This window comes from Kitasatospora sp. NPDC085879, assembly GCF_040686255.1.
Taxonomy (GTDB): Bacteria; Actinomycetota; Actinomycetes; order Streptomycetales; family Streptomycetaceae; genus Kitasatospora.
This window is the reverse complement of sequence record NZ_JBFBJZ010000031.1, coordinates 1-106328: the sequence shown is the minus strand read 5'-3', so window position 1 is coordinate 106328 and position 106328 is coordinate 1. Positions and strand designations below refer to the sequence as shown.

Sequence of the window (106328 nt, the reverse complement as noted above, 5' to 3'; positions counted from 1 at the left end):
GGTGGCCGGCGGTGTCTGTGTTCTCTACCGCCCCGTTGTTGCTGGGGCCCCCTCGCTCCCGGACTTCTCGGCCGGGGCTCCTTGGGGGGCCGGCGGGGGCGCCCCCCCCCCCCCCGCTCCACCCCCTCCAGGAGGAACCGATGAGACGAGCCTTCGCCGGCGCAGCGGTCGCCGCGCTCGCGCTCTGCGGTGCACTCGCGGCGGTCGCCGGGCCGTCCGAGCGGCCCCCCGTGGCGGCCTCCACTACGGCCTCCAATGCGGCCTCTGCTCCGGCACCGTCCGCGGCGCCGTTCAACCCGACCGACGCGGCCTGGCTGCAACTGCTGGCCCCGATGACCGAACAGAACATCCGGCTGGCCGAGCTGACCGCGAACCGGGCCACCGCCCCCGACCTGCGGGCGCTGGCCGCGGAGATCGCCGGCAGCCACCGCGGCGAACTCGCCCGCCTGCACGAGCTGACCCGGCTCGGCGGCGTCACCGGCGACAATCCGCACACCGGCCACGACATGCCCGGTTTCACCACCGCCACCGAGTACGCCGAGGCCGAACGGGCCGGCGGAACGGACTTCGACCGCCTCGCCGTCCAGCACCTGCGCGAGTACCTCGACCAGTCCGTCCGCCTCGCCGACTCCGAGTCCGCCGCCGGCAGCGCACCCGCGGCCCGTCGGCTCGCCGCCGACCTGCGTCGCGCCCGCGCCGCCGAACTGGCCCGCCTCGGCCCGTGACCGGGCCGGGCGGGCCGGCGGTCAGCCGGTCACCGAGTCCTCCTCGGGCGGGGTGCGGCGGGCCAGCAGATAGCCGCGCCGGGTCGGCGCCTCCTGCGGGTGGCTCGTCCGCTCCACCTGCGCCTCGACGGTGAAGCCGGCCTCCCGCAGGGCCTCGACGACCGTCCCCACGGCGTAGAAGTGGAAGTCGACGTCGACCTCGTGGCCCCACCACTCGGTCAGGTGCCGGACCTCCTCGCCGAGGTGGAAAGCGACGAGAAGCTGCCCGGACGGCCTCAGCACACGCCGCATCTCCTCGAACGCGCCGCGTAGTTCGGACGGTTCCAGGTGGATGACCGAGTAGAGCGCCACGGCCGCGGCGAACTCCCCGTCCGCGGCCGGAAGGTGCCGCAGGTCGCCCTCGCGGAACTCCGACCGGGGATGCTCCCGCCGGGCGGCGGCGACCATGCCGGGGGAGAGGTCGATGCCGACCGCGGCGACGCCCCGGCCCGCCAGCCAGGCCGTCACATGGCCCGGGCCGCACCCCAGGTCGGCGACCGGCGCGCCGGCACCGACCTCCTCCACCAGCGCGGCGAGCAGCGCCCGGTCCAGCGGCTTGTACGCCAGCTCGCCCCCGATCCGCCTGCGGTACTCCTCGGCGACGGTGTCGTAGCTGCGCCGCACCCGGTCCCCGTCCCGGCCTCGGTCCTCCGCCCCGGTCGAAGCGCCCGGATCCGTGCCGAGTTCGGCCATCAGCCGGCGCGTCAGCGGCACCTCGATGCCGTGCCGCTCGGCCGCGCGCAGCACCGCGCCGCCGATGGCGTCCAGCTCCAACGGGCGACCCGCCTCCGCGTCGCGCTGCATGGACGACCTGCTGTCGGCCGGGAAGGCGTCGTAGCGGCCGAGGACCTCGTCGACCTCCGCCCGCCCGCCGCAGGCCCGGCCGACCGCCACCGTCTCCGCGACGAGGGCGGTCAACTCCTCGAGCCGCTCGGACCGGACGGCGCCGACGGGCAGCCGGTGGCGGGTGGTGAGCAGCGCGAAGGGGGCGAGGAAGGCCAACTTGCCCCACAGCACGGCGTTCTCGTCCGGCAGGACACGGGTGGCCACGCCGGCGCCGCCGAGCAGCTCGGCGAGCGGAGCGAGCCGCTCCTCGGGGCCCGCCAGGTCGATCTCGGTGAACGGGCTGCCGTGCTCGACGGTGCCCGGCGCAGTCCGGGTCGACTCGACCCGGACCACGGCCGGGACCACGCGGTCCCGCCCGTAGCGCGCCCGCAGCGTCTCCGTGTGCTCGACACCGTTGAGCAGCGGCAGCACGGCTCCGTGGCCGAGCGCCGCCGCCGGGACGCGGTCGAGGGCGGCGTCGAGCGCGGTGCTCTTGACCGCGACCACGCACAGGTCGACCGGCTCGCGCAGTTCGGTGTCGGCCTCGACCGCCGCCGTGAAGGAGCCGAACTGCCTGCTGCGGACCCGGATTCCGTCCCGGCGCAGCGCTCCCGCCGTCTCCTCGCGGGCGATGCAGACGACGCGGTGCCCCGCGCGGGAGAGCAGCGCGGCGAGCAGGCCGCCGACCCCTCCCGCGCCGAGCACGGCGACGGTCGAACGGGACGGGATCGATCCGACGGCGAACTGTCCGGATGTGGACATGGGTGTGGGTTCCTCTCAGCTTGCGGGTCGGCACCCGGCACGGGTTGCCGCCCTGGGCCCGGCGCGATCATCCGCTCAGGCGGAGGCCGCGTCAATCCTCGCGAGGGCGTCGATCTCGACGCGGAACGACGGGTGGACAAGTCCGGCCACCTGCACCAGCGAACAGGCCGGCGGGCGCTCGGGGTCCAGGTACTCGTCGCGGATCCGCCGGAAGTCGGCGAGGTCGGCCAGATCCGTCAGAAAGACCGTCAGCTTCGCCACGTCGGACAGCCCGGCCCCGGCCGCGCGGAGGGCGGTCGCCAGGTTCTCGAACACCTGCCGGATCTGCGCGGCGGGATCGGACGCGCCGACGACACGCCCCTCCGCATCCACCGGAACCTGCCCCGACACCGCCACCATCGCCCCGCCGAACACCACCGCGTGGCTGTAGCCGTTGACGGGCGGGCTGCCCTCGGGACGGACGAAGTGCTCCATGCGATCTCCCTGTTCCACATCAGTGTGCGCGGTCGTCATCATCGTTCGCCGCACCCGCCGGTGCCGCGGTTTTCTGCGGCAGACCTTCGTGGCCGCGTCCGTGCGGCGGCTCGGACGGGCCGTCACCGGTCCGGGGCGCCGAGTGCCCGCATCTCCCGGGCGGTGAGGCGGAGGGCGCCGGCGGCGATGTTCTGCTCCAGGTGGTCGGGGTCGCCGGTGCCGGGGATCGCCAGGACGTGCGGGCCCTGCTGGAGGGTCCACGCCAGCCGGACCTGGGCCGGGGACGCGTCGTGCGCCCGGGCGACGGCCAGGAGCCGCTCGCTCTGCGGTCCGGCCGCGGCGGCGCCCTGCTCCCGCCCGGCCCCGGCGATCGCGAAGTAGGGCACGAAGGCGATGCCCTGCTCGGCGCAGAGCCCGAGGAGGTCGTCGTGCGGCCGCCCGTCGACGTCGAACCGGTTCTGCACGGCCACCACCGGAGCGATGGCCTGCGCCTCGGCCAGGTGCGCGGCGGTGGCGTTGGAGATGCCCAGCTGCCGGATCAGACCGGCCTCGCGGAGCTCGGCCAGGGCGCCGAAGTGCTCGGCGACCGACTCCTCGCGCATCCTGCGCAGGTACACCAGGTCGAGGTGGTCGCGGCCGAGTTGGCGCAGGTTCTCCTCCACCTGGCCGCGCAGTTGATCGGGGGTGGCGGCATACCAGGTGCCGGAGGCGTCGCGGCCCGGACCGACCTTGGTGGCGACGACCAGGTGGTCGGGGTAGGGCGACAGGGCGGTGGCGATCAGCTCGTTGGCGGAGCGCAGCCGGGAGAAGTAGAAGGATGCGGTGTCGATGTGGTCGACGCCGAGCTCGACGGCGCGCCGCAGGACCCGGATCGACCTGCCGCGCTCGCTCGGTGTGCCCTCGTCGAAGGCGGCGCTGCCGGTGAGCCGCATCGCGCCGAGGCCGACCCGGTTGACCGTCAGGTCGCCGAGTCTCCAGGTGCCTGCCGCTGCCGCGTCGACCGTCGTGGCACGGTTGTTCACGTACTGCCCCTCTTCTCCGCGCTGACGGACCGCCAAGTCTCCGGAGGTCCGATCGTTCCTGTGCGGAGAGCATCATGCGGGGTCGGTCCGTGCGGTGGAAAGGGCGGCGGGCCTGGGGAAATGTCACAGCCGGACCGGGAACGCGGCGCGGCCCGCGGCCGTTGGACGAGGTGCCGGACGACGCTGCCGATCAGGCCAACGCGAAGCTGTCCGCGAGGAGTTCGGTCTGCGCGGTGAGCAGGGTCTCGCCGGTGTGGCCCATGCCGGTGTAGTGGCCGGAGATCTCCAGGCCGATGGTGCCGTGCAGGGTGCTCCAGGCGAGCACGGTGCCGGTCAGGGCGGTGGCGGCGGCCTCGGGGCCGGCGGGGGCGCCCGCGTGCACCCAGGCGGCGACTGCCTCGTCCCGGGCCAGCCAGGCCCGTATCTGGGCGACCACGGGCGCGGTCGCGGGGGCCGGGGTGCCGGTGGCGAAGACCGGCAGGAACGGGGCGAGCACGGCCCGGGCGCTGGCCAGGGTCTCCGGCGGGGCCGTGTAGCCGGGGGTGGGCGTGCCCTGGACGAGCTGGTAGCGGTGCGGTTCGCCGACGGCCCAGTCGCGGTAGGCGGTGGCCAGGGCGTGCAGGCGGGCGCGCGGCCCGGTGCCCGGGTCGGGGGCTGCGGCGACGGCTGCGGCGGCGTCCGCGTAGGCGTCGTCGATGAGGGCGCCGAGCAGGTCGTCCCGGCTGGCGAAGTAGCGGTAGAGCGCGGGGCCGGACATGCCCAGCTCCTTGGCGATCTTCACCAGGGCGAGTGCGGCGGTGCCGCCCTCGGCGAGCTGCCGCAGTGCGGCGTCCTTGATCTCGGCGCGGGTCTGCTCGCGGTAGCGGGCGCGCGGTCCGGTGGTGCGGGCCTCTGCCATGTCGGCCGCCTCCTCTGCTCATCCGGTTACGGATCGTCACTGTAGCAACAGGTCATCACGCCGGTCGTCGTCCAGCGCTTGCTACTGCCACTCGCAACAGTTACAGTCTCTAACGGAAGCGAGAGCAACTCGCATCGGAAGCGGTCCGCAACGGCGGGCCGAGGAGAGGGGACGTCATGAACGCTCAGGACCAGCAGCTGCACGTGGTGCTCGGCGCCGGCCCGGCCGGTACGGCTCTCGCGGCCGAGCTCGCCGCCCGCGGCCACGCCGTCCGGCTGGTGGACCGCGCGGGGCAGGGCCCGGCGCCGGCGGGCGTCGAGCGCCGCGCCGGGGACGTCTCCACCGCGGCGGGCGCGCTGGCCGCGATCGAGGGCGCCGCCGTCGTCCACCACTGCGTCAACGTCGGCTACCACCTGCAGGTCGAGCTGATGCCGCTGATCCAGCAGGCCGTGCTCGGCGCGGTCGAGACGACCGGTGCCCGCCTGGTGGTGCTGGACACCCTGTACCCGTACGGCCCGACCGGCGGCGCCCCGATGACCGAGCGCACGCCGTGGAACGCCGTCAGCCGCAAGGGCCGGATGCGGGCCGCCCTCGACGAGGCCTACCTGACCGCGCACCGCGAGGGCCGGGCCCGGGTGGTGCTCGGCCGGTCGGCGGACTTCGTCGGCCCCGGCGTGCTCAACTCCACCCTCGGCGGCGCGGTCTTCGTGGCCGCGCTCACCGGCGGCGAGGCGCTGGCCCTGGGCGACATCGACCTGCCGCACAGCCACACCGACATCCGGGACGTCGCCGCCGGCCTCGCCACCCTCGGCGAGCACGCGGACGCCGACGGCCGGGTCTGGCACCTGCCGACCCCGCAGGCCCGGACGCCCCGCGAGATCCACGCCATGATCGAGGAACGGACCGGCCGCCCGCTGGACGTCGTCGTGCTCGACACCCCGCGGCCCTTCGGCCCCTTCGACGAGGTCTTCATGGCGGAGTACGCCGAGATGTTCTACCAGCACACCGAGGCCCAGGTGATGGACTCCGGGGACTTCCAGCGGGCCTTCGGGGTCACCCCGGTCCCGCTGGAGCGGACCCTCGACGAGACCCTCGACTGGTACCGCGGGCTGCTCGCCGGCTCCGCCCCGCGCCCCTGAGCGGCCGGTGCCGCTCCGCCCCGCCTACGGCCGCAAGGACGGTTCGTCCAGATCCGGTCCGGAGGGCCCGCCGGACACCCCCGGTGGGCCCCGGCCGCGCGGCCCGATCGTGATCTCCCGGCGGCACGGACAGTCCGTCCCGCCCCCTACGATGACGGGCATGAACACTGGGGGGCCGGAGACGCGGCTCATCGACGGCCGCTTCGAACTGATGCAACGCCTCGGCGGCGGAGGCATGGGCCTGGTCTGGCGCGCCCGCGACAACGCCCTGCATCGGGAGGTCGCGCTCAAGGAGGTCCGCCCGCCGGACCCGGCGATGGCCGCCGCCGACCCCGTCGCCGCCCAGGAGCTGCGCGAGCGCGTGCTGCGCGAGGCCCGCGCCCTCGCCCGCCTCCAGCACCCCAACGTGGTGATCATCCACCACATCGTCGACACCCCGGACCAGCCGCACCCCTGGCTGGTGATGGAGCTGGTCAGCGGCGGCAGCCTCGCCGACCGGCTCGCCCAGGGCCCGCTCACCGTGCCCGAGGCGGCCAGGCTCGGCCGCGGCGTCCTCGCCGCCCTGCGCGCCGCGCACGCCGCCGGCATCCAGCACCGCGACGTCAAGCCCGGCAACGTGCTGCTGCGCGGCGACGGCACCCCCGTCCTCACCGACTTCGGCATCGCCGCCATGCAGGACGCGACCGCGCTCACCGCCACCGGCTCGCTGATCGGCTCGCCCGAGTACATCGCCCCCGAGCGGATCCGCGGCGGCAGCGGCGACGCCTCCTCCGACCTCTGGTCGCTCGGCATGATGCTGTACGTCGCGATCGAGGGTCACCACCCGCTGCGCCGCACCACCACCCTGGCGACCCTGGCCGCCGTGCTCGACGAGCCGCTGCCGCCGCCGGTGCGCGGCGCCCAGCTCGGCCCGCTGCTCGGCGCCCTGCTCTCCCGTGACCCGGCCCTGCGGCCGGACGCGGAGATGCTCGACCGCCTGCTGGCCGCGGCCGAGCAGGGCGAGCCGGCCGCCGGGCCCACGGCCTGGGCGCCGACGGTCAAGGAGACCTTCAAGCAGCCCGGCCCGCCGGAGTCCCCGTCCGGCCCGAACGCGCAGCCCGGCCCGTACGGCGCCCCGGCGGGCTACGGCGGCGTCCCGGTCACCCCGGGGGCCTTCGGCGCGCCGCCCGCCGGGTACGGGTACCCCCAGCCCCCGACCGGGCCGACCGGAGGCTACGGCCACCCCCAGCAGCCCGTCGGCGGGTACGGCTTCCCGCAGTCGCAGACCGGCCCGAACGGCGGCTACGGCCTGCCGCAGGCACAGACCGGCCCGAACGGCGGCTACGGCCTGCCGCAGGCACAGACCGGGCCGATCGGCGGCTACGGTCAGACGCCGTCCTCGACCGGCCCGACCGGCGCCTGGACGCCGCAGACCGGCCACCCGGGCACCCCGGTCCGCCCCGGCGGGCGGAGCCGTGCCGTGTTGCTCAGCGTGTCCGTGGCCGGTGCCGCGCTGGCCGGCGCGCTGGCCTGGAACGCCCTGCCGGACGGCAAGGACGGCGGCACGGGCACCAACGCGGTCAGCACCGGAGGCAGCACCACCGGCTCGACCGCCACCGGGGCCACCGGCACCGGCTCCCCGGCGGCCACCGCCAGCAAGGCCGGCGGCAAGACCGCCGCGGCGCCCAAGGACCTGCTCACCGCGGACGGCGTCAAGGCCGTGGCCGAGGCGGTCAAGTCGGCGGCCGGCACGACCCAGATCAACGAACTCGTGGTCTACCCCGAGTACGCGGTCGCCGAGACCCCGAAGTCGGACAACCCCAAGCTCTACGACCGGATCGACTACCGGAACGGCCGGACGAGCAAGGCGGCGGGCGGCACCGTCATCGGCGACGACAAGCCGGTCGACCTCAACGTCTTCAACTGGGACGTCATCCCGGGCCTGCTGCAGAAGGCGCAGCAGACCCTGAACGTGTCCAACCCCAAGAGCCGCTACCTGATCATCGGTCCGGACATGTTCGACGGGTCGCCGACCATCCGGGTCTACCTCTCCGACGACTACGGCAGCGGCTACCTCTCCGCCGACACCAAGGGCGAGGTCATCAAGTCCTACCCGCACGAGTAGTCCGCCGCGGCAACGCAGCGACCCCGAGGAGAGGCATGGACACCCCGCACCCGGTCGACAGCCCCGATGCGTTCTGGCTCAACCCGCCCGCGTCGGCCGTCCCCGACGGCGACGCCCTGGTCGTCACCACCCGCGAGCGCAGCGACTTCTGGCGCACCACCGGGTACGGCTTCGTCCGGGACGACGGCCACGCCCTGCTCGCCCCGCTGCCGGAGGGGACCGCGGTGGAGGTCACCTTCCTCGCCGCCTTCGACGCCCTGTACGACCAGGCGGGAGTCATGGTCCGGGTCGACGAGGCCACCTGGACGAAGGCCGGCATCGAGATGTCGGACGGCGTCGCCCACCTCGGCGCCGTGGTCACCCGCGGCGTCTCCGACTGGTCGCTGGCGCCCGTCCCGGACTGGCACGGCCGGCACGTCACCGTCCGGGCCAGCCGCAGCGGCGACGCCCTGACCGTCCGGGCCCGCTGCGAGGACGGCCCCTGGCGCCTCGTCCGCTACGCGCCGCTCGCCCCGGACGCGCCCGCCCGCGCCGGGCTGTACTGCTGCTCCCCGGAGCGCGCGGGCCTGCAGGTCCGCTTCACCGGCTTCGCCTTCGGCCCCGCCGACACCGCCCTGCACCTCTGACGGCTCCGGCCCGACCGGCGGCCCGACCGGCGGCCCGATGGCGGCCCGGGGGCCGTCCGCGGTCGGGTCGCCCCGGCGGCGGAGCGGTGGTTCGATGCACGGGCGGGGGTGGAGTGGAGCCGTCCGAGGTGAAGGCGGTGACGGCCGTGGACGAGGCCGGGTTCGGCCGGGTGATCGGCGTGTTTCTGGAGGCGTCGCACGACCTGGGGCCGCGCGACATCGCCGGCCTGGTCGACGACACCGCCCGCGCGCTGGGGCTGACCGGCGCCGCGGTGTTCCTCGCCGACGTCCAGCAGGTGCGGCTGATGCCGCTGCCGGACGACCGGCCGCACGGCGCCGGCACCGACGAGGAGGGCATCGCCGTCGAGGGCACCCTGGCGGGCTGGGCGTACCGGACGATGTCGCCGCGGGAGTCGTCCGCCGACGGTCGGGTGGAGCTGTGGCTGCCGCTGGTCGACGGGGTGGAGCGGATCGGTGTGCTGCGGGTGGGTGCGAAGGCGTCCGGCCCGGCCGTGCTGGAGCGCAGCCGCACCCTGGCCTCGCTGACCGCGCTGGTGGTGGTCTCGAAGTCGGCGTTCAGTGACGTCATGGCCGAGGCCGTCCGGAGCCGGCCGATGACCCTGCAGGCCGAGCTGGCCTGGGCGTTCATGCCGCCGCGGACGCTGGGCACCCGCAACGTCACCTCCGCCGCCGCACTGGAGCCGGCCTACGAGGTCGGCGGTGACGCCTTCGACCACAGCCTGCTCCGGGACCGGCTGCACCTGACGGTGGTCGACGCGATGGGGCACGACCTGGCGGCGGGCGGTGCGTCAGCGGTGGCGGTGGCGGGCTGCCGAGCCACCCGCAGGGCCGGCGGCGGGCTGGCGGAGATCGCCGAGACGGTGGACGAGGCCCTGGCCCGCTGGATCCCGGACCGGCTGCTCACCGCGGTCTTCGCCGAGCTGGACACCGCCACCGGCCGGCTCAGCTGGGTGAACCTCGGCCACCCGCCGCCGCTGCTGATCCGCCGCGGGCACGTGGTGCCCGGGGCGCTGGAACGCCCCGCGCAGCTCCCGCTGGGCCTCGGCGAGGGCTATCCGCGCCGGCCGGTCACCGTGCACCAGGAACAGCTGGAGCCGGGAGACCGCGTCCTCGTGCACACCGACGGGGTCACCGAGGCGCGGTCGGCGGACGGCGACCTGTTCGGCGAGGAGCGGCTGGTCGACCTGGTGGTCCGCTCCACCGCGGCCGGCGAGCCCTCGCCGGAGGCGCTGCGGCGGCTGGTCCTCGCCCTCCTCGACCACCAGGACCACCGGCTGCAGGACGACGCCACCATCATGCTGGCCGAGTGGCATCCGCGCTCCTGACCGGAACGGCGGCGCCGGCGGCCGGCGAACGTACGCAACGGCCGAAGCATCGCACACGCAGGATGCCTTTTCTGGAACACTGAGTGATGCGGCGGGCACGCGCGGTGCGGCTCCGGGGGCTTCGCCGTGCCGTGCGCAGGCCGCCGAGGGGGCGTGATGGACACCGTGATCGTGCAGCTGCCGGACACCGGCGGCGGCCCGGCCGAGCCGCGGCTGCTGCGGATGGGCCCGGACGACAGCGCGGACTTCGGCCGCGGCGCGCCGGGCCGCCCGGTCGCGATCCCGCTGCCCGACCAGGGTGTCTCCCGGCGCGCCGGCGAGCTCACCGCCGCGTCCGACTACTGGCGGCTGTCGAACTTCAGCCGCTCGGCGACCTACGTGGTGGAGAACCTGGAGGGCGCGGGGGAGCACCTCAAGGTGGCGCCGGGGCGGCTCGGGGCGCCGGTGCCGTTCGAGTTCTCCCGGGTGGTGCTGCCCTCGCTCGGCGGCGGCTGCCACTTCAAGGTGTTCGCACCCCAGCACGCCTACCTGGACCGGGCGGTGGGCGGGCCGCCCGGCGAGCACACCGTCAGCCCCTTCGCGCTGGACGCGACCGCGAAGTACTTCCTCGTCCTGGTGGCGCTCTGCGAGCCGCGGCTGCGCGGCACCTCCGCGGCCGTGCCGGGGGTCGGCGACGTGGTGGAGCGGCTGCGCACCGGGCCGGGCGATCCCGGGCCGACCCGGTCCGCCGTCAACTACCACATCGACTACCTGGCGGAGACCAAGCTCCGGCTGCGGACGGACGGCCGCGACGGCGGGCCGGCCGGTCCGGGCGCCGGGGCGGGCCCGCTGCGCAAACGCGAGGAACTGGTCGGTCTGGCGCTCCGCTTCGACCTGGTGCGCGAGGAGCACCTGGCCCTGCTGCCGCCGCGCCGGGCACGGCGCCCGGCGGGCACCGGGTGAGCGGGCGGTGAGCACCGGATTCCCGGCGGACCTGCCGCCCGAGGTGCCGCCGGGCTACCGGGTGGCCGGCCACCGGATCACCGGGCCGATCGGGGCGGGCGGTTGGGGCGCGGTCTACGCGGCGGAGCGGCGGCGGGACGGGGCGCCGGCCGCGGTGAAGGTCCTGCCGGCCGCCCGACTGGCGCCGGGCCAGCGCCGGCAGGCCGCCGAACTGGCCCGGCGGGAGGCCGAGTTCAGCACCCGCGCGGAACACCCGCGGCTGATCCGGACGTTCGCCGCCGCGGTGCTGCGCGATCCGGTCCGGCCGGGTCTGGACGGTGCCGTGGTGCTGGTGATGGAACGGGCGGAGCGGAGCCTGGCCGACCTGTTGGCGGACGGTCCCGGGCCGGCGGCGCCCGCGGCGGCGCGGCTGCTCGCCGAGGTGTCCGAGGGGCTGGCGCACATGCACGCGCACGGCTGGGTGCACGGCGACCTCAAGCCCGCGAACGTCCTGCTGATGGCGGACGGTTCGGTGCGGCTGGCGGACTTCGGCCTCACCGCCGAACTGGAGGGCACCCACGCCTACGTGCCGCCGCTCGGCTCGCTCGACCACGTGCCGCCGGAGTGGTGGTCCGAGCGGAGCGGAGTGCGCGGCGTGGCGCTGCGGCCGAGCTCGGACGTCTGGGCGTTCGGCGTGCTGGCGCACCAGCTGTTCGCCGCCGGCGCGCACCCCTTCCCCGGGGCGACCGCGCGGGCCAGGGCGCTGGCGGCGCAGTCGTACACCCGCGGCCGGGAGCGGTTGCGGCTGGACGAGCGGGTGCCGGGGGAGTGGCGGACGCTGATCGCGGACTGCCTGGCCGCCGACCGGGCGGAGCGCCCGGCGGACGGCTCGGCCCTGGCCGCCCGGTTGCCGCGGGCGGTGCCGGTGGGGCCGCGCCGCCGCCGGGCCGTGCTGACGGCCGTCGCCGCAGTGGTGCTCGCGGCCGGTGCGGCGGCGGTCGCCGTGCTGCCCGGAGCGCCGGGCGGCACGGCCGCGCCCGACCGCCCCCGTGCCGCCCCGGTGAGCAGCCCGGCCGGGTCGCTGCCCGGCGCGATCCCGCCGGACGCCGATGTGCCCGCGGCACTGCGCGAGCCGATCGCCCGGGCCGCCCGGCGCTGCCCGGAGCCCGAGGTGACCCCGGTGCTGCTCGCCGCGATGCTGAAGGCGGAGAGCGGGTTCGACCCGGCCGCCGCCAGGCCGGACACCGGGGAGTACGGCATCGCGATGTGGACGCCGGCGGTGTTCAACGCCTGGGCGCAGGACGGCGACATGGACGGCCGCAAGGACTACATGTCGCCGCCGGACGCGATCATCTCGATGGGGTCGTACGTCTGCTGGCTGGCCCAGCAGTTCAAGCGCCGCGGGCTGACGGACGACCTGCCGGGGCTGCTGGCGGCGGGCTACCGCACCAGCGACAAGACGGTCGCGGAGGCCCGCGGCGTGCCCGAGCGGGTCCGGCCGCACGTGGCGAAGGTCGAGCGGTACCTCGCCGAGTACAGCCGGTGAACCCGCCCGGGCCGCCGGGGTGACGGAGGGTCAGCAGTTGGGCAGGCCGGGCACCGGCTGGTCGTTGTCACCGCCGGACAGGTAGACGACGTTCACCCAGACGCCCTTGTTGCCGCTGTCGTCGTCGGTCTTGGCCCACCAGTGGTTGCGGTACGGGCCGTCGACGACCTCGCTGCCGACGGCCTGGCAGTAGAAGTAGTTGGTGCCCGCGTTGAGGGTGCCGGCGCGGACGTTGCCGGCGAAGTAGGACGGCGCGGTCTTCCACACGTTGCAGTTGTACTTGCCGCCGCCGATGCCGTAGCAGCCGCTCGCGGCCTCGGCGGAGACCGGGACGAGGCCCGTCAGGGCGAGGCCGACGGCGGCCGCGGCTCCGGCGAGGGCGAGCTTGCGCACAGCGAACATGGAACGCTCCTTGCGTCAGGGGAGAGGGACTCGACCGGTGCGGCGGCCCGGTGGCCGCCGCCCGTCTGACTCCAGGAAACCCGAGCCCCGGCCTGCCCGGTACCTGACATCTGTCAGGGCGTCAGGGCTGCCCGGAATCTCCTTCTCGTCGTATTGACGACAATCACCCGTCCGGGTTATCGTCATATCGACGAAAACAATCCGAGGGGGACAACCGCCATGGCCGACATCACCAGGCGCTTCGGCTTCCGCCACCTGCGCGCCGCGCCCACCGCCCACATCCGCCACCTGCGCGGCGGCAGGACCGTCCACGACGGCACCGGCCTCGCCTTCTGGTTCCGCCCGCTCACCGCGGCCATCTCCGAAGTGCCCGCCGACGACCGCGAACTGGCCATGCTCTTCCACACCAGGACGGCCGACTTCCAGGACCTCACCGTCCAGGCCACCGTCACCTACCGCATCACCGACCCCGCCCTCGCCGCAGCCCGCCTCGACTTCGGCATCGACCCGGACACCGGCGCCTGGCGCGCCGAACCGCTCGAACAACTCGGCACCCTGCTCACCGAGACCGCCCAGCAGCACGCTCTCGAACTCGTCGCCCGCACCCCGCTCTCCGCCGCCCTCGCCGACGGCGTCACCGCCGTCCGCCGCCGCATCGCCGACGGCCTCGCCGGCGAGGCCCGGCTCGCCGAGATCGGCCTCGCCGTGATCGCCGTCCGCGTCACCGCGCTGCGCCCGGAGGCCGAGACCGAGCGCGCCCTGCGCACCCCCGCCCGCGAGCAGGTCCAGCAGGAGGCCGACCGGGCCACCTTCGAGCGGCGCGCCCTCGCCGTCGAACGCGAAAGCGCCATCGCCGAGAACGAGATGGCCAACCGGATCGAACTCGCCCGCCGCGAGGAGGAACTGGTCGCCCAGGAGGGCGCCAACGCCCGCCGCCGCGCCGAGCAGGACGCCGAGGCGGACGCCGTCCGCGCCGAGTCCGAATCGGTCCGCCGCACCCGGCTCGCCGCCGCCGAGGCCGAGGCCGACCGCCTCACCGCCGCCGCCAGGGCCGAGGGCGAACGCGCACTCGGCGAGGCCAAGGCCGCCACCGAGCAGGCCTGGCTCGCCGCCCACCAGCAGGCCGGCCCCGAGGTGCTGCGCGCCCTCGCGGTGATCCGCCTCGCCGAGCACCTTCCGCGGATCGACAGCGTCACGCTGACCCCGGACGTCCTCACCGGCCTGCTCAGCCGCCTCGGAGCGGGCGACGGCGGTGCCCGATGACCCTGGCCCCACGCGTCGTCCTCGTCCACCGCCGCACCGAGTACGAGGAACTGCTCGCCCGGCACGGCTCCCGCGGCCAGGCCGCGTTCTTCCTCGGCACCCGCGGCCGCTCCCTCGACGAGGCCCAGGAGCGCCACGACCGCACCCACACGGCACTCGCCGCCGTCGCCGGCGCCATCCCCGGCGACTGGCGGCGCACCCGGGTCGAACGCGCCGACCTCGACCGCTTCCTGTTCTCCCCGGAGGACCTGGTGGTCGTCGTCGGCCAGGACGGCCTGGTCGCCAACGCCGCCAAGTACCTGGCCGGGCAGCCCGTCGTCGGCATCGACACCGACCCCGGCCGCAACCCCGGCGTCCTCGTCCGGCACCGGCCCGCCGACGCCGCCCGCCTGCTCCGCGCCGCCGCCGGCCCGGGCGCCGACGCGCTCCTGGAGGAGCGCACCATGGTCGAGGCGGTCGCCGACGACACCCAGCGCCTGCTCGCCCTGAACGAGGTCTACCTCGGCCAGAGCGGCCACCAGACCGCCCGCTACCGGCTCACCGCCCCGCACGGCGAGGCCGAGGCCCAGGCCTCCTCCGGCATCCTGGTCGGCACCGGCACCGGCGCCACCGGCTGGTGCCGCTCCGCCTGGCTCGAGCGCCGCTCCACGCTGCGCCTGCCCGAGCCGACCGGCCCGGCCGTCGCCTGGTTCGTCCGCGAGGCCTGGCCCTCCCCGGCCACCGGCACCGACCACGTCCAGGGCCTGCTCGCCGCCGGCCAGCGGCTGGAGATCGTCGTCGAGTCCGACCGCCTGGTCGTCTTCGGCGACGGCGTCGAGTCCGACGCCCTCCACCTCGGCTGGGGCCAGCGCCTGACGGTCGGCGTCGCCGCCGAACGCCTCCGCCTGTTCGCCTGACACACGGGCGCCGGGTACCCCTCCGGGGGGACGGGCGTGCGGCAGACCTGCGGTGCGCTCCCGCGAGCCCCCGGGCTACTCCGCGCGACGGGCCGCGCCCGGCGCGTCCCGGTGCACCGCTCTGCCACAGTGGCGGGGGCTCGCTCGGCAGCCCGCCCTCGAACGGGAAGGCGGTACTCCATGGCACGTCGCTGGCTGGTCACCGGATGCTCCTCGGGCCTCGGCCTGGCCCTCGCCACGGCCGTGGCCGAGGCGGGCGACCTCGTCCTGGCCACCGCCCGCAAGCCGGACACCCTCGCCGGGCTCGCCGCCCGCCACCCCGACCGGGTGCTCACCGCGGCGCTCGACATCCGCGACCCCGGCCAGTGCGAATCCGCCGTCGCCACCGCCGTCGACCGCTTCGGCGGCCTGGACGTCCTCGTCAACAACGCCGGCAGCGGACTGTTCGGCACCGTCGAGGAGGCCTCCGACGAGGAACTCCGCGACCAGCTGGAACTCCTCGTCGTCGCCCCCTGGCGACTGGCCCGGCTCGCCCTCCCGGTGATGCGCGCCCAGCGCGCCGGCCACATCGTCAACGTGTCCTCGCTGGCCGGCCGGATGGCCTTCCCCGGCCTCGCCGCCTACGTCGCCGGCAAGTACGCCCTCGAAGGGATGACCCAGGCCCTCGCCGCCGAGGCCGGACCACTCGGCATCCGGGTCACCGCCGTCGAACCCGGCGGCTTCGCCACCGGCTACGGCGACGCGATCACGCGGACCGCCACCCGCCTGCCCGCCTACGCCGCGACCACCGACCCGATGCGTGACGGCATGCACGCCATGCGCGACAACCCGGAACTCGGCCGCCCCGAGGACTTCGCCTGGCAGGTCCTGCGGCTGGTCGCCGCCGAGTCCACCCCGCTGCGCCTGCCGGTGGGCGTCGACGCCTTCGCCCACCTCGCCGCCGTCGAGGAGGCGGGCCGAGCCGAACTCGCGGCCGCCCGCGCCTTCGTCCTCGGCGAGTAGCCCACCGACCGGGCCTCCGCACACGTCCGGCGGCCGCCCCCCGGGTGACCGGGAGGCGGCCGCCGACGGCCGGAGCGGGACTACCGCTGCTCGGGTGGCTGCTCGCCGAGGTGCTCGTTGAGCTTCTGCTGTGCTGCGTCCACCTGGCCCTGGTACTTGCCCTGAGTCTTGGCGTCGACGGCGTCACCGGCCTTCTCGACACCCTTCTGGGCTGTGGACTCGTGCCCCTTCATCATGTTCTTGAGCTTGTCCAGCATCGACATCTGGCTTCCTCCTTCGGAGCTGCCGGTCCTCCCACCATCGCCGACCCGGGCGAGATCCACATCTCCAGCGCCGGCCCGGCAACGCGCGGGCCCCGCTCACGATGGCGCGGCGGCCTCCCAGTACCCGGGCACGGCATCGGTACGGCGCCGCAGATCCGTCCGCACCCGGCCCGCGAGCCGCCGGGTGTCCCGCCGGTTCAGCACCGCTCCCAACCCCGCCCCCACCAGCAGCGGGAACAGCGACGGCAGCTTGCGCAGCGTGCTCCGGGTCAGCCGCTTGCGGACCTTGCGCCGCACCTCGGTGCCCACCGCCAGCCCCGTCACCGCCGCCACCCCCACCGGGTGCGACGGCGCCACCGCGGCGAGAGCGCGCCGGTCGGCCCAGGCGTTCACATAGGCCGCCGTCCGCTGCGCCGGGTTGCCGGCGGCCGGCACCCCGTACACCTGGTGCAGCTCGGCGATCAGCTTGATCTCCACCGCCGCCACCACCAGCGTCTCCGCCGCCACCTCGGCTGCCATCGCCGCCGGCACCGGCAGCATCGCCGCCGCCCCCACCCCCGCCCCGACCGAGGCCGACGCCCGGACCGCCCCCGCCACCAGCAGATCCGCCAGCGCCTCCGCGTCCAGGGCCTTCGGATGCTGGGCCCGCAGCGTCGCCAGGTCCCGCACCGGGATCCGCGGCGCCGTCTGCAGCAGCCGCTCGGTCAGCGCCCGGCCGCCCACCCAGGTCACCCGGGCCGTCGCGGCACCGCCGCGGACCAGCAGCCGGACCGTCGACGCCACCAGCGCGCCCGCCCGGCCGGCCGCCCGCCGGCGCTCCGCCTGCGAGCCCTCCTCCATCTCCCGCGACAGCGACGCCAGCGCGTCCGCCGCCGCCTCCGGCGTCATCTCCGCCCCCGCCGCCCCCTCGCCCGGCTCACCCGGCTCACCCGGCTCACCCGGCGGCACCGGCCGTCGCCTCCGCAGCAGTCCCATGCCACCCCGTGTACCCGCCCCCCAGACCCGATACGCCGCACACCCCCCACCCGGCCCCACACAAGGCCGAGTCGAGCCACCCCAGGGGCGCGTAGGGGCACCTCCCGGCCGAAGGCCGGGGGAGAAACTGCGCAGCCCTGGTACGTGTCCCCCTGTGACCCCCGTCACCGCACCCATCCTCGGCGGTGCGCCGCACCGAACCCGGCTCCGGCGCGAGAATGATCGGGTGTCCGCCCCTTCAGAGCTGCCGCGCTACTCCGGCCAGACGTCCTGCGGTGCCGACATGCGCACCCCGCTACGGGACTTCCTCCGCACCGAGACCGGCAGCGCCGCCTTCCTCCTCGCCGCCACCGTCGCCGCCCTGGTCTGGGCGAACGTGGCCCCCGGGACGTACGACTCCTTCTGGGAGACCGTCCTCGCCGTGCGCCTCGGCGACACCGGGATCTCCCTCGACCTGCGCGAATGGGTGAACAGCGGCCTGATGACGCTGTTCTTCTTCGTCGTCGGGCTGGAGGCCCGCCGCGAGTTCGACATGGGCGAGCTGCGCGAGCGCCGCCGGATCGCGATGCCGCTGATCGCCGGGGTGTGCGGCATGGCCGTCCCCGTCGCGATCTACCTCGCCGTCAACGCCGGGGACGGCGAACCGGGCGGCTGGGGCACCGCGATGTCCACCGACACCGCCTTCGCCCTCGGCATGCTCGCCCTGTTCGGCAGCCGGCTGCCGGACGCGCTGCGCACCTTCATCCTGACCGTCGCCGTCGTCGACGACTTCGTCGCCCTGGGCGTCATCGCCGTCGCCTACAGCGGCAGCATCGACGTGCCCGCACTGCTGGCCGGTCTCGGCATCCTGGCGGTCATCCTGCTGGCTCGGGCCGCTCGCGTGCGTCGCGGGGGCGTGTACGGGCTGCTCGCGGTGGCGCTGTGGGTGGCTCTGCTGGAGTCGGGCGTCGATCCGGTCGTCACCGGCCTGGCGATGGGCCTGCTCACCTACGCCTACCCGGCGTCGCGCGGCGACCTGGAGCGCGCCAGCGACCTGTTCCGGCTGTTCCGCGAGCAGCCGACCCCGGAGCTGGAGCGCACCCTGCGGGCCGGCCTGGCCACCGCGATCTCCCCGAACGAGCGGCTCCAGCGGGTCTACCACCCGTGGACGAGCTATGTGATCGTGCCGCTGTTCGCCCTCGCGAACGCCGGCATCACGCTCGACGGCCAGCAGCTGACCCGGGCCCTGCACTCGCCGGTCACGCTCGGCATCGTGCTCGGCTACGTGCTGGGCAAGCCGGTCGGCATCGTCGGCGCGACGCTGCTGACCACCGCGTTCAGCCGGGGCCGGCTGCGGCCCCCGGTGGGCTGGGGCGCGGTGTCGGCGGGCGGCGCGATCGCCGGTGTCGGGTTCACGGTGTCGCTGCTGATCGCCACCCTGGCCTTCGACGGGCCGACGCTGGACGACGCCAAGGTCGGCATCCTGGCCGCCGTGGTCTGCGCCTCAGCCGTCACCTGGCTGATCACCCGGCTGATCGCGCTGATGCCGCGCACCGGCCGGATGCGCGCCCTGCTCGGCACCGCCGAGTCGATCATCGATCTGGCCGCCTCGGTCGACTCCGAGCGCGACCACGTCCGCGGCCCGGTCGACGCCCTGGTGACGGTCGTCGAGTACGGCGACTTCGAGTGCCCGTACTGCGGGCAGGCCGAGCCGGTCGTCCGGGAGTTGCTGGCCGGCGCCGGGGACATCCGCTACGTATGGCGCCACCTGCCGCTGAACGACGTCCACCCGCACGCCCAGGTGGCGGCGGAGGCCGCCGAGGCCGCCGGGCACCAGGGCGCGTACTGGGAGATGCACGACCTGCTGCTCGCCCACCAGGGCGCGCTGAAGATCCCGGACCTACTGAAGTACGCCGCGGCCGTCGGTGTGGACGGCGAGCGCTTCGAGCGCGACCTGCGGGCGCGGGTCGGCGCCACCCGGGTCGCCGAGGACGTGGAGTCGGCCGATCTCAGCGGCGTCTCCGGGACCCCGACCTTCTTCGTCAACGGGCGCCGGCACTACGGCGCCTATGACATCGCCGGGCTCAAGGAGGCCGTCCGGGCCGCCCGGGAACGGGCAGCCCTGGTCCGCTGACCAGGGTGCACCCGCCCGTTCGGGTGCACCCTGGTCGAAGGGGCGGAGCCGGTCCGCGGCGCACGCCGGACCCCGTGCCTCCGCCGCCGCAGCCGGAAGGAGGCCGCCCTTGGCCGGCGCAGGCCCCGGCACCGGGGGCCCGCAGCCCGACGCCCGGACGGGCCCCGCCGCCGGGCCCGCCGAGCCCGTGCCGCAGCGCTGGCGCGCCCTGGTGGTCTGCCTGATCGCCGGCTTCATGACGCTGCTCGACGTCAGCATCGTCAACGTCGCCCTGCCGACGATCCGCACCGGCCTGCACATGAGCCAGAGCGGCCTGCAGTGGGTGCTCAGCGGCTACGCGCTGGCCTTCGGCCTCGCCCTGGTGCCCGCCGGGCGGCTCGGCGACGCCCGCGACCGCCGCGCGGTGTTCCTCACCGGGCTGGCCCTGTTCACCGCGGCCAGCGCCCTCGCCGGCGCCGCGCAGAACGAGGCCTGGCTGATCACCGCCCGGCTGGTGCAGGGCCTGGCCGGCGGCATCATCGTGCCGCAGGTGTCCGGCTTCATCCAGACCTCCTTCCCCGGCCCCGAACGCGGCCGCGCCTTCGGCATGCTCGGCGCCGTCATCGGCATCTCCACCGCCGTCGGCCCGCTGCTCGGCGGACTGCTGATCGAACTCGCCGGCCCGCAGGACGGCTGGCGCTGGGTCTTCCTGGTCAACGTCCCGATCGGCCTGGCCGCACTGCCGCTCGCCCGCCGCCTGCTGCCGGACCCGCCGCCCCGGGCGGCCGGCCGCAGCGACCTCGACCCGGTGGGCGTGCTGCTGCTCGGCGTCGGCACCACCGCCCTGCTGCTGCCCTTCGTCCAGGAGCAGTGGCACCACCCCGCCCGCTGGCTGCTGCTGCCGCTGGCCGTCCTGCTGCTCGCCGGCTTCGCCGTCTGGGAGCGCCGGTACGGGCGCCGCCGCGAACCGCTGGTCAGCATGGACCTCTTCGACCGCCGCTCGTACGCCGCCGGCACCCTGCTCTCGCTGGTCTACTTCGCCGGGTTCACCTCGGTCTTCTTCGTGTTCACCCTCTACCTGCAGGCCGGCCTGCACTACAGTGCGCTGGCCGCGGGCCTCGCGATCACTCCGTTCGCGGTGGGCTCCGCGGTGGCCGCCGCGGTCGGCGGGCGGCTGGTCGCGCGGCGGGGGCGGCGGCTGGTGGCGGTCGGCCTCGCCACCGTCCTGGTCGGCCTGGGCGGTGCCTCCCTCGCCGCCCACCTCACCTCCGGCGACACCACCGGCTGGGCCACCGCGGGCCCGCTGCTGCTCGCCGGCGCCGGCAGCGGCCTGGTCATCGCCCCCAACCAGACCGTCACCCTGCAGGAGGTACCGGTGGCCCGAGCGGGCAGCGCCGGCGGCGTCCTGCAGACCGCCCAGCGGATCGGCTCCGCGGTCGGCATCGCCGTGGTCGGCTCGGTCTTCCTCGGGCACGCCGGCGGCGGCCCCGACGCCTGGACGGGCGCCTTCCAGCTCGGCACCGCGGTCTCCGCCGGCTTCGTCCTGGTCGCGCTGGTGGTCGCCCTCGCCGACATCCGCGGCCACCGCCCGGTGCCCCCGAGCGGCAGCCGCTGACCGGCCACTCGCCCCGGCCCGCCCGTCGCACCCGTGCGGCATGCTGTGCGGAGCGGTGCGCACCGGGGTGCCGCCGGGCGGGAGACCCGGTGGCCGTCGACTCCAGGGGGATCTCATGATGTTCGGCGCGTCGGACGAGTGGTGGGTCCTGCTGTTCTACCCGGTGGTCCTCTGGGTCCCGTTCGGGCCCTTCATCATGGGCGGGCTGGGGGTCTGGTGCGCCCGCAGGCCCGGGCTGTGGCCGCCGCGGCTGTGGTCGGTGCTGCTGCCGCTGGAGCCGGTGGTGACCCTGGGCGTCGTCGCCTGCCGGCCGGGGCGGCTGCCCGGCGACTACCTGCTCTACTTCGGTGTGTACGTGCTGGGCATCACCGTGCTGCCCTGGCTGCTCGGCTACGGCATCACCCGGACGGTCGGCGCCGTCCGCGCCCGCCGCGGCCGGCTCCGGGAGCCGGGCCCGGAGAGCGCCTGACCCCGCCCGGAGGTCGAACCCGCCCGACGGTCGGCCACGCCCGGACGGTTGGATCGGCTGCCGGCGGACAGACGTGCGGGCGTGGACGGACTTCGCAGACACACCCTCGGCCGCCGGCGGACCACCGCCCGGCCCGGCCCCGACGCCCGGGTGCGCCGACGCGCCCCGGACCGACCGACCCGGCTGCGCCGGCGCGGCTGGACGGACGCGCTGCGCCGCACCGGCAAGGAAGTCATCGCCGACGAGCTCTCCGACCGGGCCGCGACGCTCACCTACTACGGCGTCCTCGCGATCTTCCCGACGCTGCTGCTGATCGTGTCGCTGATCGGCCTGGTCGGCCGGTCCGCGACCGAACAGCTCCTCGACAACCTGCGCACCTGGACCCCGGGCCCGGCCCGGGACATCCTGCGCGGCGGCGTCGAGGAACTGCAGCGCGGCCACGGCACCAGCGGCGTCCTCGCCGTCCTCGGCCTGGCCGGTGCGCTGTGGTCCGCCTCCGGCTACATCGCGGCGTTCATCCGTGCCGCCAACCAGGTGTACGACATCCGGGAGGGCCGCCCGGTGTGGAAGCTGACGCCGCTGCGGCTGGGCCTGACGGTGGTGCTGATGCTGCTGCTCGCCGGCAGCGCGGTGATCGTGGTGTTCACCGGCCCGGTCGCGCGCCGGGCGGGTGAGGCGCTGGGGGTCGGCGACGCCGGTGTGCAGGTCTGGTCGATCGCCAAGTGGCCGGTCCTGCTGGTGCTGGTCGTGCTGATGATCGCGCTGCTCTACTGGGCCGCGCCGAACGTCCGCGGCCGCGGCTTCCGCTGGGTGTCGCCCGGGAGCCTGCTGGCAGTGGCGCTCTGGCTGGGCCTGTCCGGCGGCTTCGCCGCCTTCGTGGCGAACTTCGCCTCGTACAACCGGACGTACGGCGCGCTGGCCGGGGTGATCGTCTTCCTGGTGTGGCTGTGGCTCTCGAACCTGGCGATCCTGTTGGGGTTGGAGTTCGACGCCGAGCTGTCACGAGCCCGGGCCGTCCAGGGCGGTCTGCCGCCGGGGCAGGAGCCCTACGTCGAGCCGCGCTCCACGCAGACCTGGGACGACGCCGGGAGCGGCGGCGGCCCCTGAGCGGAGGGGAGGAGCCCGATGACCGGCGGCCGGCACCTGCTGCCGGGCTCGGGCCGACCAGAGCCCGGCGGCCTGCGGGCACGGCTGGCGGAGGTCGCCCGGGAGGTGTGGCGGCGGGCCCGCGAGATCGAACTGCTGCACCGCTCGATGGCCTTCGCCGCGCTCTGCTTCGTCACCGTGGTGCCGCTGCTGGTGGTCATCGCGGCGGCCTCGCCGACCAACGGCAGCGGGATCGCCGACTGGATGATCGACGGCCTCGGGCTGTCCGGCCGCTCCGCCGTCGCGGTGGACGAGCTGTTCGCCCCCCGCGGCGAGGTCGTCTCGACCACGACGGGCCTCAGCCTCGCCGCCCTCGCGGTCTTCGGCGTCTCGCTGATGGCGGCGGTGCAGAACGCCTACGAGCGGATCTGGCAGGTGCCGCCGGGAGCCTGGCACGCGGTGTGGCGCCAGGTGCTGGGCCTGGTCGGGCTGATCGGCTTCGTCCTGGTGGCGGCGTGGAGCGGCGTGCCGTGGCACGGCACCGGCGTCCAGCCGGCGCTGCGGGTCGCGGCCACCCTGCTCGGCGGGGTGCTCTTCTTCTGGTGGCTGCAGCGGCTGCTGCTGGGCGCCCGGGTGCCCTGGCGCGTGCTGCTCCCGGGGGCCTGTACGACGGTCGTCGCGCTGGTCGGGCTGCGGGTGTTCTCCCGGTTCGCCTTCGCCCCGATGATCGTCTCCAACGCGGTGTCGTACGGGGCGATCGGCACGGTGCTGGTGGTGCAGTCCTGGCTGATCGGGGTCGGCTACTGCGTGTACGCGGGCGCGCTCACCGGCGAGGCGCTCCACCGCCGGCCCACCCCGCGCCGCCGCGGCCCGCGCTGACGGCCCCGGGCCGATCGGCGGCGCGTCGACGTCGCGGACGGTATCGATCACGCCACAAGGAGGTAACGCGCGGCCCCTACGTTCGAACGGGTGATCGTTTGACCCCATACTTGATCTCCGCCGCGGACGCTTCGGCGGGGCGGCGTCCTGCCACTTCACCCGCAAGGAAGATCCATGCTCTCCACCCGCCTTGTCCGTACCGCCGCCGTCTGCGCGGTCCTCGCCGCCGGTGCCACCGCCTGCGGCAGTGAGGGCAAGCCCGCGGCCAAGGCCCCCGCGGCCCCGGCGCCGGCCCCGGCCTCCGCCAGCCCGGTCCAGACGCTCGACACCGAGAAGCTGACCGCCGAGGAGCTCTCGAAGCAGGCGCACGCCGCCATGTCGGCGCTGACCGCCCTGAAGGTGGACGGCAGCCTGACCTCCGAGGGCCAGAAGATCACCCTGCACCTGGCCGCCGACAAGCAGGGCAACTGCAAGGGCACCGTCTCCGTCGGCGACGGCCAGGTCGAGGTGGTGCACAACGGCACCGGCACCTGGATCAAGCCGGACGCCGCCTTCTGGAAGAAGATCGGCAGCGAGAAGGGCAACCCCAAGGCGGGTGCCATGGCCGCGGAGCTCTTCAAGGGCCGCTACCTCACCGGCGGCCAGAGCGACAGCAGGATCCAGGAGGTCGCGAGCATGTGCGACCTGATCAAGGGCATCACCCAGGACAACGACGAGGGCCCGCTGACCAAGGGCGCCGCCGGCACCGTCAACGGCGTGAAGACCTTCACCCTGCTCGGCACCGACCCGGAGGACGGCGCGAAGACCACCCTCCACATCGCCACCGAGGGCAAGCCGTACCTGATCCGCATGGAGGCGGCCGGCAAGGAGCCCGGCCAGATGGACTTCAGCGACTTCGACAAGCCGGTCACCGTCCAGGCCCCGCCGGCCGACGAGGTCATCGACTACTCGCTGTTCCAGCAGAAGCTGAAGACCGCCTGACGGTCCGTGCGCACCGCTGCCCCCGCCCGGTCGACCGGGCGGGGGCAGCGCTGCTGCCGGGGTCAGCCGGGCAGGCCGGGCAGCCGGTGGCGTTCGGTGCGGTCGGGGGTGTCGAGGGCGGGGTCGAAGGGCGCCGGGGTCGGTGCCGCCGCCGTCAGCCCCTGGCCGCCGGCCGGGGGGAGGCCGGCCCAGCGGAGCAGGGCGGCGGTCGCCGTGCCGCGGTCGGCCGGGTCGAGGGCGGCGATCGAGGCGCCGTGGTTGCCCTCGGCGACCGTCATCACATGGCTGTCGCGGGTGCGGCCGGAGACGCTGAACCGCTCGGCGCTCCACGGGTCGCGGCCGCCGTAGACGAAGAGGGTGTTGCGGGCGTTGCGGTGGATCCAGCGGTCGACGTCACGGGTGAGCCCGGGGTCGAAGCGCCGCTCGGCGACCTTGTCGGGGATGTAGTCCCACACCGAGAGCCGGTACTTCAGCAGCCCCTTGAGCTCCGGGTACGCCACCTCGGGGGCGCCCAGCTCGGTGGCCGCCTGGTAGTAGTACGGGGCGTAGTACGAGAGCGTCTGGTCGGTGTAGAAGGAGAAGCCCTCCACGCCGTCCAGCCAGTCCCACAGCTGCTGGTCGGTGGCGTCCTTGCCGGGTACGCCCGCGCAGTCGGCCTCGGTGCCGTACTGCCAGAACGCCCACGGCGTGTCGACGACCAGCGCCTCCAGGGCCTTGTCGGCGCTGCCCATGTACTCGGCCGAGAAGGTGTAGCCGTTGTCCTTGGCGTACTGCTCGTAGCGGGCGGCCAGCGCGGTGCGGCGGCGCAGCGCCTCGGCCTGGGCGTCGGCGAGGGCGGCCCGGCAGGCGGGGGTGCCGTTGCCGCGGATCACGTCCGCGTAGGCGCGGTCGCCGGAGCGGGCTGCGTCGTCCGGCGCGACGTAGGCGACGGTGCCGTCCATGTCGCCGGGGTGGAACCGCTCGTAGTGGGCGGCGTTCATGCCGCCCTTGCTTCCGCCGGTGGCGATCCAGCGGCCGGTGTAGAGCGACTTGAGGGCGGTGAAGACCGCGTGCTGGTCGGCGGTGGCCTGGCGGACGTTCAGGGTCGACCAGTCGCCGCCGGTGGCGGGCTCCGAGCCGTGGAAGAACCGGTACTCCAGGGAGACCTGGTTGGCGTCGAGCAGCCGGGTGGGCTCGGACCGGGACGGGCCCGGGTCGGCGGGCAGCCCGTACCCGCTCGCGGAGAAGACGGTCGGCCGGTCGAAGCCGCGGTGCAGCACGGTGAGCCGCTGCTGGAAGCGGCCGCGCCACGGGCGGTCGTGGTCGATCGGCTGGGTGTACGTCAGGACGAAGAAGCGGTACCCGGCGACGGGCTTCTCCTGGACGACGGCCATCCCCGGGATCGCCGCCAGCCGGTCCTTCAGGTCGGTGTCCTGGGCGGCGCTCGCGGCGGCCGGGGCCGCGGCGCGGGTGGGGACGGCCGCGGCGAACGCGGGGGAGGGGAGCAGGCAGGCGGACACGAGGCCTGCCGCGAGGGTGGTCCACAGGCGGCTGCGCAACAGGGGTCTCCCGGGGCGGCGAAGTCAAGCGACGGTGTAAGTACGTTTAACCCGCCGCACAACCTAGGGGCGGTGCGGCCGTGCCACAAGGCTTTTGACGAAATGTCATGTTCGCTTGTCCCGGGCCTCCCGAACCTCCAGGTCGTCCACCGGGGCGAGCGCGGCGCGGCGGCGCGAGGTCTCGCCCAGCGCGGCCAGGTCCTGTTCGCCGCGCCCGTGCGCCACCGCCTCCAGCAGCGCGTCGCGGAGCACTCCGGCGAAGGGCATGGGCACCCGGGCGGCGGCCGCGCCGTCCAGTGCCAGGCCGATGTCCTTGAGCCCCAGTTCGAGCCGGAAACCGGCCGGCTCGTACCGCCGTTCGGCGATCATCGCGCCGTACCCCGTGTACACCGGGCCGGGGAACACGGTGCCGGTCAGCACGTCCAGCAGGTCGGCGGCGGACAGCCCGCTCGCCTCGCCCAGCGCGGTCGCCTCGGACAGCGCCTCGATCGCCGAGACCAGCATGAAATTGGCGCAGATCTTGGCGGTGTTGGCGATCTCCGGCCGGTCGCCGAGCCGCCAGGTGCGCCGCCCCATCGCCTCGAACAGCGGCGCCACCTGGTCGAGCCGGGCCGCCGGACCGGCCGCCAGGATCGCCAGGTTCCCCGCGGCGGCGACCTCGCCGCGTCCGAGCACCGGGGCCGCCACGTAGTCCACCCCGTGCCGGGCGTGCAGCTCCGCCGCCCGGTGGGCCAGCGCGGGGGAGACGGTGGCCATGTTGACGTGCACCCCGGCCGTCGCCGAGGCCAGCACGCCCTCGTCCAGCAGCACCGACTCCACGGCGGCGTCGTCCGCGAGCATCGACACCACGGCCTCGCACCGCCAGACCCCGGCCGGGCCGTCCGCGGCCACGGCGCCGTCCGCGGCGAGCTCCCTCACCGGCTCCGGCGACCGGTTCCACACCGTCACCCGGTGCCCCGCGGCGAGCAGTTGACGGACCATCCCGCGCCCCATCGTGCCCAGACCGACGAATCCCACGTCCACCGCGCTGACTCCCTGCCCTCGACGGCCGCCCCGGCCCGAGCGGGCCCGGCGGGGGTGCACCAGTGATCGTAGACGCACGGCGCGGCTCGGACGGGCAGCCGCCGTCAGCCGGTGACGGCGAGCTCGGCGACCACCGCGCGGTGGTCGGTGCCGGGCAGCGCCTGCTCGGCGACGGTGACGGCGGCCAGCGCCTCGCCGTGCAGCACGTGGTCGAGCTGCAGCACGGGCGGCAGCACCGGACGGTCCGCCGGCCAGGTGCCGTCGAAGCCCCGCCCCAGCTCGGCATGGCTGTCGGTCAGCCCCGTGCCGAGCAGCCGCCGCATCGGCGTGTGGTCCAGGGTGGCGTTGAAGTCGCCGAGCAGGACGGAGTTCCGGGCCCGCCCGGCGGTGTCCGCACGGAGCGCGTCGAAGCCGTCGGCCCACTTCTGGGCGTCACCCAGCGGGTAGTAGGTGTGCACGGCGACGATCCGCACGGTGCGGCCCTCCACCGTCACCTCCGCCGACGTCGGCGCGGCCGAGAACGCGGCGTCCGCCACCCGGGTCGCGGACAGCGGCAGCCGGGAGTACAGCGCGGTGTCGGAGTACCGGCCCACCACCCGGTACGGCATCAGCTCCGGCATCCCGGCCCGCTCCAGCGCGGCCGCCAGGCCCGGGTTCGACTCCTCCACCGCGAGCACGTCGACCCGCTGCTCGCGGACCATCCGCACCAGCGCCGCCGGATCCACCTGCCCCAGGTAGGCGTTGCTGGTGGCGACCCGCAGCCGCGGCGCCGACGTCGGCACCCGGCCGCCGTCCCCGACGAACCGCGGCACCAGCCAGAACAGCTGCACCGCCGTCAGGCCGAGCGCCACCACGGCCAGCAGCCGGGCCCGCAGCAGCGCCGTCACGAACACCAGCAGCACGCTCAGCAGCGCCACGTAGGGCACACCGGCGACCGGCATGGCCATCACCGTGCCGTCGTCCAGCCCGCCGAGGCGCACCGCCACCAGCACGGCCGGCGCCACCAGCAGCAGCGCGCACACGGCCAGGACGAGCGCCCGCAGCGCCCGCAGCCACCGACGGCCCGGCCCGGCGGGCGCCGCAGCAGGAGCCTCGACCTCCGTCACAACACCGACCATCCGCCACCCTCGCCCTCCCCGCCCGCGCACCGGACGCCGCTCGCCCCGCCGCCGCCGGCGCAGGTGATCACCGACTGGAGACGCCCCGATCCGCGGGTGCGGTTCCCGCCGGGCGGCGGGCGGAGGGCCGGACCCGCCCACCGGACGCCGTCCGACCTGCTGAAACCGTCCCGGTCCCGGCTGCGCCGGGTGACCGTCGGACCTGCCGGCGGGCTGCCCGGTGCGACGGAGGGTCAGCCCGACGGTCGGTCAGGAGTTCGGACGGACCCGGTCGGCGTAGGGGGTACGGCGGACGGACCGGACACGCGGGCGACGAAATGCGGCGCGCACGGGCGGACCGTAGCTTCCCTGGCATGGACATCAACCGTCGTCTGGTACTGCGCCGCGCCCTGCAGGCCGTCGCCGCCGGGGCCGTCACCGCGCTGCCGGCCATGGCCCGCCCGCGCCGCTCGGTCGCCGCCGACGGCCCGTCCGCCGTCGTGCTCCCACCGTCCGCCCCGGCCCTGCCCGTCCCGGCGGCGCCGCCGATCGTGCTGCGCTCGACCTGGCAGTCCGAGGGATCGGTGCCGCAGGTGCAGTACGACCGGGCGGTGCGGGCGGTGCTCGTCCACCACACCGACGACTCGAACTCCTACGCCGCGGAGCAGGTCCCCGACATCCTGCGGGCGATCCGCCGCGACCACCTGGAGTTCCGCGGCTGGGACGACATCGGCTACAACTTCCTGGTCGACCGCTTCGGCCGGATCTGGGAGGGCCGGCTCGGCGGCGTCGACCGCCCGGTGGTCGGCGCCCACACCATGGGCTTCAACCGGGACACCGTCGGCATCGCCGCGATCGGCACGTACGACAGGGGCACGGAGGTCCCGCAGCCCGTCCTGGACGCGATCGCGCGCCTGGCGGCCTGGAAGCTCGGCCTGCACGGGGTGCGCGCGGACGGCCGCTCGGAGCTGACCTCCACCAACAGCGGCAGCCGCTTCCCGGTCGGGGCGACGCACACCTTCAACGCGGTCTCCGGCCACCGGGACGCCTTCTGCACGCTCTGCCCGGGCGAGTCCCTGTACACGGCCATCCCCGGCATCATCGACCGGGCCTGCCGGCTCCAGCAGGAGGCCGCGGCGGGAGCGACGGGAGCGGCGGGCGTCTGAGCCCGGCCGGCCCGCGGCCCCTCACACCGGCACACCGGTGCGGCCGCGCATCACACCGGCTTGGACGCGAAGAGCTCCAGGTGGCCGCAGGCCGGGCACCGGTAGGCGTCGATCTGCCACCGCTGCCTGCCCAGCCGCTTCGCCCCGCCGAAGACGCCGCGCTCCAGGGCGCCCGCGATCCACCGGGCGTAGCCGCGGGAACCCTCGCCGCTGTCCTCGACGAAACCCGGCTCCAGCCCGACGGTGCTGCACTGCGTGCACATCAGGTTCTCCACGCCACGGAGTGTAGGGGCCGTTCGGGCACTTGTGCGACCGTCTTCTCCCGGTCGGTAATTCCGTTGCCCGTCAAGGCCGTCGGCCCGACCATCGAGGGATGCCCGACACTCCGCCCGACGGCCGGGCCGGCATCGACGCCGCCCTGGTGACACGTCTGATCGCCGCCCAGTTCCCGCACTGGCGCGACCTGCCGGTGACCCCCGTGGAGGTCGACGGCTGGGACAACCGCACCTACCGCCTGGGCGCCGGGATGACGGTCCGTCTGCCCACCGCCGCCGGCTACGCGCCCGCGGTCGCCAAGGAGAACCGGTGGCTGCCCCGGCTCGCGCCCGCGCTGCCGGTCGCCGTGCCACCGGTCCTCGCCGTGGGGGAGCCCGGGGAGGGCTACCCGTACCCCTGGTCGGTCCGCGGCTGGCTGCCCGGCGGGACGGCCGACCGCGAGCCGATCCCCGACCTGCCGGCCTTCGCCGTCCAGGTCGCCGACTTCCTGCGCGCCCTGCAGGCGTGCGACCCGACCGGCGGCCCCGCCGCGGGTGCGCACAGCTGGTACCGCGGTGCCCCGCCCGCCCACTACGACGCCGAGACCCGCCGCTGCCTGGCCGCCCTCGACGGCGAGATCGACACCGCCCTGGCCGCCGAGGTCTGGGAGGCCGCCCTCGCCGCCGAGTGGGACGGCGACCCGGTCTGGTTCCACGGCGACATCGCCGCGGGCAACCTGCTGGTCGAGGCCGGCCGGCTGACCGCCGTGATCGACTTCGGCACCTCCGGCGTCGGCGACCCGGCCTGCGACCTGGTCATCGCCTGGACGCTGTTCTCCGGCGACAGCCGGGAGGCGTTCCGCCGGGCCGTCCGCCGACCCGACGCCGACTGGGCCCGCGCCCGCGGCTGGGCGCTGTGGAAGTCCCTCCTGATGACGGCGGAGCTGCGCGCCGAACCGAACCGCACCACCAGCCACCGCCGCGTCGCCGAGGCCGTCCTCGCCGACCACCTGCGCCACCGCCCGGCCCCCGGCCGGTAGCCCCGTCCGCCGCACCCCCGGGGCCGCGTCCCGACTCCGGTGGGGGCCACTCTGGCCGCCGCCGCGCGTTGGTGACACACCCCGGCCCGGCCACGCGGCAGACTCGTGCCACCAGCCGACGGATCGGGGACGAGTGGAGGTGGCCGGGTGGCCCGCGTGCCGCTGCTGTCGCTGCGCGGGATCTCCAAGCGGTACGGCACCCTGCAGGCCCTCAGCAACGTGGACCTGGAGGTCGCGCAGGGCGAGGTGGTCGCCCTGGTCGGCGACAACGGCGCCGGCAAGTCCACCCTGATCAAGACGATCGCCGGAGTCAGCGCCCCGGACACCGGCGTGATCGAGTGGGAGGGCCGGCCGGTCGAACTGCGTCGCCCCCGTGACGCCCAGCGCCTCGGCATCGCCACCGTCTACCAGGACCTCGCGCTCTGCGAGAGCCTCGACGTGGTCGCCAACCTCTACCTCGGTCGCGAGCTGCGCCGCTTCGGGCTGCTCCGCGAGATCGAGATGGAGAAGCGCTCGCGCGCCCTGCTGACCCGGCTGTCGGTGCGGCTGCCGAGCCTGCGCATCCCGGTGCTGGCGCTCTCCGGCGGCCAGCGCCAGGCGGTCGCCATCGCCCGGTCGCTGATCGGCCGCCCCAAACTGGTGATGCTCGACGAGCCGACCGCCGCCCTCGGCCTGGAGCAGAGCACGCAGACCCTGGACCTGATCCGCCGGCTGCGCGAGCACGGCCACGCCGTCATCGTGATCAGCCACAACCTCGACGACGTGCAGGCCGTCGCCGACCGGATCGCGGTGCTGCGGCTCGGCCGGAACAACGGCGTGTTCGAGGCGAAGTACACCACCCAGGAGCAGATCACCGCCGCCATCACCGGCAGTCACCCGATGGCCGTCACCCTGCAGCAGAGCCTGCTGCCGCGCGGCCTGCCCGAGCAGGACGCGGTCGACGCCGCCTACCGCTACCTGCCGGCGCACGCGGGCGTCGGCGGCGACTGGTTCGACGTCATCCCGCTCTCCGGAGCCCGGGTCGCCCTGGTCGTCGGCGACGTCGTCGGGCACGGCCTGCACGCCGCCGCCACCATGGGCCGGCTGCGCACCGCCGTGCACAACTTCTCGGCGCTCGACCTCGCCCCGGACGAGCTGCTCACCCACCTCGACGACGTGGTCAGCAGGATCGACCAGGAGGAGGCGGCCGGCGGCATGGAGGGCGCCATCATCGGCGCCACCTGCCTGTACGCGGTCTACGACCCGGTCTCCCGGCGGTGCAGGCTGGCCCGCGCCGGCCACCTGCCGGCCGTCCTCGTCCACCCGGACGGCACGGTGGAGATCCCCGACACCCCGGTCGGCCCGCCGCTCGGCCTGCGCGGGATGCCGTTCACCACGGCCGAGCTGGAGGTGCCCGAGGGCGCCCAACTGGTGCTGTACACGGACGGGCTGGTGGAGGCCAGGACCAGGGACATCGACATCGGGCTCGACCTGCTGCGCGCGGCGCTCTCGCACCCCGGCCGGAGCCCGGAGGAGACGTGCCGGGCGGTACTGGAGGCGATGCTGCCGCACCGGCCGGAGGACGACGTCGCCCTGCTGGTCGCCCGGACCAGAGCGCTGCCCGCAGACCGGATCGCCGAGTGGGAGGTGGCCGCCGACCCGGCGGCCGTCGCCGAGAGCCGGGCCCTCGCCACCGCCCAGCTGCAGCGCTGGAACCTGGAGCTGCTGGAGCCCGGCACCGAACTCGTGCTCAGCGAACTCGTCACCAACGCGATCCGGCACGCCGCCGGGCCGATCCGGGTACGGCTGCTCTACGACCGGTCGCTGATCTGCGAGGTCTCCGACGGGAGCAGCACCTCGCCCCGGCTGCGGCAGGCGTCCATCACCGACGAGGGCGGCCGGGGCCTGTTCCTCGTCGCACAGATCGCCGAACGCTGGGGGACGCGCTACACCGACACCGGCAAGGTCATCTGGGCGGAACAGAACGTGCCCTGACCGCCCCGACCCTCCTTCTCAGCGCTTGCGCACCCGGGCCGCGAGCACCGCGATGTCGTCCTCCGCCGCCTCCGGTGTCAGCGCGTGCAGGACGGAGTCGAGCAGGTCGTCCAGGTCGCCCGCGGCGGGCAGCCGCAGCGCGGCGAGCCGGGCCAGCGAGGCGTCGATGTCCTCGCCGCGCCGCTCCACCAGGCCGTCGGTGTAGAGCAGCAGCACCTGGTCGGGCAGGAGTTCGCGGGCCTGCTGCTCGTAGCCGCCGAATCCGGTGCCGAGCGGCGGCCCGGTGGGCACCGCGACCAGGTCGGTCGGCCGGTCCGCGAGGACGAGCGCCGGCGGCAGGTGGCCGGCGCTGGAGAACGTCCACCGGTTGCGGCCCGGGTCGGCCAGGGCGAGCAGGCAGGTCGCCGGGCGGGAGGACTCGTTCTCCGAGATCAGCGCGTCGAGCTGGCGCAGGATGCGGTGCGGCGGCAGGTCCATCCCGGCCACGTCGCGCAGCATCGAGCGGTAGGTGCTCATGTCGACGGCGGCCTCCACGCCGTGCCCCATGACGTCGCCCATCACCAGCAGGGTGCGGCCGAACGGCAGCCGGACGGTCTCGTACCAGTCGCCGCCGACCACCGAGCTGGTGCCCGACGGCAGGTAGCGGGAGGCGAGTTCGAGATTGGGGTGCGGGTTGCCGGGCTCGGCGAGCAGGGCCCGCTGCAGCTGCAGCGCGATGCCCTGGGAGCGGGTGTAGCGGCGGGCGTTGTCGATGCCGACCGCGGTCCGTCCGGCGAGGTCGCCGACGAGCACGGTGTCGTCCTCGGTGAAGTCCCGGGCGGACTCCCCGGCGCGGGCCAGCGACAGCACCCCGAGCGTGCGGCCCCGCGCGGTGAGCGGGACGACCAGGACGGAGTCGAGTCCGGCCGCCCGGTACGCGGCAGGTCCGGCCTCCTCCGCGGCACCGGGCCAGGCACCCTCCCGGACGGGGGCGGCGACCGGCGCGCCGGTGCGCAGGCTGCGGGCGACCGCCGAGCCCTCCGGGTGACGGACGGTCTCCCCGGCCCGGGCGAGCGGGGCGAGGAGCGGCCGCAGCGCGGGGGTGCAGACCAGGGCGGCGCGGTGCAGCCGCAGCGTGCCGGCCGGCACCCCGCGGTCGACCGCCTCCGGCGGCAGCAGCTCGACGGTCGCCAGGTCGGCCATCGCCGGCACGGCGAAGTCGGCGAGCTCCAGGCAGGTGGTGTCGACGTCCAGGGTGGTGCCGACCCGGCCGGCGGCGGCGTCCAGCACGGCCAGCCGGGTGCGGGCCTGCTCCAGCTCGTGCGGCAGGTCCGGCCCGGCCGCCGGCGGCGGCTCCTCCGCGGGGCCCAGGGCGGCCACCACCAGTCCGGCGGTCCGGCCGCCGATCACCAGCCGGCGGGCGCGCAGCCGCAGCCGGGGCACGGCGGGGTGCCCGGCGGCCGGCTCGCGCGGCCGGCCGTCGGACAGCACGGCGTCCAGGGCGGGCGCGGCGGCGGCCAGTGCGGTGCCGGCGACGGCCCGGCCGAGCAGCCGGTCCGGGCCGAGTGCGACCGTGCGGCAGAACGCCGGGTTGGCCCACCGCCAGCGCAGGTCGGGGCCGAGCAGGGCGAGGCCGACCGGGGCGTCGGTCAGGACGTGCCGGAGCAGCTCCTCGCCACCGGTCGCCAGGGCGGCCGCCGCCCGGTCGATCGAGGCCTGCGCGGCGATCGAGGCGTCGGCGGCGTCCCGGCCCGAAGCCTCCGCGTGCACCGCGCCTCCTCGGCCGTGTCGGCACCACACTGCCCAGGATCACGCGGGCCGGAGCCGGGCGCATCCACACCCCCGGCCCGGCCGGTGCGGGCGCCGCGTCGGCGTCGCGCGGCACGGCCGGGAAGCGCGGCAGCGCGCGCTCCCCGAGGTCGTCGATCGACACCTCGAAGACCCGGAACCCGTCGAGTCGATGCGTCAATTGGTTTGCCGCGGGCCGTCCCGTCGGATAGGAAACGTGCATGCTAAAGGGCAGCAAGATCGGGCTCAGGGCCCGACACGAGGAAGACATCCCGGTCCTGCGGGCCGAGCTCTACGACGACGTGGTCAACTCCTCGCGGGCCGAGGGCGGGCCGTGGCGCCCGATCACGCCCGGCTCGAAGGATCCGCGGCTCGTGGTCGACGACAAGGAGCAGGGCAGCGTCCAGTTCTCCGTAGTGGAACTGGAGGGCGGCACGCTGGTCGGCACCGCCGTGCTGTGGGGCATCGACAACCACAACCGGTCCGCGCACATCGGGCTGGGGCTGCTGCCGTCCTCTCGCGGCAAGGGCTACGGCACCGACGTGGTCGCGGTGCTGTGCCACTACGGATTCGTCGTGCGCGGCCTGCAGCGGCTGCAGATCGAGACGCTGTCGGACAACGCCGGGATGCTGGGCTCCGCCGAGCGCAACGGCTTCGTCCGCGAGGGCGTGCTGCGTTCGTCGGCCTGGGTGCTGGGCGAGTTCCTGGACGAGGTGCTGCTCGGTCTCCTTGCCGAGGACTGGAAGCCGGACCCGAAGTCCTAGGCCGCTGCCCGGGCCCGCCGCACGCGGCCGCCCGTCCGGGCCGGGGACGGGCGGACGGGCGGCGGTGGCGGGGTGTCAGGCGACGGCGCCCAGTTCGTGCGGGGTGTTGTTGAACCGCCGCCCGCCGTGCGGGGTGACGGTGACGATGTCCTCGATCCGGACGCCGAACCGGCCGGGCAGGTAGATCCCGGGCTCGATGGAGAAGCACATGCCGGGCACCAGCTCCTGCTTCTCGCCCTCGACCATGTACGGCGGCTCGTGCGTGGTGAGGCCGATGCCGTGGCCGGTGCGGTGGATGAAGTACTCGCCGAAGCCGGCTTCGGTGATGACGGCCCGGGCGGCTCGGTCGATCTCCTGGCACTGCATGCCCGGCCGGACGGCCTCGAACGCCGCCTGCTGGGCCCGCCGCACCACCTCGTGCACCTCCCGGACCTCGGCCGGCGCCTCGGCCCCGACGTGCACCGTCCGGGTGGTGTCGGAGCCGTACCCGTCCTTGAGGCCGCCGAAGTCGAGGACCACCGTGTCGCCCTCGCTGATGACCCGGTCGCCGGCCTCGTGGTGCGGGTTGGCGCCGTTCGGGCCGGAGCCGACCACGGTGAAGTCGACCTGGCTGTGGCCGTACTCGAGCAGCAGCGAGGCGAGGTCGGCGGCGACCTCGTTCTCGGTGCGGCCCGCGAACGGCACCTCCAGGATCCGCCGGTAGGTGGCGTCGGCGGCCCCGCCGGCGGCGGCGAGCCGCTCCAGCTCGTCGGCGTCCTTGACCGCCCGCAGCATCGGCAGGGACTGCGTCAGGGAGGTGTAGCGGCTGTCCGGCAGCGCCTCCTGGAGGGCGAGCAGGTGCAGCGCCCAGGAGGAGTCGGAGATGCCGTAGCACCCGGCCGGGTCGAGGGCGGGCGCCACGGCCTCGCGGTAGGGGTCGGTGCCGTCCGTCCAGTCGGTGAAGCGGACGGCGGCGGCGCCGGGGGCGGCCTCGGCGTCCGGACGCTCCAGCCGCGGCACCACCAGGACGGGCTCGCGGTCGGGTGTGAGCAGCAGTGCGGTCAGCCGCTCGGTGGTCGCGGTCGGCCGGTAGCCCGTCAGGTAGACGAGGTCGGGGCCGGGGGTGACGACCAGTCCGGAGAGTCCGGCCAGGGCGGCGGTCTCGACCGCCAGGGCCATCCGGCGGGAGAAGTCCTCGGTGGTGAACGGCGTGGGCATGGGTGCGGCCTCTCCGAAGGTGCGGTCAGGAACGGTCTGCGTAGTACCGCAGGAACAACGCCTCGACAAGGGCCATGTGTTCGATCTCGGACGGATCGACGCTCTCGTTCGGCGCGTGGATGAGGCAGCGCGGCTCCTCGACGCCCATCAGGATGATCTCCGCCTCGCGATAGGTGTCGGCGAGGACGTTGCACAGCGGGATCGAGCCGCCCTGGCCGAGGTAGGAGATCGGCGTGCCGTAGGCCCGCCGCATGGCGCGGTCGAGCGCCGCGTACGCCCGGCCGTCGGTGGCGGCGCGGAACGGCGAGCCGGTGCTCTCGGTCTCCACCTCGACCCGGGCGCCCCACGGCGCGGCCCCGGTCAGGTGGGCGGTGAGCGCGTCGCGGGCCGCCTGCGGGTCGGTGCCGGGCGGTACCCGCAGGCTGACCCGGGCCCGGGCGGTGGCCGGGACGGCGGCGGCCGAGCCGACCACCGGCGGGCAGTCGATGCCGAGGACGGTGACTGCGGGCCGGGCCCACAGCCGGTCGGCGACGGTGCCGGAGCCGGTCAGCGCCACCCCGTCGAGCACGCCCGCGTCGGCACGGAACTGCTGTTCGTCGTAGCCGACGCCCGGCCACATCCCGTCGCCGTCCAGGTCCTTGATCCGGGTGCCGCCGTCGGTGTCGCGCAGCGAGTCGAGGATGCGGATCAGCGCGGCCAGCGCGTCGGGGGCGGGCCCGCCGAACATCCCGGAGTGCAGGTCCCCGGCGAGGGTCCGCACGGTGACGACCACGTTGGCGAGGCCGCGCAGGCTGGTCGTGGCGGTGGGCACGTCGACCGCCGCGTTCCCGGTGTCGCAGATCAGCAGGGCGTCGGCGTGCAGCTCGTCGGTGTGCTGCCGCACGTACGCCTCCAGTCCGCCGGTGCCCTGCTCCTCCGAGCCCTCGGCGACGAACTTGATGCCGACCGGGACGTCCTCGCCGAGCGCCCGCAGCGCGGTGAGGTGCATGACGATGTTGCCCTTGCAGTCGGCGGCGCCGCGCCCGTACAGCCGGCCGTCGCGCTCGGTCAGCTGGAACGGCGGTGAGGCCCAGGCGGCGTCGTCCAGCGGCGGCTGCACGTCGTAGTGGCAGTACAGCAGCACGGTCGGGGCGCCGGGCGGGGGCGGGCGGTGGCCGATCACGGCGTGGCTGCCGTCGGGGGTCTCGGCGAGGTGGACGTCGTGCAGGCCGGCCTCGGTGAAGGCGGCCGCGACCCACTCCGCGGCCCGCCGGCAGTGCTCCGGCGGGTACTGGCGCGGGTCGGCCACCGAGGGGATGGCGACCAGTTCGGCGAGATCGGCCTTGGCACGGGGCATCAGGGCGGAGATCCGCCCGGCGAGGTCGTCGGCAGGATCGGACATGGCGGGCTCCCGGGGGCGCGGGCCGGCCGTGCCGCTGCGGCGGGCGGCACGGCCGGTCGGGTCAGGTGTTGACGGTCTTGCCGGTGTCGAGGTCGTCGAGCTAGTCGCGGGCGCCGGCGTCAGCCAGGTCATCCGGGGGCCGCCACCACCGTTGCGGCCGACGCCCCGGCGACCGGCCGGCCGCCCTCGTCGGCCGGGACGTCCATCGCGCTCATCGCACTCCCCTTCCGGCAGCAGAGGGCTGCCTCCTCACTCTTCGTGGCCGCGCCGGCCGGTGCACCCGCCCGGGCCCGTCCGTGTGACGACGCTCCCTCGGGCGGCCGAACACCGAGGGCGGCCGCGGTCCGGCCGGGGCAGCATGGGGGACGGGTTGTGCCCGGACGGCCGCCCCGGACACCGCACGGGGAGAGAGCGCCGGACGGGGCGGCGGGGCCGCCGAGCAGGGCGAGCGCACGGGCCGGGAGGCGTCCTCGGGGCGCCTACCGTTGACGCAGGGTCAGGTGTTCGACCGTACGTCATGTCCACGGCGTATTCGGTTCACTTCGTGCTCCTATCTTCACACCGCCCGGGGTGGTCCCCGGGTGCGCGCCGCGGCACCGACCTGCCGGGCGCGCCGATGTGTCGAGGAGACACCCTGATGCAGCGCAAGGCCTTGAAGGCCGCCACCGTGCTGGCACTCTCGGGCAGCCTGGTCGGCGGTGCGGCGGTCGCCGCACACTCCGAGCCGGCCGAGCACAGCGAGCGGCACGCGGAGATCCGCAACGTCATCTACCTGCTGGGCGACGGCATGGGCCGCACGCACGTCACCGCCGGCCGCGAGCGCTACTACGGCGCCGCCGGCCGTCTGAACATGGAGAAGCTGCCCTTCACCGGCGCCGTGGCGACCCACGCCGTCGAGAAGGACAGCACCCGCCCCGCCCTGGTCACCGACTCGGCCAGCTCCGCCACCGCCTGGTCCTCCGGTGTGAAGACCTACAACGCGGCGATCGGCGTCGACGCCTACGAGAAGAAGGTCGCCACCCTGATGGAGCAGGCCCACGCGGCCGGCTTCGCCACCGGCAACGTCTCCACCGCGGAGATCACCGACGCCACCCCGGCCGCCCAGTTCAGCCACGCCCTGCTGCGCGGCTGCCAGGGCCCGGTCTACTCCGACGCCGCCTGCCTGCCCAAGAAGGCCGACGGCACGTACGAGCCGGCGCCCGCCGACCACACCCTGATCACCCCGATCGCCGAGCAGATCGCCCGCAACGGCACCGCCGACGTCGTCCTCGGCGGCGGCCTCGCCCGCTTCGAGCCCGACGACCAGAAGGCCCTCCAGGCGCAGGGCTACCAGGTCCTCGGCAGCTTCGGCGACCCCGGGCTGCCCGCGCAGACCGCCGCCAGCCAGAAGGTCGCCACCAGGACCGACCTCGCCGCCGCCAAGGGCCGCAAGGTCGTCGGCCTGTTCAACCGCGGCAACCTGACGGTCGAGCAGGCCAAGGCCGGGCTGCCCGCCGACGCCCCGCAGCGCCAGGAGCCGACCCTCGCCGAGATGACCGACAAGGCCGTCTCGCTGCTCGCCAGGAACAACCGCAAGGGCTTCTTCCTGCAGATCGAGGGCGCGCAGATCGACAAGCGCTCGCACGCCAACGACGCCGCCCAGACCCTCGGCGAGGTCAAGGCCTTCGACGACGCGGTCGCCGCCGCCGTGGACTTCGCCAAGCGCGACGGCCACACCCTCGTGATCGTCACCGCCGACCACGAGTGCGCCGGCTTCAACATCATCGAGAAGGGCTCCTACACCAACGCCGAAGCGGCCGCCCCGCCGGCCAACGTGGACGCCGGCAACACCGCCAACAACAGCCGCCCCAGCCGGCCCACCAGCGGCGCCAAGGACCCGGCCCGCTCCAGCGGCATCGTCAACGGCGCCGGCGCCGGCGACCCGAAGAACTTCGCCCCGGCGACCTTCCGCACCCCCGACGACCCGGCCGGCGTCACCGACGGCACCGCCGACGCCAGCCTCTGGCTGACCTACCTGTCGGGCAACCACACCGGCGCCGACGTGCCGATCTTCGCCTACGGCCCCGGCGGCGACCGCTTCGCCGCCAGCCAGGACAACACCTCGCTGTACGGAAAGATGTACGGCGCGCTCTTCCGGAAGGCACCGCGGCACTGACCCGCCGCGCCACCCCTCGCCGGACCGGGGCCGGGAGGACCGATCCTCCCGGCCCCACCGACATCCAGGAGCCCCATGAACCGCCGCCTCGGCACTCTCGCCCGCCCGGCCCTGGCCGCCCTCGCGCTCGGCCTGCTCGCCGGCTGCTCCGCACGGCCCGCGGACGACCCGCAGCCGGCCCCGGTGCCCGCGGTCTCGCTGCCCGCGCCCAAGCAGGCCGCCGCCCCCGCGGCCGCCCTCGCCACCCCGCCCGGCCCCGGCGAGGTCCGCGTCGAGGACGGCCCCTTCACCGACCGGGTCCGCCTCACCGGCCTCCGGCTCGACCAGGGCAAGGCCGTCACCGGCCACCTCACCGTCACCTCGGACGTCAGCGACGTCCTCGCGCTGGAACTGCGCGCCGCCTTCTACGACACCGGGGGCGCACTCGTCGGCACCGGCACCTTCCACTACCAGGAAGAGGAGGAGTCCTCCGGCCGCCACGACGGCCCGCACGCCGGCCGGGAGGGCATCGATCTCACCGTCGCCGCCGACCACCTCACCGGCACCCCGGCCGGCGCCGTCCTCTCGCTCCCCGTCCTGGTCAACGAGTAGCCGCCGCGCCCCGCCGGGCCCGGGCACGGTTGAGCCCGCCCCGGCCGCGGGCCATGCTGGAGGGTGCACGCGCGGGCCCGGGCCCCGCACGGGCGCCGGCGGCCCCGGCGACGGCGAGAAGAGCACCGATGGACGACACAGGCGGCTCAGCGGAGAGCGAAGGTTCCTCCCCGCCGGGGACCGCTGCGGCCGTCATCGGCCCGGACGGTCTGCTCACCGCCTGGAGCCCCGGCGCCCGAGACCTGCTCGGCCACCGCCCCGAGCAGGCGATCGGCCGCCCCGCCGCCGACCTCCTCGCCGACCCACCGCCCGCCACCGCGCGCCGCGCACTCGCCCGCGGCACCGACTGGCGCGGCCTGCTCGCCCTGCGCCACCGCGACGGCCGGACGGTCGAGGCCCTCGTGCACGCCACCCCGCTGCACACCGCCGCCGGCACCCCCGCCTGGACGGTCACCGCCGCCCCCGCGCCACCGCCCGCCGCAGACACCCCCACCGCTCCGGCGGACGCCGCCGAGGAGCGCGCCGGGCCCGGCCGGCTCCGCGAATGGGCCTTCACCCAACTGCCGATCGCCGTCGGCATCTACGACCACGAGACCCGACTGGTCGGCGCCAACGACGAAGTGCTCCGGCTGCTGGGCGAGGGCGACGAACCGGTCGGCCTGCTCATGGCGGAGATCGCCGACCGCTGGTCCGGGCTGCCGCACGCCCGCCTCGCCGCACTGATGCGCCGGGTGCTCTCCGGCGGCGAGACCGTCCGCGCCGACCACCTCTTCCGCACCCCCGGCGAAGCCGGCGCACACGCCTGGACGACCGTCCTCTACCCGCTCAAGGGCCCCGACGGAGGCGTCCGGGGCGTCGCCGTCGGCGGCCTCGACACCACCGACGAGTACCGGGCCCGCCGCCGGCTGGCCCTCGTCAACGCCGCCGGACTGCGCATCGGCACCACCCTCGACGTCACCCGTACCGCCCAGGAACTCGCCGACGTCGCCACCGAGGACTTCGCCGACTTCACCAGCGTCGACCTGCTCGACAGCGTCTTCCTCGGCACCGAACCGGGCACCCGCCCCGCCACCGGGCCCGCCGTCTTCCGCCGAGCCGCCGAGCAGTCCGTCCTCATCGGCTGCCCCGAGTCCGCCGTCCAGCCCGGCCAGACCGACCACCTGCCCGCCGACTCCCCGATGACCCGCGCCCTCGCCACCGGCCGGCCCTCCCGGCACCGCGTCGACGACCCCGACATCCAGCGCTGGCTCACCGTCGACCCGGTGCGCGCCCAGCGGATCGCCGAGTCCGGCACCCACTCGCTGATCATCGCCCCGCTGCTCGCCCGCGGCACCACCCTCGGCATCACCCTGTTCGCGCGGCACCGCACCGAGGAGGACTTCGACGCCGACGACGTGCTGCTCGCCGAGGAACTCACCGCCCGCGCCGCCCTCAGCATCGACAACGCCCGCCGCTACACCTTCGAACGCAACACCGCGCTCGCCCTGCAGCGCAGCATGATGCCGCACCGCGCGCCCCGCCAGGCCGCCGTCGAGGTCGCGTACCGCTACCTGCCCGCCGGGCCGCAGGCCGGCGTCGGCGGCGACTGGCTCGACGTCATCCCGCTCTCCGGCGCCCGGGTCGCCCTGGTCGTCGGCGACGTCGTCGGCCACGGCATCCAGGCCACCGCCACCATGGGCCGGCTGCGCACCGCCGTCCGCACCCTCGCCGACGTCGACGTACCGCCCGACGAACTCCTCACCCACCTCGACGACCTGGTGCTGCGCCTCGACCGGGAGGCCGACCCGCGCACCGCCGACGCCGACGGGCGCGAGGCCGGCGACATCGGCGCCACCTGCCTCTACGCCGTCTACGACCCGATCTCCCGCCGCTGCACCCTCGCCCGCGCCGGACACCCCGGGCCCGCAGTCGTGGGCCCCGACGGGCAGGTCGACTTCCCCGAACTGCCCGCCGGGCCCCCGCTCGGCCTCGGCGGCCTGCCCTTCGAGTCCACCGAGCTGGAACTCCCCGAGGGCAGCGTCCTCGCGCTGTTCACCGACGGCCTGGTCGAGGCCGTCGACCACGACGTCGACCACGGCATCGAACGGCTCGCCCGCGCCCTCGCCGCCGGCGGCATCTCGCTCGAGGACACCTGCGACGAGATCCTCCGCCTGCTGCTGCCCGAGGCCCCCGAGGACGACATCGCCCTGCTGCTCGCCCGCACCCGCGCCCTCGACACGTCCCAGGTCGCCACCTGGGACGTGCCGCCCGACCCGGCCGTCGTCTCGCACGCCCGCAAACTCGCCTCCGAACAGCTCGCCGTCTGGGGCCTCGACGAGTACGCCTTCGTCACCGAACTCGTCGTCAGCGAGCTGGTCACCAACGCCATCCGCTACGGCCGGCCGCCGATCGAACTGAGGCTGATCCACGACACCAGCCTGATCTGCGAGGTCTCCGACACCAGCAGCACCGCCCCCCACCTCCGGCGGGCCCGCACCTTCGACGAGGGCGGCCGCGGCCTGCTCCTGGTCGCCCAGCTCACCCAGGGCTGGGGCACCCGCCACACCCCGTTCGGCAAGACCATCTGGACCGAGCAGGCCCTGCCCGAGATGTGACCGGCGCCTCGCGGCGTGTGACCCACACCGCGGCCCGTGCCGTCGACCCCGGCCGATATCGTCGGCCCATGAACGCCTCCGAGCCCGAGCAGACCGCAGCCCCGGCCCCCGTACCGTCCGCCGCACCCACCGCGTCCGCGATGCGCAGAGCGCTCCGCCGGGCCCGGGACGGCGTCGCGCTGGACCAGGCCGAGGCCGAGGTACTGCTCCAGGCCCGCGGCGCCGACCTCACCGACCTGTGCGCCTCTGCCGCCCGCGTCCGGGACGCCGGACTCGCCGAGGCCGGCCGGCCCGGGGTGATCACCTACTCGAAGAAGGTCTTCATCCCGCTCACCCGGCTCTGCCGGGACCGCTGCCACTACTGCACCTTCGTCACCGTGCCGGGCAAGCTGCGCCGGGCGGGCGAGGGCATGTTCCTCTCGCCCGACGAGGTGCTCGACATCGCCCGCCGGGGCGCGGCCATGGGCTGCAAGGAGGCCCTGTTCACCCTGGGCGACCGGCCCGAGGACCGCTGGCCGGAGGCCCGCGAGTGGCTGGACGCGCACGGCTACGACGACACCCTCGCCTACGTGCGGGCGATGTCGATCCGCGTCCTGGAGGAGACCGGGCTGCTGCCCCACCTCAACCCGGGCGTGCTCGGCTGGACGGACTTCCAGCGGCTCAAGCCCGTCGCACCCTCCATGGGCATGATGCTGGAGACCACCGCCGAACGGCTCTGGTCCGACCCCTCCGGCCCGCACCACGGCTCGCCCGACAAGGAGCCGAAGGTCCGGCTGCGGGTCCTGGAGGACGCCGGGCGCTCCTCGGTGCCGTTCACCACCGGCATCCTGATCGGCATCGGCGAGTCCTACGGGGAACGGGCCGACTCGCTGTTCGCCGTCCGCCGGGTCGCCCGCGCCTACCGCGGTGTGCAGGAGGTGATCGTGCAGAACTTCCGCGCCAAGCCGGACACCGCGATGCGCGGCATGCCGGACGCCGAACTGGAGGAGCTCGCGGCCGCCGTCGCGGTCGCCCGGCTGGTGCTCGGGCCGTCCGTCCGCCTGCAGGCGCCGCCGAACCTGGTCGACGGCGAGTTCGCGCTGCTGATCGGCGCCGGCATCGACGACTGGGGCGGCGTCTCCCCGCTGACCCCCGACCACGTCAACCCCGAGCGGCCCTGGCCGCAGATCGAGCAGCTCGCCGCCCGCACCGCCGACGCCGGCTTCACCCTGCGCGAGCGGCTCACCGTCTACCCCGAGTACGTGCGGCGCGGCGAACCGTGGCTGGACCCGCGCGTGCTGCCGCACGTCACCGCCCTCGCCGACCCCGCCACCGGGCTCGCCCGGGAGGACGCCCGGCCCGTCGGCCTGCCCTGGCAGGAACCCGAGGAGCCGCAGACCGGCTCCGGCCGCACCGAACTCCACCGCGAGATCGACACGGTGGGCCGCACCGGCGACCGCCGCGCCGACTTCGACGAGGTGTACGGCGACTGGCAGGTGCTGCGCGAGCAGGTCGCCGCCGGCGGCGCCCCGGAGCGGCTGCCCGCCGACGTGCGGCAGGCGCTCGCCGTCGCCGCCGACGACCCGACCCGGCTGACGGACGACCAGGCCCTCGCCCTGTTCGGCGCCGAGGGCTCCGCCCTGGACGCGCTCTGCGGCATCGCCGACGCCGTCCGGCGGGACACCGTCGGCGACACCGTCACCTACTGCGTCACCCGGAACATCAACTTCACCAACGTCTGCTACACCGGCTGCCGGTTCTGCGCGTTCGCACAGCGCCGCACCGACGCCGACGCCTACACGCTCTCGCTGGAGCAGGTCGCCGAACGGGCCGCGCAGGCCTGGGAGGTCGGTGCGACCGAGGTCTGCATGCAGGGCGGCATCCACCCCGACCTGCCCGGCACCGCCTACTTCGACATCGCCCGGGCGGTGAAGGAGCGGGTGCCCGGCATGCACGTGCACGCCTTCTCCCCGATGGAGGTCGTCAACGGCGCCACCCGCACCGGCCTCTCGATCCGCGACTGGCTGCAGCGGGCCAAGGAGTCCGGGCTCGACACCATCCCCGGCACGGCCGCCGAGATCCTCGACGACGAGGTCCGCTGGGTGCTCACCAAGGGCAAACTCCCCGCCTCCGCCTGGGTGGAGGTCGTCACCACCGCGCACGAGCTCGGCATCCGCTCCTCCTCCACCATGATGTACGGGCACGTGGACACCCCCCGGCACTGGCTGGGGCACCTGCGACTGCTCGCCGAACTCCAGCAGCGGACCGGCGGGTTCACCGAGTTCGTCACCCTGCCGTTCGTCCACACCAACGCGCCGGTCTACCTGGCGGGCGTCGCCCGGCCCGGCCCGACCGCCCGCGACAACCGGGCCGTCGTCGCGATGGCCCGGCTGCTGCTGCACCCGCACATCCCGAACATCCAGACCTCCTGGGTGAAGCTGGGCGCCGAGGGAGCCGCCGAGATGCTGCGCTCCGGCGCCAACGACCTCGGCGGCACGCTGATGGAGGAGACCATCTCGCGGATGGCCGGCTCCTCCTGGGGCAGCCACAAGTCGGTCCGCGACCTGGAGGCCATCGCCGAGGCCGCCGGCCGCCCGGCCCGCCAGCGCACCACCACCTACGGCGAGGTCCCGCCGGAGCGCCGCGCCGCCGCCCTCGCCTCGGACGGCCACCTGCCGACCCTGCTGCCCGTCCTCGACTGAGCACGGCCCGAGCACGGGCCGGGTGCGGGCCGGGCCGCGGCGGTCATCCCGCCGCAGCCCGGCAGGCGGCGTCGATCGCGGCGAGCGCGGCCCGCCGGTCGTCCTCCCCGTTGCGGGCGTGCCGCCAGTCCGACCAGTGGTCGTGCGCGGCCTCCCGCAGTTCGGCCAGCGCGGCGGCCGGGTCGACCGGCGGCGGCGCGAACCGGCCGAGGCTCGCGCGGACGTGCTCCTGGTGGAGGTCCGCCCAGAACCGCACCCGCCAGCCCGGCCATCGGCCGGCCATCTCGGCCGCCTGCGGCTCCATGCCCAGCAGCCACCAGCCGAGCGTGCGGGCGACCGGATCGAGGTGCAGCCCGGAACGCGCGCGAAGGTGGTGGCTGCCGCGGTCGGGTGCGCCGGCCAGCCGGTCGAGCAGTGCCGGGCCCTCGGTGACCGGGTGGCGTCCGATGCCGTCGAGCAGCAGGCAGCGGCCGGCCGCCGTGGTGACCACCGACACGTGCGGGTCGTCCTCGGCCAACTCCCCGTCCTCACCGGGCCCCAGGACCGGGCTCAGGAAGGGGGGCGACCAGCGGTCGCGGACGGGCTCCACGTCCAACCCGAGATGGGCCCGGACGTCGGCGATGCCGTCGTGGGCCCAGCGCAGCGTCCACCCCGGCCAGGCGCGGCGCAGCACCCGCTCGACAGTGGGGCGCAGCCGCTGAGAGGTCGCGGCGCCCTCGACCGTGCCGCGGAGCAGCACCCGGCGGCGCAGGTCGATCAGGGCGACGGCCTCGCACCAGCCCTCCTGGATCCAGTCGTCCTCGCCCCACGTCCCACCGGTGCCCGCGTCGTGGTGGGACCGGGCGAAGGACAGGGCGAGGTCCGGCCCCGCCAGCAGGTCGAGGTCGACGTCGATCGCGCCGTACCGCCGGTGGTAGCGCTCGAAGCCGCCGTCCTCGCGGACGACGACGAAGGTTGCCCAGTCCGTCATGGGTGGATGGTGCCAGCGCCGGTACCGGGCGGTCTTCCGATTTTGCCGGTGGCGCGTCCGTCAGGTGATGCCGAGGCCGGTGAGGAGGGCGTCGAGGGCGGTGCGGAAGGACCGGTCGGGGTCGAGCCGGGCGGCATCCTCGGCGGCGCGGCCGAGCAGGGGGAAGGTGTCGCGGGGCAGGGCGGCCAGGCCGGAGGGCTCGCGGTCGGCCGCCGCGTGGTGTTCGAGTTCCAGGGCGCCGATCAGGTGGGCGACGAGGGCGCGCAGGGCGGTGAGGCGGGCGGCGGCGTCCAGGTCGGTGTCGCCCAGCACCTCCAGGACGGCCTCGGCCCAGCGCAGGGCCGGTAGGCAGGCCGTCCGGTGGCGTACGGCCAGCGGCAGGACGCCGGGGTGTGCGGTGACGGTCCGCCGCATCAGTTCGGCGAGCCCGGTGAGGCGTTCGCGGGGGGTGCCGTGGCCGCGGACGGCGTCGAGCCGGTCGAGGACGGGGGAGAGGGCGAGCTCCGCTACGAGGCACTCCAGCTCGTCGCGGTCCTCGACGTAGCGGTACAGCGCCATGGTGCGGCGGTCGAGTTCGGCGGCGACCGTGCGCATGGAGAGCGCCGTGAGCCCGTCACGGTCGATCACGTCGAGCGCGGCGGCGGCGATCTGGCGGGTGGTCAGGGAGCGGGGGCGGGGCACGGCTTGACAGCGTACGCCATACGCTTACAGTTTTAAGCGTACGTACTACGCCTAAGAGGAGTCCGATGCCCCGCCTCCAGACCGGCACCACCGCTCCCGTCCGGCAGTTCACCGACGTCACGGGCGCGCCCGTGGCTCCGCCCGGGCTCCTGCACCTCCAGTTCCGCAGGTTCGCCGGCTGCCCGATCTGCAACCTCCACCTGCGGTCCTTCGCGCAGCGGCAGGCCGAGACCGCCGCCGCCGGGGTGCACGAGGTGGCCGTCTTCCACTCGCCCGCCGACGAGCTGCGGCCCTACGCCGACAGCCTGCCGTTCCCGCTCGTCGCCGACCCGGACCGGACGCTGTACCGGGCGTTCGGCGTGGATCGCGGCGCCCGCGCCCTGCTCGACCCCCGGGCGTGGCCCACCGTCGCCCGGGCGCTGGCCCGCAGCGTCCCGCTCGCCCTCCGCGGCGGGGAACGGCCGCCTGCGGCCCGTCCGCTCGGCGGCCGCCTCGGCCTGCCCGCCGACTTCCTGCTCGGCCCGGACGGCCGACTGCTCGCCGTCCACTACGGCGAGCACGCCGCCGACCACTGGTCGGTCGACACCGTGCTCGGCCTCGCCGCCCGGCACGCGGCAGCGAGCCCGGGTGCGACGGACCGGCAGGCCGCCGGGACCTGACACCGGATCGGGCCGCGTGGGTTTGCGCGCCGCCGGGCGGGTGAGACGGCGGACAGGCAGGCTGCCCCGTCCGGGCGGCGTCCCCGTCCCCCGTCCGCCGCCCGGGCGGGCGCCCCGCCGCAGTACGGATCCGGCCGCCGCGACGTGCCTCTCCGGCGGCCGGGTCCGACCGCCGGACCACGGCGGCCGGGAGGGAACCCGCCGAAACGCCGTGTCCGAAATCCGCCAGCCGACCCCGCCCGGCGGGCGGCACAGTGGAGGTCGACAGGACCGCGCCCGGCCGCGCGGTACCGTCAGGACCTGCGGAGAGGACAACGCCATGACCCTGTACACGACCGTCGACAGCCCGGTCGGGCCGCTGCTGCTGGTCGGCGAGGAATCCGCCACCGCCGCGGGCGGCACCGCGCTCGCCTCGGTCTCGCTGCCGGGCCAGAAGCGCGGCGCCGTCGTCCAGGACGGCTGGCGGCGGGACGACACGGCCTTCCGCGCGGTCGCCGGCCAGCTGCGTGCGTACTTCGCCGGCGAGAGCACCCGCTTCGACGTGGAGTGCACCACCCGCGGCACCGACTTCCAGCGCCGCGTCTGGGCCGCCCTGGACGCCGTCCTGTACGGCACCACCACCACGTACACGGCGATCGCCTCGGCCGCCGGGTCGCCCGCAGCCGTCCGGGCGGTCGGGGCGGCGATCGGGGCGAACCCACTGCTGATCGTCCGGCCCTGCCACCGGGTGGTCGGCGCCGACGGCTCACTCACCGGCTACGCGGGCGGCCTCTCCGCCAAGCAGCACCTGCTCGCCCACGAGAGCGCCCGCCCGGCCGGCTGAGCCCCGCCCGGCCCGCCACCGCGAATCCGGCCCCGGCCACGGCCGGGAACTGGCAGGATGAGCCGCCGAATGATCGACAACACCGAGAGCATCGACACCACCGAGTGCGGAACGTGCGGGGGCACGGTCGCCCCCGACGGCAGGTGCTGGGACTGCGGGGCCGAACAGCCCCGATTCCGGTCCCATGTGGAACAGGCCCTGGCGGGCGGGCCCGCCGGCGTCACCGACCGCGGCCGGCACCGCGGGATCAACGCGGACGCCATGGCCCTCGCCACCGCCGGCCCCTGGAACATCGGCGTCGTCTGCGACGGCGTCTCGATGGCGCCCCGCGGCGAACGGGCCGCCCGGCTCGCCGCGGACGTCGGCGCCGCGGCCCTGGCGGCACGGCTGGCGGAGGGCGTGCTCCCCGAGACAGCCCTCGTCGAATCCGCCGTCCGGGCCGGCCGCGCGGTGACCGCCCTCGCCGCCTCGACCGACGCGGCACCCGCCTGCACCTACGTCGCCGGCATCGCCGGACCGGAAGGCCTCTGGAGCACCTGGGTCGGCGACAGCCGCGCCTACTGGCTCCCCGACGAGGGCCCCGGCATGGCCCTCACCGAGGACGACTCCGGCGAACTCGACGCCCTCGCCGCCTGGTTGGGTGCCGACGCCGGCGAGCCCACACCCCGCACCCGCAGCTACCGGCCCGCTGTGCCGGGCCGCCTGCTGCTCTGCACCGACGGACTCTGGCGCCACCTCCCGTCCGCCGACGCGCTGCGCGCCACCGCCGGCCGCGCCGCCGACCCGCTCGGCGCCGCCCGCACCCTCGTCGACCACGCCCTCGCCGCCGGCGGACAGGACAACATCACCGCCCTGCTCCTCCCCGTCGCCGCCGCCGTCCCGGGCCGACCCACCGCACCCGGGCCGGACTGACCACCGCGCCTCCCCGCCGCCCGGGAATGCGGTTGCCCGGCCGTGCGCGGCGGTGGTCGAATCGCCCGGTGCCTATCCCTACCGAGACCACTCGCATGCTGTTGCGCCGCTTCACCGAGGACGACCTCGACGACCTGGCCGCGCTGCACGGCGACCCGGAGGTGATGCGGCGGATCGACGACGGGCGGCCGGTGCCGCGGGCCGTGGTCGAGCGCGAGACGCTTCCGGCGCTGCTCCGCGGCTATGCGGAACTCCCGCCGGGGACAGGTTGCTTCGCCGCGGTGGAACGCGGTTCGGGGGAGTTCCTCGGATGGTTCGGGCTGCAGCCCGCGACCAGCGTCGGGCTGAGCGGCGGCACCGAACTCGGCTATCGGCTGCGCCCCGCCGTCTGGGGCCGCGGCTTCGCCACCGAGGGCGCGCGGGCACTCGTCCGGCTGGCCTTCACCGAACTCGGCGCCGACCGGGTGGTGGCCACCACGATGACCGCCAACACGGCCTCCCGACGGGTGATGGAGAAGGCGGGCCTGCACCACGTCCGGACGTTCTTCGAGGAGTGGCCCGACGCCATCGAGGGCGCCGAACACGGGGACGTGGAGTACGCCCTCACCCGGGAGCAGTGGCTCGAGGCCGTCTGACCGGTCGGACGCCTCTCTCCCCAGCTCCGTCGTCCGCCGGCGACCGTGCCCGCGGCCCCGGACGGTCACCGGGCGGGCTCGTGCGGGCACGGTTCGTGCACCCTGTGACCTGCGCCATCCGCGGGCTACCGGGCGGGGGGCCGGATGCTCGCGGGGTGTTCGCGGGTCTTCACCGGCTGCCGACAATGTGGGCCGGCTCACCGGTGGATTCGGGTGGTGCCGGTCACATTCGGGGGGTCGGCGGGGGGTGGCGGGTGCGTGAAATGGGGCCCGGGCGGGTCGGGCTACCTGCGGTAATGGCTCGCTGAGCTGGGGGGACGTGGATTTGCTTGGCTTCGCGGTCGGTGGTCCGTAGCTTCGAAACCAGTGCGGCACACCGCCGGGCCCGATGGTCCGGTGCTGGGGATGCCGGCTCACTCCATGAACCGCAGGCCGATCGGGTCTGCTGACCCGTGCCCGGGAGCTGTTCCGGGTTCGCCCGAAGGGAACCGCATGATCTTCCGTGACGAGACCGCCGCTGCCACGTCCACCGCCACCAAGCGCAGCAGGCGTGTGCGGATGGCGGTGATGGGCGGCGCGCTGGCCGTCCTGCCGGTGGCCGGCCTCGTGACGGCGACGTCGGCCTCGGCCGCGCCGGCCTCGACCTGGGACAGGGTCGCGCAGTGCGAGTCGTCGGGGAACTGGGCGGTCAACTCCGGCAACGGCTTCTACGGCGGTCTGCAGTTCACGTCCAGCACGTGGGCGGCGTTCGGCGGCCACGCCTACGCGGCGAACGCGCACCAGGCGAGCAAGGCGCAGCAGATCGCCGTCGCCGAGAAGGTGCTGGCCGCGCAGGGCCCGGGTGCCTGGCCGGTCTGCTCGGTGAAGGCCGGCCTGACCAAGTAGGACCCCCGCGTCACCCACGGTGCGCCGGCCCGGTGACCCCGGCCCGGCACACGCCACCGCACGGCCCGTTCCCCCACCCCGGGAACGGGCCGTCGGCATGCGCGCAGATGGTGCCGGGCCCGGCGGGCCGGCGCTGCCGCCGTAGTGCCTTGCCGAGTAGCAGCGACGTGCGGGCGTGCATCGCCTACCCGTCGTGCCGGGAGAGGTACCCGGGTTCGCGGGTCCGCGGATTCGTCTCGGGCCCCGGCCACGGCACCCGGAGGGGTGCGCCGTGCCGCCCGGGTGCGGGGCGGCACTCCGGGTACAAGGGAGTGATGCGCGAACTGTGGACGAGGACGAGGGACACCGTGCGACGGTGGGTGAAGGACCCCACCGTCGCGCTGTACCTGCGGGCGACGGTCGCCGCCACGCTCTCCTACGCGGTGGCGGTGCAGCTCAGCGCCGAGCCGGCGCCGCTGACGGCGCCGCTGACCGCGCTGCTGGTCGTCCAGGTCACCGTCTACTCGACGTTGAAGACCAGCATCCGCCGGGTCAACTCGGTGATCGTCGGCGTGCTGATCGCGATCGGGTTCAGCGCCGTGGTCGGGCTGTCCTGGTGGAGCCTCGGCCTGATCATCCTGGCCTCGCTGGTGGTCGGGCACTTCGTGCGGGTGGACGAGTTCGTCAACGAGGTCGCGATCAGCGCGATGCTGGTGCTCGGTGTCACCCGGCTCGCCTCGCAGGCCTGGGACCGGGTGCTGGAGACGCTCATCGGCGCCGGCGTCGGGCTGGCGTTCAACGTCGTCTTCGCGCCGCCGGTCTGGGTCGACACCGCCGGCGAGTCGATCGAGGACCTCGCCCGCCGGGCCCGCCACCTGCTGGTGGAGATCGCCGAGGAGCTCGGCGGGCCCGCGCCGGTCGAGCAGGCCGCGGCCCGGCTGCACGAGGCCCGCCGGCTGGACCAGGCGATCGCCGACGTCGACGGCGCGCTCCGCCAGGCCGAGGACAGCCTGCGGCTCAACCCCAGGGTCAGCGAGGGCCTGCTCTCCCGGATCGTGCTGCGCACGGGCCTGGACACGCTGGAGATCTGCGTGGTCGTCATCCGCGTCCTCACCCGCTCGCTCACCGACCTGGCCAAGCGGCGGGACGGCGAGGAGCGGCTCTTCCCGCCGGACGTCACGGTGTCGATGGAGGAGCTGCTGGAGCACGTCGGCGGCGCCCTGGTGAGCTTCGCCGTCCTGGTCACCACCCAGGTCAGCCGCAGTGCCGAGGAGGCCGAGGAGCGGCTCGCCGCCGAACTCTCGGCCGCATGGGCGGCCCGTGAGAACGTCGCCCAGCAGTTGCTGCGCCACGTCCAGCAGGACCCGGAGGCCTGGCAGTTGTACGGCTCGGTGCTCGCCGAGGTCGACCGGATGCTCGACGAGCTGGCGCCCGAGCACCGCTCCCGCCGCCTGATGGAGGAGCTGGACCGGGCGTCGATGGCGAACGCCGAACGGATCGGCCGGATCGGCAGGTTCGCCGGGCTGCGCCGGCTGGCCCGTGGCGAGCGCCGGCTCCGCAAGGGCTGAGCGCCGGCTCGGCAAAGGCTGATGGCCCCCCGTCCGGCGTCCGTCCCGGTGCCTTAAGAGTTCTTAGGGTTCCCTTGAACCCCAGTACAGCCAGGCCGTCTTGACAGGTATAGACCAGTACGGTTGAGTCCTCGTCAACCCCGCAGCGGCGGCCCGGCACCCCTTCATTCGACGGTGCTCGCAGGCTGCTGCGCGGCGGTCCCTCCGTCCTCGACTCCGTGCGGCCCCCACCGCACGAAGGGGTGATCACGTGTCAGTGAAGCACCGTCTCCCGGCGAAGCGCCGGCTGTTCGCGGCCGTCGCGGCCGGTGCCGCAGCGATAGGTCTCGCGGTGGCCCTGCCCTCCTCAGCGTCGGCCGGCACCTGCGCCGCCGCCTGGAACTCCTCCTCCGTGTACACCGGCGGCATGTCCGCCTCCTACAACGGCCACAACTGGTCCGCCAAGTGGTGGACCCAGAACGAGACCCCCGGCGGCGCCTCCGGCGTCTGGGCCGACCAGGGCGTCTGCGGCGGCGGGGGCGGCAGCACGCCCACCCCGACCGGCGGCAGCTGCACCTACCCGGCCTGGGTGGCCGGCCGCACCTACACCACCGGGACGGTCGTCCAGTACTCCAACGGCAACCTGTACCGGGCCACCCACGACAACCCGGGCTACGACCCGACGATCTCCACCTGGTACTGGGAGCCGTACACCTGCTCGGGCGGCGGCAGCACGCCCACCCCGACCCAGACCTCGAACCCGGGCGGATTCCCGGTCAGCGAGGCGCAGTTCAACCAGATGTTCCCGAACCGGAACTCCTTCTACACCTACGCCGGCCTCAAGGCCGCGCTGAGCGCCTACCCGGCGTTCGCCAACACCGGCAGCGACACGGTGAAGAAGCAGGAGGCCGCCGCCTTCCTCGCCAACGTCAGCCACGAGACCGGTGGCCTGGTGTACGTGGTGGAGCAGAACACCGCCAACTACCCGCACTACTGCGACACCTCGCAGTCGTACGGCTGCCCGGCCGGCCAGGCCGCGTACTACGGCCGTGGGCCGATCCAGCTCAGCTGGAACTTCAACTACAAGGCGGCCGGTGACGCCCTGGGCATCGACCTGCTGCACAACCCGAACCTGGTGCAGACCGACTCGTCCGTCGCCTGGAAGACCGGCCTCTGGTACTGGAACACCCAGTCCGGCCCCGGCACCATGACGCCGCACAACGCGATGGTGAACGGCGCCGGCTTCGGCGAGACGATCCGCAGCATCAACGGCAGCCTGGAGTGCAACGGCGGCAACCCGGCCCAGGTCCAGAGCCGGATCAACGCCTACCAGAGCTTCACCCAGATCCTCGGCACCGTCCCGGGCAGCAACCTGAGCTGCTGACCCGCACTCGCGGGCGGGGGCCTGGCCCCCGCCCGTGGAACGTGGTGAGCGGGTAGGCGCGCCCGCCCACCGGGCGGGATTCGCCGCGCAGGCTGTGGTGAGCTGGACGGGGCGCCGCCGGGACGACCGGGCGGCGGGACCCGTCGGGAGGCCAGCGTGAAGCCGCGCACCGTGACCGCACTCGCCCTGCTGCCAGCACTCTGCGCCGTGCTCGCCGGCTGCGGATCCACCGACTCGCCGCCCGCAACGGCCGCATCCACCGGCCCCGCCGGGTCGGCGTCCGGCACCGCCGGGGCGGCCGCCACGATCGCCGACCGGCTGGACACACCCTGGGGCGTCGCCCGCCTGCCGGACGGCGCCCTGCTGGTCGGCTCCCGCAACACCGGGCGGATCCTGCGCATCGACCCGCATACCGGCGCGCGCGCCGACGTCGGCACCGTCCCCGGCGTGGCCGCGGCCGGCGAGGGCGGCCTGCTCGGCCTGGCCCTCGGCCCCGAAGGCCGGCTGTACGCCTACCTCACCGCCACCGACGACAACCGGATCGTCCGCTTCGGCTACGACCCGTCCCGCCCCGCCGGCGCCCGGCTCACCGACCCGGCCGTCGTGCTCACCGGCATCCCCAAGGGCAGCAACCACGACGGCGGCCGGATCGCCTTCGGCCCCGACGGCCTGCTCTACGTCGGCACCGGCGAGAGCGGCCGCCCCGAGCTCGCCCAGGACCGCACCTCGCTCGGCGGCAAGATCCTCCGGATCACCCCCGACGGCGACCCCGCCCCCGGCAACCCCTTCCCCGGCTCCCCGGTGTACTCGCTCGGCCACCGCAATGTGCAGGGACTCGCCTGGGATCCCCAAGGCCGCCTGTGGGCCTCCGAGTTCGGCCAGAACACCTGGGACGAGCTCAACCTGATCACACCCGGCGCCAACTACGGCTGGCCGGTCGTCGAAGGGAAGGCCGGCCGCGCCGGCTACGCCGACCCCGTCACCCAGTGGCACCCCGCCGACGCCTCGCCGAGCGGTATCGCCTACGCCGACGGCGCGATCTGGATGGCCGGCCTGCGCGGCCAGCGCCTCTGGCGGATCCCGCTGAACGGCGACGGCACGGTCGGCACCCCCACCGCCGTCCTCGACCACACCGACGGCCGGCTGCGCACCGTGCTCGCCGCACCGGACGGCACCCTGATCGTCACCACCAACAACACCGACGGCCGCGGCGCCCCGGGCCCGGACGACGACCGCGTGCTCCGCTACGACCCCCGCTGACCGCCTCCCGACGGCCTGCGGCCGACGCTCCGGGGCGGGACCATCGACGAGGGCCGCCCCGGCGGCCCGTGCGCAGGGGAGGTGCCCCATGGCCGGTCAGGGCCCGGTCACCCGGACGGCGCGCCTGCCGGGCGGGCCGCTGCTCCCGTACGCCGAGCAGGGCGACCCCGCCGGCCCGCCGGTCGTGCTGCTGCACGCGGTGGCGGACTCCTGGCGGGCCTTCGAACCGCTGATGGCCCGGCTGCCCGGGACCCTGCACGTGCTCGCGCCGAGCCAGCGCGGGCACGGCTGCGCGAGCTGCCCGCCGCAGGGCTACCGGCCCGCGGACTTCGCGGCCGACCTCGCGGGCTTCCTGGACCTGCTCGGCATCGAGCGCGCGGTGCTGGTCGGCGCGTCCAGCGCGGGGTTCACGGTGCGCCGGTTCGCGGCGGACCACCCGCGGCGGGTCACCGGCCTGGTCTTCCTCGGCTCGCCCGCGCTGCTCTGCGACAACCCGGCCGCGGCCGCGCTCCGGGAGTCCGTCGCCCGGTTCACCGACCCGCTGGACCCGGTGGCGGTCCGCGCGCTGGTGGAGTCCCTGCCGACCCGGCCGCTGCCGCCGGAGTTCGTCGACCTGATGGTGCAGGAGAGCCTGCGCGCCCCGGCGAGGGTGTGGCGCGACACCCTCCAGGGGCTGCTCGACGAGACGGACCTCGGCGGGCTGGACGGCGTCACCGCGCCGGCCCTGCTGATCTGGGGCGACCGGGACGGCATCCTGCCGCGCGCCGACCAGGAGCGGCTCGCCGCCGCCCTGCCGCGGTCCACCCTCCTCGTCCACGAGGGCTCCGGACACGTCGTCCACTGGGACGACCCCGCCCGGACCGCGACCGACCTCGCGGCCTTCGTCGCGGCCTGCGCCGGCCCTGCCTGACGGACCCTCACCACGACGGTGCGCACACCGCCGGAAACCCCTGGCCGGTGCGGCGCGTCACCGCTACGATCCGGCCATGTGATCGACATCCAGGACATCCTCGACGACGCACTCGCCAAGATCCGTGCAGGGTACGTCTTTCCCGACAAGGTCGACGCCGTCGACGCCGCGATCCGGCGCCGGCTGACGGACGGCAGCTACCAGGGCCTGGCCGGCCCGGAACTGTGCGAGGCGGTGACCGCCCACATCCAGGAGGCCTGCCCGGACAAGCACCTGCGGCTGCTCTGGAACGAGGAGCCGCTGCCGCGCGAGAACGACGACTCCCCGGAGGAGGTGCGGGCCCGCTGGGCCGCCGTCTTCCGCGCCGACAACTACGGCATCCGCCGCGTCGAGCAGCTCGACGGGAACATCGGCTACCTCGACCTGCGCTCCATACCGGGCGCTGCCGAGGGCGGCCGCGCCTTCGCCGCCGCGATGGAACTCCTCGCCCACACCGAGGCCCTGATCATCGACCTGCGCCACTGCCGGGGCGGAGCCCCGGACGGCGTGGCGCTCTGGTGCAGCTACCTCTTCCCGGACGGCGAGGTGCACCTCAACGACATCTACGACCGGGCCACCGACTCCACCCGCCAGTTCTGGACCTCGGCGCACGTCCCCGGCACGCGCTACGCCGACCGCCCGGTGTATGTGCTGACCAGCGACTTCACCTTCTCCGGCGGCGAGGAGCTCGCCTACAACCTGCAGGTCAACGGGCGGGCGACGCTGGTCGGCGAGACCACCCGGGGAGGCGCGCACCCGACCGAGCGGTTCGCGGTGACGGAGCACATCACGGTGACGGTGCCGACCGCCCGCTCCATCAACCCGGTCACCGGCACCAACTGGGAGGGCGTCGGCGTCGTGCCGGACGTCGCGGTGCCCGCCGGCGAGGCCCTGGTCCAGGCGATCGCGGACGCCCTGGACCGGGTGCGTGTGGGCGCGGCCGCCCGCTGACCACGGCCGATCCGGTCCGGCGCCCCGGCGGCCCGCCGCGGCGCCGGACCGGTCAGGGCCCGGTGTAGCGGAACCAGTCGAAGTCCGCGCAGGCGTCGGTCGGGTGCGGTGAGGTGGCGTACAGGCCGACGTGGCTGCCGGTGAACCCGCCCGCGTGCCGGCTGCTGAGGATCCGGCCGTCGACCGCGCCGAGTTCGGCCGCCGGGCCGCCTGCGGGCCCGCAGCGGAAGGCGTACCGCTGGCCCCGGGCGCTCACGCCGAGCACCAGCGGCCCCGCGGGGAGCGGCAGTTCGGTCCGGACGGTGTCCCGGCCGCCGTCCCGCACGGTGAGCCGGGCGACCCGTCCGGCGGCACCGTCGTGGTCCACCAGCAGCCGGACGTGGTGGTCCGGGTCGTAGTACGCCACCAGGCCGGCCTGCTCGCCCGGGGCCGCCGGCCTGAAGTCGAGCGCCGCCTCGGCGGTGAAGTCCGCGTGCTGCTGGCGGCGGCCGACGAAGGCGGGCGTCGCGCACTCGGCCAGGGTCTGCGGCCGCGGGCGCAGCCGCAGGTGGCCCGGCCGCTCGCGCAGGCTGTGGAAGGCCGTCCGCGGCGTCCGCAGCATGCTCCACCGCGGTCCGAGCACGGCCGCGTCGAAGTGGTCGACGGAGTCGGGCTCCGGCCAGGGGTGCGGGGGCAGCGCGATCCGGGTGCGCTCCTCCAGGCGGCCGCTGCCCGGGTTGACCACCGGCCAGCCGTCCTCCCAGACCACCCGGGCGACGAAGGTCTCCCGCCCGAGGTTGGCGTGGCCGCCCCCGCCGTACGGCCGGGAGGCGAGCAGCACCGCGTACCAGTCGCCCGTCGGGGTGCGCACCAGGTCGGCGTGCCCGGCGCCGGTGACGGGGTGGTCCAGCCCGAGGTGGCGGTGGGTCAGCACCGGGTTGCGCGGGTTGTTCTCGTACGGCCCGGCGAGGTGCCGGCTGCGGGCGACGGTGACCGCGTGGTCGTGCTCGGTGCCGCCCTCGGCGACCACCAGCACGTAGTGCCCCTCGTGCCGGTACAGGTGCGGGCCCTCGGCCCAGCGGGCGCCGACCAGGGCGCCGCGGAACAGCACGTGCTCCTCACCGGTGAGGACGCCGCGGTCGAGGTCGATGCCGCGCAGCCAGATCTCCGTCCGGCCGTCGGCGTCGGTCTGCCGGGTGCCGAGCAGGTGCGCGGAGCCGTCCTCGTCGAAGAAGAGCGAAGGGTCGAAGCCGGGCGCCTCGGGCAGCCAGACCGGGTCCGACCAGCGGCCGGCCGGGTCGTCGGCGGTGAGCAGGAAGGTGCCGTCCTGTCGCGGGCCGTCGACCAGGGTGCACACCAGGTGGAACCGGCCGCGGGCGTGGTGCAGCGAGGCGGCGTACAGGCCGCCGGAGGCGCGGACACCGTCCAGGGCGAGCTGCTCCGGGCGGTCCACGGCGTGGCCGATCGGCCGCCAGTGCACCAGGTCGCGGCTGTGGTGCAGGGGCAGCCCGGGGAAGTACTCGAAGGAGGACGTGACCAGGTAGTAGTCCTCGCCGACCCGGCAGACCGACGGGTCCGGGTGGAAGCCCGGCAGCACGGGGTTGCGGGCATCCTGGTGGCGCGGCGCGGCCAGGTCCTCGGGTACGGCCATGGGGGTGCCTCCGCGGGGCGCTCGACAGGCCCGGGCCCGGGCTCGCTTCTCGATGCGCTGCTCGAAAAGTTTCGGAAAGATCTCCGGTCGGATCGCCCCGACCGTACGGCGCCGGTTTCGCCGCCGTCAAGGCCCGGCTCCGGCGGCGGGCCGCCGGAGCCGGCCGAGCTTATGTTGGGAGTGAGTCCCCCGGCAGCCCTGCCGGACCGGCCGGAGGAGGAAGGCCATGGCGACCCCCGAACCCGTCGACGGAGCACTCGACCCCGCGAAACAGGAAGCCTTCGCCGGCCGTATGGTCGACGTCCTCAACGGCGCCGCACTCGCCCTGCTCGCAGGCGTCGGCCACCAGGCCGGCCTGTTCGACGCGATGGCCGACTCCCCGCCCGCCACCAGCGCCGACCTCGCCGCCGCGGCCGGGCTCACCGAGCGCTACGTCCGCGAATGGCTCGGCGGCATGGTGGTCGGCGGCATCGTCGAGTACGACCCGGACACCGGCACCTACCGGCTGCCGCCCGAGCACGCCGCCTCGCTCACCGCCGCCGCCGGCCCGGACAACCTCGCCGGGATCATGCAGTACATCGCGCTCATGGGCGAGGTCGAACAGCAGGTCGTCAGCGCCTTCCGCAACGGCGGCGGCGTCCCGTACTCCGCCTACCCCCGCTTCCAGGCCCTGCAGGCCGAGGAGAGCGCCCGGGTCTACGACCTCGCCCTGGTCGACACCATCGTGCCGCTGGTACCCGGCCTCCCCGAGCGGCTGCGCAGCGGCATCGACGTCCTCGACATCGGCACCGGCCAGGGCCACGCGCCCGTCGTGCTCGCCGCCGCCTTCCCGCAGAGCCGCTTCCACGGCCTCGACCGGGCCGAGGACGGCATCGCCGCCGGCCGCGCCGAGGCCCAGCGCCGCGGCCTCGGCAACGTCACCCTCGCCGTCGGCGACTCCACCCGGATCGGCGGCGAGTACGACCTGATCACCGCCTTCGACGTCATCCACGACCTCGCCGAACCCGCCCCCACCCTGGCCGCGATCGCCACCGCGCTGCGCCCCGGCGGCACCTTCCTGATGGGCGACATCGCCGCCTCCAGCCGCCTGGAGGAGAACATCGGCCACCCCTTCGGGCCGGCCCTCTACTGCTTCTCGGTCTTCTACTGCATGACCACCTCGCTCAGCACCGGCGGCGCCGGACTCGGCACCGTCTGGGGCGAGCAGACCGCCCGCTCGATGCTCGCCGAGGCAGGCTTCGAGCAGGTCGACGTGCGGTCGATCGAGGGCGACCCGCTGAACCTCTACTACGTGGCCCGCAAGGACTGACGGTCCGTCCCGCCGGCGGCGCGACACCCGGGGAACCGGTTCCGGCTCCCCGTGCCGCCGTCGCGCACCCGCCGCAGCGCCGCGGGCGGTCACCCACCGCCGCCGGCCCTCCCGGCCCCGGGCAGAATGGGCGGATGAACGGGGAGAGCGACACCACCACCACGGCACACCCGCCGCGACCGCGGCCGACCACCGCGCTGAGCGGCGCCGAACTGCTGCGCTGGTACTGGACACTGGACGAACTCACCGGCCTGGCCCGGGAGCTGGGCGTGCCGCGGGGCGGCGGCAAGGCGGCGCTGACCGCCCGGCTCGCCGCCGCGCTGGACGGCCGGCCGCTGCCGCAGGCCCCGGCGGCGCGCCGCACCCGGCCGGGGCGGCAGCTCACCGGGCCGGTGGACGGCGACACCGTCATCCCCGAGGGGCAGCGCTGCAGCCAACTGCTGCGGGCCTGGTTCACCGCGCGGATCGGGCCGTCCTTCCACTTCGACGCCCACATGCGCGCCTTCGTCGCCGAGAACGCCGGCCGGACCCTCGACGACGCCGTCCGCCACTGGCACGAGACCCGGGCCGAGGCGGCCGGACCCCGGGAGATCGGCGCCCAGTTCGAGCTCAACCGATTCTTGCGCGGCTGGCACGCCGACCACCCGGACGCCACCCGCGCGGAGGCCCTGGACGCCTGGCGCGCCCACCGGGCCCGCCCCCGCGACACCGCCTGATCCGCCGTCAGCGCCTCAGCCCCCGGCCGGCGAGGTCCACCCGACCGCGACATGGCCGAGCCGGACCCGCTGCGGATGGTCGCCGACCGGCGTCGAGGCGACCTTCCGGCCCGTGGCGAAGTCGATCGCGGTGATCCGGTCGGCCCCGCTCTCCGAGATCACGCAGGACGCGCCGTCCCCGCTGACCGTCGCCCAGTACGGCTTCGAGGCGGCCACCAGCGGGCCCTCCTTCAGGGTGGCCCGGTCCACCACGGTGGCGTAGTCGTCCATCGTCCCGGCGACGCACAGGTGCGCGCCGTCGGGGCTCATCGCGAGGCCGTGGTGGCGGGAGTCGTTCACCCAGGTGGTGCGGTCCGGGTCGGTGGCCGGGTTCGCGGGCAGCGTCGCCACCCGGGTGATCCGGTCCGCGGCGACGTCGTACTCCACCAGCCCGTTGAAGAACGACACCTGGAAGTACAGCATCGAGCCGTCGGGGCTGAACGCGACCGGGCGGACCGCGTCCGAGAGGTCCTGGCGGCCGATCGCGTCCAGCCGCTGCCGCATGTCGATCACCTTGACCTGGCGGAAGGTCTGCGCGTCCACCACGGTGATCTTCCGGTCGCCCTTCGTCCAGTCCAGCCACGGCGCGTCCAGGGCGGTGGTGACCTCGCCGATCGCCATGTTCCAGATCCGGGTGCCGCCGTCGGTGAACACGTTCTCGTGCGGCTTGTCGCCGGTGGAGAAGGAACCGAGCTGCCGGCCCGTGCGGATGTCGAGGACGTGCACGGTGTTCGAGGTCGAGGCGGAGACGGCCACCCGGGTGCCGTCCGGCGAGAGCGCCATGTGGTCGGAGCGGTAACCCGACACCGGGAAGCGCCAGTTGAGCCGGCCGGTGGCCAGGTCAATCGACACCACGTCGGCGAAGCTCGGCCGCGAGACCACCACCGCCGAGCCGTCCGGCGTCGAGTACATGTCGTCGACGAACTGGTCGTGCCCCTCGCCGGGGCCCAGCCGCACCCCCAGGAAGAACGCCAGCTTCACCGGGTTCAGGTAGATCTCGGCGAGCCGCTGCGCCTTGTCCGGGACGACGTCGATCCGCCCGATCCGGGTGAGCGCGCCGGTCGACTCCACCACGTCCGCGGTGCCGTCCCAGTTGTTGCCGACGAACAGCACCTCCCGAAGCCCGTCCGCCGTGGCGGTGGCGGTGGCGGTGGCGGTGGCCGGGAGCGGGGCCGCGCCGGCGCTCGCGGCCCCGGTGGTGAGGACCAGGGCGGCCGCGGCGGCGAGCAGGACGCGGCGTGGCGCGCCTCTGCGAGCGGGCGGGGCGGAGGAGGGTGCGGGCATCGTCGTTCCTTCCGGGTGGTGGTCCAGGGAGGATCTGAAAACGAGCGCGTTCAGATTTTCTACTTGAAAGTAACGTCGGGTGGATGTCCCGACAAGACGGCGGACGCGGGAAAATGAGTGACCGTCAACTGTCGACAGGAGGGGGCGCGGTGACAGGCAGGCTGAGGCAGCCGACCGGCCGGTACGGCGGCAGGTCCGCGGAGGACCGGCAGGCCGAGCGGCGGCGCCGCTTCCTGGCGGCCGGGCTGCAGCTCTTCGGTGACGGCCCCGGCTACCGGGCCACCACGGTGGCCGCGCTGTGCGAGGCGGCCGGACTGTCGAGCCGTCAGTTCTACGAGGAGTTCCGCACCCTGGAGGACGTCCTCGCCGCGCTCCACCTCCAGGTCAACGACTGGGCCGAGGAGGCCGCGCTGGCGGCCCTGGCGGACGCCGACGGACTGCCGGTCGGCGAACGCGCCGCCGCGGTCTTCGGCGCCTACGCGGCGCACGTCACGGGCGACCGCCGCCGACTGCGGATCACCTTCGTCGAGATCATCGGCGTCAGCCCGCGGCTGGAGCGGCAGCGGCTGGCCCGCCGCTCCCGCTGGGTCGACCTGCTGTGCGCGGAGGCCGCCGCGGCCGTCGAGCGCGGCGAGGCGGTGCCGCGCGACTACCGGGTGGCCGCCGCGGCCTTCATCGGCGGCGTCAACGGCCTGCTCCACGACTGGGCCGAGGGCTGGGTGGACGCCACCCTCGACGAGGTCGTCGCCGAACTCGTCCGCATCCTGCTGGGCATCCTCGACGGGCCCCGCACGAGCCCTGCCGCAGCCAAGCGGTGACGCCGCACCGCCCGAGCGGCCCGACGGCCTCCTCGAGGCGGCAGCGCGGTCAGGTCGTGCAGGCGCATCCGGTGGAGGGCTTCGCCTCGGCCGGGCTCCGGGCGGGGTCGTCGGCCTGCTCGTCGGCGGTGCAACAGGCGTCCGGGGCGGCCTTGTCGAGGGTGTCGGCGTCGGCCTTGACGACGTAGACCTCCCAGGGCTCCTTGCCGGGGCCGTGAACCCAGACCTTGTCCTGGAGCGCGTAGCAGCAGGAGGTGTCGTGCTCCTCGAAGGTGGCCAGGCCGGCGTCCTTGAGACGGGCGGTGGCGGCGGTGACCTGATCGGTGGACTCGACCTCGACGCCGAGGTGGTCGAGGCGGGTGTCCTCACCGGCCTCGCCCTCGATCAGGACCAGCTTGAGCGGGGGCTCGGCGACGGCGAAATTGGCGTAGCCGGGCCGGCGCTTCGCCGGCTCGGTGCCGAACAGCTTGGAGTAGAAGGCGATGGAGCCTTCGAGGTCGGCGACGCGCAGGGCGAGCTGTACACGCGACATGGCGGTCTCCCCGTCCGAGGTCTTGTATCGGCAGTTGTCGATGTAGTGAGCTTGCCTCGGGGATTAGATGGCTGTCAACATAGATGCATGTCGAAATCTGGGTTGGTCGTCCTCGGGCAGGACGCCGCCGCGGTCGACCTCGCCCGGATGTTCAAGGCCCTGTCGCACCCGGTGCGGCCGCGGCTGCTGTCGCTGATCGCCTCGTACGAGGGCGGCGAGGCCTGCGTCTGCAACCTGACCGGTCCGTTCGACGTGTCCCAGCCGACGATCTCCCACCGTCTCAACCGGGATCGACATCTCCGCCGAGATCCCGAAGGCCCTGACCGTCGAGACCGTCCGCCCGATCCACGACGAGATCGAGCGCCGCGTTCGCGCCTGCTCGCCGACCTGGAGGTCGAAGCCCGGGCGTGACCGCCTCGTCCGGATCGGCCGGCGGGCGCCGGTCGTCCCGGTCGGCACCCTCGTCGCGCTCGTCCTCGCCGTGATCGAGCCGCTGCGGCAGTTGACGGAGCATCAGGGATACGCCCGATCGAGGCGTACGGAGGCACGTGGACCTGGGGCCGCCGGGCCCGTGGCTCTCCTCGGACCGACCCCGCGGGGCCGTCCGCGGCCGTGCTCCGCCGACGCGATCAGTCGGCACACTCCTTGCAGATCGGCTGCCCGGCGGCGTTCTCGCCGGCGAGCTGGCTGCGGTGCCGCACCATGAAGCAGCTCGCGCAGGTGAACTCGTCCTGCTGCTTGGGCAGGACCTGCACGGTCAGTTCCTCGCCCGACAGGTCCGCTCCCGGCAGTTCGAGCCCCTCGGCCGCGTCGAACTCGTCGACGTCGACCTTGCCGTCGGCCCGTTCCGCCCGGTGGGCCTTGAGCTCCTCGATGCTCTCGTCGGAGCTCTCGTCGTCGCCTTTGCGGGGGGCGTCGTAGTCGGTGGCCACGGTTCCGTCCCTTCGTGGACTGTTTGACCTCGGGGGAGACCAGCCTCCCTCCGGAGCCGTCGGAGCGCACCCGGTGCGGGGCGCACGGTGCGGCCGGGCGGATCAGAGCCGGACGGCGACCAGGGCGATGTCGTCCGTGCCCTGGGGGCCGTCGGCGCCGAGGTCGGCGAGTACGGCGTCCGCCAGGTCCTCCGGGGCGAGGCCGCGGTGCCGCGCGGCGCTGGCGGTGAGCCGTCCCAGCCCGACGTCGATGTCCTCGCCGCGCCGCTCGATCAGGCCGTCGGTGTAGAGCACCAGGGTGGCCCCGGGCCGGTACCCGGCGGTCGCCTCGGAGCGCGGGATGTCGTTCTCCCAGGCGCCGAGCGGCGGATCGGTGGCCCCGTCGAGCACCTGCACGGCGCCGTCCGCGTGGACCAGCAACGGGGGCGGGTGCCCGGCGCTGCTGTACCGGACGGTGCGGGTCGAGCGGTCGACGACGGTCTGCACCGCCGTGGTGGAGAGGGCGCCCTCGATGGTCACGGCGTACCGGGCCAGGGTCTTCAGGGCCTGTGCGGGCTGCCGGGTGGCGCGAAGCGCCGCGTTGAGGGCGCTGTGCAGCCGGCCCATGATGCCGGCTGCCTCCAGGCCGTGGCCGACCACGTCGCCCACCGCGACCCCGAGCAGGTCCCGGTCCAGGTCGACCAGGTCGTACCAGTCCCCGCACACGTTCAGCGCCCGGGTCGCGGGCCGGTAGCGGACGGCCGCGAACGAGCGGTGGGCCGGCGGCACCGCGGGCAGCAGCGACCGCTGCAGGCTCAGCGCCACCTCGCGCTCGCGGGCGTGCGCCTGCCGCAGCTCCTCGTTGAGGTCGGCGAGCTCCTGGGCGCGGGCCAGCAGGTCCGCCGCCATGTGCCCGACCCGGCCGAGGCCGGTCGGGGCCGCGCCGTCCGGGCCGTCCCGGCCGTCGAGGAGGCTCCGGACGAGCGCCGTGACCTCCTCCACCCGGTGCACGATCGCGACCACCTCGCCGTCCGCACCCAGCACCGGCGTGTTCAGCGTGCTCCAGTAGCGCTCATCGAACACCCCCGGCCGGTCGGCATCCTCGACCCCGTACTTCTGCAGCGGCATGCTGTCGCTCTGCCGGGTGGCCAGCACCCGCTCCAGCGAGGCACGCAGCGGTTCGGCGCCGGTCTCGTCGCCGTGCGACGGATCGCCCGGGAAGACGTCGAACAGGAAGCGGCCCACCAGTTCCTCGCGTCGGCGGCCGGACACCCGCAGATAGGACTCGTTGGCGTCCGCCATCACCAGGCCCGGGGTCAGGACGAGCATGGGGCTGGGCGCCGCCCGGAACGCCGCCCCGTAGTCCACAGCCGGCGCGTCCACACCCCTCCTCGGTGGTGATCATCAGGTGGGTGCCCTCAATCTACGCCCGTCACGTGCGTCCCGCCCGGTGCCCCGCCGCAGCTCGGACCACGTGCCGGGGCGGGCACCGGACAGCGGCGGCCGGTCAGGACCGGAGGCGGGTGAACGTGGCCTCGGCGAGGCGGGCCATGCCGTCGAAGACCTTGGCCTGCTGCTCGGCGGTGACGGGAGTGGCGGAGTCGGCGATGGCCGTGATGACCAGCTCGAGGTTGCTGCGGCGGGTCACCAGGTTGAGGTAGACGACCTTGTCGGCGCTGCCGCTGCCCACCCAGCGGTGGGCCTGCTCGCCGACCTTCGGCACGTCGTCGACCTTGCCGTCCCGGGCGTCCCGCGGGGCGGTGTCGGTACGGGACATGCGGTACAGGTCCCGCGCACTGGCCACGTCCCGCCACCAGACGGCCTTGACGTTCACGCTGCCGCCGGAGCGGTTGTCGGCGTTGCTGAGCACCGTGAGGCAGGACGTGCTGGGGCCGCCGCCGAGGGCGGCCGTGCTGTTCTTGCCGGCGCCCGAGGCCTGGCCCATGGAGTCGCGGAGCTGCCCGAGGTCGAGCAGGGCACAGATCTCGTCCTTCGCCGTGTAGGCGCCCGGGCCGCTCTCCTCGGGGGCGGGCGAGCTCGCCGCGGCCGCGTCCCCGCCGGAGCCCGACGAGCCGGAGCCACAGGCGGTGAGCAGGGCGCCGCAGACGAGGACGGCGGCGAGCCGGGCACGTACGGAAGAAAGGTGTCGCATGGGTCCCCCCGGTGAGCGGTCGTCCTGGGTACGCAGGCTGCCACACTCGAACACCTGCGCACACAGGGAATCTGACGAAACATCAATCCTGTCGGGGCGGCGCCCCTGCACGCAGGGGCGCCGCCGTACGGGTGCCGGCTCAGCCGGCCGCCGCCTCCCGGGTGTGCCAGGTCGCCCGGACGAGTTCGCGCTCGGCGGCGGTGAGGTGGAGGGCGGCGGCCAGCCACTGCTCCGCGTAGCGGTCGGCGCTCGGGTCGCCGAGCCGGCCGAAGACGTCGCGCCGGCGCCGGTCGGCCTCCGCGGCGAGCGCCGTCGAGAGCTCACCGGCCGTGCGGAAACCGGTGCGCCGCAGCGCCGCCGCGTCCGTCCGGGCCCCGCCGCTGCGCGCCGACTCGGCGACGGCGCGCCGACCGCCCGCGACCGCCAGCTCCACCAGGCGGCGGACCCGCCACAGCGGGGAGTCGCCCAGCGGGTCCGGCCCGGCTACGACGTCCGGCCCGCAGGCCCCGGCGGCGTCCGGGGCGGGGAAGTGCGCGCCCTGGAGCAGGTCGTAGCCGAGGTCGGCCCGGCCCTGCCACTCGGCCGGGAGCCGCAGCGTGGCCTCAGCCCCCGACAGGGGTGCGACCGCCAGCGGGCGCAGGGTGGCGGCCCGGTCCGGGTCGACCCGGGCGAGCACCCGCACCCGCAGACCCGGGTGGGCGGCGAGCCGGGTGAGGTTGGCGGTGTGCGCCAGGTCCGGGTGGCGGTTGGCGGCGACCAGCCGGACCAGCGGGCCGTGCGCCTCCCCGGTGGCCCGGTCCAGCTCGCGGGCGAGCAGGCTGTCGCCGGATGCGCCGAGCACCACGAGATCGCAGCCGACGGGCCTGCGCAGCACCTCCGCCCGGTCCGGGTCGGCCAGCGGGCCGTCGGCGAGGCGCTCCGAGACGGCCTCCGCCAACGGACGGGCGAACAGCGCCGCCAGCGGGCCGGAACCCCAGTCCAGCCCCGCCGCCGGGTTGGCCCGCACGCCCCGGCCCGATCCGAGCCGGCCGTCCGCGGAGACGGTCGCACCCGAGATCAGCAGCCCGCCACGGGACAGCTGCGCGTGGTCCAGGGCGGCCGCGCCGACCGAGACCGGCGCGGTGCCGGCGCCGCGGGCCCGGGCCGGCCCGCCGGGCTTGATGTCGGCCACCGACAGCCAGCGGCCGTCCTCGGTGACCAGGTGGGTCACCACACCGCCGTACCCGGTGGCGGTCAGTACCGGCTCCCGGCAGACGCCGTGCACCCGCAGCGCGCCACCCGGCTTGTAGGCGCGGCGGGCGGTGCCGAGCACCGCACGGTCGGTCGGGCCGGAGCGCAGCAGCGCCGTGGTGAGCAGCAGCTCGCGCAGCGCGGCCGCCAGGTCCGCGGTGCGGTGGCTGCTGTACCGGGCGCGGGCGCCGCGCAGGCCGCGGACCACCCGCAGCGCGGCGGCCTCCGCCCGGTGCAGGTCGGCCAGCCGCGCGGTGTGCGCGGCCCGCAGCAGCTCGGCCTGCGGGACGGCGCCGGCGGCCGGCACGCCCGCGGCGTGCACCGCGGCCGCCGCCGCCCACAGGCCGGCCGCGGCCTGCACCTGGGCGGGCGTCGGCTCGACGGTGTCCGACTGCTCCGGCTCCGCGGGCGCCGTCGGCCCGGCGGGCGCGACCGGGGCGGCGTCCGCGCAGGCCTGGGCCGGGTCGTCCGTCGCGGCTTCTGCGCCGGCCGCGGCCGCGGGCGGGTCGGCGATCGGGCAGCAGCCGAGCACCGCCGCCCGGTGCAGGCAGCGCGGGGCGAGCAGGCAGCTGCACTGCGCGTGCCCCTCCTCGGCCACCGTGCCGTCCGGGCCGGGCAGCAGGGTGACGACGGCGTCCTCGCCGCACCGCACGGCCACGCCCGCGCCGTCCGGTGCGGGTGCCACGGGCAGCCCGGCGTACTGCTCGATCGCGGCGTCGAGCTTCTTGCGCAGCCGGGACGTCAGGGACTCCACCGCGGCCGCCAGCACCTCGGGTGCGACGGGCGGCAGTTGGGGGGTGTCGGCAGCGGTCATCGCGGTCTCTCCGGTCATCGCCTGTTCTCCGGTCGCCTGTTCTCCGGTCATCGGGGGCCTCCGGTCATCGGGAGTCCCCGCGGAGGCGGTCGCCGACCCAGCGGGCGAGGGCGAGCGGGCTGAGGGCGGCCACCGGCATGCCGGCGGCGACGAGTTGGCGGGCCACCGGCACCGAGTAGCGAGGGGTGCCGGTGTCGTCCAGGGCCGCGCAGCCCATCAGGTGCACGCCGGACGAGGCGAGCGCCCGGACCTCGCCGAGCAGGCCGCCCAGCGGGTAGCCCTCCTCGAAGTCGCTGACGACCACGACGAGGGTGCGGCTGGGCACGGTGACCAGCGAACGGGCGTGGGCGAGCGCCCCGGCGATGTGCGTGCCGCCGCCGACCTTGACCTCCAGCAGCAGCGACAGCGGGTCGGACACCCGGTCCGTCAGGTCGGCGACCTGCGTGGAGAAGGCCAGGAAGTGCGTGGACAGCGTCGGCACCCCGCCCAGCACCGCCGCGGTGAGCGCCGACCAGATGACCGAGGCCTCCATCGAGCCGGAGACGTCGACCACCAGGATCAGCCGCCAGTCGGCCTCCCGCCGCGAGCGGGTGCTGAACACCGGCTGCTCGGGCACGACGACCGTCCGGCCGTCCTCCAACCGCCGGGTGTGCGCCAGGTTGGCCCGCAGGGTGCGCGGCAGGTCGATCCGGCCGCCGGGGCGGCGGGTCGGCCGCGGCGTGGCCAGGCCGGTCAGCGCGGGCCGCATCCGGGTGGCGAGCTCGCGGGCCAGCTCCTCGACCAGGCGGCGCACCAGCGGGCGCAGCCGGTTCAGCTGGTGCTCGGGCATGCCGCCGGCCAGGTTGAGCACCGAGGTCAGCAGCTCAACGGAGGGGCGGACGGACGCCGGGTCCAGCTCGGCCAGCACGTCGGTGCGTCCGGAGTCCGCGGCGGCGGCGAGCACCTCCTCGCGGACGTCCGCGCCGAACAGCGCCTCCAGCTCGTCCGACCACTCGCGGGCGGTCGGGAAGGACGCCTCCTGGCCGCCGCCGCTGCCCGGGCCGCCGTCGAGGTCGGCGGCGCCCTCGCCGCGGCCACGGCCGTACAGCTCGTCCATCGCCTGCGCGTAGCGGCGGGCGCCGTCGCCGAGCCGCTCCGGCTCGCGGCCGAGCAGCAGCCGCCACCGGTCCGCCGGCGGGAGCCGGTCCGGGGATCCGTCGGCCGCATCGGCCGGGGCGGTCGGGTCGGGCTCGGCCGCGGCCTCCGCCGTCGGCTCCGCCGCCGGTTCGCCGGCCGGGGCCGGGGTGGTGCCGGGCAGGCCGAGAGCGGCGAGTGCCTCGGCCGCGGCGGTGTCCGCGGCCGTCCAGAGGGCGAGCAGCCCGGCCGGGGCGGCGAGCGTCAGGTCCGGGCGCTCGCCGAGCCGTTCGGTGACGGTTTCCAGCAGCCGGCCGCGGCCGGCCGGGCTGAGCGCGTCGAAGCCGGCCCGCAGCGCGGGCAGCCGCTCCAGGAAGCCGCGGTCGGGCAGTGCGTCGATCCGCCCCAGCAGCGGGCCGAGCGCGTCCGGCGCGTACTGCAGCAGCGGCCCGCCGGCCGTCAGCAGGCCGGTGAGGAGCCGGGCGAGCCGGCGGCGGCCCTCGGGGTCGGCGGCCGCGTCGACCCAGCCGGCCGCGCGGGCGCCGAGCCGGTCGGCGGTGTCCAGGTCGAGCAGCACCCGGGAGGCGAGCGCGGCGCCCTGGACGAGCGGGGAGCCGGTGCGGGCGAGCTCGGCGAGCGCGGCGTCCATGCGAAGGCCGAGCCGGTGGTCGCCGGCCCGGGTGGCGAGGGCGACCAGGGCGGTGGCGTCCGCCGGGTCCTCGCTGCCGGCGAGGCCGGGCAGGCCGCGGACGGCCGCGTCCAGCAGGACGACGGCGAGGTCGGTGGCCGCGGCCCGGCTCCGCTCGGTGGTGCCGGGCAGGTGGGAGAGCCGCAGGGCCTCCAACAGGTCCAGCGCGTCGAGGAGTTCGGCCAGGGTCGCGGAGGCGGGCAGCAGCTGCTCGGCCTCGGCGAGTCGCTCGGCCACCAGCGCGGGCAGGTCGCAGCGGGCGGCGGCGCGCAGCCCGGCCAGCAGCTGGGCGCAGGTCGGTCCGCCCTCGGCGGCCTGCCGGCGGGCGATCTCCCGCAGGGTGCCTGCGGCGGCGTGCTCGGCGGTGACGCCGCGGACGCCCGCCAGGTCGAGGCGGGCCGCGGCGGACGGCGTCCAGGCCATCCGCCAGCGGGTGGTGAGCGCCGCGCCGTCGCCGGTGCCGGACACCTCCACCGCCTTGCCGTAGCCGATGCCGCAGACCTCCAGGCGCTGCAGCAGCACCTCGCGCCGCCCGTCCAGGGCGGAGCGCAGCGGGTCGAGGCGCATCTCGCGGGAGTCCGGGTCCTCCGGGTCGGGCAGCCGCAGCGCGGCGAGCTCGGCCTCCACGGACGGGCCGAGGCCGGAGCGCGGGGTGCCGGGGGCGAGCCGGCCGCGGTCGGCGCCGACCAGGACCGCCTCCAGGGCCTTGGCGAGGGCCCGGCCGCGGCCGAGCGGTTCGCCCTGGCCGAGGACGGCCGTCACGGCCTCCAGCAGTTCGCCGCGGCCGGGGGCGGGCAGGGCGCGCAGCCGGGCGAGGTCGCCGGCCAGCCGGAGGGTCTCGGCGGCCTCGCCGGTGCCGGCCGGGTGGCCGTTCCTGCGCAGCTCGCGGCAGATCTCGGTGATCGCCCGGGCGGCGGCCTGCTGGACCTGCTCCGGGTCGCCCTGCGCGGTGAGCACGGCCTGCTGCCAGCGCGGGTCGCGGATGCCCGCGGGGTAGCCGGAGCGGGCGTCCAGCAGGTCGAAGGTGTACGGGACGAGCGAGGTCACCGGGCCGCCCTCGGCCGGGGCCTCGGGAGCCTCCCCGGCCGGAGCCTCCTCGGCCGGCGTCTCCGCGGCGGGGCCCTGCTCGGCGCCGGTCAGCGCCGGGCCGTGGAACGCGCCGACGACTGCGGCGACCCGCCGCCCGCCGGCCGCCGCGGCGGCGATCACCCGGCGCATGTGCGCCTCGCGGGCGAGGTCGCGGGTGGGTACCCCGCCGCGGTCGGCGGCGTCGCGGCGCAGCGCCCAGCCGACGGCCAGCGCGGCGCGGCGGACGGCCTCCGGTTCGCTGCCGGGGGCCCGCACCTCGACGGAGCGGTCCCACAGGTCGTCGCCCTCGCGGCCGGTGCCGGCCGCTTCCAGGGCGTCCGCGTACGCGGGGCCGGCCGGACGGCCGCCGGGCGCGGCGTCCGCCTCGGCCGGCGACCAGCCCTTGTCGGCGAGCGGCAGGTCGCAGCAGCGCACCTCGACGCCGTGCTCGCGGGCCCAGCGGAGGGCGGCGAGCTCGGGCGAGAAGTCGGCGAACGGGTAGAAGCCGAGGTGGCCGTCCTCGTCCGCCCCGGCGAGGGCGACGGGGGCGACGGTGCCCGGGTCGGCGAGGTGCGGGAGCCACCGCTGGAAGTCGGCCGGCAGCTCCACGCAGACGACCTGCGGGTCGGCCTTGTCGAGCAGGGCCGGCACCACCGCGGCCAGCGCCGGGCTGTGGTGCCGGACACCGATCAGGTAGGGCAGGGCGGAGGCGGCGAGCTCCTCCACCGCCGCCCGCGGGTCGGCGGTGGAGATCGTGGTTCGGGGGTCGGTCACCGCAGGTTCTCCCGGAGGTCCCACAGGCGGCGCCACATCGCGGAGCCGTCCTCGGCGCGGCGACGCACCGGGCCGTCCCAGTAGCCGAGCAGCCGGCCGTGGTCGGCCGGGTCGTCCTTGCGGACGGCGCCGAGCAGGTGGCCGGGGACAAGGTCGAGGACGTCGCCGCCGGGCAGGTAGGCGCGGGCCACGCCGAGCGAGGCGGCGACGTGCACCGCCTCGGCGGTGGACATGACGGTGCCGGGCCGCTCGACGTCCCAGCCCTCGGCGGAGCGGCCGGTGCGCAGGTCGCGGAAGACGGTGACCAGCACGTCCAGCACGGCGTCGTCCACGCCGAAGGCGGCGCCGGCCCGCTGCACGGCGGCGGTGGCCTGGGTGCGGACCAGCTCGGTCTCCGCGTCCGCGTCGGCGATCGGGTGCACCGTCTCGAAGTTGAAGCGGCGCTTGAGCGCGGCGGACATCTCGGAGACGCCGCGGTCGCGCAGGTTGGCGGTGGCGATCACGGTGAAGCCCGGCACCGCGGCGACGGTGGCGTCCGCGGTGCCGGCGAGCTCCGGCACGCTCACCCGGCGGTCGGAGAGGATCGACACCAGGGCGTCCTGCACCTCGGGCAGGCAGCGGGTCACCTCCTCGATCCGGGCGACCCGGCCGGTGCGCATCGCGGTCATCACCGGCGAGGCGACCAGCGCCTGCGGGGTCGGGCCCTGGGCGAGCAGCAGCGCGTAGTTCCAGCCGTAGCGGAAGGCGTCCTCGGTGGTGCCGGCGGTGCCCTGCACGGTGAGCTCGCTGGTGCCGCTGACCGCGGCGGACAGCAGCTCGGAGAGCATCGACTTGGCGGTGCCCGGCTCGCCGACCAGCAGCAGGCCGCGCTCGCCCGCGAGGGTGACCACGCAGCGCTCCACCAGCGCCCGCTCGCCGACGAACTTCGGCGGGACGACCAGCTTGGCGGGCAGCGCGCCGTCCTTGCGGCGCTTCGGCGGCAGGGCGAGGGCCTCGCCGTCGCTGCCGCACACGAAGGTCACCACCGCCGCCGGGGTCAGTGCCCAGCCGGGCGGGCGGGGGCCCTCGTCGTACGCGGCGAGGAAGGCGAGTTCCTGGGCGTACCGCTCCTCGGCCGGCAGGATCTGTCGGGCCTGCGGGGCCGCCTGGTCGGTCGGTCGGTCGGCTGCCCGGTCGGTCGTCGGAGTGGTCGTCGGGGTCGTCGGAGGCACGGTGTCGTCCTTCGGTGAGAGAGGGGAATCGGGTGTGTCGGGGCCGGGGGTGCGGCGCGGTGCCGCACCCCCGGGTGCCCGGTGCTCCGTCAGCGGCGGCGGCCGCGGCGGGCCTTGGGCGCCTTCAGCTCGCCGAACCGCGGCAGGTCGCCGTCGAGCAGGCGCTGCCAGGCCCGGCGGAACAGCTCGGCCGGCGGCTCGGCGGGCAGCAGCACGCCGAGGCCGGTGCTGCCGCCGCCGAGCAGCGGGAGCTTCCAGGTCTCCAGCGGCAGGCGCGGGCTGCGCTGCTCCGTCCAGCCGCCGGGCAGGAAGAGCGTCCGCCCGGCGCGGGTGCGGCTGGCCTGGACGACCAGGTCGGTCGCCGCCAGCTCGGCCCGGGCCGCCTTGATCCTGGCGGGCTTCCAGCCCGTCCAGCGGGCGGTGTTGCGGTCCGTCGGGTCGGGCATGGCCAGCAGCATCAGGTAGACCGCGGCGGCGTCCGCGCCGAGGCCGTGCCGCTCCGCGGCGGCCGCGACGAGGTCGGGCACCGAGCGGGACGGGTCCTGCGGCCACCAGGTGCCGTCCGGGCCGCGCTCGCCGGCGGCCGGGTCGCCCGGGTCGGCGAGCAGCGCCTCGAAGCCCGGCGAGCGGACGGCCTTCAGCGCGGCCTCGGCCGGGAACGGCTCGCCGGCGTTCTCCCGCAGCGCGGGCAGGTACGGGTCCTCGCCGGCCGCGTCCAGCAGGGCGGTGCGGATGCCCGGGGCGGGCTGGCTGTCGTAGGTGGCCATCACGACCGCGCCGTACCGCTCCCAGCCGTTGCCGGTCTCGGTCGGCGCGCCGGCCACCTTGCGGAAGGCCGGCAGGCCGACGTAGCGGCCGAGGTCGAGCATCAGCCCGGGGTGGGCGAGCCGCTCGCGGACGGCGGCCAGCGCGGCGGGCAGCGAGGCCCGCAGCGGGTCGCCGGCCGGCAGCCGGTGCGCCAGCCACCCGGTCATCGCGACCGCGCCGACGAGGGTCGCCGCGGTGAACCCGGCGCCCGGCTTCACCGGCACCACGCGGTCCCGCTCGACGTGCCACTCCAGGTCCCGGGTCAGCTCCTTCGACCCGGCCGGCTCCAGCACCGCGGCCAGCGCCTCGCGCGCCGACCAGCCGGTGCGCACCGCGCGGACGGCCTCCGCGAGCAGTGCCTCCGGGACGGCGATCCGGCGTCCGACCTGCTCGTTCCAGACCGCCGCGGCGGCGGCCACGTCCGGGCCCTCCGTCCACAGCAGGGCCGGGTCGGCCGGAACCAGGGCGGTGACCAGCGTCCGGCGGGTGCCGACGTCGAGCGAGCGCAGCTCGTCCCGGGCGACCGCCGCGTCGGCGACCTTCAGCTTGAGCAGCGACCGGGTCTCGGCGGGCAGGAAGCTGCGTTCCCACTGCTCGACCCGCGGCAGGCCGGCCACCACCAGGGCGGCCATGGTGGTGGTGACGCCGGTGAGTTCGGCGAACCGCGCGGCGGCCTCCGGGAACCACGGCGCCGGCTCGCGGTCCGCGGCGTACGCGAGCAGCGCGGCCGCCCGGTCGTCGGGTGCGGTGCCCTTGAGCGGCTCCGCGGAGACCAGCGTGTACGGCGCGGGCACCGTGAACCGCCCGGCCGGGTCGTGGAAGAGCGCGGTGGACTCGGTGGAGCCGTCGCCCGCCACGTCGCCGTCGACGAAGAGCAGGAAGGCGCCCTCGCCGAGCGGCAGCAGCATGTCCTTGTCGCCGTGCCGGACGGTGCCCTCGCGGTCGGTCAGGTGGTGGGCCGCGACGTGCACCCGGACCCGCCGCCAGCGCTCGGTGCCCGCGGTGTCGGCGAGGCCGAGGCCGGCCAGGCAGTCGAACAGGCCGCGCAGCGCCTCGCGGTCCTCGGGCGCGGAGGCCGCCGTCACGGCGCGCAGCGCGGTGGCGCCGGGCAGTGCGGGCAGCAGCTCCCAGTCGATCCGCTCGTGCGCGGGCTCGACGCCGTCCAGGTGGACGGTGCCGGGCGCGGCGCCCTCCGTGCCGGGCCGGGCGTGCCGGGCGAGGAAGTGCAGCTGGTCAGCGGCGTAGCGGGTGTTCCGCGAGCCGTACCAGTGGCCGCCGACCGCGCCGAGGCCGCTGAGCGCCGGGTGGAGCTCCTGGTCGCTGGGGCCGGGGGACTCCTCGGCCGGGGCGGCGCCGCCGGCCAGCTCCAGCGCCAGCCGCTCGGCGACGGCGTTCAGCCGCTGCTGCGGGCCGACCGCGAAGCGGAGCACGCCGGCGATGCCGGCCACCAGCCGGTCGTCGGTGACCTCCGGCAGCACCGCGCGGACGGCCGCGGCCAGCTCCGCGGGCTGCTGCGGGTCGGTCTCGGCGCCGGCCTTGAGCAGGGCGGCGGCCGTCCCGTCGTCGAGGCGGCGCAGCGCGGCGGAGCCCCGCGGGTCGCGCGGCTGCAGGTAGTGCCAGTAGCGCAGCGGCGGCAGGATCAGGGTGCCCTCGGCGAACGCGCCGGGTGCGTCGTCGGTGCGGGCGGTGGCGGTGGTGTGGCCGTCCGCGTCGACCAGCCGGATGCCGTACGTGCCGTCCCGGACGACGGCCTGCGGCCGGTCCGCGCCGGGGAACCGCACCAGCCGCAGCGGGCAGCCCTGGTTCGGGGGCAGGGTGATGCCGCGTCCGGCGAGGTCCTCGCCGCGGTGCGAGCCGTCGGGCAGGGTGAGGGTGCGCCAGCCGAGCACGCCGTCGACCGGCGCGCCGCCGGGGGTGGTCTCGGCGGTCGGCGCGGGCATCACCCAGCCGCCGCAGGCCTTGCTGCCCGTGGGGGCGTCGTGCAGCGTGTCGGCGAGGAAGGCGGGCGAGGCGGCCCGGCCGACGGTGCCGGTCGCCGGGTCGTACTCGTGCCAGGTGTACGGGGCGTCGCCGCCCGGGTCGGCCCACACCCAGCAGGAGCGGCCGTCCGAGAGGACCTGCCGCTCGGCGGGCAGCGCGGTGTCGCCGACGTGCAGCACGCCGTGGCCGGTCGTCCGGCCGCCGCCCTCCAGCGGCAGGCCGAAGGTGCCCAGCGAGCCCAGCCAGTAGGTGCGGGTGCCGCGCCGGGAGGTGCCCTCCGGCATGGTGAACACCTGGTCGGCGGCGGTGTGCCAGTAGCCGCGGAAGCGCCGGTTGTTGGCCTGCGACTGCCAGTGGACGAGCAGCGAGCCGTCCACGTAGTGGAAGCCGGACTCGGCGGAGTCGCCGGCGGGTATCCGCAGGTCGTGCCGGAGCACGGTGCCCTCGGCGCCGAGCACCCGGGCCTGCGAGGGGCCGGCCGCGATCAGGTGCGGCCAGGCGTCGGCGACCACGATGTCGTCGATGTCCTTGCGGGGGACGAGCTCGGCGGCGGCCTCGTCCCAGGCCGGCCAGCCCAGCTCGTCGAGCAGGCCGGCCCGCAGCCCGCGGGCGAGCACCGTCGACAGGTCGGCGGCGGCCGCGGCGCGGACCTCGTCCTCGGCGAGCACCAGGACCTCGCCGGGCAGCCAGCCCAGCCGCTGGAAGGCGTTCGGCAGGTCGGGCAGGCCGGCGGCGAGCGGCTGGCGGGCGATCTCGGCCATCCACTCGGCGAGCATCGGCCGGCCGCCGGGCGAACCGGCCAGCACCTTCAGGGCGTTCCGCCCGTCGGTGTCGTTGGAGAGCCGGTCCGCGCCGCGCCGGAACGCGGGCCGGAACCGCTCGTCGGCCGCGATCGCGAGCAGGTCGCGCCGCTCCTCCTGGCCAGCCCACGGCTCCAGCCGCAGCAGGGCGTCGGAGGCGGGGTCGGCGACCGGCACACCGAGCGCGAGCAGCCGGTCCAGCAGGTCGACGTCGGAGCCGTTGGCCGCCGCCGCGGTGCCGGCGGCGGTGTGTTCGGCACACAGCTGCCCGGCCATCCGCTCGACCAGCGGGTGCAGCGCGGGGATCGGCGAGGCGCCGTTCCAGCGGTTGCCACGCCAGGAGAGCAGCCGGTCGAACCAGCCGGCGGCGCCGTCGGCGGGGCGCTCCTCGCGCGGCAGCGTCCCGTCGCACAGACCGGCGGTGGCGCCGGACTCCTCCAGCACCTCCACCCAGAAGCCGGGCAGGTCGGCGTCGTAGGAGGACGGCATCAGGTCGAGCAGGCGGCCGCGGGCGGCCGCGTCGCGCCGGCCGAGCGCCACCAGAGCGGCGCGGTGCCGCTGCCACCAGCCGGCGGCGGCGCGCAGGGTGGCGGGCAGGGCGAGGAGTTCGGAGAGGTAGTCGGCCTCGGCGGCCTCCGGGTCCTCACCGGCGGCGCGGGCCAGCCGGCGCAGGTCGGTGGCCATCACGGCGGACGGCTCCAGGCCGCCCGCGGTGCGGCGCACGCAGAGCCGGCGGAAGCGCTCGAAGGCCTCGGCGGCGGGCACCCGGGCGCTCAGCTCCTTGGCGTACCCGGAGAGCACCTTGACGGGCAGTGCGCCGGCCAGGGCGAACTCCAGGAAGACCGCGTCCAGCCGCTGCTCGTCGAGGACCAGGCCGTGCTGCGCCTCGGCCTTGCGGGCCTTGGCGAACAGCTGGGCGGCGAACTGGGTGTTCTCGACGCCGAGGAAGACCCGGGCGGCCTGCTCGTAGAAGGTCGGCAGGAAGTGCGGCACGGCCTCGGCCAGCCGTTCGGCGGTCTGCTGGTAGGCCTCCATGGCGGCCTTCGGCCGGGAGGAGGCCAGCTTGGCGATCCGTTCCAGCTCGGGCACGATGCCCAGCGCGTGGTGGCCGTCCTCCGGGTGGTGCGCGAGCACCCACTCCGGGAAGCCCAGGGCCTGACGCAGGCCGAGGCCGACCTCGGCCGGCTCGGTGTCCGGGAGCAGGCCGAGGAAGCCGACCGCCTGGTCCTCGGCGGCACCCAGCTCGGCGGGCACCAGGCGGACCACGACGCGGCCGTCCAGGCCGGGGTGGCGGTAGGTGCGGGCGGTCAGCGGGACGGCCCGGTCGCCGGCGCCCTCGGTGCCGGGCGGCAGCACGGCGCCGGCCTGCAGCAGCTCGACGGCCTGGGTCTCGGTCATCGCGGTGTCCTTGTTCGTGCTCATGCGTTCTTCCCCTCCTGCACCGTGCGGCCGGCGTACAGCGCGGCGGCCATCCGCATTCCCTCGGACCAGGCGACCGGCCCGACCTCGGGCAGGGTCAGTGCCCGGCCCTCGGTGTCCCGCCAGCACAGCGCGCCGGTCTGCGAGTCGCCGTCCCAGTACGGCTCGCCGATCCACACCGCCGGCTCGACGGTGCGCTCGCCGTCCCGCACCCGGATGGTGGCGTAGCCGCCGGAGACCCGGTAGCCGAGCGAGGTGGCGCGGGCGGCCAGGCCGAACCGCGAGGGGAAGGAGCCGCCGGCGAAGTCCTTGACCTCGGTGGCCTTCTCCGCGACGTCCGCGGGCTTGTGCCAGGTCGCCCGGTGGATCTGGTCCACACCCTGGACGACGCCGAGCTCGGCGGCGAACTCCCGCAGGTCGTCCAGGTCCTCCAAGAGCACCGGGTGCGGCAGCGTGACGGTGGCGGGGGAGATGCGCACCGTCTCGCCGTCCAGGTCGACCAGCCGCAACTCGCCGTCGGCGGTGGCGTCGCGCAGGAAGCCGACCTCGTCCTCGCCCTCGCCGACGACCACCAGGTCGCGCAGCGCGGCCTGCCAGGCCTCGTCCGGCCAGATCCGGGCCAGCAGCCCGGTCGGCACCGGCAGCGAGGACACCATCCAGGCGTCCACCTGCTCCCGGCAGGACGCCGCGTGGCGCTCCAGCCAGGTCGCGAACCGGCGCAGCCGGTCCGTCTCGGGGTGCTCGCGCACCGCCTTCGGCAGCGACTTCAGCTGCCTCCCCGCGGAGCGGCCGGACGTCGACCGCGCCGTCACCCGGCCCTCCACCAGGGCGACCTCGTACCCGTCGCCCGCCGCCAGCCAACCCATTACGACCCCACCTCGTGCTCTACACGTCGTCAGAAACCCCCGCAGCCGACCGGGGGTCCAAACACCCCGTTTGCGGTGATGTCCGGAAACCTAGCGCCACCCGCGGACAACGCGTCCCGGCAGCCGGTGCACCGGCCCCCGGAGGCACGCCGGCCGGGGTCGGGGAGGGAGACGGCCGACGCGGCCGCGGGGTTGCGGCCCCCGCGGGCCGGGGTGCGTCCGAGGCGGGGCCGGCCCGCGCCCGCGGGCTCGTCACTGCACGCACCAGGCGGGCCCCGCCTCCGGGACCGTGCCCTTCCCGGTCGGCGCGCCGCCCGGACCCTGTGGCGCAGATCACATTGAATGGACACGCCCTGACGAACCATCAGCCACCGGACTCCGAGGAGGGACCATGGCCGCGGGCCCCGACACCGCACGCCTGCTGCGCTTGATGGCGCGCACCGACCCCAGGATCTGGGAGATCCTCTTCCCGCACCTGCCGCTGACCGCCGAGGGCCGCGCCGTGGCCCTCAACCCGCAGCCGCTGCCGCCGGTCGAACTCCTCGGGGCGGCCGCGCGCCGCACCGCCGTGGGCGTCGCCGAGGCCGCCGTCGCCGCGCACATCGCCGGCCGCGACCCGCGCGAGGTGCTGCAGGACGCCGACGGCGACTGGTGCCCGCAGCCGCCGTACCTGACGATCCCGTGGCCGAAGAAGTGGCCGCTGCCCTGGCCGCCCGGCGAGCCGTACCCGATCGACCCGGAGTGGGCGGCCCCCGCCGTCCAGGCCACCGCGGGCATGGTGCTGCAGTCCTACGCCGAAGGCATCCTCGACAAGGAGCTCTCCGCCGCCTTCGGCGCCTCCGCCGAGAAGCTGCTCGGGGCCGCGCTGAACGGAGGCTGACCACCTGTCGGGCGTGTCCCGGCCGGTCAGCCGCTCGGGACGCGCTCCGCCCGGCCGCCCGCGTCGGCCGCCGGCATCGGCTCGCCGCCGTCGCCCGACCTGCCGCTCAACTCGGCCAGCTCGCGCCGCAGTTCCCGCACCTCCGCGGTGAGGTCCTGGATCGCCCGGTGGTTGCGGTGGTCCAGCCGGTCCTCCGCCTCGAAGCGGGCCACGAACCAGGCCGCGATGTTCGCCGTCACCACACCCAGCAGGGCGATCCCGGACAGCATCAGCGCCACCGCCAGCAGCCGGCCCAGCCCCGTGGTCGGCGTCAGGTCGCCGTAGCCCACCGTCGTCATCGTGGTGAACGACCACCACAGCGCGTCGCCGAGGGTGCGGATGGTCGCCGTGGGCGAGTCCCGCTCGATCTCCAGCACCGCCAGCGAACCGAACACCAGCAGCCCCAGCACCACCCCCGCCACATAGGTCGTCAGCCGGACCTGCGAGGCCATCCGCACCCGCTGACCCGCCAGCAGCAGCGTCGACACCAGCCGCAGCAGCCGCAGCGGCTGCACCAGGGGCAGCAGCACCGACGCCAGGTCCAGCGGGCTGCGGCGGACGAACTCCCAGCGCCGCTCCGCCAGCACCAGCCGCGTTCCGTAGTCCACCGCGAAAGCGGCCCACACCGCCCACTCGGCCCAGGCCGCCCCGCGCAGCACCCACCCGGGCGCACCCGGGGCGAGCACCGGCACCGCGTAGGCGACGGCGAACAGCACGGACAGCACGATGAGCGGGAGCTGCGTGTGGCGCTCCCAGCGTTCGCGTCGGGTCGTCATGGCCGGCCTTCCTCGACGAGCTACGGGGCCCGGGCCCGACCGCCGCGCCGCCCCCGATGGTCCCCGACGGCCGCCGCGACCCCGCGCGGCGTGCGACAGGAGGCCGGCGGCTGCCACCGCACCGGACGAACGCCCTGGTCAACAGCCCCGGAGGCATCCTCCCACGGCAGCGCGCCGCCGATCGCCGCGATCGTCAGGGCCGAGCGGTCGCCGATTCCTGGACCCGCCCCTGCAGCGCCCTGGACAGCTCCGCCACGCACGCCGCCAGCTGCCCCGTCGTCAGCTGTGCCGGATCGCCGCCGCACCCGCCGGCCGGCGCGGGCGCCTGCGCGGTGGGCGTCGGCGAGGGCGTCGCGGGCGCCGGCGCCCGGCTCGGCTGCCCGCCGGGCGCGGTGATGCTGCCGCTCAGCGACACCAGGTTCGGCTTCACCGTGGCGTCGCCGGACAGGTCGACGTAGTCCTGGGTCTGCCCGTTGAAGTCCACGAAGCCGCGCCACATGTCCCGGCCGAACGGGACGATCTCCTGCAGCGCGCCGCCCTGGCCGGCGCTGATGGTGATCGCCGTCTGCTGCGCCATGTACGACACCATCCGGCTCGCCAGCACGTCCAGGTTCACCGACGGGGCGTCGTCGCCGCGCACGTACACGTGCAGGTCGTTTAGGCCGCCGCCGGTCCGGTCCGCCCGCAGCACCGCGAACGCCACCACCAGCTGCGACGAGCTCTCCCGCGGGACCAGCGGCGTCACGTAGTACAGGTGGCCGTCCGCCTTCGAGCGCAGCAGGAACTCACCCGGGTTGCCGGCGTTCGTCGAGGCCGAGGTGTGCGCGTAGCCGAAGCCGCGGTCGTCCTTCGCGCCGCGCCCGCCCAGCCACTGCACCTCGTGGATCTGCGCGCGGACCACCGACGCCGGGTACACCGCCCCGGGCAGTTCGCCCGGCGCGACCTCCTTGCGGTACGTCATGTCCGGCTTGCCGTCGATCGAGCCGCGCAGCACCAGCACCCCGGCCGGCTCCAGCACGGTGCGCTGCTTCCAGCCGATCTGCCGGGCCACCGAGATCACCACCACCGGCAGCGCCGTCCGCGGGTCGGGCCCGTCGCAGTAGCCCCAGATGTCCTGCTCGCTGTAGACCAGGTCGGGGAAGCGTTCGGCGAGCAGGTTGCGCAGGCTGGTGGCGCCCGTCCCGGAGAAGGCCCGGTCGAAGGCGTGGCCGCCGCGGAAGGCGCAGGTGGCGACGGTGTTCGAGCGGCCGTCCCAGACCGCGACGCCCTCCATCGGCTGCTCCCCGGAACCGTCCAGGAGGGCCGTCCACACTCCGCCGCCCTGCGAGGCGTCCGGCAGGTAGTGCAGGCTGTGCCCCATCAGGTGCACCCCGGAGGTCAGACCGGCGCTGTCGGTGAGCGCCTTGCTCGCCGCCGCGTACGAGGCGGTGCGCGCCTCGAAGTCGAAGTCGGGCATCGGCTCGGTCTTCACGCAGGCCGGCACGTCGGCGGTGCCGACCAGGTCGCAGCGGCCGCCGTCGCCCTTGCGGGTGTGCTCCGTCACCGGCAGCACCGAGCGCGGGACGGCCGTGCCGCCGGCCGGGACGTCGAGCACCGTCGCCGCCGCGTAGAACCGGCCCGCGTCCTTGTCGTCGTCCCACATCCCGGTGCCCGCCCGCACCAGCGAACCCGCCACCGCCAGCAGCACCGCCGCCAGTGCCAGCCGCACCCGCCACCCGCGGAACCCCGCCCCGGACTCCTCCGCGACGTACGCCACCACCCACACCGTGCCGAGCAGCCCCACCGCGACCCAGACCCAGAACAGCGGCGTCGCGTCCAGCGGGCCGCCGTGCGGGAACAACTCCTGCTCGATCAGCAGCACATAGCTCTGGTCCTGCTGCCCGAACCCGCCGAACACGGCGTGCTTGACCACCCACACCAGCAGCGCCGCCAGCGGCATCCACAGCCACCAGACGGCCAGCGCCAGCAGCCCGCGCCGCACCACGCCCCGACGAATGTCACGCTTCGTCATGATTCCCCCCGTTCATCCCCGCCGCCCCGCCCCCGGTGCACGGGCCCCCGGACCTCGTCCTTCCCGCGGCGCCCGCTCGGCAAGCCCGTCCGCAGGACGGACCGGGGCGCCACCGGCCGGGCACGGTTGGTACGCTCCCGGTGAGCCGTGACTGGCGCGCAGGGATGGATTCGACCATCGGGGAGCGGCTCCGTGTCTCACGCTGTCGCCGTGCGCCTGGGCCGTCCGAATCGTCGTCACGAGGAGACAGCCTTGGCCACGCCCGGCTACCCGTCCGCGCCCCACACCGCCGTCGACCCCACCGCGGGCACCGCCTTCCGCACCGCCGTCGACACCGTCCGCGCCGTCGAGCCCAGGATCGCCGACGCCATCGGCGCCGAGATCCAGGACCAGCGCGCCTCGCTCAAGCTCATCGCCAGCGAGAACTACGCCTCCCCGGCGGTCCTGCTCGCCATGGGCAACTGGTTCAGCGACAAGTACGCCGAGGGCACCGTCGGCCGCCGCTTCTACGCCGGCTGCCGCAACGTCGACACCGTCGAGGCACTCGCCGCCGAACACGCCCGCGAACTCTTCGGCGCCGAACACGCCTACGTCCAGCCGCACTCCGGCATCGACGCCAACCTGGTCGCCTTCTGGGCCGTGCTCTCCCAGCGGGTCGAGAGCCCCGCGCTGCAGCGCGCCCAGGTCCGCCAGGTCAACGACCTCACCGAGCAGGACTGGGCCGAACTGCGCCGCGAACTCGGCAACCAGCGCCTGCTCGGCATGTCCCTGGACTCCGGCGGCCACCTCACCCACGGCTTCCGCCCCAACATCTCCGGCAAGATGTTCGACCAGCGCAGCTACGGCACCGACCCGGCCACCGGCCTGATCGACTACGACGCGCTGCGCGCCACCGCCCGCGAGTTCCGCCCGCTGATCCTGGTCGCCGGCTACTCCGCCTACCCGCGGCTGGTCAACTTCCGCCTGATGCGCGAGATCGCCGACGAGGTCGGCGCCACCCTCATGGTCGACATGGCGCACTTCGCCGGCCTGGTCGCGGGCAAGGTCCTCACCGGCGACTTCGACCCGGTGCAGCACGCCCAGATCGTCACCACCACCACCCACAAGTCGCTGCGCGGCCCGCGCGGCGGCATGGTGCTGTGCACCTCCGAGCTGGCCGAGCACGTCGACCGCGGCTGCCCCATGGTCCTCGGCGGCCCGCTCTCGCACGTGATGGCCGCCAAGGCCGTCGCCCTCGCCGAGGCCCGCCGCCCCGAGTTCCGGGCGTACGCCCAGCAGGTCGTCGACAACGCGCAGGCGCTCGCCGACGGCCTGCTGCGCCGCGGGGCCCGCCTGGTCACCGGCGGCACCGACAACCACCTGGTGCTGATCGACGTCTCCGGCCACGGCCTGACCGGCCGCCAGGCCGAGGCCGCCCTGCTGGACTCCGGCGTCGTCACCAACCGCAACGCGGTGCCCAACGACCCGAACGGCGCCTGGTACACCTCGGGCGTGCGGATCGGTACCCCGGCGCTCACCACCCGCGGCCTCGGCACCGCCGAGATGGACGAGATCGCCGACCTCATCGACACCGCGCTGCGCGGCACCACCCCCGCCACGACCGCCGCCGGCGCCCCCTCCAAGGCCCAGTACGTGCTGGACGCCCAGGTGCGGGACGCCGTCGCCAAGCGGGCCGAGGACCTGCTCGCCGGCTTCCCGCTCTACCCGGGCCTCGACCTGGCCTGACACCCCGGCGCCCCGGCGGCACCCCCGCACCCGGGAGTGCCGCCGGGGCCGTCCGCACCCGGATGTCACAGCCGGCGCCAAACTGGACCTGATCGCGGCGATGGGCGCCGACGGCGTGGTGATGGACGGGCTGGACGCGGCATCGGTCGGCGAGGCGGTCGCCCGGGCCCGGCCGGACAGGATCGTGCACCGGATGACGGCCACCTCCCCGGCCCACGCCGGCAAGCCCGACATCAAGCACCCGGACCTTTGGTTCGCCCTCACCAACCGGCTGCGCCGCGAGGGCACCGACCACCTGCTGGCCGCGGCCGGGGCGACCGGTGTGCCGCACGTCGTCGCCCAGGGCTACGCCAGCTGGAACGGCATCCGCGAGGGTGGCTGGGTCAAGACCGAGCAGGACCCGTCGGCCCGGTCGCCGACGCCTGGGCGATCGCCCACGCGGCGAACCGGGCCCGCCGCCCCACGGACCGACCTCTCCGACCGGGACCCTGGGGCGGGGCCTAAGCTGTGCCGACCGACAAGACAGGTGGTGGTGAACAGTGCACAAGCAGTGGCCCGAGGGACCGCCCGCCGAGCCGGCCCCGGCCCGGCCGCAGTTCGCCTACGACCTGCGGCCGGTGCGCCTCGCCGCCGGCCCGGCACCGGCCGCCGACCCGCCCGCCCGCGGCCTGTTCCGCCGCACCCGCCTCCTCGCCTTCGGCCGCTCCCCGCGCCGCTGAGCCCCGTGGTCCCCGTGTGCCTAGCCCCGTCGCCGACCGTCGGCCGGGAGCCCCGGTCCTCGCCGGTCGGGGCGCGTCGGACGAGTGCGGCATCGGCGGTCGTCGTCTCGATCCGGACCGGTCGGCCCGGGGCGGCCTCGTAGCGGATCACCGTCCGCGCGACCGCGGCAGCGCACGGGGCGGGTCCGGCCGCCGCGGCCACCGGGATCCGGCCTCCGGTCGGGATCTCCACGGTTCGGGCAGGCCCGCGGTGGGTGAAGCGGAGCACCGGGGCGCCCGGCTCCACCAGGAGGTGCCCCACGGAGGAGCCGTCCAGCAGCTCCAGGCCCCTCCTCGTCCCACTCCTCGTGGATCGGCCGCCCACCGTAGAACACCCCCGGAACGGTCACCGCCGTGGGGCGGTGGACCAGAATGGCCGGATGCCCGACGCGTTCACGCTCCTGCTGCAGGCGGCCGACCTGCTGCCCGACGACGCCCGGACGCCGGACGGCGGGACGCCGTCGGACATCCGGGACTGCGCACGCGGCCACGACTGGGAGTTCGTGTTCGACCTGCTGCTCGCGATGGGCCGGACGCGGTCGCTGCCGCCCGGATACTGGGCGCTGCTCGCGGACGCGGCCGAGCAGGCGGGCCGGGAGCGCGCCGCCCGCTGGTGCGGTTGGCGCCGGGGCGAGGCCGAGCGCGGCGGGTTGCGTGCGGAGCTGGTGCCGACAGGCCCGGGAGAGGGGCCGCGTCGGACACCGTTCGACGGGGACGGCCGACTGCGACCGATGTGGGACATCGGGCTGCGGACGCCGGACGGCGGGCTCCGCCTGGCCGTTGCCGCGCTGTGGGTGGAGGACAGGCCGCTGCTTGCCCCGGGCGCGTCGGCCACCGTGCGGCTGGCACCGCTCACCCCGGAGCTCTGGCACTCGGTCACGGTCGGTCAGAGCCTCACCATGTACGAGACCCGCGAGCCGGGAGGCCGCGCGAGGGTGATCGGTGTCGTCCCGCCGTTCGGAGGCGGGTGACCGGATCAGCCGGTGGTGGCCGGGTCCGGGGCGGGGCGCAGGCCGAGGGCGAAGGCGGCGGGGAAGCCCGGGTGGCCGAGGTGGGACAGCACCTCGTAGATCACGGCCGGCAGCTGGTCGAATGCGTGGGCGGCGGTCGGCGCCGGGGCGAGCGTCCGGCCGGTGTGCCACGGGTCGGGCAGCGGGCCCCGTGCCTGGGCGTCGTTCCGCATGGTCTGCTCCTCCGGCGGGGACGGTTCGTCAACGACATGGTGGCGGTGAGGCGGTCGGGCACCAGGCGGCGCGCCGGTCGCGTCACCCGATCCGATGGACCGTCAGGGCGCGCGGGGTCCGTCCTGCGCGGTTCCGTGCGGAAGTGGTGATCGTTCCGTGCTGGATCGCGGGCCGCGCGGGGTGTGGGATGTGCGCCGTGGCGGCAACCGGCCGTGCGGCGGTGCGCGTCCCTTCGGGCGGTGGCGCCCCGCGGCGGTCGGCGGGCGCCGAGGGCCGGCGCCGTCCCGGTGGCCGGACCGTCCGAAACGAAAGGCCCTGCCGTGGACATTCGCCGTCGCGCACTCACCGCCCTGCTCGCCCTCTCCTCCCCGCTGGTGCTGACCGGGTGCACCGGCGACGGCTCCGACGGCTCCGGGGACGCCTCCGGCACCACCGTGGTCTCCGCCGCCCCCTCGGCCGCCGGTTCCGCGTCCGCCGGGGCCTCCGCCACCGCCACGCCGTCCGGGCACACCGGCAGCTCGGCCTCGGCCATCGCCAAGCCCTCGGCGAAGCCCACCCCGACGGCCGCCCCCGCCGGGGGCGGGGGAGAGGTGGAACACTGCGTCAACCCGATGCTGAGCGTCGCCGTGTCGAGCTCGGACGGCGCCGCCGGCACGATGGTGCAGCGCTTCGTCCTCACCAACGTGTCCGCCGCGCCCTGCTCGCTGACGGGCCGCCCCACCGTCGTCCCCTACGCGCCGGCCGGCTCGCCCGCGCTCTCGGTGGCGGTCGGCGCGATCCCGGCGGGCTTCGGCGGACTCGGAGGGAGCGGCGGCACGCTGGTGCTCGCCCCCGGCGGCACCGCCGCGTTCTTCCTCAAGTGGAGCAACGTCCCCACCGGTGACGCACCCTGCCCCAAGGCGGCCGGCTTCGCCTTCCGCGCGCCGCTGGACCCGCTGGCCGACGCGGACAAGAAGGTCCCGTTCGCCTTCCAGCCGTGCGGCGCACTCCAGGTCTCGCAGGTGCTGCCCGCCTCCGTCACCTCCTGACGGTCCCGCCGGCCGCGGCCCGCGCGCCGACACTGATCGCGACGACCGCGCCGCCCGGCGCGGTCGCGGCACGCGGTCCACGGACCGGAAGGGAGTGTGAGTGACGTGGCGGAGACCGGCTGCGCCATGATGAAGCGCGAGGCCAAGGCCCTGCGTGCGGAGATCCGACGGCTGCGGCGGACGGTCACCGAGTTCGAGGCGAAGATCCGGACGCTGGAGGCCGAGCCCGATCCGGACCGGCGGCAGATCGAGGCCCTCCGGCAGGCCGTCGCCCGCCTGGGCACGAAGGTCGACGAGGACGAGGCGGCCGCCGCCGACCTCGAGTCGGTGATCACCGAGAACTGCCCGCCGTGACCGTCCGTCGGTGACGGCGGAGCGCGGAGGCCGCCCGGGCCGGGGTTGGATCCCCGGCCCGGGCGGCCTCGGCGTGCGGCGCGGGCGACGCCCGCGCGGACCGGCCTCAGGCGAGGACGATCTCCTCGAACAGGTCGTTGTCGGTCGCGCCGCCGGACAGCCAGGCCGTCACGTACGCGGTGCCCGGCTGCCAGGTCGAGATGCCCGGCACGTAGGGGCTCGCCGCGAGGCGGACCACCACGTCCTGCGGGCTCCCCGTGCAGGTCACCATGGGCACCTGCGGCGCGGCCGCGCCGAACGAGCCGGTGACGCCCTGTATCGCGTCGACGAGGACGGCGCGGACGTCGCCGGCGGGGCAGCTGACCGAGACGGTGACGTCGACGGCAGCACCGTCCTCGACGATCTGACCGCCGACGATGCTGATGCTGCCCTCGCCGAGGGCGGAGGCCTGCGGCGCCGCGGCGGCGAGCGATGCGGTGGCGAGGAAGGCCGCGAGGGCGGCCGTACGGAGGGTCCGGGTCACGGACATGGGGCAATCCCTTTCACGATCACGAGGACAGCCGGCTCCGGGGGAGGCGGCCCGCCGACCACCCTGGTCCGGGCACCCGAGAGCGGCAACTCGCACCACACGGATGGTCACTCAAGGTGACCATCTGATCCCACGGCGGGTGCCTGCGCTGCAAGGCGGTTGAAAGTTGTCGTGAAACTTGCTGAAAGCGTTGCCAGTGCGGGGGGCCGTTGCTAACTTCTGCGCACGCCGGCTCTCGGCGGATGCCCACCCCCGTCGACCTGGAGCAACGCGTGCGCAAAAACCTCGCGCTCATCGCCGCCGCGATCTGTCTGTCCCTCAGCCTGACCGCCTGCGGCTCGGGTTCCGTCTTCGACTCCGCCTCCGAGGACGCCCCGAACGGGACGCTGGTGATCTGGGCCGACGAGAAGCGCGCCGAGGCACTCAGGCCGTTCGCGGATTCCTTCGCCGCCGCACACGGGGCCAGGGCCGAGATCGTCGCCGTCACGGAGAACCAGCAGGAGACGTTCATCAGGGCCTCCCAGGCGGGGACCGGCCCGGACGTCATGATCGGCGCCCACGACTGGATCGGAAACCTCGTACTGAACGGCTTCATAGACCCGATCCTGGTGCTCGACAACAAGATGGAGGACTACGTCGACGTCGCCCGCAGGGCGGTGATGTACAACGGCGAGTTCTACGGCATCCCCTACGCGGTGGAGAGCCTGGTGCTGTTCCGCAACACCGAACTCGTCCCCGAGGCCCCCGCGACCTTCGACGAACTGGTGGCCACCGGGGAGCAGCTCCGGAAGGCCGGCAAGGTGTCCCAGGCGGTCGGATACACCGTCAGCCAGTCGGACGGGAAGTCCGGTGACACCTACCACATGTACCCGCTGTTCAGCTCCGGCGGAGGCTACCTCTTCGGCGACGACGGACGGGGCAACGCCAATCCGTCCGACCTCGGTGTCGGAAGCCCGTCGTCGGTCGCCGCATTCGAGAAGATCGCGGCGCTGGGGGAGAAGGGGAAGGGCGTGCTGCGCCGCTCCTACACCTCCGAGAACACCGCGGCCGCCTTCACCTCCGGGAAGACTCCTTTCCTGGTGTCCGGCCCGTGGCGCCTGGCGGACGTGCGGGCCGCGGGGACGAAGTACGCCGTCTCCCCGGTGCCGGGCTTCGCGGGCATGGGCCCCGCCAGGTCGTTCGTCGGCGTTCAGTCGTTCTTCGTCGCCAGCAAGGGCGCGCACAAGGAGCTCGCCCAGAAGTTCGTCCTCTCGACGCTCGGCTCCGTCGAACTCGCCGACGCCCTGTACAAGGCCGAACCCCGCATGCCGGCCCTGAAGGAGTCCCTCGCCCACGCGCACGCCGCCGACCCCGACCTCGCGGCGTTCGAACAGGCCGCGAAGTCCGGCGTACCGCTGCCGGCGCTCCCTCAGATGTCCGCCGTCTGGGGACCGTTCAACACCCTGATCTACTCGGCGGTCAAGGGCGATCCTGTGGCGCCGGCGGTCGCCACGGCCGACCAGGCCATCAGGGCCCAGCTCCCCAAGTGACGAACGCGCAGCCGGGCCCCCCGGGCGCCCCCGCGTCGTCGCGCCTCGGGCGACTCTGCGGGGCCGGGCGGGGGGTCCTAGCCTGGGCATGTCGGGCCGCGGCCCGCCCCCCGCCGCGCCCCACGGGCCCGCCGGGCGGCCGGGCGGCCGGGCGGAGCGGTCACCGGGGACACCGACCAGGGAGAGCGGGGTGCCGATGAGCCGGACTCGCCCACTGCTCGACCGGCTCCGCGCCCGCGACCCCGGTCTTGAGATCCTCCACCGGGCCGTCCGGGTCACCCTGGTCGCCTGCATCGGCTTCTACACCTTCCGGTACGGCTTCGACCGGCCGACCGCCGCGACCTACGCCCTGTTCGGCGCGATCTCCCTCGGCCTGCTCTCCCGGATCGGCGGCGGCGCCCGGGCCCGGGCCCGCACCCTGCTGCTCACGCTGCCCGCGGCCTACCTGCTGATCACCCTCGGAACGCTGCTCGCCGTGCGCTCGTGGGCGGCCGCCCTCGGCATGCTGGGCATCGGGTTCGCCGTTGCCTACAGCTCGGTCGGCGGGCCCCGGCTGGTCGGTCTCGCCAACGGCCTGCAGCTCCTCTACATCCTTCCGTGCTTCCCGCCGTACCGGCCGGACGACCTGCCGTTGCGGCTGATCGGCGTCACCGCCGGGATCGTGCTGCTCGCCGCCGCCGAGCGGCTGCTGTGGCCGGTGGTGCCGCCGGTCGACTACCGCGACCGGCTCGCCCGCGCCGCCGCCGCGGTGGCCGACCTCGCCGACCGCACCGCGGTCGCCGTCGCGGCACCGCCCGGCCGCCCGATCGAGGACGGCGCCCCGCCCGGCGCCGCGGACGGCCGACCCGACCCCGCCGCCGAGGCGATGGACGACCTGCGGTTCTCCCGGATCCCGCTGATGGAGCGTCCGGCCTCCGCGAGCGCCGCCGACCGCGCGCTCTCGCACGCCGCGACCGCCCTCCGCCACACCCGTGCGCAGCTGCTGCGGATCGGCCGGGTCAACGACCTCGCCGGCCCGCTGCCGCAGGCCGCCGCACTGGTCCGCGCCGCGGCGCGGACCGTCCGTGCCGCGGGAGAGGGCCTCCGGAACGGTCGACCGGTGCCCGGGACGGATCCGATCGAGACCGCCATCGCCGCCTTCGAAGCCGTCCGGACCACCCCGTTCCACCCGGAGGGCGCCCCCCGCCCCGCCCCCCGCCCCGCCGCCGACCCGGGCGCCGGCGCCGGACACATCGGGCCGTACCGCACCTCCGACCCCGCGGAGGCGGCGACCGCCGCCCGGCTCGGTCTCGGCAGCATGGCCCTTGAGGCCGCCGAGGGCGCCCGCTTCCTCACCCTCGCCGTACGGATCAGCCGGCGCGCGCCGCTGCCGCCCGACCCGACCCCGCCCGCCGAGCGGCCGGGCCCGTTCTGGTACGGCCACGAGCCGGCCGTCCGGCTCTGGTGGGCGCGGTTCCGGGCCAACCTGACCCCGCGCTCGGTGTACTTCCAGAACGCCGTCCGTACCGCCGCCGCCCTCGCCGCGGCCCGCCTGCTCGTCGGCGGCCTCGACCTCACGCACGGCTTCTGGGTGCTGCTCGCGACCCTCACCCTGATGCGGACCACCGCCGCCGACACCGGCATGGCCCTGCGGCCCGCGCTCACCGGCACACTGTGCGGGGCGGCCGCCACGGCGGTGATGCTCATGCTGGTCGGGGACCGGCCGCTGTTCTACGCCGTCGCGCTGCCAGGCACCATGCTCACCGCGTTCACCCTGGGCCCGATCCTCGGCCTGGCCTGGGCCCAGGGCACCTTCACCATTGCGGTGGCCATGGTCTTCGCCCAGCTCGCGCCCGCCAGCTGGAAGCTCGCCGAGGCCCGGCTCGTCGACGTGGCGGCCGGCGCCGCCGTCGGCACCCTCACCGGACTCTGCGCCTGGCCCCTCGGCGGCGCCCGCGAACTGCGCCGGCGCACGGCCGAGCTGCTCTCCGACAGCGCCGACGCGCTCCGCGAGACCGTCGCCGTGCTCACCGGCGGACCGGCCCCGGACGGAGCCGTGCGCCGGGCCCGCCGCTCCGCGGTCCTCGCCGAGGCGACGTACGCCCAGTCCCGCTGCGAGCACCACGCCGTGCCGCCGGGCGCACCGGACTGGCAGGCGGCGCTGCTGACCGGCCAGCACACCGTCCGCGGCGCCGAGCAACTGCTCGCCCGGATCGCCCTGAACTCCCTGGTCGGCTGGCCCGGCGTGGCCGGCGCCCTCGTCCGCGACGCCGACACCGCGGCCGCCGCCTTCCGCCGGGAGGGCGCCGCGCTGCGCGCCGGCCCGGGCTCGCCCGTCCCGCCGGACCCGCTCCTCGCCGAGGCACGCACCGCGCTGCTCGACGAGCGCATCATGGCGACCCGCCTGCCGCCGGACCCGGCGGCGCTGCACGCCGTGGACACCGCCGTCTGGCTGGTCGGCCTGGTCGACGACCTGTCCGCCGTGTCCGTCGGGAAGGCTCCGCCCGAGCGTGCGGTCAGCCCTCCCGCTCCGCCTCCTGCCCGGCCGGACGCGTACCCGGACGGCTCCGGGCCGCCTCGCTCTCCGCGGTGATCCGGGTGCCGGGGTGCCACAGCGCGCACAGGAAGGCCACGGCCAGCGCCGCGGCCATCCCGTACAGCACCGGCCGGTTCGCCGCCGCGAAGTCCGCGCGCAGCGCGTCCAGCAGCCCCGGGTCCACCCCGGTCGCCGCGGACCCGCCGCTGCTGGGGCCGGTGAGGCTCCTGGTGATCCGATCCGCGGTGGTGCGCGCCGCCTGCGCCGGCAGCCCGCGCTGCTCCAGCGTCTCGGTGACCCGGTTCGCCGTGGTGTGCAGCAGGACGGTGCCGAGCACCGCCAGGCTCACGCTCGCCGCGTAGTTCCGGACGGTCTGGGTGATCCCGGTGACCTCGCCGTACGAACGGCCGATCGCCCGGTTCACCGCGTCGGTGGAGGCGGGCGTCAGCAGCAGGCCGATGCCGGCGCCGGAGAGCACGATCCACGGCCACTGCGCGCCCAGCGACAGATCGGTGATCTTCGCCGCCCAGATCGCGAACCCGACCGCCCCGACCGCGGTGCCCATCAGCATCGCCGGCCGGGCCCCGCGCCGGTCGAGGATGCGGCCGCCGATCTGCGAGGCCGGGCCGAAGCCGGCGAAGAACATCAGCAGGTACAGGCCCGCCTCGTTGGCCGAGTAGCCGAGCGCGACCTGCGCGTACACCGAGGCGAAGAAGAACACCGGGACGAACGCCATCATTGAGAAGAACAGCACCGCGTTGTCCGCCGAGAACGCCCGGTCGGCGAAGACCTGCATGGTGATCAGCGGGTCCCGGCTGCGCAGCTCCGCCAGCACGAACAGCACCAGCACCGCCAGGCCGCCGACGATGCACCCCCAGGTGGCGGCGCTGTCCCAGCCCCAGACGGCGGCCTGCTGCAGCCCGAGCACGCTCAGGCCCATGCCGACCGCGACCAGCACCGCACCCGGCCAGTCGATCGGCTCCGGGCGGGGCGTGTTGCGGATCCGGGCGAGGAAGGTCAGCACCAGGGCGACCACGGCCACCGGGACGTTGACCCAGAAGATCGCCCGCCAGGTCCAGCTGGTCAGCCAGCCGCCGAGGATCGGGCCGATCGCGGTCAGGCCGCCCGCCACCCCGAAGAACAGCGCGAGCGCCCGGCCGCGCCGCTCCACCGCGAACACCTCGACCACCACCGCCAGCGCCGCCGGGAACATCAGCGCCGCACCCACGCCCTGCACCGCGCGGAAGGAGATCAGCCAGGTCTCGGCCGCGCCGCCGGTCGGCACCGCCCCGCAGAGCGCCGAAGCCGTCACGAACACCACCGTGCCGACCAGCATCATCCGCTTGTGCCCGAGGATGTCGGACATCCGCCCGCCCAGCGCGAAGAACGCCGCCAGCGCCAGCAGATAGGCGTTGACCACCCACGACATGGCCCCGGCGGACAGCCCGAGTTCGCGGATGATGCTGGGTGCGGCGATCGACACGATGGTCTGGTCGATGAACGTCATCGAGACGGCGAACAGCATGCCCGCCAGCGCGAGCCCCTCGCTGGTGCCGCCCCCGCCCCGCCCGCCGTTGCCCGCAGCCACGCCGCTCTCCTTCCGTCCCGGTGTCCCGCCCCCGGCACTGCGGCGGTCACCCGGACGACACTGCCCGCCCCACACCCCGGGGGCGCGTTGCGCCGCGAGGATGTCATCCGACCGGCGGACGGCGGCCTCCGACGGGGGCTGCCCGCCGGAGACCGCCCGCCGGAGACCGCCCGCCGGGACGGCAGAATGGGCGCATGCGCATTCGAGCGGCGATACCCGACGACTTCCCCCGGCTGCAGGAGATCGAGCGGGCGGCGGGGGAGCTCTTCCGCGCGGTCGGCATGCCGGAGATCGCAGCGGACGAGCCGTTCACCGCAGAAGAACTGACGGTCTTCCTGACGGCGGGCCTGGCCTGGGCGGCGGTGGACGGCGGCGACGTGCCGGTGGGCTACCTCGTCGCCGAGCGCGTCGACGGCAACCTGCACGTCGAGCAGGTCTCGGTGCACCCGGCCGGTGCCCGGCGGGGCATCGGCCGGGCGCTGCTCGACCGCGCCGCCCGGCTCGCCGCCGACGAGGGTCTGCCCGCGCTCACCCTCACCACCTTCGCCGAGGTGCCCTGGAACGCGCCCTACTACGCCCGCTGCGGCTTCGTCACCCTGGACGAACCGGAGATCGGGCCGGAGTTGCGGGCCGTCCGGGCGCGGGAGGCGGCGCACGGCCTCGACCGGTGGCCGCGGGTCTGCATGCGACGGGCCGTCCGACCGCAGGACGGCCCGACCGGCTGATCCGGTGTCGGCCCGGGGCAGGCGTCAGTCGGCCGTCGGCCGTCAGTCGGTCGTCGGCGCCGGGAGGTCCAGGGTGAAGCTGAAGCGATCGCCGCGGTAGAGGGTGCGCACCTGCTCCAGCGGGGCGCCGGCGGTGTCCCGGCTGCGGCGGTGCAGCAGCAGCATCGGCAGGGCCGGCGGGGTGCCGATCAGCAGGGCCTCGCGCGGGGTGGCGAGGACGGTCTCGATCCGTTCCTCGGCGCCGCCGAGGCCCAGGCCCTGGTCGCGCAGGTACCGGTAGAAGGAGCCGGTGGGGTCGAAGTCCCGGTCCAGCCGCGGCAGCCGGGCAGCGGCGACATAGGTGCTCTCCAGCCCGACCCGCTCCTCGTCGGCCCGCAGCACCCGCTCCAGGTGCCAGACCGGCTCGCCCCCGGCCAGGCCGAGCCGGGCGGCCAGCGCCGGATCGGCGGGGACGCGGTCCAGCCCGATCAGCGTGCGGTCCGGCCGCAGGCCGTGCCGGCTGACGCCCTCCGTGTAGCTCGCCAGCGACAGCGGCTGCTCGATCTTGCGCCCGGCGACCACCGTGCCCCGCCCGCGGCGGCGCAGCCGGCCCTCGACCAGCAGCTCCCGCAGAGCCTGGCGGACGGTCGCCCGGGCCACCCCGTACCGGGCCGCCAGGTCGACCTCGGTCGGCAGCAGCCCGTCCGCGCCGAGCTCGTCGAGCAGCGCCTCCAACTCGGTCTTGACCAGGTAGTACTTCGGCACGCGGCCGTGCTCCGGGACACCGGAACGGGCGGCCGCGAGCGGCGGTTGCGGGATGCCGTGGCTCACGCCGACACCGTACAAGCAAGCGGACCCGCCCAGGCGCGGCAGATAACGGAACGGTAACGGGTATGGACTGAACTTCGGGAGCTGTTCACGCGCCGATCCCTTCGGCGCGACGGAGGGCTCGCCCGCGGGGCCCAGGCTCTCTGCCGGTGGCGGTGCGCCGACCCACAGCCCCCGCCGCCGCTCCACGTTCGTGTCCTGTCCCACGCCGACTCCCCAGGAGCCCCCGTGCGCACGTCCCGACACCTCCGCACCCTGCTCGCCGCCGGCGCCGTCACCGCGGCCCTGCTGCCGCTGACCGGCGTCACCGCGACCGCCGCCACCGGCCCGTACAAGGGCCTGCCGAACGGCACCATGCAGGCCAAGACGCTCGTCATCGGCATCGACGGCACCCGCTACGACAAGCTCCTCACCGCGGACGCCCCCAACCTCAAGGCACTGATGGCGGGCGGCCTCACCGCCACCTCGAACCTGTACGCCAACCCGCTGGCACCCACCCTGTCCGGCCCCGGCTGGTCGACCATCGCCACCGGCGTCTGGCCGGACAAGCACGGCGTCAAGGACAACACCTTCACCGGCTCGCACTTCGACCTCTACCCGGACCTCGCCACCCGCCTGGAGACCGCCGCCCCCGCCGCCTCCACCCTGGTGGCCGCCTCCTGGAACCCGATCACCGACACCGTCTTCAACGGCCGCGCCGACCTGCGCATCCCGGAGAGCGAGAACGACGCCAAGACCGCCTCCGACGCGGCCGACTACCTCGCCAACGGCAACCCCGACACCGTCTTCCTCCACTTCGACCAGGTCGACGAGGCCGGGCACAGCCACGGCGGCGCCAGCCAGCAGTACCTGGACGCCATCCACACCGTCGACGGCCTGGTCGGCCAGGTCGTCACCGCCCTCAAGTCCCGCCCCACGTACGGCTCCGAGGACTGGCTGATCCTCGTCACCACCGACCACGGCCACACCGACGCGGGCGGCCACGGCGGCAACAGCGCCAACGAGCGGCGCACCTTCGTCATCGCGGACGGCGCCGGCCACACCCCCGGCTCGACCCGCCAGGACGTCAAGCCCGTCGACATCGCGCCGACCGTCCTGAAGCACGAGGGCGTCGCCGTCGACCCGGTGTGGAAGCTCGACGGCAAGCCGATCGGCGACATCGTCCCGGACGCCTTCGACGCCCTGCGGCCGAGCCTGCAGAGCCGCGCCGACGAGACGGGCATCCCCGCCACCGTCAAGGGCTGGACGCACACCCCGCCCGCCGGCTGGAGCATCGACAACTCGGCCATGCCGACCGGCGGCGTCACCGAGTGGCGCGGCTGGGCCTTCGCCACCGACGAGTTCTGGACGGCCGCGCAGCCCGGCCAGGCCCGCGAGACCAACGTCCGGGCCCGCGACGTCTTCGCAGTCGCCGACTCCGACGAGTGGGACGACAAGTCGCACGGCGCCGGCCAGTTCGACTCCACCCTGATCAGCCCGCGCTACCGGCTCAACGGCGCCACCACCGCCACCCTCCGCTTCGCCACCGACTACCGGATCGACGGCCCGCAGACCGGCGACGTCTTCATCTCGTTCGACTCCGGCACGCCGCAGCTCCTCAAGTCCTACCGGGCCGACACCAACACCTTCGAGAGCATCCCGGTGACCGTGCCCGCCGGGGCCGCGACCGCCCAGCTCCGCTTCCGCTACACCGGCACCAACAGCGCCTTCTGGACCGTCGACCAGGTCGCCTTGGACCTCTGACCGTCCGCTGCGCGGCGGGGGCCCGCGCCCGGCGTGGCCCCCGCCCCTCAGACCGCCGCCGGCGTACGGCGCTCCACCCGCTCGGCCGCCGCCCGGGCCCCGATGCCGAGGCCCGCCGCCGCCAGGCCGAAGAGCGCCGTCGCCGGATTCACCCACCCGGGCACGGTGGCGTTGGCATAGGACTTCCCGCTCGCCAGCCGGCACTCGAAGCGCACCGGGACGAAGCCGACCTCCCAGTCGGCGACCTGCCCCCAGCGCTCCGCCGGGCCGGTCCGGCAGGGCTGCGGCGGCGAGGAGTCCGCCCCGCCGCTGCCCGCGTCCATCGCGTCGAGCCCGACCAGCGCCAGCCCGCACATGTAGGCCGCCACGGCGCCCGCCGCGGCGGCCAGCGCCAGCCCACGCACCAACCACGCCCCCCGGCGCCGCCGCGCGGCCCGCCCCAGCGACACCAGCGCCAGGACCACCAGCACCACCGCCAGGACGAGCCCCGCCAGCGCCAGGAACAGCAACAACACACCCACGAGCGACCCCCCTGACGGCCTGCCGCCGGGCAGCCCGTTCGCCGACACACCGTCAGCGACCCTACCCCGCCGCGTCGCGGGGCCGTACCGACGTCACCGACCCGTCGCCGCGGGTGGGGGCTTTCCCGCGGTGAACGCCGGCCTGCCGCTCGCACTGCTCCCATCGGCTCCCGCTGCTGCGGCCGCTGATCGACGTCCTCGGACACCGAGGGACCGGCCGCCGTGTCCGCCGTACCGGTCAAGGTCGGCCGGACCGCTGCGCCGATCGGGTGGACTGTCCTGTCCTGGCCAACCCCGGGGCCGGTTCGTGCCGAAAAGGTCATGACGGCCGTTCTTCGATCGCTCGGCCGACGCATCATCAGAAAAGCTCGACACGACAGGAGTCCACCATGACCGCACTGCGCACCGCCCTGGCCCTCGCGGCCGCCGCCGGCACCCTCGTCCTGGGCGCCGCTGCCGGCCCGGCCTCGGCGAGCGCCGGGGCCGAGGGCGTGGCCACGAACTCGCCCGGTGTGCTGTCCGGCAACGTCATCCAGGTCCCGGTCCACATCCCGGTGAACGTCTGCGGCAACTCGATCGGCGTCGTCAGCATCCTCAACCCGGCGACCGGCAACGTCTGCGACAACGCCGGCTGACACCCCGGCACCGCCGACCTGCCGACCCCGGGCCCGCCGTCACACACCGCGGCCCGGGGTCGGCAGCCCATCCCCGCGCCCACCGGCGACGGGTCAGGAACCGCCTTCGAGGTCGGCCTGGTAGCGGGACTGACCGCAGAACGCGCCGCCGTAACCGGTGATGTCGACCCGCCCGGTGAGCCGGCCACCGGAGGCGGTCACCCGCATCGAGCCGGAGACCGGCGCGAACGGGCAGGCCGCCAGGCCGGAGGAGACGGTGTAGTGGTTGCCGAGGGTGGCCGCGATCCGCTGGTCCGGCTGCACGGTCACGGTCGAGCCGCTCACCTCGACGTACGCCAGGTCGAGGTGGGCCGCACTCGCCCCCGGGCTGCACCCGGAGTTGCTGCCGAACCAGATCGCGCCGACCTCGGGCCGGGCGGCGGGCGAGCCCGAGATCAGGCAGACGTCCACCGCATTGACGCCGTTGGTGGTGCCGACCTCGCTGATGGTGCCGAGGATCCGGACGGTGCCCCGGCGGCTGAAGGAGCGTCCGCCGGCCACCCCCGTGATCGTCACGTCGTAGCTGCCCGAGGGCCCGTCCGCCGCCGCGCCCGACCCGGAGCCCGCGTCGCTGCCGGCGTCGGAGGAGCCGTCCGAGGAATCGTCCGAGCCGGCGGGGGAGGACTCCTCGGCGGAGGCCTCCGGGCCGCTCTCTTCCGCGGAAGGCGTGGGCGTGGCGGACTCCTCCTCCGGCGAGCGCGAGGCCGAGTCGGCGGGCGACCCGCTCGGCGAGGCCGGGTCCGAGGACTCCGACGCCGTCCCCGCCGACAGCACCGGGCGGTCGACGGAGCCGGACGAACCGCCGCTGCCGCACCCCGCGACCAGCAGCACCGCCGCCACCGCACCCCACACCGCACGTCTTCTCCGCCCGACCATCGCCGACCCCTCCCTCACCCGGGGCCGCGCCGCCCCGGCAGCTCCCATCCGGCAGGGCGACAGCGTGGCAGGAATCGTGCCTGTTCGAGGCGGTTCGGGCGAAATGCTGCGGATGTGTGACCCGGTGTGCCACGGCCTTCGCGCGGCCCCGGCCCGACCCTCTCCCGGCCCTTGCGCGGCCCCGTCCGTTCGTCGCCTAGGCTCTTCGGGTGATCACCTTCTCCGCGCCGGTCTCCGGCGACGTCCTGATGCGGCCCGTCGTCGTGGAGGACGCCGAGGCGCTGTCCCGCGCGCTGCTCCGCAACCGGGAGTACCTGCGCCCCTGGGATCCGCCGCGCGACGAGGACTACTTCACCGCGGCCGGCCAGCGCACCCGCCTGCACGACCAGCTGGTCCAGGCCGAGACCGGGCGGATGGCGCCCTGGGTGCTCGTCAGCGGGGACGAGATCGTCGGCGCCCTCGCCCTCACCAACATCGTGCGGCTGCACCTGCAGAGCGCCAACCTCGGCTACTGGGTGGATGCGGCGATGGCCGGCCGCGGTCTGGCGTCCGCCGCCACGCTGCTCGCCTGCCGGGCCGCGGAGAGCGAGCTCGGCCTGCATCGCGTGGAGGCCGGCGCGGCCGCCACCAACACCGCCTCGCAGCGGGTGCTCGCCAAGTGCGGCTTCGAGCGGATCGGCACCGCCACCGGCCTGCTCTTCCTCGACGGCGCCTGGCAGAACCACGTGCTGTACCAGAAGCTCCTCAACGACCGTCCGCCGCGGACGGACTGACCTCCCCCGGCCGCGGCCGTCCTCGGTGCCTGCCTCGGTGAGAATGCCTCGGCCTCGGCCGGTCTGCTGGCGGCGGACCGCCCGGGGCAGGCCCGGGCGTCAGCCCGCGTAGGGGCAGGCGGTGGCGAGGACCTCGGCGACGGCCTCGCGGACGGCGTGGGCGTGGGTGAGCGGGACGGGGCCGGCGTCGGGGGCGGGCCGGACGCCGCGGTCGGCGAGCAGGTAGAGGACGCGCAGGGTGCGCACGGTGTTGGAGGCGTGGGCGGGGACGGGACCGGGCCTGCCGGCGGCGAAGTCGGCGGTGATCGGGGTCAGCCAGTCCACGGACTGCCGTTCGGTCAGTTCCGGGCGGGTGAGGGTGAGGGCGACCGCCAGGCCGAGCCGGTCGTCCTCCATGGCGTCGAAGACGTGGTCGGTGGGGGCGAGCAGCCGGTCCCGGGCCAGTTCCAGCAGCTCGGCGGGCTCGGTGTGCGGGCTGCGGCCGTAGGCGCCCAGCAGGTCGGCGCCGTGGGCGGCGGCGTGCAGCCAGCCGAGTTCCGGGTCGTGGCCGCGCAGGTCGGTCTCGGTGCGGTACCAGGCGGCGAAGGCCCGCTGCCAGGCCGGGTCGTGGTCGCCGAGCCGGACGAGTCGGGCCAGGATGAGCGGGGCGAAGGTGCGGGCCTGGATCGCGGGGTCGGTGAAGCGTTCCGCCATCTCGTCGCCGAGGCGGTGCCGGATCTCGGGCAGCAGCCGGGGTATCCAGCGGTTCAGCAGCACGTACGCCTGTTCGTCCCTGACCGCCGGATCCGGTGAACGCAGGTCGGCGCTGAGCGCGGCCACCAGCTCGGGCTCGGGCCGCAGGGTGTCGTCGTCGAGGAAAGGGCGCCACCGGGTCACCCGGCCGATGCTAGGGGAGGACGGCAGGGGTCCGGACCCGCCGATCGGCGGGGCGCCGGCCCGCCGTCAGCGAGGTTCGCGATCGAGCGCGGTGACGTCCGGTCAGCCGGTGCCGCGGGTGTCGTACCCGGCGGCCGGCCGGTCGGCGGATATCGTCGAAAAGCCCCCTTGCCCCGCAAACTGCCCCGCAAACTGCCCGCAAAGAGCCCCCCGAAGTGTTCTCCGAAGTGCCCTCCGAACGGGAGTCGTGGTTGCCGGTGGCGACGATGTCCACGCAGTGGCCCCGCTACGTCCGGGCGGCGCCGTGGCTGCTGGTGGTCGGCGGCCTGGTCTGGGACTCGCTGGCGACCGCCGACTACTGGGGCGACCCGATGATGGCGGCGGCCTCCGTGCTGGCCGGCGCGCTGCTGCCGCTGCGGGACACGGTGGCGGTCGGCGTGGCGAGCTCGGTCGGCGTGCTCGTGCTGACCTCCCGGGACGGCACGATCGGCACCACGGCCGGCTGGCTCGAACTCGCCAACACCGTGTTCGCCGCGCTGATCGGCCTCTGGGTCAACCGGGTGGTCGCCCGGCACGGGCGGCGGCTGGCGGTGGTGCGTTCGGTGGCCGAGGCGGCGCAGCAGGCGGTGCTGCCCGCGCCGCCCGCCCGGGTGGGGCGGTTGGCGGTGGCGGCCTGCTACCGGGCGGCGCAGACCGAGGCGCTGATCGGCGGGGACGCCTACGCCGTGCAGGACACCCCGTTCGGAGCGCGGGTGCTGATCGCCGACGTCCGGGGCAAGGGCCTGCGGGCGGTGGCGGCGGTGTCGGTGCTGCTGGGGGCGTTCCGGGAGAACGCCGAGCGGGCGCCGGACCTGCTCGCCCTGGCCGACGCGTTGGAGCACTCGCTGGCGCGGGAGAGCGCCGGGAGCGAGGAGGAGGTCAGGACCGAGGGCTTCATCACCGCGCTGCTGGGCGAGGTCGATCCGGCGGGCGGCGGCCTTCGGCTGCTGAACTGCGGCCACCCGGGGCCGTACCGGCTGGCCGCGGGGGGCGGTCCGGTCGCCCTGCTGGCGGCGAGCGACCCCGGGCTGCCGCTCGGCATGGGTGCGCTCGGGATCCCGCGGTCGGCGCCGGACGCCTGGCCGTTCGCGGACGGCGACACCCTGCTGCTGGTGACCGACGGGGTGACCGAGGCCCGGGACGGCGCTGGGGAGTTCTACGACCCGGCGGCGCGGCTGCCGCCGCTCGGGCCGTTCGGCCGTCCGCAGCCGCTGATCGACGCGCTGGTGCTGGACGTGGAGCGGTGGACGGGCGGCCCGCGGGACGACGACATGGCCGTCCTCGCGGTGACCCGGCGCCCCTGAGCTGCCGATCTGGAATTTTCGTCCAGCCTGGACGTATAGTCCAGGCATGGAGACGGAAGCCGTGGAGACGGAACAGAGAGATCCGCGGGTGCGCCTGTGGGGCCCGGTCTGCCAGGCCGTGGCGCTCCTGCTCGGCCCCTGGGCCGAGGTGGTGCTGCACGACGCCGAGCGCGACCGGGTGCTCGCCGTGTGGAACCCGCACACCGACCGCGCCCCCGGCGACCCCTCGCTGCTCGGCGAGCTCGACCGCCTGGAGCCCGCCGCGCACGACGTCTTCGGCCCGTACGAGAAGCTGCTCGCGGACGGCCGCAGGCTCTCCTCCGTCAGCGCCGTGCTCCGCACCGAGGACGGCCGCCCGTCCGCGGTGCTCTGCGTCAACCTCGACCGCACCCCGCTCGACGAGGCCGCCGCGGTGCTCAGCAGGTTCGCCGCCCCGACCGTCGAGCGCCCCGAGCCGCTGTTCGAACAGGACTGGACGGAACGCGTCCACGAGATCGTCGGCCGATACGTCCGCGAGCACGGCCGCCCGGTCGAGCGCCTCGGCCGCGCCGAACGCCTCGATGTGCTGGCCGAACTCGACCGGGCCGGCGTCTTCGGCGTCCGCCGGGCCGTCCCCGTGGTCGCCACCGCCCTCAAGGCCTCGCGCTCGACCGTCTACGCGCTGCTCGCCGACCTCAGATCCCCCCGGAGCCCCCGATGACCCGACTGCCCGACTTCCGCCTGGAGACCTACTTCTCCCGATGGGAGTTCACCGCCCGCCACCACCTCACCGCCTCCGACGCGCAGACCATGCCGATGGCCGAACTGCTCGGCCTCGCCGACGCCGAGGACCTGCACGCCTGGCAGAACCTCGCCCTCGGCTACACCGAGACCTTCGGAGACCCCGGCCTGCGCGCGGCGATCGCCGACATGTACGAGACCGTCGGCCCCGACGACGTGATCTGCTTCGCCGGCGCCGAGGAGGGCCTCTACATCGCCATGCAGGCCCTGCTCGACCGCGGCGACCACGCCGTCGTTCTCACCCCCAACTACCAGTCCGCCGAGACCATCCCGCTCGCCCTGTGCGAGGTCACCGGCGTCGCCCTGGACGAGAAGCAGGACTGGGCGCTCGACCTGGACGCGGTCACCGCCGCGCTGCGCCCCACCACCCGGGTGGTGTCCGTCAACTTCCCCAACAACCCGACCGGCAAGGTGATCGACCGCACCGAGCTCACCGCGCTCGCCGACCTCTGCGAGGAGCGCGGCATCCACCTGTTCAGCGACGAGGTCTACCGCGGCCTGGAGCGCGACCCGGCCCGTACCCTGCCGCAGGCCGCCGACCTGGCGCCGAGCGCCCTCTCGCTCAACGTCACCTCCAAGGCGCTCGGCCTGCCCGGCCTGCGGATCGGCTGGATCGCGTGCCGCGACCGCGCGCTGCGCACCCGGTTGGAGCGGGCCAAGCACTACACCACGATCTGCAACGCCGCCCCCAGCGAGATCCTCGCCCGGATCGCCGTCAAGGCCCGCACCCACCTGCTGGCCCGCAGCCGCGGCATCATCGCCGCCAACCTGCCGCTCTTCGACGCCTTCTTCGCCGAGTTCCCCGACCTCTTCGAGTGGCGGGCCCCGGACGGCGGCTGCGTCGCCTTCCCGCGCTATCTCGGCGCGGACGGCGTCGAGGCGTTCTGCACCCGGCTGGTCGAGGAGGCCGGCGTGCTGCTGCTGCCGGCCGCCATCTACCGCTCCGAGCTCACCGACACCCCCGCCGACCGGTTCCGGATCGGTATCGGCCGCCGCGACCCGGAGCCCGCCCTGCGGGCCTTCGCCGACTGGCTGCGGGCCCGCCGGTGAGCACCGCCGATCTCCTCGCCCGGCTGCCCGCCGCGCTCCGGGAGGTGCCGTACGTCGGGGCGCGCTTCCCCGGCTCGCGGGCGGTCGCCGAACGCCCCGGGCTCGAACACGGGGCCAACTGCCAGCTGTTCGCCTACGCGGTGCTCGCGCACTTCGGCCTGCGGGCGCCCGCGCTGCGCTCCAGCGACCTGTGGGAGGACACCGAGAGCACCGTCCGGGCCGCCGACCCGCGCCCGCTCGACCTGCTGCTCTTCAACGCCGACGAGGACCCGTGGGGCGCGCACGTCGGCGTGCACGCCGGTTGCGACACCGTGCTCCATCTCTGCGCCGAGGCCGGTCGCCCGGCCCTGTGGAGCCTCGCCGACTTCGCAGCCCGCGAGCGCTACCGGGTGCTGCTGGGCGCCAAGCGGGTCACCGTCCGGGCACCCGCCGGCTGACCGGCCGGTGACCCGGCCGTCCGGGCGGTCGTCCGCGGATTGGTAGATTGTCCGGCGCAGCAGTGCCCCGGTCGAACCGCACCCACCGGAGGGGAACCTCGTGTCACAGCCGTCCACCACACCGTCGGTCGGACCGGAGCCGGGGGCGGACGCCGCCACCGCCCGCGCCGCCTACGAGCAGCTCCGCGCCCGCGGCCTCAAGCTCGACCTCACCCGCGGCAAGCCCTCGCCGGAGCAGCTGGACCTCTCGGACGCGCTGCTGACGATCCTGAAGCCGGGCGACGTGCGCTCCGCGGACGGCACCGACTGCCGCAACTACGGCGGTCTGCAGGGCCTGGCCGAGCTCCGCGCGGTCTTCGCCGAGCTGCTCGACGTGCCCGCCGAGCAGCTGTTCGCCTGCGGCAACGCCAGCCTCTCGGTGATGCACGACGTGGTGGCGCACGCGATGCTCGCCGTCCTGCCGGGCGCCAAGCAGCGCTGGGCGGACGAGGACGAGGTCCGCTTCCTGTGCCCGGTGCCGGGCTACGACCGGCACTTCACCATCTGCGACCGGTTCGGCATCACCATGGTGCCCGTCCCGCTGACCGGCGAGGGCCCGGACATGGACGTCGTCGAGGAGCTGGTCGCGTCCGACCCGCGGATCAAGGGCATGTGGTGCGTGCCCAAGTACAGCAACCCCACCGGCGAGACCTACAGCGACGAGACGGTCCGCCGGCTCGCCGCGATGCCGGCCGCCGCGCCCGACTTCCGGCTGTTCTGGGACAACGCCTACGCGGTGCACCACCTGACGGAGGAGCGCACCCCGCTGCTGCCGATCCTGGCGGCCTGCGAGGCGGCCGGCCACCCCGACCGGGCCTTCCTCTTCGCCTCCACCTCCAAGATCACCGTGGCCGGCGCCGGCGTGGCCTTCCTGGGCTCCTCGCCCGCCAACATGGCCTGGTACGCCCGCCTCGCGGCCGCCCAGACCATCGGCCCCGACAAGGTGAACCAGCTGCGGCACGCCCGCTTCTTCACCGACGCCGCCGCGGTCGAGACCCACATGGACGGCCACCGGCAGCTGCTGGAGCCCCGCTTCGCCGCGGTGTACGAGGTGCTGGAGCGCGAGCTCGGCCCGCTCGGCATCGCCACCTGGACGCGCCCGCTCGGCGGGTACTTCGTCAGCCTGGAGGTGCCCGAGGGCTGCGCCTCCGAGGTCGTCCGGCTCGCCAAGGAGGCCGGCATCGCGCTGACCCCGGCCGGCGCCGCCTTCCCCGGCGGCAAGGACCCGCGGGACAGCCAGATCCGGCTGGCGCCGTCCTTCCCCTCGGTGGACGAGGTGCGTTCCGCCATGGAGGGCGTGGCCGTCTGCGTCCGCCTCGCCGCCGCCGAGCGCGCCGCTGCCTGACGCCGCACCGGCTCCCCGCACCCGCCCGCGCCGGGCGGGTGCGGGGAGCCGCCGG

89 protein-coding genes, 4 pseudogenes and 1 riboswitch are annotated in these 106328 nt (G+C 75.4%); of the genes and pseudogenes, 56 read left to right on the top strand and 37 right to left on the bottom strand.

The features are described 5' to 3' along the window. Positions 1-140: 140 nt before the first annotated feature. Complete coding sequence (locus tag AB0P35_RS23595; RefSeq protein WP_363513802.1) at positions 141-725, top strand: DUF305 domain-containing protein; 585 nt, start codon at positions 141-143, stop codon at positions 723-725. Between the two features lie 21 nt (positions 726-746). On the opposite strand, the gene AB0P35_RS23590 is transcribed toward AB0P35_RS23595, so the two are convergent. From AB0P35_RS23590 to AB0P35_RS23570, 5 genes and pseudogenes are all read right to left on the bottom strand, one after another. Then, positions 747-1457, bottom strand: coding sequence for a class I SAM-dependent methyltransferase (locus AB0P35_RS23590; protein WP_363513826.1), 711 nt, complete (start codon positions 1455-1457; stop codon positions 747-749). Continuing rightward, positions 1446-2351, bottom strand: a pseudogene (locus AB0P35_RS23585) (2-dehydropantoate 2-reductase); the annotation flags it as partial. The pseudogene AB0P35_RS23585 and the gene AB0P35_RS23590, both read right to left, overlap by 12 nt. Positions 2352-2426: 75 nt before the next feature. Continuing rightward, positions 2427-2867 (bottom strand): RidA family protein, encoded by a 441-nt coding sequence (locus tag AB0P35_RS23580; RefSeq protein WP_363513799.1) that lies wholly within the window; start codon positions 2865-2867, stop codon positions 2427-2429. A gap of 80 nt (positions 2868-2947) precedes the next feature. Then, the gene (locus tag AB0P35_RS23575) at positions 2948-3847 is read right to left on the bottom strand and encodes an aldo/keto reductase (protein ID WP_363513796.1); all 900 of its coding nucleotides are present in this window, start codon (positions 3845-3847) and stop codon (positions 2948-2950) included. A gap of 190 nt (positions 3848-4037) precedes the next feature. Next, positions 4038-4745: a TetR/AcrR family transcriptional regulator gene (locus tag AB0P35_RS23570; protein ID WP_363513793.1), complete on the bottom strand. Its 708-nt coding sequence runs from the start codon at positions 4743-4745 to the stop codon at positions 4038-4040. A 176-nt stretch (positions 4746-4921) separates the two neighbouring features. Here AB0P35_RS23570 and AB0P35_RS23565 point away from each other — a divergent pair, with 176 nt between their 5' ends. The 6 genes from AB0P35_RS23565 (at position 4922) to AB0P35_RS23540 (ending at position 12427) form a co-directional block, all read left to right on the top strand. Further along, complete coding sequence (locus AB0P35_RS23565) at positions 4922-5884, top strand: NAD-dependent epimerase/dehydratase family protein (protein WP_363513790.1); 963 nt, start codon at positions 4922-4924, stop codon at positions 5882-5884. Between the two features lie 160 nt (positions 5885-6044). Then, complete coding sequence (locus AB0P35_RS23560) at positions 6045-7988, top strand: protein kinase (RefSeq protein ID WP_363513787.1); 1944 nt, start codon at positions 6045-6047, stop codon at positions 7986-7988. Between the two features lie 35 nt (positions 7989-8023). Further along, positions 8024-8614: a DUF1349 domain-containing protein gene (locus tag AB0P35_RS23555; protein WP_363513784.1), complete on the top strand. Its 591-nt coding sequence runs from the start codon at positions 8024-8026 to the stop codon at positions 8612-8614. Positions 8615-8751: 137 nt separating this feature from the next. Beyond that, positions 8752-9960, top strand: coding sequence for a PP2C family protein-serine/threonine phosphatase (locus tag AB0P35_RS23550; RefSeq protein ID WP_363513781.1), 1209 nt, complete (start codon positions 8752-8754; stop codon positions 9958-9960). A 156-nt stretch (positions 9961-10116) separates the two neighbouring features. Next, complete coding sequence (locus AB0P35_RS23545; protein WP_363513778.1) at positions 10117-10902, top strand: serine/threonine protein kinase; 786 nt, start codon at positions 10117-10119, stop codon at positions 10900-10902. 7 nt (positions 10903-10909) lie between these two features. Then, positions 10910-12427 (top strand): protein kinase, encoded by a 1518-nt coding sequence (locus AB0P35_RS23540; RefSeq protein ID WP_363513775.1) that lies wholly within the window; start codon positions 10910-10912, stop codon positions 12425-12427. Between the two features lie 30 nt (positions 12428-12457). On the opposite strand, the gene AB0P35_RS23535 is transcribed toward AB0P35_RS23540, so the two are convergent. Then, complete coding sequence (locus AB0P35_RS23535) at positions 12458-12829, bottom strand: hypothetical protein (RefSeq protein WP_095875944.1); 372 nt, start codon at positions 12827-12829, stop codon at positions 12458-12460. 219 nt (positions 12830-13048) lie between these two features. On the opposite strand from AB0P35_RS23535, the gene AB0P35_RS23530 reads away from it, so the two are divergent. The 3 genes from AB0P35_RS23530 (at position 13049) to AB0P35_RS23520 (ending at position 15990) form a co-directional block, all read left to right on the top strand. Continuing rightward, positions 13049-14092 carry an SPFH domain-containing protein gene (locus AB0P35_RS23530; RefSeq protein WP_363513772.1) on the top strand — a complete coding sequence of 348 codons (1044 nt, stop codon included), beginning with the start codon at positions 13049-13051 and terminating at the stop codon, positions 14090-14092. Then, positions 14089-14988: a hypothetical protein gene (locus AB0P35_RS23525; RefSeq protein WP_363513769.1), complete on the top strand. Its 900-nt coding sequence runs from the start codon at positions 14089-14091 to the stop codon at positions 14986-14988. The genes AB0P35_RS23530 and AB0P35_RS23525 overlap by 4 nt, the downstream gene beginning before the upstream one ends. A gap of 180 nt (positions 14989-15168) precedes the next feature. Then, positions 15169-15990, top strand: coding sequence for an SDR family oxidoreductase (locus AB0P35_RS23520; RefSeq protein WP_363513766.1), 822 nt, complete (start codon positions 15169-15171; stop codon positions 15988-15990). Positions 15991-16070: 80 nt separating this feature from the next. Here the strand turns inward: AB0P35_RS23520 and AB0P35_RS23515 are convergent, their stop codons facing one another. Together AB0P35_RS23515 and AB0P35_RS23510 are read right to left on the bottom strand one after the other, a co-directional pair. After that, entirely contained in the window at positions 16071-16253 is a 183-nt protein-coding gene (locus AB0P35_RS23515) for an antitoxin (RefSeq protein WP_363513763.1), read from the bottom strand. Positions 16254-16349: 96 nt separating this feature from the next. Then, positions 16350-17228 carry a hypothetical protein gene (locus AB0P35_RS23510; protein ID WP_363513760.1) on the bottom strand — a complete coding sequence of 293 codons (879 nt, stop codon included), beginning with the start codon at positions 17226-17228 and terminating at the stop codon, positions 16350-16352. Positions 17229-17511: 283 nt separating this feature from the next. Here AB0P35_RS23510 and nhaA point away from each other — a divergent pair, with 283 nt between their 5' ends. From nhaA to AB0P35_RS23480, 6 genes are all read left to right on the top strand, one after another. Beyond that, entirely contained in the window at positions 17512-19341 is a 1830-nt protein-coding gene (gene nhaA, locus AB0P35_RS23505) for a Na+/H+ antiporter NhaA (RefSeq protein ID WP_363513823.1), read from the top strand. A gap of 187 nt (positions 19342-19528) precedes the next feature. Continuing rightward, positions 19529-20935 (top strand): MFS transporter, encoded by a 1407-nt coding sequence (locus AB0P35_RS23500; RefSeq protein ID WP_363513820.1) that lies wholly within the window; start codon positions 19529-19531, stop codon positions 20933-20935. Between the two features lie 115 nt (positions 20936-21050). Further along, the gene (locus tag AB0P35_RS23495; protein WP_363513757.1) at positions 21051-21404 is read left to right on the top strand and encodes a hypothetical protein; all 354 of its coding nucleotides are present in this window, start codon (positions 21051-21053) and stop codon (positions 21402-21404) included. Between the two features lie 150 nt (positions 21405-21554). After that, on the top strand, positions 21555-22511 hold the full coding sequence (locus AB0P35_RS23490; protein ID WP_363513817.1) for a YihY/virulence factor BrkB family protein: 957 nt from the start codon (positions 21555-21557) through the stop codon (positions 22509-22511). 18 nt (positions 22512-22529) lie between these two features. After that, positions 22530-23369 carry a YhjD/YihY/BrkB family envelope integrity protein gene (locus tag AB0P35_RS23485; RefSeq protein WP_363513754.1) on the top strand — a complete coding sequence of 280 codons (840 nt, stop codon included), beginning with the start codon at positions 22530-22532 and terminating at the stop codon, positions 23367-23369. 174 nt (positions 23370-23543) lie between these two features. Then, on the top strand, positions 23544-24350 hold the full coding sequence (locus AB0P35_RS23480) for a hypothetical protein (protein WP_363513751.1): 807 nt from the start codon (positions 23544-23546) through the stop codon (positions 24348-24350). Between the two features lie 62 nt (positions 24351-24412). Here AB0P35_RS23480 and AB0P35_RS23475 read toward each other — a convergent pair whose 3' ends face one another. From AB0P35_RS23475 to AB0P35_RS23465, 3 genes are all read right to left on the bottom strand, one after another. After that, positions 24413-25888: a S28 family serine protease gene (locus AB0P35_RS23475; RefSeq protein WP_363513748.1), complete on the bottom strand. Its 1476-nt coding sequence runs from the start codon at positions 25886-25888 to the stop codon at positions 24413-24415. A 105-nt stretch (positions 25889-25993) separates the two neighbouring features. Next, complete coding sequence (locus tag AB0P35_RS23470; RefSeq protein WP_363513745.1) at positions 25994-26911, bottom strand: NAD(P)-dependent oxidoreductase; 918 nt, start codon at positions 26909-26911, stop codon at positions 25994-25996. A 104-nt stretch (positions 26912-27015) separates the two neighbouring features. Further along, positions 27016-28017, bottom strand: a complete 1002-nt coding sequence (locus AB0P35_RS23465; protein ID WP_363513742.1) for an endonuclease/exonuclease/phosphatase family protein — start codon at positions 28015-28017, stop codon at positions 27016-27018. Positions 28018-28382: 365 nt separating this feature from the next. On the opposite strand from AB0P35_RS23465, the gene AB0P35_RS23460 reads away from it, so the two are divergent. Then, complete coding sequence (locus AB0P35_RS23460) at positions 28383-29174, top strand: peptidoglycan recognition protein (RefSeq protein WP_363513740.1); 792 nt, start codon at positions 28383-28385, stop codon at positions 29172-29174. Positions 29175-29224: 50 nt separating this feature from the next. Here AB0P35_RS23460 and AB0P35_RS23455 read toward each other — a convergent pair whose 3' ends face one another. Continuing rightward, positions 29225-29449 carry a hypothetical protein gene (locus AB0P35_RS23455; protein ID WP_363513737.1) on the bottom strand — a complete coding sequence of 75 codons (225 nt, stop codon included), beginning with the start codon at positions 29447-29449 and terminating at the stop codon, positions 29225-29227. Positions 29450-29547: 98 nt separating this feature from the next. Between AB0P35_RS23455 and AB0P35_RS23450 the strand changes: the two genes are divergently transcribed. The 3 genes and pseudogenes from AB0P35_RS23450 to AB0P35_RS23440 all read left to right on the top strand — a co-directional run. Beyond that, the gene (locus tag AB0P35_RS23450; protein ID WP_363513734.1) at positions 29548-30468 is read left to right on the top strand and encodes an aminoglycoside phosphotransferase family protein; all 921 of its coding nucleotides are present in this window, start codon (positions 29548-29550) and stop codon (positions 30466-30468) included. 105 nt (positions 30469-30573) lie between these two features. Then, positions 30574-31119 (top strand): annotated as a pseudogene (locus AB0P35_RS23445) (ATP-binding cassette domain-containing protein); the annotation flags it as partial. A 228-nt stretch (positions 31120-31347) separates the two neighbouring features. Then, positions 31348-32442: pseudogene (locus AB0P35_RS23440) on the top strand (ATP-binding SpoIIE family protein phosphatase); the annotation flags it as partial. An 18-nt stretch (positions 32443-32460) separates the two neighbouring features. Here the strand turns inward: AB0P35_RS23440 and AB0P35_RS23435 are convergent. Beyond that, positions 32461-34191 carry a SpoIIE family protein phosphatase gene (locus AB0P35_RS23435; protein ID WP_363513731.1) on the bottom strand — a complete coding sequence of 577 codons (1731 nt, stop codon included), beginning with the start codon at positions 34189-34191 and terminating at the stop codon, positions 32461-32463. Positions 34192-34430: 239 nt separating this feature from the next. Between AB0P35_RS23435 and AB0P35_RS23430 the strand changes: the two genes are divergently transcribed. Then, positions 34431-34973, top strand: a complete 543-nt coding sequence (locus AB0P35_RS23430) for a GNAT family protein (protein WP_095875929.1) — start codon at positions 34431-34433, stop codon at positions 34971-34973. A gap of 75 nt (positions 34974-35048) precedes the next feature. Here the strand turns inward: AB0P35_RS23430 and AB0P35_RS23425 are convergent, their stop codons facing one another. Together AB0P35_RS23425 and AB0P35_RS23420 are read right to left on the bottom strand one after the other, a co-directional pair. Beyond that, a complete protein-coding gene (locus AB0P35_RS23425; protein WP_363513728.1) occupies positions 35049-36170 on the bottom strand; it encodes an aminopeptidase P family protein in 1122 nt (373 codons plus the stop codon). A gap of 25 nt (positions 36171-36195) precedes the next feature. Continuing rightward, entirely contained in the window at positions 36196-37551 is a 1356-nt protein-coding gene (locus AB0P35_RS23420; RefSeq protein WP_363513725.1) for a dipeptidase, read from the bottom strand. 637 nt (positions 37552-38188) lie between these two features. On the opposite strand from AB0P35_RS23420, the gene AB0P35_RS23415 reads away from it, so the two are divergent. The 4 genes from AB0P35_RS23415 to AB0P35_RS23400 all read left to right on the top strand — a co-directional run bounded on the left by AB0P35_RS23415 (position 38189) and on the right by AB0P35_RS23400 (position 45572). Further along, a complete protein-coding gene (locus AB0P35_RS23415; RefSeq protein ID WP_363513722.1) occupies positions 38189-39706 on the top strand; it encodes an alkaline phosphatase in 1518 nt (505 codons plus the stop codon). Positions 39707-39781: 75 nt separating this feature from the next. Next, positions 39782-40297, top strand: a complete 516-nt coding sequence (locus AB0P35_RS23410; RefSeq protein ID WP_363513719.1) for a hypothetical protein — start codon at positions 39782-39784, stop codon at positions 40295-40297. Positions 40298-40425: 128 nt separating this feature from the next. After that, positions 40426-42891, top strand: coding sequence for a SpoIIE family protein phosphatase (locus AB0P35_RS23405; RefSeq protein WP_363513716.1), 2466 nt, complete (start codon positions 40426-40428; stop codon positions 42889-42891). Between the two features lie 68 nt (positions 42892-42959). Then, positions 42960-45572: a bifunctional FO biosynthesis protein CofGH gene (locus AB0P35_RS23400; protein WP_363513713.1), complete on the top strand. Its 2613-nt coding sequence runs from the start codon at positions 42960-42962 to the stop codon at positions 45570-45572. 43 nt (positions 45573-45615) lie between these two features. On the opposite strand, the gene AB0P35_RS23395 is transcribed toward AB0P35_RS23400, so the two are convergent. Together AB0P35_RS23395 and AB0P35_RS23390 are read right to left on the bottom strand one after the other, a co-directional pair. Then, complete coding sequence (locus tag AB0P35_RS23395) at positions 45616-46542, bottom strand: hypothetical protein (RefSeq protein ID WP_363513710.1); 927 nt, start codon at positions 46540-46542, stop codon at positions 45616-45618. A 60-nt stretch (positions 46543-46602) separates the two neighbouring features. Continuing rightward, positions 46603-47223 (bottom strand): TetR/AcrR family transcriptional regulator C-terminal domain-containing protein, encoded by a 621-nt coding sequence (locus AB0P35_RS23390; RefSeq protein ID WP_363513707.1) that lies wholly within the window; start codon positions 47221-47223, stop codon positions 46603-46605. A 65-nt stretch (positions 47224-47288) separates the two neighbouring features. Between AB0P35_RS23390 and AB0P35_RS23385 the strand changes: the two genes are divergently transcribed. The 10 genes and pseudogenes from AB0P35_RS23385 (at position 47289) to AB0P35_RS23340 (ending at position 57207) form a co-directional block, all read left to right on the top strand. After that, positions 47289-47882, top strand: coding sequence for a peroxiredoxin-like family protein (locus AB0P35_RS23385; protein WP_363513704.1), 594 nt, complete (start codon positions 47289-47291; stop codon positions 47880-47882). Between the two features lie 319 nt (positions 47883-48201). Then, on the top strand, positions 48202-48705 hold the full coding sequence (locus tag AB0P35_RS23380; protein ID WP_363513701.1) for a methylated-DNA--[protein]-cysteine S-methyltransferase: 504 nt from the start codon (positions 48202-48204) through the stop codon (positions 48703-48705). 69 nt (positions 48706-48774) lie between these two features. After that, on the top strand, positions 48775-49617 hold the full coding sequence (locus tag AB0P35_RS23375; RefSeq protein ID WP_363513698.1) for a PP2C family protein-serine/threonine phosphatase: 843 nt from the start codon (positions 48775-48777) through the stop codon (positions 49615-49617). A gap of 68 nt (positions 49618-49685) precedes the next feature. After that, positions 49686-50252, top strand: a complete 567-nt coding sequence (locus tag AB0P35_RS23370; protein WP_363513695.1) for a GNAT family N-acetyltransferase — start codon at positions 49686-49688, stop codon at positions 50250-50252. Between the two features lie 492 nt (positions 50253-50744). Beyond that, positions 50745-51131 (top strand): annotated as a pseudogene (locus tag AB0P35_RS23365) (transglycosylase family protein); the annotation flags it as partial. Positions 51132-51451: 320 nt separating this feature from the next. Next, positions 51452-52684 (top strand): aromatic acid exporter family protein, encoded by a 1233-nt coding sequence (locus AB0P35_RS23360; protein WP_363513692.1) that lies wholly within the window; start codon positions 51452-51454, stop codon positions 52682-52684. 319 nt (positions 52685-53003) lie between these two features. Then, complete coding sequence (locus AB0P35_RS23355; protein ID WP_363513814.1) at positions 53004-54047, top strand: glycoside hydrolase family 19 protein; 1044 nt, start codon at positions 53004-53006, stop codon at positions 54045-54047. A 156-nt stretch (positions 54048-54203) separates the two neighbouring features. Beyond that, a complete protein-coding gene (locus AB0P35_RS23350) occupies positions 54204-55307 on the top strand; it encodes a PQQ-dependent sugar dehydrogenase (protein ID WP_363513689.1) in 1104 nt (367 codons plus the stop codon). Positions 55308-55395: 88 nt separating this feature from the next. Further along, positions 55396-56217, top strand: a complete 822-nt coding sequence (locus AB0P35_RS23345; protein WP_363513686.1) for an alpha/beta hydrolase — start codon at positions 55396-55398, stop codon at positions 56215-56217. A 78-nt stretch (positions 56218-56295) separates the two neighbouring features. Continuing rightward, entirely contained in the window at positions 56296-57207 is a 912-nt protein-coding gene (locus tag AB0P35_RS23340; RefSeq protein WP_095875913.1) for a S41 family peptidase, read from the top strand. A gap of 52 nt (positions 57208-57259) precedes the next feature. Here the strand turns inward: AB0P35_RS23340 and AB0P35_RS23335 are convergent, their stop codons facing one another. Continuing rightward, on the bottom strand, positions 57260-58837 hold the full coding sequence (locus AB0P35_RS23335) for a glycoside hydrolase family 43 protein (RefSeq protein ID WP_363513682.1): 1578 nt from the start codon (positions 58835-58837) through the stop codon (positions 57260-57262). Between the two features lie 226 nt (positions 58838-59063). Here AB0P35_RS23335 and AB0P35_RS23330 point away from each other — a divergent pair, with 226 nt between their 5' ends. Together AB0P35_RS23330 and AB0P35_RS23325 are read left to right on the top strand one after the other, a co-directional pair. Beyond that, positions 59064-60146 carry a methyltransferase domain-containing protein gene (locus tag AB0P35_RS23330; RefSeq protein ID WP_363513679.1) on the top strand — a complete coding sequence of 361 codons (1083 nt, stop codon included), beginning with the start codon at positions 59064-59066 and terminating at the stop codon, positions 60144-60146. A gap of 134 nt (positions 60147-60280) precedes the next feature. Beyond that, positions 60281-60862, top strand: coding sequence for a DUF6434 domain-containing protein (locus AB0P35_RS23325; protein ID WP_363513676.1), 582 nt, complete (start codon positions 60281-60283; stop codon positions 60860-60862). Between the two features lie 15 nt (positions 60863-60877). Here the strand turns inward: AB0P35_RS23325 and AB0P35_RS23320 are convergent, their stop codons facing one another. Further along, complete coding sequence (locus AB0P35_RS23320; protein WP_363513673.1) at positions 60878-62185, bottom strand: YncE family protein; 1308 nt, start codon at positions 62183-62185, stop codon at positions 60878-60880. Between the two features lie 149 nt (positions 62186-62334). On the opposite strand from AB0P35_RS23320, the gene AB0P35_RS23315 reads away from it, so the two are divergent. Then, the gene (locus AB0P35_RS23315) at positions 62335-63003 is read left to right on the top strand and encodes a TetR/AcrR family transcriptional regulator (RefSeq protein WP_363513670.1); all 669 of its coding nucleotides are present in this window, start codon (positions 62335-62337) and stop codon (positions 63001-63003) included. A gap of 49 nt (positions 63004-63052) precedes the next feature. Here AB0P35_RS23315 and AB0P35_RS23310 read toward each other — a convergent pair whose 3' ends face one another. Then, entirely contained in the window at positions 63053-63535 is a 483-nt protein-coding gene (locus tag AB0P35_RS23310) for an ArsI/CadI family heavy metal resistance metalloenzyme (RefSeq protein ID WP_363513667.1), read from the bottom strand. Positions 63536-63622: 87 nt separating this feature from the next. Between AB0P35_RS23310 and AB0P35_RS23305 the strand changes: the two genes are divergently transcribed. After that, entirely contained in the window at positions 63623-63946 is a 324-nt protein-coding gene (locus AB0P35_RS23305; protein WP_363513664.1) for an ArsR family transcriptional regulator, read from the top strand. Between the two features lie 218 nt (positions 63947-64164). Here AB0P35_RS23305 and AB0P35_RS23300 read toward each other — a convergent pair whose 3' ends face one another. From AB0P35_RS23300 to AB0P35_RS23265, 8 genes are all read right to left on the bottom strand, one after another. After that, the gene (locus AB0P35_RS23300; protein WP_095875906.1) at positions 64165-64467 is read right to left on the bottom strand and encodes a DUF4193 domain-containing protein; all 303 of its coding nucleotides are present in this window, start codon (positions 64465-64467) and stop codon (positions 64165-64167) included. A 102-nt stretch (positions 64468-64569) separates the two neighbouring features. Further along, positions 64570-65829: a SpoIIE family protein phosphatase gene (locus tag AB0P35_RS23295; RefSeq protein ID WP_363513661.1), complete on the bottom strand. Its 1260-nt coding sequence runs from the start codon at positions 65827-65829 to the stop codon at positions 64570-64572. A 124-nt stretch (positions 65830-65953) separates the two neighbouring features. Beyond that, a complete protein-coding gene (locus tag AB0P35_RS23290) occupies positions 65954-66598 on the bottom strand; it encodes a hypothetical protein (protein WP_363513658.1) in 645 nt (214 codons plus the stop codon). Between the two features lie 139 nt (positions 66599-66737). Then, positions 66738-68642 (bottom strand): hypothetical protein, encoded by a 1905-nt coding sequence (locus AB0P35_RS23285; protein WP_363513811.1) that lies wholly within the window; start codon positions 68640-68642, stop codon positions 66738-66740. Positions 68643-68706: 64 nt separating this feature from the next. After that, positions 68707-72285 (bottom strand): DUF5682 family protein, encoded by a 3579-nt coding sequence (locus AB0P35_RS23280; RefSeq protein ID WP_363513655.1) that lies wholly within the window; start codon positions 72283-72285, stop codon positions 68707-68709. Continuing rightward, on the bottom strand, positions 72282-73409 hold the full coding sequence (locus tag AB0P35_RS23275; RefSeq protein WP_363513808.1) for an AAA family ATPase: 1128 nt from the start codon (positions 73407-73409) through the stop codon (positions 72282-72284). The genes AB0P35_RS23280 and AB0P35_RS23275 overlap by 4 nt, the downstream gene beginning before the upstream one ends. A gap of 176 nt (positions 73410-73585) precedes the next feature. Beyond that, positions 73586-78505, bottom strand: coding sequence for a DNA-binding protein (locus tag AB0P35_RS23270; RefSeq protein ID WP_363513652.1), 4920 nt, complete (start codon positions 78503-78505; stop codon positions 73586-73588). Next, positions 78502-79368 carry a DUF4132 domain-containing protein gene (locus AB0P35_RS23265; protein ID WP_095875903.1) on the bottom strand — a complete coding sequence of 289 codons (867 nt, stop codon included), beginning with the start codon at positions 79366-79368 and terminating at the stop codon, positions 78502-78504. The genes AB0P35_RS23270 and AB0P35_RS23265 overlap by 4 nt, the downstream gene beginning before the upstream one ends. Before the next feature lie 391 nt (positions 79369-79759). Here AB0P35_RS23265 and AB0P35_RS23260 point away from each other — a divergent pair, with 391 nt between their 5' ends. Further along, positions 79760-80248 (top strand): hypothetical protein, encoded by a 489-nt coding sequence (locus tag AB0P35_RS23260; protein ID WP_363513647.1) that lies wholly within the window; start codon positions 79760-79762, stop codon positions 80246-80248. Positions 80249-80274: 26 nt separating this feature from the next. On the opposite strand, the gene AB0P35_RS23255 is transcribed toward AB0P35_RS23260, so the two are convergent. Continuing rightward, a complete protein-coding gene (locus AB0P35_RS23255) occupies positions 80275-81063 on the bottom strand; it encodes a potassium channel family protein (protein ID WP_363513644.1) in 789 nt (262 codons plus the stop codon). Positions 81064-81256: 193 nt separating this feature from the next. Beyond that, positions 81257-83074 carry a hypothetical protein gene (locus AB0P35_RS23250; protein ID WP_363513641.1) on the bottom strand — a complete coding sequence of 606 codons (1818 nt, stop codon included), beginning with the start codon at positions 83072-83074 and terminating at the stop codon, positions 81257-81259. A gap of 137 nt (positions 83075-83211) precedes the next feature. Beyond that, positions 83212-83303: riboswitch (ZMP/ZTP riboswitch) on the top strand. A gap of 23 nt (positions 83304-83326) precedes the next feature. Between AB0P35_RS23250 and AB0P35_RS23245 the strand changes: the two genes are divergently transcribed. The 3 genes from AB0P35_RS23245 (at position 83327) to AB0P35_RS23235 (ending at position 86528) form a co-directional block, all read left to right on the top strand. Continuing rightward, the gene (locus tag AB0P35_RS23245; RefSeq protein WP_363513638.1) at positions 83327-84799 is read left to right on the top strand and encodes a glycine hydroxymethyltransferase; all 1473 of its coding nucleotides are present in this window, start codon (positions 83327-83329) and stop codon (positions 84797-84799) included. A gap of 539 nt (positions 84800-85338) precedes the next feature. Further along, a complete protein-coding gene (locus AB0P35_RS23240) occupies positions 85339-85518 on the top strand; it encodes a hypothetical protein (protein WP_095875898.1) in 180 nt (59 codons plus the stop codon). A 419-nt stretch (positions 85519-85937) separates the two neighbouring features. After that, positions 85938-86528 (top strand): hypothetical protein, encoded by a 591-nt coding sequence (locus AB0P35_RS23235; protein WP_363513635.1) that lies wholly within the window; start codon positions 85938-85940, stop codon positions 86526-86528. A 5-nt stretch (positions 86529-86533) separates the two neighbouring features. Here AB0P35_RS23235 and AB0P35_RS23230 read toward each other — a convergent pair whose 3' ends face one another. Continuing rightward, positions 86534-86740 (bottom strand): hypothetical protein, encoded by a 207-nt coding sequence (locus AB0P35_RS23230; protein ID WP_363513632.1) that lies wholly within the window; start codon positions 86738-86740, stop codon positions 86534-86536. Between the two features lie 321 nt (positions 86741-87061). Here AB0P35_RS23230 and AB0P35_RS23225 point away from each other — a divergent pair, with 321 nt between their 5' ends. Both AB0P35_RS23225 and AB0P35_RS23220 read left to right on the top strand, forming a co-directional pair. Next, positions 87062-87769 (top strand): DUF4232 domain-containing protein, encoded by a 708-nt coding sequence (locus AB0P35_RS23225; protein ID WP_363513629.1) that lies wholly within the window; start codon positions 87062-87064, stop codon positions 87767-87769. Positions 87770-87865: 96 nt separating this feature from the next. Continuing rightward, positions 87866-88123 (top strand): hypothetical protein, encoded by a 258-nt coding sequence (locus AB0P35_RS23220; RefSeq protein ID WP_363513626.1) that lies wholly within the window; start codon positions 87866-87868, stop codon positions 88121-88123. A 106-nt stretch (positions 88124-88229) separates the two neighbouring features. On the opposite strand, the gene AB0P35_RS23215 is transcribed toward AB0P35_RS23220, so the two are convergent. Next, positions 88230-88652: a hypothetical protein gene (locus AB0P35_RS23215; protein ID WP_363513623.1), complete on the bottom strand. Its 423-nt coding sequence runs from the start codon at positions 88650-88652 to the stop codon at positions 88230-88232. A 272-nt stretch (positions 88653-88924) separates the two neighbouring features. Here AB0P35_RS23215 and AB0P35_RS23210 point away from each other — a divergent pair, with 272 nt between their 5' ends. Continuing rightward, positions 88925-90181 carry a maltose ABC transporter substrate-binding protein gene (locus AB0P35_RS23210; RefSeq protein WP_363513620.1) on the top strand — a complete coding sequence of 419 codons (1257 nt, stop codon included), beginning with the start codon at positions 88925-88927 and terminating at the stop codon, positions 90179-90181. Positions 90182-90377: 196 nt separating this feature from the next. Continuing rightward, a complete protein-coding gene (locus tag AB0P35_RS23205) occupies positions 90378-92753 on the top strand; it encodes an FUSC family protein (RefSeq protein ID WP_363513617.1) in 2376 nt (791 codons plus the stop codon). Here AB0P35_RS23205 and AB0P35_RS23200 read toward each other — a convergent pair. After that, positions 92677-94221, bottom strand: a complete 1545-nt coding sequence (locus AB0P35_RS23200; protein WP_363513805.1) for an MFS transporter — start codon at positions 94219-94221, stop codon at positions 92677-92679. The genes AB0P35_RS23205 and AB0P35_RS23200 overlap by 77 nt on opposite strands. A gap of 257 nt (positions 94222-94478) precedes the next feature. Here AB0P35_RS23200 and AB0P35_RS23195 point away from each other — a divergent pair, with 257 nt between their 5' ends. Next, entirely contained in the window at positions 94479-95009 is a 531-nt protein-coding gene (locus tag AB0P35_RS23195) for a GNAT family N-acetyltransferase (RefSeq protein ID WP_363513614.1), read from the top strand. A 42-nt stretch (positions 95010-95051) separates the two neighbouring features. Here the strand turns inward: AB0P35_RS23195 and AB0P35_RS23190 are convergent, their stop codons facing one another. After that, the gene (locus AB0P35_RS23190) at positions 95052-95819 is read right to left on the bottom strand and encodes a GntR family transcriptional regulator (protein ID WP_363513611.1); all 768 of its coding nucleotides are present in this window, start codon (positions 95817-95819) and stop codon (positions 95052-95054) included. A gap of 225 nt (positions 95820-96044) precedes the next feature. Between AB0P35_RS23190 and AB0P35_RS23185 the strand changes: the two genes are divergently transcribed. Continuing rightward, the gene (locus AB0P35_RS23185) at positions 96045-97559 is read left to right on the top strand and encodes an alkaline phosphatase family protein (protein WP_363513608.1); all 1515 of its coding nucleotides are present in this window, start codon (positions 96045-96047) and stop codon (positions 97557-97559) included. 47 nt (positions 97560-97606) lie between these two features. Here AB0P35_RS23185 and AB0P35_RS23180 read toward each other — a convergent pair whose 3' ends face one another. Beyond that, positions 97607-98080 carry a hypothetical protein gene (locus tag AB0P35_RS23180; RefSeq protein ID WP_363513605.1) on the bottom strand — a complete coding sequence of 158 codons (474 nt, stop codon included), beginning with the start codon at positions 98078-98080 and terminating at the stop codon, positions 97607-97609. Positions 98081-98469: 389 nt separating this feature from the next. On the opposite strand from AB0P35_RS23180, the gene AB0P35_RS23175 reads away from it, so the two are divergent. Beyond that, on the top strand, positions 98470-98715 hold the full coding sequence (locus AB0P35_RS23175) for a chaplin (RefSeq protein WP_095875888.1): 246 nt from the start codon (positions 98470-98472) through the stop codon (positions 98713-98715). Between the two features lie 93 nt (positions 98716-98808). Here the strand turns inward: AB0P35_RS23175 and AB0P35_RS23170 are convergent, their stop codons facing one another. Further along, positions 98809-99606, bottom strand: a complete 798-nt coding sequence (locus tag AB0P35_RS23170; protein ID WP_363513602.1) for a hypothetical protein — start codon at positions 99604-99606, stop codon at positions 98809-98811. Positions 99607-99839: 233 nt separating this feature from the next. Here AB0P35_RS23170 and AB0P35_RS23165 point away from each other — a divergent pair, with 233 nt between their 5' ends. After that, the gene (locus AB0P35_RS23165) at positions 99840-100403 is read left to right on the top strand and encodes a GNAT family protein (protein WP_257019365.1); all 564 of its coding nucleotides are present in this window, start codon (positions 99840-99842) and stop codon (positions 100401-100403) included. 99 nt (positions 100404-100502) lie between these two features. On the opposite strand, the gene AB0P35_RS23160 is transcribed toward AB0P35_RS23165, so the two are convergent. Next, entirely contained in the window at positions 100503-101279 is a 777-nt protein-coding gene (locus tag AB0P35_RS23160) for a DUF2785 domain-containing protein (RefSeq protein ID WP_363513599.1), read from the bottom strand. A 266-nt stretch (positions 101280-101545) separates the two neighbouring features. On the opposite strand from AB0P35_RS23160, the gene AB0P35_RS23155 reads away from it, so the two are divergent. From AB0P35_RS23155 to AB0P35_RS23135, 5 genes are all read left to right on the top strand, one after another. Further along, positions 101546-102622, top strand: coding sequence for a PP2C family protein-serine/threonine phosphatase (locus tag AB0P35_RS23155; RefSeq protein WP_363513596.1), 1077 nt, complete (start codon positions 101546-101548; stop codon positions 102620-102622). 46 nt (positions 102623-102668) lie between these two features. After that, positions 102669-103322 (top strand): PAS domain-containing protein, encoded by a 654-nt coding sequence (locus AB0P35_RS23150; protein ID WP_363513593.1) that lies wholly within the window; start codon positions 102669-102671, stop codon positions 103320-103322. After that, the gene (locus AB0P35_RS23145; protein ID WP_363513590.1) at positions 103319-104452 is read left to right on the top strand and encodes a pyridoxal phosphate-dependent aminotransferase; all 1134 of its coding nucleotides are present in this window, start codon (positions 103319-103321) and stop codon (positions 104450-104452) included. Before AB0P35_RS23150 ends, AB0P35_RS23145 begins: the two co-directional genes overlap by 4 nt. Next, positions 104449-104889, top strand: coding sequence for a hydrolase (locus tag AB0P35_RS23140; RefSeq protein ID WP_363513587.1), 441 nt, complete (start codon positions 104449-104451; stop codon positions 104887-104889). Before AB0P35_RS23145 ends, AB0P35_RS23140 begins: the two co-directional genes overlap by 4 nt. A 100-nt stretch (positions 104890-104989) precedes the next feature. Continuing rightward, complete coding sequence (locus tag AB0P35_RS23135) at positions 104990-106273, top strand: aminotransferase class I/II-fold pyridoxal phosphate-dependent enzyme (RefSeq protein ID WP_363513584.1); 1284 nt, start codon at positions 104990-104992, stop codon at positions 106271-106273. Positions 106274-106328 lie beyond the last annotated feature (55 nt).

Coding starts and splice junctions, on each gene's coding strand:
- AB0P35_RS23595 (WP_363513802.1), top strand. CDS start 141: ATGAGACGAGCCTTCGCCGGCGCAGCGGTCGCCGCGCTCGCGCTCTGC.
- AB0P35_RS23590 (WP_363513826.1), bottom strand. CDS start 1,457: ATGGCCGAACTCGGCACGGATCCGGGCGCTTCGACCGGGGCGGAGGAC.
- AB0P35_RS23580 (WP_363513799.1), bottom strand. CDS start 2,867: ATGATGACGACCGCGCACACTGATGTGGAACAGGGAGATCGCATGGAG.
- AB0P35_RS23570 (WP_363513793.1), bottom strand. CDS start 4,745: ATGGCAGAGGCCCGCACCACCGGACCGCGCGCCCGCTACCGCGAGCAG.
- AB0P35_RS23565 (WP_363513790.1), top strand. CDS start 4,922: ATGAACGCTCAGGACCAGCAGCTGCACGTGGTGCTCGGCGCCGGCCCG.
- AB0P35_RS23560 (WP_363513787.1), top strand. CDS start 6,045: ATGAACACTGGGGGGCCGGAGACGCGGCTCATCGACGGCCGCTTCGAA.
- AB0P35_RS23555 (WP_363513784.1), top strand. CDS start 8,024: ATGGACACCCCGCACCCGGTCGACAGCCCCGATGCGTTCTGGCTCAAC.
- AB0P35_RS23545 (WP_363513778.1), top strand. CDS start 10,117: ATGGACACCGTGATCGTGCAGCTGCCGGACACCGGCGGCGGCCCGGCC.
- AB0P35_RS23535 (WP_095875944.1), bottom strand. CDS start 12,829: ATGTTCGCTGTGCGCAAGCTCGCCCTCGCCGGAGCCGCGGCCGCCGTC.
- AB0P35_RS23530 (WP_363513772.1), top strand. CDS start 13,049: ATGGCCGACATCACCAGGCGCTTCGGCTTCCGCCACCTGCGCGCCGCG.
- AB0P35_RS23525 (WP_363513769.1), top strand. CDS start 14,089: ATGACCCTGGCCCCACGCGTCGTCCTCGTCCACCGCCGCACCGAGTAC.
- AB0P35_RS23520 (WP_363513766.1), top strand. CDS start 15,169: ATGGCACGTCGCTGGCTGGTCACCGGATGCTCCTCGGGCCTCGGCCTG.
- AB0P35_RS23515 (WP_363513763.1), bottom strand. CDS start 16,253: ATGTCGATGCTGGACAAGCTCAAGAACATGATGAAGGGGCACGAGTCC.
- AB0P35_RS23510 (WP_363513760.1), bottom strand. CDS start 17,228: ATGGGACTGCTGCGGAGGCGACGGCCGGTGCCGCCGGGTGAGCCGGGT.
- nhaA (WP_363513823.1), top strand. CDS start 17,512: ATGCGCACCCCGCTACGGGACTTCCTCCGCACCGAGACCGGCAGCGCC.
- AB0P35_RS23495 (WP_363513757.1), top strand. CDS start 21,051: ATGATGTTCGGCGCGTCGGACGAGTGGTGGGTCCTGCTGTTCTACCCG.
- AB0P35_RS23485 (WP_363513754.1), top strand. CDS start 22,530: ATGACCGGCGGCCGGCACCTGCTGCCGGGCTCGGGCCGACCAGAGCCC.
- AB0P35_RS23480 (WP_363513751.1), top strand. CDS start 23,544: ATGCTCTCCACCCGCCTTGTCCGTACCGCCGCCGTCTGCGCGGTCCTC.
- AB0P35_RS23460 (WP_363513740.1), top strand. CDS start 28,383: ATGGACATCAACCGTCGTCTGGTACTGCGCCGCGCCCTGCAGGCCGTC.
- AB0P35_RS23450 (WP_363513734.1), top strand. CDS start 29,548: ATGCCCGACACTCCGCCCGACGGCCGGGCCGGCATCGACGCCGCCCTG.
- AB0P35_RS23430 (WP_095875929.1), top strand. CDS start 34,431: ATGCTAAAGGGCAGCAAGATCGGGCTCAGGGCCCGACACGAGGAAGAC.
- AB0P35_RS23425 (WP_363513728.1), bottom strand. CDS start 36,170: ATGCCCACGCCGTTCACCACCGAGGACTTCTCCCGCCGGATGGCCCTG.
- AB0P35_RS23420 (WP_363513725.1), bottom strand. CDS start 37,551: ATGTCCGATCCTGCCGACGACCTCGCCGGGCGGATCTCCGCCCTGATG.
- AB0P35_RS23415 (WP_363513722.1), top strand. CDS start 38,189: ATGCAGCGCAAGGCCTTGAAGGCCGCCACCGTGCTGGCACTCTCGGGC.
- AB0P35_RS23410 (WP_363513719.1), top strand. CDS start 39,782: ATGAACCGCCGCCTCGGCACTCTCGCCCGCCCGGCCCTGGCCGCCCTC.
- AB0P35_RS23405 (WP_363513716.1), top strand. CDS start 40,426: ATGGACGACACAGGCGGCTCAGCGGAGAGCGAAGGTTCCTCCCCGCCG.
- AB0P35_RS23400 (WP_363513713.1), top strand. CDS start 42,960: ATGAACGCCTCCGAGCCCGAGCAGACCGCAGCCCCGGCCCCCGTACCG.
- AB0P35_RS23395 (WP_363513710.1), bottom strand. CDS start 46,542: ATGACGGACTGGGCAACCTTCGTCGTCGTCCGCGAGGACGGCGGCTTC.
- AB0P35_RS23385 (WP_363513704.1), top strand. CDS start 47,289: ATGCCCCGCCTCCAGACCGGCACCACCGCTCCCGTCCGGCAGTTCACC.
- AB0P35_RS23380 (WP_363513701.1), top strand. CDS start 48,202: ATGACCCTGTACACGACCGTCGACAGCCCGGTCGGGCCGCTGCTGCTG.
- AB0P35_RS23375 (WP_363513698.1), top strand. CDS start 48,775: ATGATCGACAACACCGAGAGCATCGACACCACCGAGTGCGGAACGTGC.
- AB0P35_RS23360 (WP_363513692.1), top strand. CDS start 51,452: ATGCGCGAACTGTGGACGAGGACGAGGGACACCGTGCGACGGTGGGTG.
- AB0P35_RS23345 (WP_363513686.1), top strand. CDS start 55,396: ATGGCCGGTCAGGGCCCGGTCACCCGGACGGCGCGCCTGCCGGGCGGG.
- AB0P35_RS23335 (WP_363513682.1), bottom strand. CDS start 58,837: ATGGCCGTACCCGAGGACCTGGCCGCGCCGCGCCACCAGGATGCCCGC.
- AB0P35_RS23330 (WP_363513679.1), top strand. CDS start 59,064: ATGGCGACCCCCGAACCCGTCGACGGAGCACTCGACCCCGCGAAACAG.
- AB0P35_RS23325 (WP_363513676.1), top strand. CDS start 60,281: ATGAACGGGGAGAGCGACACCACCACCACGGCACACCCGCCGCGACCG.
- AB0P35_RS23320 (WP_363513673.1), bottom strand. CDS start 62,185: ATGCCCGCACCCTCCTCCGCCCCGCCCGCTCGCAGAGGCGCGCCACGC.
- AB0P35_RS23310 (WP_363513667.1), bottom strand. CDS start 63,535: ATGTCGCGTGTACAGCTCGCCCTGCGCGTCGCCGACCTCGAAGGCTCC.
- AB0P35_RS23305 (WP_363513664.1), top strand. CDS start 63,623: ATGTCGAAATCTGGGTTGGTCGTCCTCGGGCAGGACGCCGCCGCGGTC.
- AB0P35_RS23290 (WP_363513658.1), bottom strand. CDS start 66,598: ATGCGACACCTTTCTTCCGTACGTGCCCGGCTCGCCGCCGTCCTCGTC.
- AB0P35_RS23285 (WP_363513811.1), bottom strand. CDS start 68,642: ATGACCGCTGCCGACACCCCCCAACTGCCGCCCGTCGCACCCGAGGTG.
- AB0P35_RS23270 (WP_363513652.1), bottom strand. CDS start 78,505: ATGAGCACGAACAAGGACACCGCGATGACCGAGACCCAGGCCGTCGAG.
- AB0P35_RS23265 (WP_095875903.1), bottom strand. CDS start 79,368: ATGGGTTGGCTGGCGGCGGGCGACGGGTACGAGGTCGCCCTGGTGGAG.
- AB0P35_RS23260 (WP_363513647.1), top strand. CDS start 79,760: ATGGCCGCGGGCCCCGACACCGCACGCCTGCTGCGCTTGATGGCGCGC.
- AB0P35_RS23255 (WP_363513644.1), bottom strand. CDS start 81,063: ATGACGACCCGACGCGAACGCTGGGAGCGCCACACGCAGCTCCCGCTC.
- AB0P35_RS23250 (WP_363513641.1), bottom strand. CDS start 83,074: ATGACGAAGCGTGACATTCGTCGGGGCGTGGTGCGGCGCGGGCTGCTG.
- AB0P35_RS23235 (WP_363513635.1), top strand. CDS start 85,938: ATGCCCGACGCGTTCACGCTCCTGCTGCAGGCGGCCGACCTGCTGCCC.
- AB0P35_RS23230 (WP_363513632.1), bottom strand. CDS start 86,740: ATGCGGAACGACGCCCAGGCACGGGGCCCGCTGCCCGACCCGTGGCAC.
- AB0P35_RS23215 (WP_363513623.1), bottom strand. CDS start 88,652: ATGTCCGTGACCCGGACCCTCCGTACGGCCGCCCTCGCGGCCTTCCTC.
- AB0P35_RS23205 (WP_363513617.1), top strand. CDS start 90,378: ATGAGCCGGACTCGCCCACTGCTCGACCGGCTCCGCGCCCGCGACCCC.
- AB0P35_RS23200 (WP_363513805.1), bottom strand. CDS start 94,221: ATGCTGTTCGCCGTCTCGATGACGTTCATCGACCAGACCATCGTGTCG.
- AB0P35_RS23195 (WP_363513614.1), top strand. CDS start 94,479: ATGCGCATTCGAGCGGCGATACCCGACGACTTCCCCCGGCTGCAGGAG.
- AB0P35_RS23175 (WP_095875888.1), top strand. CDS start 98,470: ATGACCGCACTGCGCACCGCCCTGGCCCTCGCGGCCGCCGCCGGCACC.
- AB0P35_RS23155 (WP_363513596.1), top strand. CDS start 101,546: ATGTCCACGCAGTGGCCCCGCTACGTCCGGGCGGCGCCGTGGCTGCTG.
- AB0P35_RS23150 (WP_363513593.1), top strand. CDS start 102,669: ATGGAGACGGAAGCCGTGGAGACGGAACAGAGAGATCCGCGGGTGCGC.
- AB0P35_RS23145 (WP_363513590.1), top strand. CDS start 103,319: ATGACCCGACTGCCCGACTTCCGCCTGGAGACCTACTTCTCCCGATGG.